Annotated in this window: 109 protein-coding genes and 4 pseudogenes (1 of these 113 cut by a window edge); 52 read left to right on the top strand and 61 right to left on the bottom strand. The window is 70.9% G+C overall.

The window, feature by feature from the left end; all coding sequences use genetic code 11:
• Nucleotides 1–255: 255 nt before the first annotated feature.
• The 7 genes and pseudogenes from ASF39_RS17190 to ASF39_RS17160 all read right to left on the bottom strand — a co-directional run bounded on the left by ASF39_RS17190 (nt 256) and on the right by ASF39_RS17160 (nt 4009).
• Nucleotides 256–543, bottom strand: coding sequence for an exodeoxyribonuclease VII small subunit (locus ASF39_RS17190; protein ID WP_055888942.1), 288 nt, complete (start codon nt 541–543; stop codon nt 256–258).
• A gap of 152 nt (nt 544–695) precedes the next feature.
• Nucleotides 696–1211, bottom strand: a pseudogene (locus ASF39_RS17185) (protein tyrosine phosphatase); the annotation flags it as partial.
• Complete coding sequence (locus ASF39_RS17180; protein ID WP_082494648.1) at nt 1208–1816, bottom strand: HD family hydrolase; 609 nt, start codon at nt 1814–1816, stop codon at nt 1208–1210. The gene ASF39_RS17180 and the pseudogene ASF39_RS17185, both read right to left, overlap by 4 nt.
• Nucleotides 1813–2427, bottom strand: a complete 615-nt coding sequence (locus ASF39_RS17175) for a DNA-3-methyladenine glycosylase I (RefSeq protein ID WP_056286092.1) — start codon at nt 2425–2427, stop codon at nt 1813–1815. The genes ASF39_RS17180 and ASF39_RS17175 overlap by 4 nt, the downstream gene beginning before the upstream one ends.
• Before the next feature lie 46 nt (nt 2428–2473).
• The gene (locus tag ASF39_RS17170) at nt 2474–2782 is read right to left on the bottom strand and encodes a type II toxin-antitoxin system RelE/ParE family toxin (protein WP_055888935.1); all 309 of its coding nucleotides are present in this window, start codon (nt 2780–2782) and stop codon (nt 2474–2476) included.
• A gap of 5 nt (nt 2783–2787) precedes the next feature.
• A complete protein-coding gene (locus tag ASF39_RS17165; protein ID WP_082494647.1) occupies nt 2788–3060 on the bottom strand; it encodes a type II toxin-antitoxin system ParD family antitoxin in 273 nt (90 codons plus the stop codon).
• Between the two features lie 82 nt (nt 3061–3142).
• Nucleotides 3143–4009: a folate-binding protein YgfZ gene (locus ASF39_RS17160; RefSeq protein ID WP_055888930.1), complete on the bottom strand. Its 867-nt coding sequence runs from the start codon at nt 4007–4009 to the stop codon at nt 3143–3145.
• 88 nt (nt 4010–4097) lie between these two features.
• Here ASF39_RS17160 and ASF39_RS17155 point away from each other — a divergent pair, with 88 nt between their 5' ends.
• Both ASF39_RS17155 and ASF39_RS17150 read left to right on the top strand, forming a co-directional pair.
• Nucleotides 4098–5504, top strand: coding sequence for a dihydroorotase (locus tag ASF39_RS17155; protein WP_082494639.1), 1407 nt, complete (start codon nt 4098–4100; stop codon nt 5502–5504).
• 43 nt (nt 5505–5547) lie between these two features.
• On the top strand, nt 5548–6360 hold the full coding sequence (locus ASF39_RS17150) for a hypothetical protein (RefSeq protein ID WP_056286088.1): 813 nt from the start codon (nt 5548–5550) through the stop codon (nt 6358–6360).
• 58 nt (nt 6361–6418) lie between these two features.
• On the opposite strand, the gene ASF39_RS17145 is transcribed toward ASF39_RS17150, so the two are convergent.
• The 14 genes from ASF39_RS17145 to puuE form a co-directional block, all read right to left on the bottom strand.
• A complete protein-coding gene (locus ASF39_RS17145) occupies nt 6419–6790 on the bottom strand; it encodes a hypothetical protein (protein ID WP_156387806.1) in 372 nt (123 codons plus the stop codon).
• Between the two features lie 274 nt (nt 6791–7064).
• Nucleotides 7065–7718 carry a methyltransferase domain-containing protein gene (locus ASF39_RS17140; protein ID WP_056286083.1) on the bottom strand — a complete coding sequence of 218 codons (654 nt, stop codon included), beginning with the start codon at nt 7716–7718 and terminating at the stop codon, nt 7065–7067.
• 19 nt (nt 7719–7737) lie between these two features.
• On the bottom strand, nt 7738–8502 hold the full coding sequence (gene surE, locus ASF39_RS17135) for a 5'/3'-nucleotidase SurE (protein WP_056286078.1): 765 nt from the start codon (nt 8500–8502) through the stop codon (nt 7738–7740).
• On the bottom strand, nt 8502–9806 hold the full coding sequence (gene serS / locus ASF39_RS17130) for a serine--tRNA ligase (protein ID WP_056286076.1): 1305 nt from the start codon (nt 9804–9806) through the stop codon (nt 8502–8504). Before serS ends, surE begins: the two co-directional genes overlap by 1 nt.
• A 79-nt stretch (nt 9807–9885) precedes the next feature.
• Nucleotides 9886–10434: a flavin reductase gene (locus ASF39_RS17125; protein ID WP_056286071.1), complete on the bottom strand. Its 549-nt coding sequence runs from the start codon at nt 10432–10434 to the stop codon at nt 9886–9888.
• A 14-nt stretch (nt 10435–10448) separates the two neighbouring features.
• Entirely contained in the window at nt 10449–11231 is a 783-nt protein-coding gene (gene rutD, locus ASF39_RS17120; protein ID WP_056286068.1) for a pyrimidine utilization protein D, read from the bottom strand.
• Nucleotides 11232–11246: 15 nt separating this feature from the next.
• Entirely contained in the window at nt 11247–11636 is a 390-nt protein-coding gene (gene rutC, locus ASF39_RS17115) for a pyrimidine utilization protein C (protein WP_056286063.1), read from the bottom strand.
• A 48-nt stretch (nt 11637–11684) separates the two neighbouring features.
• Entirely contained in the window at nt 11685–12407 is a 723-nt protein-coding gene (gene rutB, locus ASF39_RS17110) for a pyrimidine utilization protein B (RefSeq protein WP_056286058.1), read from the bottom strand.
• Entirely contained in the window at nt 12407–13507 is a 1101-nt protein-coding gene (gene rutA, locus ASF39_RS17105) for a pyrimidine utilization protein A (RefSeq protein WP_056286055.1), read from the bottom strand. The genes rutB and rutA overlap by 1 nt, the downstream gene beginning before the upstream one ends.
• Nucleotides 13508–13940: 433 nt before the next feature.
• Entirely contained in the window at nt 13941–14999 is a 1059-nt protein-coding gene (locus tag ASF39_RS21525; protein ID WP_156648537.1) for a hypothetical protein, read from the bottom strand.
• A 336-nt stretch (nt 15000–15335) separates the two neighbouring features.
• On the bottom strand, nt 15336–15965 hold the full coding sequence (rutR, locus tag ASF39_RS17100; protein ID WP_056286139.1) for an HTH-type transcriptional regulator RutR: 630 nt from the start codon (nt 15963–15965) through the stop codon (nt 15336–15338).
• 160 nt (nt 15966–16125) lie between these two features.
• Nucleotides 16126–17928, bottom strand: coding sequence for a sensor histidine kinase (locus ASF39_RS17095; protein ID WP_056286053.1), 1803 nt, complete (start codon nt 17926–17928; stop codon nt 16126–16128).
• A gap of 150 nt (nt 17929–18078) precedes the next feature.
• Complete coding sequence (locus ASF39_RS17090; RefSeq protein ID WP_056286050.1) at nt 18079–19713, bottom strand: aromatic amino acid ammonia-lyase; 1635 nt, start codon at nt 19711–19713, stop codon at nt 18079–18081.
• A gap of 60 nt (nt 19714–19773) precedes the next feature.
• Nucleotides 19774–20676, bottom strand: a complete 903-nt coding sequence (gene puuE / locus ASF39_RS17085) for an allantoinase PuuE (RefSeq protein ID WP_056286048.1) — start codon at nt 20674–20676, stop codon at nt 19774–19776.
• Nucleotides 20677–20887: 211 nt separating this feature from the next.
• Here puuE and ASF39_RS17080 point away from each other — a divergent pair, with 211 nt between their 5' ends.
• The 8 genes from ASF39_RS17080 to ureG all read left to right on the top strand — a co-directional run bounded on the left by ASF39_RS17080 (nt 20888) and on the right by ureG (nt 26476).
• Nucleotides 20888–21508, top strand: a complete 621-nt coding sequence (locus tag ASF39_RS17080; RefSeq protein ID WP_082494637.1) for an urease subunit gamma — start codon at nt 20888–20890, stop codon at nt 21506–21508.
• 50 nt (nt 21509–21558) lie between these two features.
• Nucleotides 21559–21849: an AbrB/MazE/SpoVT family DNA-binding domain-containing protein gene (locus ASF39_RS17075; RefSeq protein ID WP_055888902.1), complete on the top strand. Its 291-nt coding sequence runs from the start codon at nt 21559–21561 to the stop codon at nt 21847–21849.
• Nucleotides 21846–22262, top strand: coding sequence for a type II toxin-antitoxin system VapC family toxin (locus tag ASF39_RS17070; RefSeq protein WP_055888900.1), 417 nt, complete (start codon nt 21846–21848; stop codon nt 22260–22262). Before ASF39_RS17075 ends, ASF39_RS17070 begins: the two co-directional genes overlap by 4 nt.
• 16 nt (nt 22263–22278) lie before the next feature.
• Nucleotides 22279–24006 carry an urease subunit alpha gene (ureC, locus tag ASF39_RS17065; protein WP_056286045.1) on the top strand — a complete coding sequence of 576 codons (1728 nt, stop codon included), beginning with the start codon at nt 22279–22281 and terminating at the stop codon, nt 24004–24006.
• A gap of 33 nt (nt 24007–24039) precedes the next feature.
• The gene (locus tag ASF39_RS17060; RefSeq protein WP_056286137.1) at nt 24040–24537 is read left to right on the top strand and encodes a DUF29 domain-containing protein; all 498 of its coding nucleotides are present in this window, start codon (nt 24040–24042) and stop codon (nt 24535–24537) included.
• Nucleotides 24538–24586: 49 nt separating this feature from the next.
• On the top strand, nt 24587–25111 hold the full coding sequence (locus tag ASF39_RS17055; protein ID WP_056286134.1) for an urease accessory protein UreE: 525 nt from the start codon (nt 24587–24589) through the stop codon (nt 25109–25111).
• Nucleotides 25112–25175: 64 nt separating this feature from the next.
• Complete coding sequence (locus ASF39_RS17050) at nt 25176–25850, top strand: urease accessory protein UreF (RefSeq protein ID WP_056286042.1); 675 nt, start codon at nt 25176–25178, stop codon at nt 25848–25850.
• 11 nt (nt 25851–25861) lie between these two features.
• The gene (gene ureG / locus ASF39_RS17045) at nt 25862–26476 is read left to right on the top strand and encodes an urease accessory protein UreG (RefSeq protein ID WP_055888893.1); all 615 of its coding nucleotides are present in this window, start codon (nt 25862–25864) and stop codon (nt 26474–26476) included.
• Between the two features lie 105 nt (nt 26477–26581).
• Here the strand turns inward: ureG and nikR are convergent, their stop codons facing one another.
• Nucleotides 26582–27061 (bottom strand): nickel-responsive transcriptional regulator NikR, encoded by a 480-nt coding sequence (nikR, locus tag ASF39_RS17040; protein ID WP_055888891.1) that lies wholly within the window; start codon nt 27059–27061, stop codon nt 26582–26584.
• Nucleotides 27062–27171: 110 nt separating this feature from the next.
• Between nikR and ASF39_RS17035 the strand changes: the two genes are divergently transcribed.
• From ASF39_RS17035 to ASF39_RS16975, 13 genes are all read left to right on the top strand, one after another.
• The gene (locus ASF39_RS17035; RefSeq protein WP_056286039.1) at nt 27172–28170 is read left to right on the top strand and encodes an ABC transporter substrate-binding protein; all 999 of its coding nucleotides are present in this window, start codon (nt 27172–27174) and stop codon (nt 28168–28170) included.
• Entirely contained in the window at nt 28167–29204 is a 1038-nt protein-coding gene (locus tag ASF39_RS17030) for an ABC transporter permease (RefSeq protein ID WP_056286035.1), read from the top strand. Before ASF39_RS17035 ends, ASF39_RS17030 begins: the two co-directional genes overlap by 4 nt.
• A complete protein-coding gene (locus ASF39_RS17025; RefSeq protein WP_056286032.1) occupies nt 29201–30127 on the top strand; it encodes an ABC transporter ATP-binding protein in 927 nt (308 codons plus the stop codon). Before ASF39_RS17030 ends, ASF39_RS17025 begins: the two co-directional genes overlap by 4 nt.
• A gap of 97 nt (nt 30128–30224) precedes the next feature.
• Nucleotides 30225–30995 carry a creatininase family protein gene (locus ASF39_RS17020; RefSeq protein WP_056286029.1) on the top strand — a complete coding sequence of 257 codons (771 nt, stop codon included), beginning with the start codon at nt 30225–30227 and terminating at the stop codon, nt 30993–30995.
• Nucleotides 30996–31012: 17 nt separating this feature from the next.
• A complete protein-coding gene (glnT, locus tag ASF39_RS17015) occupies nt 31013–32386 on the top strand; it encodes a type III glutamate--ammonia ligase (protein WP_056286025.1) in 1374 nt (457 codons plus the stop codon).
• Nucleotides 32387–32503: 117 nt separating this feature from the next.
• Nucleotides 32504–33328, top strand: a complete 825-nt coding sequence (locus tag ASF39_RS17010) for an urea amidolyase associated protein UAAP1 (protein WP_056286022.1) — start codon at nt 32504–32506, stop codon at nt 33326–33328.
• 14 nt (nt 33329–33342) lie between these two features.
• Nucleotides 33343–33996, top strand: coding sequence for an urea amidolyase associated protein UAAP2 (locus ASF39_RS17005; RefSeq protein ID WP_056286021.1), 654 nt, complete (start codon nt 33343–33345; stop codon nt 33994–33996).
• On the top strand, nt 33996–37583 hold the full coding sequence (uca, locus tag ASF39_RS17000) for an urea carboxylase (RefSeq protein WP_056286018.1): 3588 nt from the start codon (nt 33996–33998) through the stop codon (nt 37581–37583). The genes ASF39_RS17005 and uca overlap by 1 nt, the downstream gene beginning before the upstream one ends.
• Before the next feature lie 5 nt (nt 37584–37588).
• Nucleotides 37589–39388: an allophanate hydrolase gene (atzF, locus tag ASF39_RS16995; protein ID WP_056286015.1), complete on the top strand. Its 1800-nt coding sequence runs from the start codon at nt 37589–37591 to the stop codon at nt 39386–39388.
• Between the two features lie 127 nt (nt 39389–39515).
• Entirely contained in the window at nt 39516–39731 is a 216-nt protein-coding gene (locus ASF39_RS16990) for a ferredoxin (protein ID WP_055888874.1), read from the top strand.
• Nucleotides 39728–41053 carry an FAD/NAD(P)-binding oxidoreductase gene (locus tag ASF39_RS16985; protein ID WP_056286012.1) on the top strand — a complete coding sequence of 442 codons (1326 nt, stop codon included), beginning with the start codon at nt 39728–39730 and terminating at the stop codon, nt 41051–41053. Before ASF39_RS16990 ends, ASF39_RS16985 begins: the two co-directional genes overlap by 4 nt.
• On the top strand, nt 41046–42281 hold the full coding sequence (locus ASF39_RS16980; RefSeq protein ID WP_056286010.1) for a cytochrome P450: 1236 nt from the start codon (nt 41046–41048) through the stop codon (nt 42279–42281). The genes ASF39_RS16985 and ASF39_RS16980 overlap by 8 nt, the downstream gene beginning before the upstream one ends.
• A gap of 114 nt (nt 42282–42395) precedes the next feature.
• Nucleotides 42396–44117: a patatin-like phospholipase family protein gene (locus ASF39_RS16975; protein ID WP_055888868.1), complete on the top strand. Its 1722-nt coding sequence runs from the start codon at nt 42396–42398 to the stop codon at nt 44115–44117.
• Nucleotides 44118–44127: 10 nt separating this feature from the next.
• Here the strand turns inward: ASF39_RS16975 and ASF39_RS16970 are convergent, their stop codons facing one another.
• The 4 genes from ASF39_RS16970 to ndk all read right to left on the bottom strand — a co-directional run bounded on the left by ASF39_RS16970 (nt 44128) and on the right by ndk (nt 47214).
• Nucleotides 44128–44784 (bottom strand): class I SAM-dependent methyltransferase, encoded by a 657-nt coding sequence (locus ASF39_RS16970; RefSeq protein WP_056286007.1) that lies wholly within the window; start codon nt 44782–44784, stop codon nt 44128–44130.
• Complete coding sequence (locus ASF39_RS16965; protein ID WP_056286004.1) at nt 44781–46025, bottom strand: DUF3419 family protein; 1245 nt, start codon at nt 46023–46025, stop codon at nt 44781–44783. The genes ASF39_RS16970 and ASF39_RS16965 overlap by 4 nt, the downstream gene beginning before the upstream one ends.
• A gap of 269 nt (nt 46026–46294) precedes the next feature.
• Nucleotides 46295–46672, bottom strand: coding sequence for a hypothetical protein (locus tag ASF39_RS16960; RefSeq protein ID WP_055888863.1), 378 nt, complete (start codon nt 46670–46672; stop codon nt 46295–46297).
• A gap of 119 nt (nt 46673–46791) precedes the next feature.
• Nucleotides 46792–47214, bottom strand: coding sequence for a nucleoside-diphosphate kinase (ndk, locus tag ASF39_RS16955; protein ID WP_056286001.1), 423 nt, complete (start codon nt 47212–47214; stop codon nt 46792–46794).
• A 236-nt stretch (nt 47215–47450) separates the two neighbouring features.
• On the opposite strand from ndk, the gene ASF39_RS16950 reads away from it, so the two are divergent.
• A complete protein-coding gene (locus ASF39_RS16950; protein ID WP_055888857.1) occupies nt 47451–47924 on the top strand; it encodes a DUF2147 domain-containing protein in 474 nt (157 codons plus the stop codon).
• A 129-nt stretch (nt 47925–48053) separates the two neighbouring features.
• Nucleotides 48054–48399: pseudogene (locus tag ASF39_RS22470) on the top strand (ABC transporter permease); the annotation flags it as partial.
• A gap of 148 nt (nt 48400–48547) precedes the next feature.
• Here ASF39_RS22470 and ASF39_RS16945 read toward each other — a convergent pair.
• From ASF39_RS16945 to argS, 7 genes are all read right to left on the bottom strand, one after another.
• Nucleotides 48548–50179, bottom strand: a complete 1632-nt coding sequence (locus ASF39_RS16945) for an acyl-CoA synthetase (RefSeq protein ID WP_056285998.1) — start codon at nt 50177–50179, stop codon at nt 48548–48550.
• 80 nt (nt 50180–50259) lie between these two features.
• Nucleotides 50260–51060: a twin-arginine translocase subunit TatC gene (tatC, locus tag ASF39_RS16940; protein ID WP_056285994.1), complete on the bottom strand. Its 801-nt coding sequence runs from the start codon at nt 51058–51060 to the stop codon at nt 50260–50262.
• A 2-nt stretch (nt 51061–51062) separates the two neighbouring features.
• Nucleotides 51063–51545, bottom strand: a complete 483-nt coding sequence (tatB, locus tag ASF39_RS16935) for a Sec-independent protein translocase protein TatB (protein WP_056285992.1) — start codon at nt 51543–51545, stop codon at nt 51063–51065.
• A 108-nt stretch (nt 51546–51653) separates the two neighbouring features.
• Nucleotides 51654–51923 (bottom strand): twin-arginine translocase TatA/TatE family subunit, encoded by a 270-nt coding sequence (locus ASF39_RS16930; RefSeq protein ID WP_056285989.1) that lies wholly within the window; start codon nt 51921–51923, stop codon nt 51654–51656.
• 150 nt (nt 51924–52073) lie between these two features.
• Complete coding sequence (nagZ, locus tag ASF39_RS16925; protein WP_056285987.1) at nt 52074–53078, bottom strand: beta-N-acetylhexosaminidase; 1005 nt, start codon at nt 53076–53078, stop codon at nt 52074–52076.
• A gap of 96 nt (nt 53079–53174) precedes the next feature.
• Nucleotides 53175–54698: an SPOR domain-containing protein gene (locus ASF39_RS16920; RefSeq protein ID WP_056285984.1), complete on the bottom strand. Its 1524-nt coding sequence runs from the start codon at nt 54696–54698 to the stop codon at nt 53175–53177.
• A 29-nt stretch (nt 54699–54727) separates the two neighbouring features.
• Nucleotides 54728–56476, bottom strand: a complete 1749-nt coding sequence (argS, locus tag ASF39_RS16915; RefSeq protein ID WP_056286131.1) for an arginine--tRNA ligase — start codon at nt 56474–56476, stop codon at nt 54728–54730.
• 178 nt (nt 56477–56654) lie between these two features.
• On the opposite strand from argS, the gene ASF39_RS16910 reads away from it, so the two are divergent.
• From ASF39_RS16910 to ASF39_RS16895, 4 genes are all read left to right on the top strand, one after another.
• On the top strand, nt 56655–56912 hold the full coding sequence (locus ASF39_RS16910) for a BrnT family toxin (RefSeq protein WP_055889001.1): 258 nt from the start codon (nt 56655–56657) through the stop codon (nt 56910–56912).
• Nucleotides 56906–57268: a helix-turn-helix domain-containing protein gene (locus ASF39_RS16905; protein WP_056285982.1), complete on the top strand. Its 363-nt coding sequence runs from the start codon at nt 56906–56908 to the stop codon at nt 57266–57268. Before ASF39_RS16910 ends, ASF39_RS16905 begins: the two co-directional genes overlap by 7 nt.
• Nucleotides 57265–57585, top strand: a complete 321-nt coding sequence (locus tag ASF39_RS16900) for a hypothetical protein (RefSeq protein ID WP_244472447.1) — start codon at nt 57265–57267, stop codon at nt 57583–57585. Before ASF39_RS16905 ends, ASF39_RS16900 begins: the two co-directional genes overlap by 4 nt.
• 64 nt (nt 57586–57649) lie before the next feature.
• Nucleotides 57650–58180 (top strand): hypothetical protein, encoded by a 531-nt coding sequence (locus ASF39_RS16895; RefSeq protein WP_055888840.1) that lies wholly within the window; start codon nt 57650–57652, stop codon nt 58178–58180.
• On the opposite strand, the gene hpxZ is transcribed toward ASF39_RS16895, so the two are convergent.
• The 6 genes and pseudogenes from hpxZ to ASF39_RS22595 form a co-directional block, all read right to left on the bottom strand.
• Nucleotides 58181–58564 (bottom strand): oxalurate catabolism protein HpxZ, encoded by a 384-nt coding sequence (hpxZ, locus tag ASF39_RS16890; RefSeq protein WP_055888838.1) that lies wholly within the window; start codon nt 58562–58564, stop codon nt 58181–58183.
• Between the two features lie 66 nt (nt 58565–58630).
• Nucleotides 58631–60028: an AtzE family amidohydrolase gene (locus ASF39_RS16885; RefSeq protein WP_056285980.1), complete on the bottom strand. Its 1398-nt coding sequence runs from the start codon at nt 60026–60028 to the stop codon at nt 58631–58633.
• Nucleotides 60029–60032: 4 nt separating this feature from the next.
• Nucleotides 60033–60224 carry a DUF4089 domain-containing protein gene (locus ASF39_RS16880; RefSeq protein WP_056285977.1) on the bottom strand — a complete coding sequence of 64 codons (192 nt, stop codon included), beginning with the start codon at nt 60222–60224 and terminating at the stop codon, nt 60033–60035.
• 112 nt (nt 60225–60336) lie between these two features.
• Nucleotides 60337–60568: pseudogene (locus ASF39_RS22465) on the bottom strand (cysteine hydrolase); the annotation flags it as partial.
• A gap of 177 nt (nt 60569–60745) precedes the next feature.
• On the bottom strand, nt 60746–61468 hold the full coding sequence (locus ASF39_RS16875; RefSeq protein WP_055888832.1) for a GntR family transcriptional regulator: 723 nt from the start codon (nt 61466–61468) through the stop codon (nt 60746–60748).
• 236 nt (nt 61469–61704) lie between these two features.
• Nucleotides 61705–61833 (bottom strand): hypothetical protein, encoded by a 129-nt coding sequence (locus ASF39_RS22595; protein ID WP_280137225.1) that lies wholly within the window; start codon nt 61831–61833, stop codon nt 61705–61707.
• 105 nt (nt 61834–61938) lie between these two features.
• Between ASF39_RS22595 and ASF39_RS16870 the strand changes: the two genes are divergently transcribed.
• Both ASF39_RS16870 and ASF39_RS16865 read left to right on the top strand, forming a co-directional pair.
• Nucleotides 61939–62730, top strand: coding sequence for a hypothetical protein (locus ASF39_RS16870; RefSeq protein WP_244472446.1), 792 nt, complete (start codon nt 61939–61941; stop codon nt 62728–62730).
• Nucleotides 62731–62786: 56 nt separating this feature from the next.
• On the top strand, nt 62787–64151 hold the full coding sequence (locus ASF39_RS16865; protein WP_055888828.1) for an 8-oxoguanine deaminase: 1365 nt from the start codon (nt 62787–62789) through the stop codon (nt 64149–64151).
• A gap of 182 nt (nt 64152–64333) precedes the next feature.
• Here ASF39_RS16865 and ASF39_RS16860 read toward each other — a convergent pair whose 3' ends face one another.
• Together ASF39_RS16860 and uraD are read right to left on the bottom strand one after the other, a co-directional pair.
• Entirely contained in the window at nt 64334–65560 is a 1227-nt protein-coding gene (locus tag ASF39_RS16860; protein WP_056285971.1) for an allantoate amidohydrolase, read from the bottom strand.
• Nucleotides 65561–65565: 5 nt separating this feature from the next.
• On the bottom strand, nt 65566–66450 hold the full coding sequence (uraD, locus tag ASF39_RS16855; protein ID WP_056285969.1) for a 2-oxo-4-hydroxy-4-carboxy-5-ureidoimidazoline decarboxylase: 885 nt from the start codon (nt 66448–66450) through the stop codon (nt 65566–65568).
• Nucleotides 66451–66627: 177 nt separating this feature from the next.
• On the opposite strand from uraD, the gene ASF39_RS16850 reads away from it, so the two are divergent.
• The 3 genes and pseudogenes from ASF39_RS16850 to pucL all read left to right on the top strand — a co-directional run bounded on the left by ASF39_RS16850 (nt 66628) and on the right by pucL (nt 69031).
• Nucleotides 66628–67422: a hypothetical protein gene (locus ASF39_RS16850; RefSeq protein WP_056285966.1), complete on the top strand. Its 795-nt coding sequence runs from the start codon at nt 66628–66630 to the stop codon at nt 67420–67422.
• A gap of 433 nt (nt 67423–67855) precedes the next feature.
• Nucleotides 67856–68144, top strand: a pseudogene (locus ASF39_RS21940) (hypothetical protein); the annotation flags it as partial.
• A gap of 38 nt (nt 68145–68182) precedes the next feature.
• Nucleotides 68183–69031, top strand: coding sequence for a factor-independent urate hydroxylase (gene pucL / locus ASF39_RS16835; RefSeq protein WP_056285956.1), 849 nt, complete (start codon nt 68183–68185; stop codon nt 69029–69031).
• Nucleotides 69032–69050: 19 nt separating this feature from the next.
• On the opposite strand, the gene ASF39_RS16830 is transcribed toward pucL, so the two are convergent.
• The 3 genes from ASF39_RS16830 to ASF39_RS16825 form a co-directional block, all read right to left on the bottom strand.
• A complete protein-coding gene (locus ASF39_RS16830; protein WP_055888818.1) occupies nt 69051–69731 on the bottom strand; it encodes a hemolysin III family protein in 681 nt (226 codons plus the stop codon).
• 201 nt (nt 69732–69932) lie between these two features.
• Nucleotides 69933–70103: a hypothetical protein gene (locus ASF39_RS21515; protein ID WP_156387804.1), complete on the bottom strand. Its 171-nt coding sequence runs from the start codon at nt 70101–70103 to the stop codon at nt 69933–69935.
• Nucleotides 70104–70282: 179 nt separating this feature from the next.
• Complete coding sequence (locus tag ASF39_RS16825; RefSeq protein WP_056285953.1) at nt 70283–71404, bottom strand: COX15/CtaA family protein; 1122 nt, start codon at nt 71402–71404, stop codon at nt 70283–70285.
• Between the two features lie 179 nt (nt 71405–71583).
• Here ASF39_RS16825 and ASF39_RS16820 point away from each other — a divergent pair, with 179 nt between their 5' ends.
• Together ASF39_RS16820 and ASF39_RS16815 are read left to right on the top strand one after the other, a co-directional pair.
• Nucleotides 71584–71802 (top strand): DUF2842 domain-containing protein, encoded by a 219-nt coding sequence (locus ASF39_RS16820; protein WP_055888814.1) that lies wholly within the window; start codon nt 71584–71586, stop codon nt 71800–71802.
• 164 nt (nt 71803–71966) lie between these two features.
• On the top strand, nt 71967–72386 hold the full coding sequence (locus ASF39_RS16815; protein ID WP_056285950.1) for a hypothetical protein: 420 nt from the start codon (nt 71967–71969) through the stop codon (nt 72384–72386).
• A 10-nt stretch (nt 72387–72396) separates the two neighbouring features.
• On the opposite strand, the gene ASF39_RS16810 is transcribed toward ASF39_RS16815, so the two are convergent.
• Nucleotides 72397–73455 (bottom strand): polysaccharide deacetylase family protein, encoded by a 1059-nt coding sequence (locus ASF39_RS16810; protein ID WP_055888809.1) that lies wholly within the window; start codon nt 73453–73455, stop codon nt 72397–72399.
• A 263-nt stretch (nt 73456–73718) separates the two neighbouring features.
• Between ASF39_RS16810 and ASF39_RS16805 the strand changes: the two genes are divergently transcribed.
• The gene (locus ASF39_RS16805) at nt 73719–74963 is read left to right on the top strand and encodes a GNAT family N-acetyltransferase (protein WP_055888808.1); all 1245 of its coding nucleotides are present in this window, start codon (nt 73719–73721) and stop codon (nt 74961–74963) included.
• A 12-nt stretch (nt 74964–74975) separates the two neighbouring features.
• Here ASF39_RS16805 and ASF39_RS16800 read toward each other — a convergent pair whose 3' ends face one another.
• On the bottom strand, nt 74976–77567 hold the full coding sequence (locus tag ASF39_RS16800) for an exopolysaccharide transport family protein (RefSeq protein WP_056285947.1): 2592 nt from the start codon (nt 77565–77567) through the stop codon (nt 74976–74978).
• Between the two features lie 202 nt (nt 77568–77769).
• On the opposite strand from ASF39_RS16800, the gene ASF39_RS16795 reads away from it, so the two are divergent.
• Entirely contained in the window at nt 77770–78342 is a 573-nt protein-coding gene (locus ASF39_RS16795) for a polysaccharide biosynthesis/export family protein (protein ID WP_056285944.1), read from the top strand.
• A gap of 138 nt (nt 78343–78480) precedes the next feature.
• Here ASF39_RS16795 and ASF39_RS16790 read toward each other — a convergent pair whose 3' ends face one another.
• From ASF39_RS16790 to ASF39_RS16770, 5 genes are all read right to left on the bottom strand, one after another.
• A complete protein-coding gene (locus tag ASF39_RS16790) occupies nt 78481–79530 on the bottom strand; it encodes an ABC transporter ATP-binding protein (protein ID WP_055888801.1) in 1050 nt (349 codons plus the stop codon).
• Nucleotides 79527–80567, bottom strand: coding sequence for an ABC transporter ATP-binding protein (locus ASF39_RS16785; protein ID WP_165700241.1), 1041 nt, complete (start codon nt 80565–80567; stop codon nt 79527–79529). Before ASF39_RS16785 ends, ASF39_RS16790 begins: the two co-directional genes overlap by 4 nt.
• Nucleotides 80564–81442 carry an ABC transporter permease gene (locus ASF39_RS16780; protein ID WP_056286126.1) on the bottom strand — a complete coding sequence of 293 codons (879 nt, stop codon included), beginning with the start codon at nt 81440–81442 and terminating at the stop codon, nt 80564–80566. The genes ASF39_RS16785 and ASF39_RS16780 overlap by 4 nt, the downstream gene beginning before the upstream one ends.
• A 44-nt stretch (nt 81443–81486) precedes the next feature.
• Nucleotides 81487–82440: an ABC transporter permease gene (locus tag ASF39_RS16775; RefSeq protein ID WP_056285941.1), complete on the bottom strand. Its 954-nt coding sequence runs from the start codon at nt 82438–82440 to the stop codon at nt 81487–81489.
• Between the two features lie 198 nt (nt 82441–82638).
• The gene (locus tag ASF39_RS16770) at nt 82639–84207 is read right to left on the bottom strand and encodes an ABC transporter substrate-binding protein (RefSeq protein WP_056286124.1); all 1569 of its coding nucleotides are present in this window, start codon (nt 84205–84207) and stop codon (nt 82639–82641) included.
• Between the two features lie 186 nt (nt 84208–84393).
• Here ASF39_RS16770 and ASF39_RS16765 point away from each other — a divergent pair, with 186 nt between their 5' ends.
• Complete coding sequence (locus ASF39_RS16765; RefSeq protein WP_056285938.1) at nt 84394–84876, top strand: ureidoglycolate lyase; 483 nt, start codon at nt 84394–84396, stop codon at nt 84874–84876.
• On the opposite strand, the gene ASF39_RS16760 is transcribed toward ASF39_RS16765, so the two are convergent.
• Nucleotides 84810–86126, bottom strand: coding sequence for a Zn-dependent hydrolase (locus ASF39_RS16760; RefSeq protein ID WP_056285935.1), 1317 nt, complete (start codon nt 86124–86126; stop codon nt 84810–84812). The genes ASF39_RS16765 and ASF39_RS16760 overlap by 67 nt on opposite strands.
• Before the next feature lie 270 nt (nt 86127–86396).
• Here ASF39_RS16760 and ASF39_RS16755 point away from each other — a divergent pair, with 270 nt between their 5' ends.
• From ASF39_RS16755 to ASF39_RS16730, 6 genes are all read left to right on the top strand, one after another.
• Nucleotides 86397–87503, top strand: coding sequence for a ring-opening amidohydrolase (locus ASF39_RS16755; protein WP_056285933.1), 1107 nt, complete (start codon nt 86397–86399; stop codon nt 87501–87503).
• Nucleotides 87504–87508: 5 nt separating this feature from the next.
• Nucleotides 87509–88933, top strand: a complete 1425-nt coding sequence (gene hydA / locus ASF39_RS16750; RefSeq protein WP_056285930.1) for a dihydropyrimidinase — start codon at nt 87509–87511, stop codon at nt 88931–88933.
• Between the two features lie 85 nt (nt 88934–89018).
• A complete protein-coding gene (locus tag ASF39_RS16745; protein ID WP_056285926.1) occupies nt 89019–90008 on the top strand; it encodes an ABC transporter ATP-binding protein in 990 nt (329 codons plus the stop codon).
• 37 nt (nt 90009–90045) lie between these two features.
• Complete coding sequence (locus ASF39_RS16740; protein ID WP_056285923.1) at nt 90046–91317, top strand: extracellular solute-binding protein; 1272 nt, start codon at nt 90046–90048, stop codon at nt 91315–91317.
• A gap of 61 nt (nt 91318–91378) precedes the next feature.
• Nucleotides 91379–92320 (top strand): ABC transporter permease, encoded by a 942-nt coding sequence (locus tag ASF39_RS16735; RefSeq protein ID WP_056285919.1) that lies wholly within the window; start codon nt 91379–91381, stop codon nt 92318–92320.
• 64 nt (nt 92321–92384) lie between these two features.
• The gene (locus ASF39_RS16730; protein ID WP_056285917.1) at nt 92385–93272 is read left to right on the top strand and encodes an ABC transporter permease; all 888 of its coding nucleotides are present in this window, start codon (nt 92385–92387) and stop codon (nt 93270–93272) included.
• Between the two features lie 66 nt (nt 93273–93338).
• On the opposite strand, the gene ASF39_RS16725 is transcribed toward ASF39_RS16730, so the two are convergent.
• Entirely contained in the window at nt 93339–93596 is a 258-nt protein-coding gene (locus tag ASF39_RS16725) for a hypothetical protein (protein WP_056285914.1), read from the bottom strand.
• 426 nt (nt 93597–94022) lie between these two features.
• Here ASF39_RS16725 and ASF39_RS16720 point away from each other — a divergent pair, with 426 nt between their 5' ends.
• The 5 genes from ASF39_RS16720 to ASF39_RS16700 all read left to right on the top strand — a co-directional run bounded on the left by ASF39_RS16720 (nt 94023) and on the right by ASF39_RS16700 (nt 100233).
• Nucleotides 94023–95360 carry an L-serine ammonia-lyase gene (locus ASF39_RS16720; protein WP_056286121.1) on the top strand — a complete coding sequence of 446 codons (1338 nt, stop codon included), beginning with the start codon at nt 94023–94025 and terminating at the stop codon, nt 95358–95360.
• Nucleotides 95361–95733: 373 nt separating this feature from the next.
• The gene (locus ASF39_RS16715; RefSeq protein ID WP_056285912.1) at nt 95734–96723 is read left to right on the top strand and encodes a tripartite tricarboxylate transporter substrate binding protein; all 990 of its coding nucleotides are present in this window, start codon (nt 95734–95736) and stop codon (nt 96721–96723) included.
• A gap of 188 nt (nt 96724–96911) precedes the next feature.
• Nucleotides 96912–97577, top strand: a complete 666-nt coding sequence (locus tag ASF39_RS16710) for a tripartite tricarboxylate transporter TctB family protein (protein ID WP_056286118.1) — start codon at nt 96912–96914, stop codon at nt 97575–97577.
• An 8-nt stretch (nt 97578–97585) separates the two neighbouring features.
• On the top strand, nt 97586–99091 hold the full coding sequence (locus ASF39_RS16705; protein ID WP_055888775.1) for a tripartite tricarboxylate transporter permease: 1506 nt from the start codon (nt 97586–97588) through the stop codon (nt 99089–99091).
• A 146-nt stretch (nt 99092–99237) separates the two neighbouring features.
• Nucleotides 99238–100233: a tripartite tricarboxylate transporter substrate-binding protein gene (locus ASF39_RS16700; protein WP_055888773.1), complete on the top strand. Its 996-nt coding sequence runs from the start codon at nt 99238–99240 to the stop codon at nt 100231–100233.
• Between the two features lie 72 nt (nt 100234–100305).
• On the opposite strand, the gene ASF39_RS16695 is transcribed toward ASF39_RS16700, so the two are convergent.
• From ASF39_RS16695 to kdsA, 5 genes are all read right to left on the bottom strand, one after another.
• Nucleotides 100306–100533, bottom strand: coding sequence for a hypothetical protein (locus tag ASF39_RS16695; RefSeq protein ID WP_056285908.1), 228 nt, complete (start codon nt 100531–100533; stop codon nt 100306–100308).
• 145 nt (nt 100534–100678) lie between these two features.
• Nucleotides 100679–100954 (bottom strand): hypothetical protein, encoded by a 276-nt coding sequence (locus ASF39_RS16690; RefSeq protein WP_055888769.1) that lies wholly within the window; start codon nt 100952–100954, stop codon nt 100679–100681.
• A 148-nt stretch (nt 100955–101102) separates the two neighbouring features.
• Entirely contained in the window at nt 101103–101336 is a 234-nt protein-coding gene (locus ASF39_RS16685) for a hypothetical protein (RefSeq protein ID WP_055888767.1), read from the bottom strand.
• 205 nt (nt 101337–101541) lie between these two features.
• Entirely contained in the window at nt 101542–102303 is a 762-nt protein-coding gene (locus ASF39_RS16680) for a TerC family protein (RefSeq protein WP_055888764.1), read from the bottom strand.
• A gap of 432 nt (nt 102304–102735) precedes the next feature.
• Nucleotides 102736–103545 carry a 3-deoxy-8-phosphooctulonate synthase gene (gene kdsA, locus ASF39_RS16670; protein ID WP_244472453.1) on the bottom strand — a complete coding sequence of 270 codons (810 nt, stop codon included), beginning with the start codon at nt 103543–103545 and terminating at the stop codon, nt 102736–102738.
• A gap of 243 nt (nt 103546–103788) precedes the next feature.
• Here kdsA and ASF39_RS16665 point away from each other — a divergent pair, with 243 nt between their 5' ends.
• On the top strand, nt 103789–104412 hold the full coding sequence (locus tag ASF39_RS16665) for an acyl-homoserine-lactone synthase (protein WP_056285898.1): 624 nt from the start codon (nt 103789–103791) through the stop codon (nt 104410–104412).
• Nucleotides 104413–104441: 29 nt separating this feature from the next.
• A complete protein-coding gene (locus ASF39_RS16660) occupies nt 104442–104636 on the top strand; it encodes a hypothetical protein (protein WP_244472445.1) in 195 nt (64 codons plus the stop codon).
• A 106-nt stretch (nt 104637–104742) separates the two neighbouring features.
• On the opposite strand, the gene ASF39_RS16655 is transcribed toward ASF39_RS16660, so the two are convergent.
• From ASF39_RS16655 to ASF39_RS16645, 3 genes are all read right to left on the bottom strand, one after another.
• Nucleotides 104743–105108 carry a cytochrome c family protein gene (locus ASF39_RS16655; protein ID WP_055888753.1) on the bottom strand — a complete coding sequence of 122 codons (366 nt, stop codon included), beginning with the start codon at nt 105106–105108 and terminating at the stop codon, nt 104743–104745.
• Between the two features lie 334 nt (nt 105109–105442).
• Nucleotides 105443–105685: a hypothetical protein gene (locus ASF39_RS16650; protein ID WP_055888751.1), complete on the bottom strand. Its 243-nt coding sequence runs from the start codon at nt 105683–105685 to the stop codon at nt 105443–105445.
• 597 nt (nt 105686–106282) lie between these two features.
• A protein-coding gene (locus ASF39_RS16645; RefSeq protein WP_162240606.1) for a Hint domain-containing protein crosses the window boundary here: on the bottom strand, nt 106283–106775 show its 3' portion. It continues 767 nt past the right edge of the window; only the last 493 of its 1260 coding nucleotides appear in the window; its start codon lies off the right edge, out of view; its stop codon occupies nt 106283–106285.

Genomic DNA, 106775 nt, shown 5'->3' with positions numbered 1-106775 from the left:
GATCATCTCCCGCCGCACCGCATCGGCCACAGCCTGCAACTCGCCCTCGGGCAGGGCCCGCAGCGACGACGTCTCGACAAGACCGTCCAGAATCGAGGGTTCGGCTTCTATCCGTGACACAGAGAGGACCTCACGTCCGGAGGAAAGAGACGGCCGCAACATTCTGCGTCCGTTCGACAAATCGGGTTATTACCGGTCGGGTTCTTGCCCACCGGGCTCTTGCCCGCCGAGTTCTTGCCCACGGTCATGGCGGGGTCATTCCACGTCGAGGGGCGCGGTCCCGGTGGCGCGCCCGGCGGGATCGTGGGTGATGGTCTGGATGCGCGCCTCGGCCCGCTGCAACAACGCCTCGCAATGGCGCTTGAGGCCCTCGCCGCGCTCGTAGATCGCCACGGATTCGTCGAGCGGCACGTCGCCCTTCTCCAGGCGCCGCACGATGTCCTCGAGCTGCGCGATGGCGGATTCGAAGGGCAGGTCGGCCTCCACCGCCGGCACGGAGCCGGTCTGCGGGGGCGACGCCGTGGCGGGTCGGGCTGCGGTCATTCCTCGGGTCCATCCTCGGTGCCGGTTTAGGCCCGAGCGGCCTCACCCGGCAAGCCTGCCGGCTACGCAGGGTCGTCGGACGGGGAGAAATCGCCGTTCGTGGCGTCGTTTGCGCCACACTCGTCGCGTGGTTCACGAAGCGCCGGAGCCGGCAGATCGAGGCGAAACGGCGTTCCCTCGAAGGCCTCGGCGCCGCGTCCGATGGCAGCGATGGCCGCCGCCATCCGGCCCTCGCGCCCGAGCATCGCATCGGCCACGGCGACGAGGCGCGGGTTCGGGGTCGCGCTCGGGGCGGCCGCACGCAGGGTCTCGGCGATGGCCGCCTCGTCCCGGTCGGGATCGAGGGCGCAGGCCACGACGAAGGCGGCGGCCGTCGAGCGGCCGATGCCGGCATAGCAATGGATCACCAGGGGGCTTGCCCGGTCCCAGCCCTCGGCCACGGCCAGCAGGGCGCGGACATGCGCCTCGGCGGGAAGGACGTGACCCTCCAAAGGCACGGCGATGTCGCTGACGCCGATCACGCAATGGCGCCCGGGCGCGATCCCCTCCGGCCGCGCCACCGGGGTGCCGACGGTGGCCAGCGTGATCACGTCGCGGGCACCCGTGGCCGCGACGGTCTCGTCGAGCCGCGACAGGGGGCAGACGTAGAGGGCGGCCGTCCCGGTCATGGTGTCGTCCCGGTGGAGGTGCACAGGTCGCCGAAGCGCGTCAGGAAGCGGGCTTGTGCCTGCGCCGTCGGCCAGGGGTCGAGCAGGGCCGCCACCGGATCCGGCAGCGGCAACGCCTCGCCGAAGATGCGCCCGGCCTCCGCCACGTCGAAACCGGCCAGACGGGTCGCCTCGTGGCGGGCCGCGACGGCGTCCGACCGCTTGACCAGGGCGCGGACGGCCGCGGACGGGGGCGCCAGGCCGAACCGCAGCCGGATCGCCGCCAGCAGGCGGATCTCCACCGCCTTGTAGGACTGGCCGATCGCCGCCTTGAAGGGCGAGATCAGGTCGCCGACCACGTATTCCGGGGCATCGTGCAGCAGGAGTTCGAGGCGGTCCGCCGGGGTGGTCCCGGGCTCGAGGTGGCGGCCGATCGCCTCCACCAGGAGGGCGTGCTGGGCCACCGAGAACACGTGCGGTCCGTGGGTCTGGCCGTTCCAGCGCGCGACCCGGGCGAGCCCGTGGGCGATGTCGGCGATCTCGATGTCGGCGGGCGAGGGATCGAGGAGGTCGAGGCGGCGACCCGACAGCATCCGCTGCCAGGCGCGGGGCGCGGCCGCGCTCATCGGGAGAGGGCCGCGCACGGGGCGTGGCGATGGCAGCCCACGAGGTGGTCGTTGACCATCCCCACCGCCTGCATGAAGGCATGGACGATGACCGGCCCGCAGAAGCTGAAGCCTTCGGCCTTGAGCGCCTTGGCCATCCGGCGCGAGACCTCGGTCTCGGTCAGGATCTCGGTGCGGCTGGTCGCTTCACCCTGGATCGGAGAACCCTCCACGAAATCCCAGAGAAAGCGCGAAAAACCGGGGCCGCTCTCCTCGATCCGGAGGAAGGCACGGGCGCCCGCGACCGTGCCGACGATCTTGGCCCGGTTGCGGATGATGCCGGCGTCGCCCATCAGCCGCTCGACATCCGTCTCGTCGAACCGGGCGATGGCCTCCGGGTCGAAGCCCGCGAAGGCGCGTCGAAAAGCGTCGCGCCGGCGCAGGATGGTGATCCAGGACAGGCCGGCCTGGAACCCGTCGAGGATCAGTTTCTCGTACAGGGCGCGGCCGTCGTGCTCGGGCACGCCCCATTCGGTGTCGTGGTAAGCGACATAGGTCGCGTCCGTGCCGGCCCACCAGCAGCGGGCGCGGCCGTCGGCATGGTGGATCAGGCCGGTGGCGTCGGGGGGCATGGCGGCGGTTTAGCGATACGGATCGGGAAAGACCAACCGGCGTCCGCTAACCGGGTTCGCCCAGCAGCGTATCGAGGTCGCGACCGCCATAGAGGATGCGACCGATCACGATGAATTCCTCGTCCACGCTGAACACGATGGTGACCCGACGCTCGAATCCGATGGTGCGCAATCCTGGCCGCAAGTCATCGCGGCGCGTGCCGCGCTCGGGAAAATCCCGAAGCCGAAAGCAGGCCGCTTCGAGGCGGTCGATATAGGCACCGGCCCTGGCTCGGCCCGACTGCTCGGCGATATAGTGATAGAGACTGAAGAGATCGGTTTGCGCGGCTTCGCGGAAGACGAGTTCGGCCGCCATGCCGCTTAACCCCCCTGCCCTTCGGCTTTCATCGCCTCGGCATGATAAGCCCGAAGGCTCGCGAAAACCTGACCGGCCGGAAGGCTCGGCCTGGGATCATCGAAGGCCGCGTCGATGCTGCGCTTGAGTGCGGCGCGATGCTCGCCGAGCGAGGCTTCATGATCTTCGAGAAGGCGCAGTGCCGCGCGGACGACGTCGCTGGCGCTTTCAAATCGCCCACTCTCGACCTGACGCTGGATAAAGCCGTCGAAGTGCTGGCCCAGGTCTACGTCCGGCATCGTCATCATCCCTGCGACGGTGATCATGTCTGCGACAGGAAGGCGTCCGGCCGCGATTGTCAAAGCGGGCCGTCCGGGCTGTCTACCCCGCAACGCCGACCTCGGGAAACGCGAAGGTCGCGAACGCCGGCTTCTCGACGCCGAGGACCGTGCCGCCCGCCCGCAGTGGCTCGCCCAGCGCCAGGGCGTCGGCCAGGCGGTCGAGGCGGATCATGGCGAGTCCGCGGGTCCCGGCCCGGCTGCCGGTCACCCCGAGGGTCTTCTGGCCCGCGGTGACCTCGGTTCCGGGTGCCGGCGCCTCGCCCGAGACGAAGACCACCGGCACCACGCGGGTGCGGGCGCTGCCCCGGTGCTGCATGCGCGAGACCACCTCCTGGCCGACGTAGCAGCCCTTCCTGAAGTCGACGCCGCCGATCTGGTCCATCAGCGCCTCGTGCGGGAAGGCGTCGCCGTAGGGAAAGTCGCGCCCGCCCTCGGGTATGCCGAGGCCGATACGGTGGGCGTGGTAATCCTCTTCCGTGGCATCGGCCGAGAAGGCGCCTTGCGAGAAGTACAGCCGCGCCCCCAGCGCCGGCAGGCGCGCGTCCTCAGCCCGGGTGACCCCAGCCCGGGTGACTTCTGCCGCGGTCGTCGCCCCGTCCCAGGCGGCCGCGACGCCCAGCGTCGGGTCGAGGGCGACGGCGACCTTGGCGCGCAGTTTGTAGAGGCCGAGGCGCTTGACGAGGTCGCCGGCCCGCTCGGCCGGCGCGTCGAGGGCAAAGCCGTCGCCCCGGCGCGAGACCAGGAAGTCGAACAGGATCTTGCCCTGCGGGCTCAGGAGCGCCCCGAGCCGTGCCTCGCCCGGTTGGAGGGTCTCGACGTTGCAGGTGACCACGCCTTGGAGGAAGCTCTGCGCATCCTCGCCGGTGAGGGTGACGACGGCACGGTCCGGCAGCAGGGCGATCGGCATGGCGGTTCCTGAAGCGGCGTTGCGCGCCGCGCATCGCTGACATAAGCCGCCGCCATCCCCGTCTCAACGCCGACCCGGAGCGACACCGATGGACCAGCCCTTCGATCTCGTCCTGGCCGGCGGCACCATCGTGAACCAGGACGGCGAGCACCGGGCCGATCTCGGCCTGAGGGCCGGGCGCATCGCGGCCATCGGCGACCTCTCCGCGGCGTCGACCGCCGAGCGGCGCGACTGCACCGGCCTGCACCTGCTGCCGGGCGTCATCGACACCCAGGTGCATTTCCGCGAGCCGGGGCTCGACCACAAGGAGGACCTCGAATCGGGCTCGCGCGCCGCCGTCATGGGCGGGGTGACGGCGGTATTCGAGATGCCCAACACCAACCCGCTCACCACCAGCGCCGGCACGCTCGCCGACAAGGTCGCCCGCGCCCATCACCTCATGCATTGCGACTTCGCGTTCTGGGTCGGCGGCACCCACGAGAACGCGCATGAGGTCGCCGCGCTCGAACGCCTGCCGGGGGCGGCCGGGATCAAGGTGTTCGTGGGTTCCTCCACCGGGGCGCTGCTGGTGGAGGACGATGCCGGCGTCACCGAGATCCTCCGGCGCACCCGCCGCCGCGCCGCCTTCCACGCCGAGGACGAGCCGATGTTGCGCGCGCGCAAGGGGCTGCGGGTTCCGGGCGATCCGTCCTCGCATCCGGTCTGGCGTTCGCCCGAGGCCGCCCTGAAGGCGACGCAGCGCCTCGTACGCATCGCGCGGCGGACGGGGGCGCGCATCCACATCCTCCACATCTCCACCAAGGAGGAGATGGCCTATCTCGCCGACCACAAGGACGTGGCGAGCTGCGAGGTGACGCCGCACCACCTCACCCTCGACGGCACGGAAGCCTACGCGCGGCTCGGCACGCTGGTGCAGATGAACCCGCCCGTGCGCGATGCGTCCCATCGTGACGGGATCTGGCACGGGCTCTCGCAAGGGGTCGCCGACATCCTCGGCTCCGACCACGCCCCGCATCTCCTGGAGGAAAAGGCCAGGCCCTACCCCGAGTCGCCCTCGGGCATGACCGGCGTGCAGACCCTGGTGCCGGTCATGCTCGACCACGTCGCCGCCGGCCGACTGTCCCTCGCCCGCTTCGTCGACATGACGAGTGCGGGCCCCAAGCGCCTGTTCGGCATCGCCCGCAAGGGACGCCTCGCGGTGGGCTACGACGGCGACGTGACGGTGGTCGACCTCAAGCGCCGCGAGACCATCCGCAACGGCTGGATCGCCTCCACATGCGGCTGGACGCCCTACGACGGCGTCACCGTCACCGGCTGGCCGGTGGGGACATTGGTGCGCGGCGCCTGCGTGATGTGGCAGGGCGAGCTGCTGACGCCGGGCCGGGGCGAGGCGGTGGTGTTCGAGGAGACGCTGGCGACCGCACCCGAGAGTGTGGATTTCTCGGCGGATGGGCTTTCCCCGCAGGGGCCTGCGGGGTCCGAAGCCATTCCTTAACCCTATCGGCGCCAGCATCCGCTTTTCGCGAGGATGCGGGCCCATGCGTAAGACCGTGCGAACAGCCCTCTTCGGGCTCGTGCTCCAGGTCGCTGCGGTGGTGGGCGCCGGGCCGGCCGTCGCCGGCGATTGCAGCGCCAAAGCCGTCGACGTCCTGAAGGCGGCATCGCCGAACGGGTATTCGGTCTTCCGGGCGATCGCGGACAAGGCCTTCTTCCGCACCTGGATCGATTGCGAGGACGCCCAATACGCCTTGCCGACGGCGGTGCACGAGTCGGTGCACATGCTGACCGCCGATGGCGACGCCTATCCGCTGGTGGGGGGCGGCGCGGTCGGGCGCCCGCCCGAAGGTACCGCCCTGTTCGCGCCTGCCAGGATCGCGCGGCAATTCCGGCCGGGCCTGTTCGTGACCACCTACCTGCGTGCAAGCGGCGCGACCTCGGCGACCGATTTCCGGTACCTGCTCGACGAACTGAACGCCTACACCCACGACCTCGACACGGCGCTGGCCCTCGACGACCTGCGCACGCCCGACCGCCGGCCGTCCCACCGCGACGGTCTGTCCGCGCTGATGAGCTTCGTCGCGCTCTACGTCGAAGCGGCCGAGGCCGACCCGGTCGCCTGGGCCGCGTTGAAGCGTCCGGACACCAAGGCCGCCATCTCGGCGCTTTGGGGGCAGGCGGAGCGCACGATGGTGGCCTCCTGCCGGATTCCCGATCTTGGCACCGAGGACCGGATGTTCCTCGCCAAGCTGTGCGGGCGGGGTCCGCAGGCCGCCCTCGAACGGCTCCTGGGGCGGGCGCCCGTCTGCCCGAAGGCGTGCCTGGCCGTGCCGAAGACGGCCAGTCGCGATTGACCGAGCCCGTCACCGGCTGGATGCGGCGGTGCGCGGCCGCATCCGGCCGTTTCGCCTACTAGCAGCCGCAGCCGTGATAGACGTTCCGGACGCTGTTGCTGTGGACGTATTGCGTCGGCAGGCGCTGCACGCTGGACACGCTCACGTTGTGGATCACCGGGACGGAATGGTGGTGGACGCGGGTCACCGTATGGACCTGCACGATCGGGCGGACGCGGGTGACGTTGTAGATGTGGCGGGTCTTGTGGACGTAGTTCGTGCGCCGGACGTCACGATACTGCGTCATGTGCGAGACCTTGTTGACGGTCCTGTACTTGTAGACGGGGGAGACAGGACCGCACGAGCGACAGCCGGCATTCGCCGCATCCGACGTCCCCATGAAAGACACCGCTGCGATCAGCGCGGCAGAGACGGCAGTGATGGATTTCATGATCATTGATTCCTTATCTTAAAAACCGTTCGCGCATGACTTAACCAAGCGCGGCTCCCTTGGCCAAGCTTCATCGGCGGACTACGTAGTTTTCGCGGGTATCCTTCGGAGCACTTCGAGGTGTCGCCTTGACCCGGCCGCGATCCTCGAGAACGCCTCCGGTCTCCCGTCCACGGCCTTGACGGAGGCGTCCGGAACCCTGCGCGCTGTCCGCGGCCTCCCCGCATCGGTCCGGCACCTCACGGTTGAGGCCCTCGGCTGCCGGACCGATCGGCTAGACCATCGCCGCCCGGCCCGGCGTGAGCGGGGCGATCCTGAGGCCGGTGCCGACGCGGTGGACGAGGGCGCCGTCGGGGCCGCGCTCGACGCGCAGCAGGCGCCCCGCCTCCGGGCGCCCGACCGCGGTCACCAGGCGGCCGCCGGGGGCGAGGGATTCGGCCAGATGCGCCGGCAGCGCCGGACAGGTGCCGCTGACGAGGATGCGGTCGAACGGGCCGTCGCCGGGGCGGTGTGCCAGCCCGTCGCCGATCTCCACCACCGCCTCGTCGAGGCCGTCCGCCTCGAGGCGCTCGCGCGCATCCCGGCCGAGGCCGGCATAGCGCTCGATGCTGCGGACATGGGCGGCGCCGAGGTTGACCAGTAGCGCGGTGACGTAGCCCGAGCCGGTGCCGATCTCCAGCACCCGCGCCCCGGGCTGCACCGACAGGGCCGTCAGCATGGCGGCGATCGCCGTGGGGGCGGTCATGGTCTGGCCGCAGGCCAGCGGCAGGGCGATGTCGCGGCGGGCGAGGTGGCGGTGACGCTCGGGCGCGAACCGCTCGCGCGGGACCCGCTCCATCGCCCGCAGCACGGCGGTGTCGCGCACCCCGTGCCCGCGCATGGCGAGCACGAAGGCGGCGTCCTCGATGGCGCCGGCCTCGTGGTCCATGGCCGCGCCGCCGCTCAGGTCAGTCCTCGAAGGCGAGGGCGAAGCGGGTCAGCGTCGGCTCGTCGGTGAGGTCGAGGCGCAGCGGCGTCACCGAGATGCGGTTCTCGGCGATGGCCTTGAGGTCGGTGCCGTGGCCCGGCTCGAACCGCGCCTTGTTGAAGGCCAGCCAGAAATACGGGTTGCCGCGCCCGTCCTGCCGGGCGTCGATGGCGAGCAGCGCCTGGTTGCGAAAGCCCTGCGCGGCCACCGCGACGCCCTGGACCTCCTCGGGCTCGCAATCGGGGAAGTTGACGTTGACGATGATGCCGGGCTCGATCCCCGTCTCCAGGATCTTCCTGACCACGGCCGGGCCGTGGGCGGCCGCACACCCCCACTTGATCGCCCCGCGCCCGCCCGCGCCATAGGCCTGGCTCAGCGCGATCGACCGCACGTTGAGGATGGTGCCCTCCATCGCCGCCGCGATGGTGCCCGAATAGGTCACGTCCTCGGCGACGTTCTGGCCACGGTTGACGCCCGACAGCACCAGGTCCGGCCCGTGGTCCTTCAGGATGTGGCGCACGCCCATGATCACGCAATCGGAGGGCGTGCCCTTCACGGCGAAGCGCTTCTCGGAGACCTCGCGCAGTCGCAGGGGATCGTTGAGCGACAGCGAGTGCGACACGCCCGACTGGTCGCTCTCGGGTGCCACCACCCAGACGTCGTCGGACAGCGACTTGGCGATGCCCTCCAGGGTGGCGAGCCCGGGGGCGTGGATGCCGTCGTCGTTGGTGACCAGGATTCGCATCAGGCCTTGTGTCCTTCGGTTCGCTCGGATCCTGCGATTCGCTCGATGCCGCCCATATAGGGTTTGAGCACCGACGGCACCGTGACGCTGCCGTCCGGGTTCTGGTAGTTCTCCATCACCGCGATGAGGGCACGGCCCACCGCCACGCCCGACCCGTTGAGGGTATGGACGAAGGCGGCGCCCTTGCCCTCCTTGGGGCGGTAGCGCGCGTTCATCCGTCGCGCCTGGAATTCGCCGCAGACCGAGCAGGACGAGATCTCGCGAAAGGTCCCCTGCCCCGGCATCCAGACCTCGATGTCGTAGGTTTTCTGGGATGCGAAGCCCATGTCGCCGGTGCACAGCGTCATCACCCGGAACGGCAGGTCGAGCTTCTTCAGCACGGCTTCGGCCGAGCCGAGCATGCGCTCGTGTTCCTGGGCCGACTGGTCGGGCGTGGTGATCGAGACGAGCTCGACCTTGTTGAACTGGTGCTGGCGCAGCATGCCGCGGGTGTCGCGCCCCGCCGAGCCGGCCTCGGCGCGAAAGCACGGGGTGAGCGCGGTGAAGCGGAGCGGGAGCTCGTCTTCCGTCAGGATGGATTCGCGCACGAGGTTGGTGAGGGGGACTTCGGCGGTGGGGATGAGCCAAAACGCGTCGCCCGCTCGAAACTGATCGTCCCGAAACTTCGGCAGCTGCGCCGTGCCGAACATCGCCTCGTCGCGCACCAGGATCGGCGGCGCCACCTCGGTGTAGCCGTGCTCGCCCGTGTGCAGGTCGAGCATGAACTGGCCGAGCGCCCGCTCCAGCCGGGCGAGCTGGCCTTTCAGCACCACGAAGCGCGCCCCCGACATCCGCGAGGCCGCCTCGAAGTCCATCAGGCCCGAGGCTTCGCCGAGCTCGAAGTGCTGTTGGCCGGTGGCCAGATGCGGGCGGTTGGCCTCGAAGGTCCGGTATGCGACGTTGCCGTGCTCGTCGGCGCCCTCGGGCACCTCGGGCTTGGGGCTGTTGGGGATCGCGGCGAGTTTGTCGTCGAGCACCCGGCCCGCCTCGGCCTGCGCGGTCTCCAGGCTGGGCGCCTCGTCCTTCAAGCGGGCCACCTCGGCCATCAGTTCGGCCGCCCGCGCCTCGTCCTTGGCCTTCTTGGCCGCGCCGACCTCCTTGGAGAGCGCGTTGCGCCGCTCCTGATTGGCCTGCGCCGCCGAGACCGCGCCCTTGCGCGCGTCGTCGAGCGCGATCAGTTCGGCCGCGAGGGGCGCGAGACCGCGCCGCCTGAGCGCGCCGTCGAAGGCGTCCGGGTTCTCGCGGATGGCGCGGATGTCGTGCATGGGCGGCTCGGTTCGCGTGAGGCCAGGACGCTTTGCAGCATCGGCCCAGGCGCGACAAGGGCGAGGGGATCCCCGCGCTTCATCCCAGTCGCCGCAGCGGCGCCGGCGTCTCGGACGGCTCCGGGAGCCGCGGCACCGCATGGTAGCCGCGGCCGGCATAGACCAGCCCCTCCCCGCCGCCGGGGGCGGCCAGGGCGACGACGGCGCAGATCAGCACGTCGTGGCTGGCGACGCGGGTGCGGCCGACGATGCGGCAGTCGAAGGCGGTGAGCGCGCCCGCCAGCACCGGGGCGCCGGTGGCGAGGCGGCCCCAGGCGGCGGCGGCGAAGCGGTCGTCCATGGGCGTCCTGCCGCCGAAGGCGCCCGACACCGCCGCCTGTTCGGCGCTCAGCGTGTTGACGCACAGCACGTCGTTGCCGCTGAAGGCCGCGTAGGCCGAGGAAGCGCGGTTGAGGCAGACCAGCAGGGTCGGGGGCGCGTCGCTGACGCTGCACACGGCGGTGGCGGTGAAGCCGGCCCGCCCGCCGGGCCCGTCCGTCGTCACGAGGTGGACGGCACTGGCGAGGAGCGCCATCGCCTCGCGATAGGGCGCGGCCTCGACCGATGCGGCACTGGAATTCGATGTCATCGCGGCCTCGGAGGTCAGCGGCGCAGGGCCAGGAAGGCGAGCAGGCCGGCGTTGAAGGCCTCGCTCTGCGTGACGCTGTGGGCGTGGCCGCCCGATGGCGCAAGCTCGAGCCGGGCCTCGGGCAGCCCCGCGGCGAGATCGCGCGAGCAGGTCCAGGGCACCAGAACGTCGTCCTGCGCCGCCATCACGAGGGTCGGCGCCGCGATCTCGGCGAGACGGCCGGAGAGGTCGAACCCCTCGATCGCGGCGATCCGCGCCAGGGTGTTGGCGGCCCCGGGGAAATGCGCCAGGGCATGAGCCTCGTCGGCCGCCACCCGCTCGGCGTTCTGCGACAGCCAGGGGGCGGGATAGAGGAAGATCGCTTGCGCCCGCACGTAGGCCTCGACGCCCACATGGGTGAGCAGCGCCTTGCGCGCGGCAAAGCAGCGTTTGGTCGCCGTGTCGGTCCTGGCCCAGCCGTTGACGACGACGAGGCGCCCGACCCGCTCGGGCGCGAGGAGCGCCATCTGCAGGCCGATCAGGCCGCCCAGCGCATGGCCGACCACGTCGCAGGCGGCGACACCGCAGGCGTCGAGGACGCGAAACGCGTCGCCGGCCATGGCGGCGATGTCGTGGCCGGGCTCCAGCACGTCCGGGGAGCGGCCGGTGCCGCGGTGGTCGTAGGCCACCACCCGGGCGTGTTCGGCCAGCGCCGGGATCTGGGGCGCGAAATAGCCCGCCGCGCCGCCGAGCCCCGGCGACAGCAGCACCACGCGCTCGCCGGACCCGTGGACTTCGTGATGGATCGGCGCCGCCATGCCTCGGGCCCTTCCTCAGGATTTGCCGACATGGGCGACGGACGCGATCTCGACGAGGGCGTCGGGCTTCACGAGGCCGCATTGGATGCAGTAGCGCGCCGGCTTCTCGCCGGGGAAGTAGCTGGCGTAGACCGCGTTGATGGCGGCGTAATCGGCCCAGTCCTTCAGGAAGACGTGGTTGAAGGTCACGTCCTCCATGGTGCCGCCGGCGGCCTCGACCACGCCCTTGATGGTCTCGAGGACGTGCCGGGTCTGAGCCGTGGCGTCGCCGACGTGGACGACGTCGGCGTGCGCGTCGAGCGGCAGCGTGCCCGAGACGTAGAGCACGCCGTCGGCCAGCGTGCCGGGGACGTAGGGCGCCAGCGGCTTGCCGGTGCCGGGGGGGACGATCACGGTCTTGGGCATGGATCTGGGGTGCTCCCGTGAGGTCTGCATGGAAGGAAGGGGTGCGCCTTACTCCGGCCTCGGCGCGCCCACCGCCGCTTCGAAGGCCGCGACGTCAGAGACCCAGCCGAAGAAGGTCTCGATGTTGGAAAGCGCCCCCGCCTGCAGGCTCTCGGGCCCGGCTTGGTGGGTCGCATCCGCCAGGACGATGCCGAAGTATTCGAGGAAGAAGCCGTCGCGCAGGGTCGATTCCACGCAGACGTTGGTGGCGATGCCGGTGAACACCAGGGTGCGGATGCCACGCGCCCGCAGCAGGCTGTCGAGGGCCGTGTGGTAGAACCCGCTGTAGCGGGGTTTGGGCAGCACGATGTCGCCGGGCTCCGGTCGGAGCGCATCGACCAGCGCGTAGTCCCAGGTGCCCCTGGCGAGCAGCCGCTCCGTCATCTCGGGGCGCGCGCGCATGGTCTTGAGGGCGTTCGACTTGTGCCAGTTCGGCGAGCCCGGCCCGCCGGCCTCGACGTAGTCCGGGTCCCAGCCGTTCTGGAACCAGACCACCCGGATGCCGGCGGCGCTGGCCGCCGCCACGGCCCGCGCGACGGCGGCGATCACCGGCCCGGTGGCCGAGACGTCGAAGCCGGCGAGATCGAGATAGCCGCCCTTCGTGGCATAGGCGTTCTGCATGTCGACCACGACGAGGGCGGTGGCGGCGGCGTCGAAGGCGATCGGCTCGGGCCGGGCGGGCAGCGTGATCGCCCCGTGGCGGCCGTGCGGGTCGTGGTAGCCGGCGACCATCACGCCACCTTCGCCATGGCGGCACCCTCGGCGGAGACGTGCCGGCGCGACTGCATCAGGGGCTGGATGCGGGTGCCGAAATCCTCGATGCCTTTGAGGAAGTCGTCGAACACCAGGAGCACCCCCTCGGTGCCGGGCACGGTGGCGATCTCGTCGAGCATGGCGGCGACCTCGGCGTAGGAGCCCACCAGGGTGCCCATGTTGATGTTCACGGCCGAGGTCGGATCGACCATCTGGCGCACGTTGGTGTCGGCCCCCGACTTGGTGTCGGCCGCCCCCTGCACCCCCAACCAGGCGATCGCCTCCTCGTCGGCGCCGGCCTTGTAGTGCTCCCAGGTGGCGCGGGCGGCTTCCGCGGTCTCGTCACCGATGATCATGAACAGGACGTAGGAGGAGACGTCGCGGCCGGTCTCGGCCTTGGCGGCCTCCAGCCGCTCCACCGTGGGGGCGAAGGCGGTGGGGGTGTTCACGCCCTTGCCGAAGCAGAAGTTGTAGTCGGCGTACTTGGCCGTGAACGCCATCCCGGCCGAGGATTGCCCGGCGCAGATGATCTTCATGTCGGCCTGCGGCCGGGGCGAGAGGCGGCAATCGTCCATCTGGAAGAATTCGCCCTTGCGGTCGCAAGTCCCCGTCTCCCACAGGTCGCGCAGCACCTGGGCGTATTCGGAGAGGTACTCGTAGCGGCGCGAAAAGTACTCGTCCCCGGGCCACAGGCCCATCTGCGAATATTCCGGCCGCTGCCAGCCGGTGACGAGGTTGAGGCCGAAACGCCCGTTCGAGATCGAATCGATGGTCGAGGCCATCCGCGCGGTGATGGCGGGGGGCATGCACAGGGTCGCGGCGGTGGCGAACAGCTTGATCCGGCTGGTGACGGCGGCCAGCCCCGCCATCAGCGTGAAGGATTCGAGGTTGTGGTCCCAGAACTCGGTCTTGCCGCCGAAGCCCCGCAGCTTGATCATCGAGAGGGCGAAGTCGAACCCGTAGTGCTCGGCCCTGAGCACCACCTGCTTGTTCAACTCGAAGCTCGGTTTGTACTGCGGCGCGTTCTCCGACAGGAGCCAGCCGTTGTTTCCGATCGGAATGAAGACGCCGACGTTCATGGCAACCTCGCTGACAGGACGACTTTTTCGGCACGACCGGACGCAAGCCCGGGGCCCGATCGGACCGGCACCAAGGCCGTTCCTCACCCGCAGATGGGACGATCCAAGATCATTCGGACCAAACGGTCAAACTCCGAGGCGGGGTTTTTCGAGGTTTGCATAAACTCCGGTCGGTCTGCCTCCCGGCTGGACCGTCCCTGCCCGCTGGGTGAGCGGGCGCCGGTCCGTTCGGTCGATCGGTGGCCGACCCGACCGCCGCCGGCGGGTCTCTCGGGTGCCGGCGGGCGTCCGATCTCAAGCTCCGGATGAATAATAATGAAAGAAAGCGTACTCGTCGCGCTCGAAGACGATCCAGGACTCAGTGCATCCTCCGCTCCTGACACGTACATCCATGCCACCGAGGCGGCATGTCCGCCGGCCTTCTCTGCCGTAGCTATCGGGAGGGCGCTTCAGGAAGGCCTCGACGAGGGCGGGCGGCGCTTCGCTGTCGCAGAAGACGAAGCCGCGCAGCGAGGGCGTTTCGTCGACGAGCGCATGGTGGGCATAGGCTTCGGCGCGGCCCGGGTCGCGTTCCAGGCCCTGCAGGGCTTCGTTCGACAGGACCGGGAATACGGTGTCGTCGGAAGAGGGGCCGGACGATCCACGCTCGGGATCGTAGGTCTCCGGCCGCCCCCCCCCGAGGCGTATTCTGAGAAATCGACAACATGAGGTCGTACTCGCCCTCGGCGGGCGGCTGCCAGCGGTCCGGCCGTTCCTTCGGCCACAGGGCCCGTATCGTCTCGCGCTGGCTTTCCGACAACCTGACGCGACGGACGCCGCGGCATCTGGCAGTCCCCGCAAACCTCCACGCCTTCTCTGGACGCGCGAGATATTCGGGCGGCACCGGCTCGCCCTGACTCAGGAAAGGAATGCCCTGGCAGCACATCCCCTGCGACAGGTACGGCGGCACGAGGTTCTTCGGCCCGGTCTGCAGGAACCGCTCGAAGTCCTCCGCATTCGCCGTCTCCACCCTGGCGCCGCGAAAGCCGAGCCGTGCGATCGGGCTGGCGTAGGCGTCTTGGTCGGCGTAGCCGAGACCATGGGCCAGTTCGTCGGCCCGCTCGTACCAGACGACCAGCGGGAGCCAGTTCTTCGGGACGCGGCCGTTGGCAGTGGTGTCGCCGGAGCAGGGGTTGGGAGCGCCGGGCACGCCGACCGTACGCACCTTGACGGCATGGTCGCCCGGCAGCCGGACCGCGTAGACGTAGGCGGACATCCCCAGCGTCTCGTTCGTGCCGCCATGGGCCCGCGATTGCGTCCTGTGCTGGCCGCAGGCCACCACGACATCGACCGTGACGGGGGCCTTGTCGAAGGTCAGGTCCACCACGAGGCGGAAATAGACCGTCTCGGTTTTGAACCGTCCGACCTGAGTGAAGGGGTTCAGGGTCTCCCCGCCGGCTCCACCACGGAAAGCGATGCCCGCAAGGGCGACGAGCGACGCGAGCCCCGCCATGAGAACGTACGATCTGGAACGCATCGTCTCCGGGCACCTTCGAGGGCGTTAGTCACGGTAAAACGTGCACTGTGAAACGTTTTTCAATCCTGAAGCGAAGAGATGTTTCCGGGCCGATGGTGTGCACCGTCACGGGACAATGCTGCCGGATGGATCGCCTCGGTCGGCACGGTCGCGTCGGTGCCCCCTCTCCCATTGGGAGAGGGAAGGGGTGAGGGGAATGCCTTCTCCGAAGAAGTCACGCACCTCACCCTGTCCCTCTCCTTCAAGGAGAGGGAACCTGCGCCAGACCCAGACATCGTGTGAGCTCAGCGGCCCGCCCGGTCGACGTCTGCCCTACCGCAGGCCGAGGCCGCCAAGGATCAGGGCCTGCGTGCTGGCGACGACCCCCTCGAAGAACGCCGGGTCGTCGAGGCCGCGGCCGGTGATGGCGTCCACCTGCACGGCGAAGTCGGCGTAGTGCTGCGTGATCGCCCAGATCGAGACGATGAGGTGGCGGGGGTCGTGGGCGCCGATGCGTCCTTGCGCGATCCAGCCCGAGAGCACGGCGGCCTTGGCGTCGACGAGGGCGCGCAGGGGGCCTTCGAGTTCGGCCCGCAGCAGCGGCGCGCCCTGGACGATCTCCAGGCAGAACAGACGCGAGGCCTGCGGCGCGTCGCGCGAGAGCGTGAGCTTGGCGCGGATGTAGGCGCGCAGGGCGTCGGCCGGCTCGCCGTCCGCGTCGAGGGCCTGGAGCGGATCGAGCCAGACCTCGAGGACCCGGCGCAGCACCGCCAGGTAGAGGTCCTCCTTGGAGGGGAAGTAATACAGCAGGTTGGTCTTCGAGAGCCCGGCCCGCTCGGCGAGCTGTTCGACGCTCGCCCCGTGCAGGCCGACGCCGGAGAACACCGCGAGCCCCGCGTCGAGGATCGCCTCGCGCCTCGCCGCGCCGTCCCTGCGGCGGCGGCGCAGAGGTGGCCCGGAGATCGGTGGCCCGAAAGGTCCTGTCGATCCGGAAGTCCCTGTCGGCACGGCTGGCGGCCCCCATTCTCGCGCGTCGTCGTTCTCGCGTGGCCTCTATCGCAGCAGCGCCCTGTCCAAACTACCGGCCATCGGGCGCTGCCCGCTCGCCCTGCCGCTCCATCGGTCAGGCCGGGGTGAGGGTGGCGCTCAAGGCGCAGACGACGCCGGTGGGTTCGAAGCGGATCTCGGTGGCCCCGCGCAGCTCCGCGGCGAGCCCGCGCTCGATGAGGCGCGAGCCGAAGCCGCGCCGGTCGGGCAGGCTCACCGGCGGGCCGCCCTCCTCCCGCCAGGTCAGGTGCAGCTCCTGCCCCTCGCCGCCCGGCTCCACCCGCCAGGCGATGCCCACGGTCCCGGTCTCGGTGGAGAGGGCGCCGTATTTCGCGGCGTTGGTGCACAGCTCGTGGATCGCCATGCTCAGCGCCAGGGCGGTGCGCGGCGACAGGCGCACCTCCGGGCCGGTCAGGGCGAACCGCGGTGCCGGGCCGCCGCGATAGGGCCGGATCACCGCGGCCACCACGTCGGCGAGGTCGACGCTGGCCCAGCTCTCGCGGGTGAGGACGTCGTGGGCGCTGGCGAGGGCGAACAGCCTCGCCTCGAAGGTCGCCCTCCCCTCCTCCGCGGCCTCCCCGGTCGCCGCCCTCAGGCTCTGGCGGGCCAGGGATTGGACGGTGGCCAGGGTGTTCTTGACCCGGTGGTTGAGCTCGTCGACCAGGAGCCGGCGCGCCACCTCCCGCCGGCGCAGCTCGGCCGAGGCGCGCACCAGGGCGTCGGCCACCGCGCGGCCCTCCCGCACCAGCGGCGGCGAGAGGGCCGGCAGCGGCTCGTCCCGGCCGAGTGCCGCCGCCGCGCCGGCGAGGTCCGACAGGGGCCTGGCGATGCGTCCCGCCAGGAGCCAGGCCAGCCCCGCGCCCGCCAGGGCGACGAGGCTGCCGAAGATCAGGAGCATCCGCTCGAGGTCGGTGACGGAGGCGAGCGCCCGGTCGACCTCGTGGCGGGCCACCACGCTCCAGCCGAGGCCGCGGTAGCCGCGAAATCCCTTCGTCTCGACCACGGCGGTGACGTAGGTGCCCCCGTCCTGCCAGTCGGTCACGACGCTGCCGTCATGCTCCTTCGCCGAGGCCAGGAGGGCGGCCATGGCCGGGCCCGGCGCCTTGCCCTCCAGCGAGGGCGGTCCGATCAGGACGGTGCCGTCGCGCGACACCACCAGGATCTGCGCCCCTGCGCGCCGGCCGGTGAGCGAGCGCGTGAACGAGGCCGCCACCTCCCGCGCCCAGGTCCAGTCGAGGTGGGCGGCGACCACGCCGACGAGGCCGCCGTCGGGGCCGTGGACCGGGGCGGCGATGTCCACGAGGCGCAGCGGCTCGTCGGCGGGGCGCGACAGGGCCTTCCGGAGCAGGGCCGCATCGTGGACGTCGCCGATGAACACGCCCTCGCGCCCGCGCAGGAAATAGTCGCGCCGGGACACGTCGGCGCCTTCGAGGATGCCGCGGCTCGTGGCCAGCACGCGCCCCTCGGGGTCGATCAGGCCCACGATCGAATAGAGCGGATAGGTCCGCTGGAGCACCTGCAGCATCGTCCGCCGGGCGGCGAGGGGCGCCTCGGGATCGCGCAGGGAGCCGTTGGCGGCCACCACCTCGATGTCGCGCTGGCGCTCGAACATGCCCTCGTCGAGGGTCCGGGCCATGTGCCCGGCCAGTTCCTTGAGCTGGGCGGCGATCTCCACCTGCAACCGCGCGCTCGCCTCGCGGGTGACCAGCGCCGTCAGCACGAGGGTCGAGGCGAGGCCGAGCACGCCGAGAACGAGGGCGAGGACGAGGCGCAGCGACGGGGTGGGAAGGCGCGCCCGGGCGCCCGTTGCGGTCCCCCGAAACCCCGCGATGGCGGCAGAGCCGTCGCCGGGGCCGATCGGGCGGCGTTCGAGACGCATGACCGGCGTCCTCCTCCGGCCTTGCGCCGCGGTGTGAGGGGGCGGATGAAATCGGGAGACAGTCGTCGATTCGCTTCCTAGCGTAACCGTTGCCGCGACGGAAGAGTCGGGTGCGCCAAGCACCCCAGCCAAGCACCCCAGCCAAGCGCCCTATTCGAGGTCGCCGATGGCTGCCTCCACCGCCTTCACCACCGCGCCCGAGCGCAGCAGCGCCAGGGCATCCACCATCTCGGTGTGGTACCAGCGGTCGCCGTCGAGGGCCGGCGGGACGACCTCGCGGATCGCGGCCAGCGCCGCCTGCGTGCCCTTGCCGATGGGGTGGTCCCTGGCGACGTCGGCCACCAGCGACAGGGCCTGGGCGGCCATCAGCAGCTCGCCGGCCACGATCTGCTCGGCGTTCTCGACGATGGTGCGCGCCTTGCGCCCGCACCAGGTCGAGTTCGAGACGTGGTCCTCGGCGTTGGACTTGCCGGGGATCGAATCCACCGAGCCGGGGCTCGACAGGCTGCGGTTCTCCATCACGAGCGCCGAGAGCGTGCATTGCACGGTGGCGAACCCGGTGTTGAGCCCCTTCTTGCCGGCGAGCAGGTTGCGCGGCAGACCGTAGCTCAGCGTCGGGTCGATGAGCCGGAACAGGCGCCGCTCGGAGATCGAGCCGAGGTCGGTGACCGCGATGGACAGGAGGTCCATCGCCTGGGCGACGTACTGCCCGTGGAAGTGCCCGCCCGAGATGCAGGCGTAGCCGCCCTGTTCGTCGTCGAAGATCAGCGGGTTGTCGGTGGCCGAGTTGATCTCGGTGCCGATGATGCCGCCGATGTAGGCCAGGGCCTCGCGCACTGGGCCGTGGACCTGGGGGGCGCAGCGCAGGGAATAGACGTCCTGCACCCGCGGGGCCGGGGCGGTGCCGGGGGCGCGCGCCTCGTCGGGGAAGATCGTGTGCCGGGCCGATTCCGTGCAGCGCAGCGAACCCTCCAGCAGGCGGAGCACGTTGCGGGCGGTGGCGGCCTGGCCCTGGTGCGGGCGGGCGGCGTGCAGGCGCGGATCGAACGCCTTGGTCTCGCAGCGCATGCATTCGAGACTCAGGGACAGGGCGATGTCGGCGTGCTTGAGGAGCGCCTTGGCGTCTTCCAGCGCCAGCACGCCGAGCGCCAGGGAAACGGTGGAGCCGTTGATGAGCGCCGAGGCGTCCTTGGCCTCCAGGGGAAACTCCGGTGCGAGCCCGGCCTGCGCCAGCGCCTCCCGCGCCGGCATCCGGCGCCCGTCGACCATCATCTCGGCTTCGGAAAAACCGCAGATCGCGCCCGCCAGATGGGCGAGCGGGGCGAGGTCGCCCGAGGCGCCCACCGACCCCTTCTGCGGGATCACCGGCACGAGGCCGGCATTGAGGCAGGCGAGCAGGCGCTCGACCACGGCCACGCGGGGCCCCGAATAGTTCGAGGCGAACGCGTTGGCGCGCAACAGCATGGTGGCGCGCACCACCTCCGGGTCGAACGGCTCGCCGACCCCGGTGGCATGCGCATAGACCGTGCGGCGCTGGTACTCCTGCATGTCGGCCATGCGCACCCGCTGGTCCTTGAACAGGCCCACGCCGGTGTTGAACGAATACATCAGCGGCGCATCGTCGGTCATGAAGTTCGCGTCGATGTAGTCCCGCGCGGCGGTCAGCCGCTCGCGGGCGCCGGCCTCGAGCGCGACCTCGGCGCGGGTGCCGTTCGCATCGGGACGCACCACGGCCAGGACGTCCGCGGGCTGGACCGTGCGGCCGTCGATGGTGAGTGTCGTCATCGTGTCTCTCCGAGGGGAAGCGTGCCGTGGGCGAGCAGGAATCGGGCCGGAGGCCGGCGTCTATCCGCCCGGCGGATGATGCGCGATCCAATGCTCGGCGATGTCGATGCGCCGGGCGACCCACACGTCCCGGTGGGCGGCGACGTGGTCGAGGAAGCGGATGAGCGCGCCGATCCGGCCCGGACGGCCGATCAGGCGGCAATGCAGGCCCACCGACATCATCTTCGGGGCGGTCTCGCCCTCGGCGTAGAGCACGTCGAAGGTGTCGCGCAGGTAGGTGAAGACGTGCTCGCCGGTGTTGAAGCCCTGGATCGCCGCGCATTTCATGTCGTTGGCGTCCAGCGTGTAGGGCACCACGAGGCCGCGCCCGCTCGGCTCCTCGATCCAGTACGGCAGGTCGTCGGCGTAGGAATCGGCCAGATACGTCATCCCGGCCTCGATCCCGAGGTCGAGGGTGTGGGGCGAGGAGCGCCCGGTGTACCAGCCGCGCGGGCGCTCCCCCGTGAGTGCGGTGTGGATGCGGATCGCCTCCTCCATGTGCGCCTTCTCCTGCGCGCGGGTGAAATCGCGATAATCGATCCACTTGAGGCCGTGGCAGGCGATCTCCCACTCCGCCTCCCGCATCGCCGCGGCGACGTCGGGATGGCGGGCGAGCGCCGTGGCGACCGCGAACACGGTGACGGGGATTTTTCGCGATTGGAACAGCCGCCACAGCCGCCAGAACCCGGCGCGCGAACCGTATTCGAACAGCGATTCCATGCTCATGTGGCGCTGGCCCGGCCAGGGCTGCGCGCCGACCAGCTCGGACAGGAACGCCTCCGAGGCCGGGTCCCCGTGCAGGATGCAGTTCTCAGCCCCCTCCTCGTAGTTGAGGACAAACTGCACCGCGATCCGCGCCCCGTTCGGCCAGCGCGGATGGGGCGGATTGCGGCCGTAGCCGACGAGGTCGCGGGGATAGGTCACGGGGCCTGCCGTAGGGGGTGTGGGGAATGGGCGAGCGCCGTCAGTGCCATGCCCGATCCGTCGGACTTCTGGCAAATCGCGGCCGGGCTGCGCAAGGTCCGGACCGGCCTTGCGCAGCGGCCGCGCGACTGGTTCCATGAAGTGAACGGACCCGTGCACGGTCCTTGCCTGCATCGCCCGCCCATCGTGCCCAGCACCCGAGGTTCGCTCCGTGCTCCTGACCCCGCGTGAAAAAGACAAGCTCCTCGTCGCCATGGCCGCCCAGGTCGCCCGCAACCGGCTCGCCCGCGGCGTCAAGCTCAACTACCCGGAGGCGATCGCGCTCATCACCGACGCCGTGGTCGAGGGCGCCCGCGACGGCCGCTCGGTCGCCGACCTGATGCAGGCCGGCGCCCATGTGCTCACCGCCGACCAGGTGATGGAGGGGATCGCCGAGATGATCCACGACATCCAGGTGGAGGCGACGTTCCCCGACGGTACCAAGCTCGTGACCGTCCACCACCCGATCCGCGGGGCGGCCTCGGCCGACGTGCCGGGCACGGTGACGACGCAGCCGGGCGACATCGTCTTCAACGACGGCGCTCCGCGCACCGTGATCGCGGTGGCCAACGTCGGCGACCGGCCGATCCAGGTCGGCTCGCACTACCATTTCTACGAGGTCAACGCCGGCCTGACCTTCGACCGCGACAAGGCCCGTGGCCAGCGCCTCGACATCGCGCCGGGCACCGCCGTGCGGTTCGAGCCCGGCGCCACGCGGGAGGTGTCGCTGGTGCCGCTGCTCGGCGCGCGGGAGGTGTACGGGTTCCGGGGGGATGTGATGGGGAAGCTTTGACTCCGGGCGGTGGTCCTTACATTTTGCTGCAACGGTAAGGAGTCGCTGCGATGGGACGGTTCGAGGCCAAGGTGACGTCGAAGGGGCAGATTACCGTTCCTGCACGCCTGCGCACCGCCATGCATCTCAAGCCGGGCGATACGCTCGTCTTCGTGGAGGATGCCGGCGGGTATCGGCTCGAAGCCCAGGTCGCCACGTTCGCGGACCTGCGTGGCATCGTCCGCGGCGGCTCCGGGGCGGTTACGACCGACCAGATCACGCGTTGGATCGAGGAGAGCCGTGCAGCCCGTTGGGGTGGCGGCGATTCCTCCGGCGAGGACGAAAGCGCCAAGGACCGATGATCGGCCTCGATACCAACGTGCTGCTGCGCTGGCTGGTCGATGAGACCGTCTGGCCCGTGGACAATCCCGAGCAGGTCGCCGACGCCACGCGCATCCTGTCGGATCCGAATGAGCGCTTCTTCGTCAACACGGTGGTACTGGCCGAGGTGGTCTGGGTCCTGAACAAGCCGTTGCAGCAGCGCAAATCCGTGCTCGTCGATCTGTTGCGGCGGTTGATCGAGGCTTCGAATGTCGAGATCGAACGGCGCGACGCGGCTGCCGACGCCATCGCGCGCTTCGCGGCGGGCGGTGGTGGCTTCAGCGATCACCTGATCGGTGCGATCAACCGGCACGGAGGATGCGACACGACGCTGACGTTCGACCGGAAAGCCGTCCAGGCCGCGGATTTCACGCGGCTCGGTCCGACATCCTGATCCGCTGGAAGCCCCTATGTCGAACACCCCCCGCCCCGCCTCCCTCCCCCGCGCCGCCTATGCCGACATGTTCGGGCCCACCACCGGCGACCGCATCCGGCTCGCCGACACCTGCCTCGTCATCGAGGTGGAGCGCGACCACACCACCTACGGCGAGGAGGTGAAGTTCGGCGGCGGCAAGGTCATTCGCGATGGCATGGGGCAGTCCCAGGTGACGAACGCCGACGGGGCTGTCGACACCGTCATCACCAACGCGGTGGTGCTGGACCATTGGGGCGTGGTGAAATGCGACGTCGGCATCGTGAAGGGCCGCATCTTCAGGCTCGGCAAGGCCGGCAACCCGGACATCCAGCCCGGCGTCGACATCGTCGTCGGACCGGGGACGGAAGTCATCGCGGGGGAAGGAAAGATCCTCACGGCGGGCGGGTTCGACAGCCACATCCACTACATCTGCCCGCAGCAGATCGAGGAGGCGTTGTGCTCGGGCGTCACCACGATGCTCGGCGGCGGCACCGGCCCGGCGCACGGCACCTTCGCCACCACCTGCACGCCGGGCCCGTGGCACCTCGCCCGGATGATCGAGGCGGCGGATTCGTTTCCGATGAACCTGGCGTTCGCCGGCAAGGGCAACGCCTCGCGCCCGGAGAGCCTCGTCGAGATGGTGAGCGCGGGCGCCTGCGCCCTCAAGCTCCACGAGGATTGGGGCACCACGCCCCAGGCGATCGACACCTGCCTCACGGTGGCCGACCTGCACGACGTGCAGGTGATGATCCACTCCGACACGCTCAACGAATCGGGGTTCGTCGAGGATACGATCCGGGCGTTCGCCGGGCGCACCATCCACGCCTTCCACACCGAGGGTGCGGGCGGCGGGCATGCCCCCGACATCATGAAGGTGGCCGGGCTCGCCAACGTGCTGCCCTCGTCCACCAATCCGACGCGGCCCTATACGAAGAACACCATCGACGAGCATCTCGACATGCTCATGGTCTGCCACCACCTCGACCCGTCGATCCCCGAGGATCTCGCCTTCGCCGAGAGCCGCATCCGCAAGGAGACCATCGCGGCCGAGGACATCCTGCACGACATCGGCGCGCTCTCGATGATGTCGTCGGACAGCCAGGCCATGGGCCGGGTCGGCGAGGTGGTCATCCGCACCTGGCAGACGGCCGACAAGATGAAGCGCCAGCGCGGCGCCCTGCCCGGCGACACGAGCGGCAACGACAACCTGCGGGCACGCCGCTACATCGCCAAATACACGATCAACCCGGCCATCGCGCACGGCGTCTCGGCCCATGTCGGCTCGGTGGAGGCGGGCAAGCTCGCCGACCTCGTGCTGTGGACGCCCGCCTTCTTCGGCGTGAAGCCCGACCTCGTGATCAAGGGCGGCATGATCGCCACCGCGCCGATGGGCGACCCCAACGCCTCGATCCCCACGCCCCAGCCCGTGCACTACCGCCCGATGTTCGGGGCCATCGGCCGCTCGCCGTGGTCCACCGCCCTCACCTTCGTCTCGAAGGCGGCGATGGACGACGGGCTGCGCGAACGGCTCGGATGCCAGAAGCAGTTCGTCGCCGTGGAGAACGTGCGCGGCGGCATCTCGAAGAAGAGCATGATCCTCAACGACGCCACCCCGACCATCGAGATCGACGCGGAGACCTACGACGTCCGCGCCGACGGCGAACTGCTGGTCTGCGAGCCCGCCGAGGTGCTGCCGATGGCGCAGCGGTATTTTCTGTTCTGAGGTAGGATGGGAGCGTCGCGCGTGGAGCTTCCCATGTCCAAGGCCGCCTTGAGTCCGCCTCCGGGCCGGACTCCTCCTGAGCAAGCCCTCTACGAGGCCGACCTGTACCTGTGGACGCAAGCGCAGGCCGCCTTGCTGCGCGCGGGACAGCGGCAGGCCATCGACTGGCATCATCTGGCCGAGGAAATCGAGAGCTTGGGCGGATCGCAGAAATCCGAGATTCGGAACCGTCTCGCCGTATTGTTGCAGCACCTGTTGAAATGGGAGTTCCAGCCGCAGAAGCGGAAGTACGGCTGGCGCGTCTCGATCGTCGAACAGCGCCTTCAGATCGAAGGACTGATCGACGTCAGTCCGAGCCTGGGATCGTGGCCCGAAGCCGTCCTGGACAAAGCCTATCGACTGGGTCGTGTCCGCGCGGCGGGCGAGACCGGAATGGCGGAACGCCTGTTTCCGGCTACCTGCCCGTACACGCTGGCACAGGTTCTCGACGAAGACTTCTATCCCGGTCCCGCCGAACCGGACGTCGCCTGATGAGGGCGTTCCCTCGCGTGTCGTCGGGTCGGGTCCGGGTGGCATGGTCATGATCCGCGCCACACGCCTCATCCGCCGCGATGCGCTCCGGGCCGGCGAGATCGTCGACCGCGTCGTGCTCGACCACGGCGACCGGCATCGTCGGCGCATGGCGATGCGCGGAATCGGCGGGCTCGACTTCCTGCTCGACCTGCCCGAGCCGACGGTGCTCGACGACGGCGATGCCCTGGTGCTGCAGGACGGCCGCCTCGTCTGGGTCGAGGCGGCGCCCGAGCGCCTGCTCGCGATCCGCGCGCCCGACGACCACGCCCTCAAGCGCCTGATCTGGCACATCGGCAACCGCCACATCCCGGCCGAGATCGCCGAGGACGCCGTCTACATCGGGTTCGACCACGTGCTCGCCGAGATGGTGCGGGGGCTGGGCGGCTCGGCCGAGCCGGTGGATCGCCCGTTCCGGCCGGAGGGCGGCGCCTATGCCGGCGAGTCCGCCGGGCATCATCACCACGGGCACGATCACGGGCCCCACGATCACGATCACGACCACCCGCACCCGCATCGGGCGGCGTCCCGGTGACCGCTGTGGTCCTCGTGCCCGCGCCTCTCCCCGGAGGGGGGCGGCGAAGCGGAATCGCCCCCCGATGACCGACGCCCTGCGGCTGATGGCGTGGCTGTCGCCGACTTATCCGGTGGGGGGCTATGCCTATTCGCACGGGCTCGAATGGGCGGTGGAGGCCGGCGACGTGTCCGACGAGGCCTCCCTCGCGGCATGGCTCCACGACGTCGTGGCGCGCGGCGCCGGGCGCAGCGACATGATCCTGGCCGCCCACGCCCACCGCGCCGCCTCGGGGAGCGACGCCGCCGCCCTGGAGACCGTCAACGCCCTCGCCCTCGCCCTGGCCCCGTCCCGCGAACTCCACCTGGAGACCGCCCAGCAGGGCCGCAGCTTCCTCGACGCGACCCTGGCGGCCTGGGCCACGCCAGCCCTCGTGCGCCTCGCCGAAACCCTGCCCGGCCCCGTGGCCTACCCCGTGGCGGTGGGCCTGGCGGCGGGGGCGCATGGCCTCGCGCCGGTGCCCACGCTCGCCGCCTTCGGCCTCGCCTTCGTGCAGAACCTCGTCTCGGCGGCCCTGCGCCTCGCCCCGGTCGGCCAGACCGCCGGCACGCGGGTGATCGCCGGTCTGGCGCCCTGCGTGGCGGCGCTGGCGGAGACGATCCCCGGGCTCACCCTCGACGACGTCGGGGGCGCCACCCTTCGGCTCGATCTGGGGTCCCTCCGGCACGAGACCCAGTATTCCCGCATCTTCCGCTCGTGAGGACCTTTGCGATGACATCCCTCAATGGCCCCCTGCGCGTCGGCATCGGCGGCCCGGTCGGCTCTGGCAAGACCGCGCTGATGGAACAGCTCTGCAAGCGGTTCCGCGATCGCTTCGAGATCTGCGCGATCACCAACGACATCTACACCAAGGAGGATGCGCGCATCCTCACCGTGGCCGGCGCCCTGCCCGAGGAGCGGATCATGGGCGTCGAGACAGGCGGCTGCCCGCACACCGCCATCCGCGAGGACGCTTCGATCAACCTCGCGGCGGTGGCCGAGATGCGCCGGCGCTTCCCCAGGCTCGACCTAATCCTGATCGAATCGGGCGGCGACAACCTCGCCGCGACCTTCTCGCCGGAACTGGCCGACATCACCCTCTACGTGATCGACGTCGCCGGCGGCGAGAAGATCCCGCGCAAAGGGGGGCCGGGCATCACCCGCTCGGACCTGCTCATCGTCAACAAGACCGATCTGGCGCCCTTCGTCGGCGCGGACCTCGCCGTGATGGAGGCCGACACGAGGCGGATGCGCGGCACCCGTCCCTACGTCTTCACCTCGCTGCGCAAGGGTGACGGGGCCGACGCGGTCGCCCGTTTCGTGGAGCGGGCTGGGGGATTGGGGTGATCATACGACATCCGTTCGATGGCTTCGTCATGCGGATGTCGGCGTCGCTCAGGCGCCGCACGGGCTTCGTGATACGGGTCCCGCTTGATCCGAGCGAACCCCGTATCACCCCTCCCCCTGGAACGGGTGCAGCTGCGGGATCAGCGCCGCCACCAGCTCGAGGCGCCCCGAGATCACGCCGCGCTCGGTGATCATCGCGTCGGCGATGGTCTGCAAGGTGGTGGCCGGGCCCTGCACCAGCACCACCTCCAGCGTCTGGTTGTGCATCAGGTGGACGTGGAGCGACGCGATCACCTCGGCGATGTGACGCCGCTGCAGGTCCGCCAGCCGCTGCTGCAGGCCGTGGGCGAGGTGGTCGTAAAACAGGGTGATCGTGCCCACCATCACCCGGTCGCCGACCTCGTGGCGGTGCTCCACCAGCGACCGGTGCAGGACGGTGGCCACCGCCTGCGAGCGGCTGGCGAACCCGCGCTCGCTCACCATGGCGTCGAGCTCGCCGAGCAGGTCCTCGGACAAGGACAGGCTGATCCGGCTCACCGGCCGGCGCCGCCCCGCGCCGCCCTCGTCCGTGTTCGCATCCGCCATGGTCGTCCGCTCCCTCGCTGCGATGTGAATCTGGCACGCCTCTTGTATGCCTGAAAAGCCGTCGGTATTACGATTTCATCGAATCGTACTACGCGCCTCGGAGATATCAGATGCGCCTGTCCACGATCGCTTCCGCCGCCCGCAAGCGGGTCGCCGCCGGCCTGTTGGCCCTGGGCCTCGTCGCCGCCCCGGTCGCTCACGCGGCCGAGCCCCTGCGCATCGGCTACAGCGACTGGCCGGGCTGGGTCGCCTGGCAGGTCGCCATCGAGAAGGGCTGGCTGAAGGAGGCCGGCGTCGACGCCAAGTTCGAGTGGTTCGACTACTCGGCCTCGATGGACGCGTTCTCGGCGGGCAAGCTCGACGCCGTCACCTGCACCAACGGCGACGCCCTGGTCATGGCCGGCAACGGCGCCAAGAACGTCATGATCATGCTCACCGACTATTCGAACGGCAACGACATGATCGTCGGCAAGCCGGGCGTGAAGACGCTGGCCGACCTCAAGGGCAAGAAGGTCGGCCTCGAGGTCGGCCTCGTGGAGCACCTTCTGCTCATCCACGGCCTCACCAAGATCGGCCTCAAGGAGACCGACGTGACGCTGGTCAACGCCAAGACCAACGAGACGCCGCAGGTGCTGGCCTCCGGCGACGTGGCGGCCGTCGGCGCCTGGCAGCCCATCGCCGGCCAGGCGATGAAGGCGGCGGCCGGCGCCAAGCCCCTCTACACCTCCGCCGACGTGCCAGGGCTGATCTACGACGTGGTCACGGTCTCGCCCGCCAGCCTCGCCTCGCGCCGAGCCGAGTGGATCAAGTTCGTCGGCGTCTGGGACAAGGTCGTCGCCTACATCGAGGACCCCAAGACCCAACCCGACGCGGTGGCGATCATGGCGGCCAAGGTCGGCATCGACGTGCCCACCTTCACCCGCTTCCTCAAGGGCACCAAGCTCATGACCCTGGCCGAGGGCCGCAAGGTCATGAAGGACGCCGACGGCTTCGGCTCCCTCTACGGCTCGACCCGCTTCGCCGACGCCTTCAACGTGAAGGTCGATGTCTACAAGACCGCCCAGGACGTGAAGGCCGCCATCGACCCCGCGCTCACCGACGGCAAATGAGCGCGGAGATGCGCCAGGGCCTGGCGGGTGGGCTACCCTCCCCCGTCGAGGGGGAAGGGAAAGGTCCGCCGCCGCCCCGCCGCCGCTCCTGGGTCGGCGTCGTCCGCCCCCTGGCGCCGCGCCGGCGCATCGTCCTGACGATCCTGTCGTTCCTGCTGCCGATCCTCGCCTGGTCGGCGGTCTCCTACCTGCCGTTCCTGTGGCATCCCCTGGTGGAGGTCTCCGATCCGGGCGACGTCGCCTGGATCCAGCCCGGCATGCGCCTGCCCGCGGCGGCCTTCGCCGAGGAGGTGGAATCGGCCCGCGCCGCCAACACCGCGCCCCCGGTGGGCACGCCCGCCAACCCGGTCTACCTGCCGGCCCCGCACGAGGTCGCCATCGCGCTCTGGACCTCGCTCACCGCGGCGCCGACCCAGCGCGACGCGATCCGGCTGCCCTGGAGCCTGTGGCATTCGATCCAGATCATCTTTTGGGGGTTCCTGCTGTCGTCGATCGTCGGCGTGCCGCTCGGCATCCTGTGCGGGGCGCAAGCGACGCTGGCGCGCATCACCGAGCCGGTCATCGAGTTCGTGCGCTACATGCCCGCCCCCGCCTTCGGGGCGCTGATGGTGGCGATCCTCGGCATCTACGATGGCCCGAAGATCGCGATCATCGTCATCGGCACCTTCTTCCAGCAGGTGCTGGTGATCGCCAACACCACGCGGCGCATCGACCCGCTGCTGATCGAGGCGGCCCTGACGCTGGGCGCACGCAACCTGCGCCTGATCCGCCGGGTGATCGTGCCGGCGATGCTGCCGCAGCTCTACCGCGACCAGCGCATCCTCCTCGGCTGGGCCTGGACCTACCTGATCGTGGCCGAGCTCATCGGCACCTCCTCGGGCATCACCTTCTTCATCACCCAGCAGGCCCGCTACCAGCACTTCGAGAACGTCTACGCCGCGATCCTGATCATCGGCCTCGTCGGCTCGATCACCGACATCGTGCTCGCCCTGATCGGCCGCCGGCTCTTTCCCTACGATCGGAGCGAAGCGTGAGCGCCGGGCCCGTCGTCCCGCCGACCGGCGCCTGCGACTACCGCACGCAAGGCGAGCCGGTCCGCGCGCGCTTTTCCAAGCTCAAGGGCCGCGAGGTCGCGCTCAGGGTCGAGAAGCTAACGAAGACCTTCCGCACCGCCGACGGCGGCGTGACGGTGGCCCTCAAGGACATCGACCTCGTCACCCACCGGCGCGAGTTCCTGTGCGTCGTCGGCCCGTCGGGCTGCGGCAAGTCCACCTTCGTGCGCATCCTCGCCGGCCTCGAGACCGCGACTTCCGGCGTGGTCAGCGTCGAGGGCGTGCCGGTCTCTGGGCCCGGCGCCGACCGGGGCATGGTGTTCCAGGGCTACACCCTGTTTCCCTGGCTCAGCGTGCTGCGCAACGTCGCCTTCGGGCTCGAGGAGAACGGCACGCCCCGGCGCGAGGCCGAGCGCGAGGCGCGGCAATGGCTGGCGCTGATCGGGCTCGAGGCCTTCGCGGCCTCCTACCCGCACCAGCTCTCGGGCGGCATGAAGCAACGGGTCGCGATCGCACGGGCGCTCGCCACCCGGCCGCGCATCCTGCTCATGGACGAGCCGTTCTCGGCCCTCGACACCCAGTCGCGCGCCCGGATGCAGGCCTACCTCATCGAGATCTGGAAGAAGATCGACATCACCATCGTCTTCATCACCCACGATCTCGACGAGGCCGTGCATCTGGCCGACCGCATCCTGGTGCTCAGCGCCCATCCGGGCGAGGTCGCCGAACTCATCGAGGTGCCGGTGCCCCGCCCCCGCAGCCACGACCAGGCCCTCGGGCCCGAGTTCCGTGCCACCCGCGCGCGCCTCGACGCGCTGATCCACCCGCCCAAGGACGAGGCCGAGGAGGCGGTGGCCCCCGACGTGGTGACGCGGATGACGTCCGCCGGGGACGAGGTGGAATGATGGCGCGTCCAGCACCTATCGCGCCCGCGCGCCCTCGCCTTTCCCAGCTTGCGGGGAGAGGGGATGGCGCCCGTCTCCCCAAGCGGAGCGAACCCGCATGACCGCCCCCCTCCTCTGGGCCGAGCGCACCTGGGACGAGCTCCCCGGCGACCTCGCCGCGGTGGGCGGGGCCGCGATCCTGCCCGTCGGCGCCACCGAGCAGCACGGGCCGCATCTGGGCACCGGCATGGATTTCGTGCTGGCCGAGATGCTGGCGCATGCGGTCTCGGCGGCCACCCGCGTGCCGGTGCTGCCGACCCTTCCCTACAGCTGCTCGCTCGGCCACAGCCGGCGCTGGCCGGGCACGATCACCCTCGATCCGCTCGTGATGACGCAGCTCGTCGTGCAGGTGGGGACCGGCGCCCACCGGTCCGGCGTGCGCCGGCTGTTCCTCGTCAACGCCCACGTCACCAACGCCGCGCCCCTGCGCTGCGCGCTGGAGATGCTGCGCGCCGCCCACGACGACCTCATGGTGGCGCTGGTCAATTCGGCCACGGTGAGCGAGCGGGTCCGCGCCGCCCATGTCGCCGATGCCGACGATTGGCACGCCAACGCCGCCGAGACCGCCCTGATGATGGCGCTGGCCCCGCGCTTGGTGCGGCCCGACCGGGTCGCCGAGGCCGACGATCCCGATCGCACGCAGGGTCTCGTCTTCGCCCACCCGGTCAACCGCACCAGCCGCAACGGCGTCACCGGACGCCCTTCGCAGGCGACCGCGACCGAGGGCGGGCGCCTGTTCGCCTGGATGGTCGAGGACCTCACCGCCCTCGTGATGCGGGGGCTGACCGAGACCCCGCCCCTCCCCCACCCCTACGACGTGTCCGTGTAACGAAAAGGAGCGAGCCGATGGCTCATGCGAGCGAGATCGACCCCGTCGTCAAGGCCGTGCAGGACGACCTGCGCGCCAAGGGCGTGAAATACGTCATCGGCGCCTATGTCGACATCCACGGCGTCCAGAAGGCCAAGGTGGTGCCCATCGGCCACCTGCCGCAGATGGCGGCCGGCTCCGAACGCTATACCGGCTACGCGCTCGACGGCCTCGGCCAGGCCCCCAACGAGGACGAACTCGCCTCGGTCCCCGACCTCTCCCGGGTCGTCCAGCTGCCGTGGGAGCCCAAACTCGCCTGGTGCCCGGCCGACCTCACCTTCCAGGGCCAGCCCTATCCGCTCTCCACCCGGGTCGCCCTGAAGACCGTCATCGGCGAGGCGGAGGACATGGGCTTCGGCTTCAACCTCGGCATCGAGTGTGAGATTTTTCTCCTGAGACAGGCCGCCGATGGGTCCCTGCACACGCCGGTCGCCGACGATAAATTGCAAAAACCCTGCTACGACGTGCGCGGGTTCGTCGACAACTTCTCCTGGCTCGACAAGGTCGCCACCACGATCGACGCCCTCGGCTGGGACCTCTATTCCTTCGACCACGAGGACGCCTGCGGCCAGTTCGAGTTCGATTTCAACTACGCCGACGCGCTGACCATGTGCGACCGGCTGACCTTCTTCCGGATGATGGCCAAGCACTACGCCAAGGAGGAAGGCCTCCTCGCCACGATGATGCCCAAGCCCTTCGCCGACCGCACCGGCAACGGCGCGCATTTCAACATGTCGCTCTCCGACAAGGAGACCGGCAGGAACGTCTTCGCCTGCGATCCGTCGGCCGATCCGCGCGGCCTCGGGCTCACCGAGACCGGCTACCATTTCATCGGCGGCGTCCTGCGCCACGGGCGGGCGCTGTGCGCGGCCTTCGCCCCCACGGTCAACAGCTACAAGCGCCTGGTGCGCCAGGGCGCCATGGCGGGCTTCTCCTGGGCGCCGGTGTTCAACTCCTACGGCTCGAACAACCGCACCAATTCGGTGCGCGTGCCGGCCGGGGGCGGTCGCTGCGAGAGCCGCAACGCGGACGGCGCCGTCAACCCCTACCTCGCCGCCGCCCTGGTGCTGGCGGCGGGCCTCGAAGGCGTCCGCGAGCGGATCGATCCCGGCGCGCCCAACGAGGACAACCTCTACGACCTCACCGACGCCGCGCGGGCCGAGCGCGGCATCGACTTCCTGCCCCAGACGCTGGCCGAGGCGGTGGACGCCTTCGCGGCCGACCCGCTGGTGGAGCGGACCCTCGGCACGGCGCTGCGCGACGAGTTCGTCCGCTACAAGCGCGCCGAATGGCAGGAGTACCACCTCACCGTGAGCGCCTGGGAGACCGAGCGCTACAGCCACATGTTCTAGCGCGACGCCCCAACCCTCCCCCTTGAGCGGGGGAGGAAAAAGGCCGGGACGACCCGGCCTCGCGATCAGGGCGCGACATCGGCCGGGACGACCCGTCGGAGAACGTGAGGAACGGGCATGACCACACCTGAGACGACCACCATCCAACAGACCATCGCCGAGAACCGGCGCCGTTACGAGGCGCTGAAGGCGCAAGGGCAGGAGCACGCGCCGCGCGCCCTGCCGCCGCCCTCGGTGCGCGGCCTGCCGCTGGACGAGGCGGAGATCCTGCACGCCGAGACCATCCCCGGCGGCTGGTACTGGACCACGGAACTCCATGCCGGCGACGCGCTGCGGCTCGCCCTCGACCACGGCCCGTCGAGCGTCGCCCTGGTGGCCTGGAACGCCGCCGACACCTCCGAGCGCCTGAACTACGCCGACACCGTCAAGGTGCAATGGAGCGCCGCCCTTCGAAAGGGCCGGGTGCTGTTCTCCGACATGGGCCGGGTGATGCTCTCGCTGATCGAGGATTCCTGCTGCGCCCACGACGCGCTGACGGGCGGCTCCAACGCCGCCTCCAACGCCGCGCGCTACGCGAAAGGCCCCCACCGCAACACCCGCGACAACCTCGTGCTCGCCGCCCTCAAGGCCGGGCTCGACCGGCGCGACATCCCCGCGCTGATCACCTTCTTCGCCCCCGTGAGCGTCGGCGCCGAAGGGCGCTTCACCTGGAACGAGGCCGGGCGCCGGGCGGGCGACTTCGTCGACCTGCGCGCCGAGATGGACCTGGTCGTCACCCTCTCCAACTGCCCCCACCCCCTCGATCCGGCCCCCGACTACGCCCCCAACCCCGTGACGGCGACGCGCTTCCGGGCACCGCATCCAGGCCCGGACGACCTCTGCCGCACCGCCACCATCGAGGCCGTGCGCGGCTTTTCCAACAACGCCGCCATCGGCTTTTAAGGGGAGGATACGTCATGACCGAAGAGCCCCCTCTCCTCGACACGACCGTGCCCGCGCAGGCGCCATGGTCCGGCCTCGTCCGAAAGGGCCAGATTCTGCGCATCACCGACCTCGACGGCTGCCAGGCGGTCGACACCCTGTTCTACCGCGCCGACGACATGGGCGAGCGCTACTCCTCGCAGGACACCCTGCGGGTGCAGGGGGCGGCCTACGTCACCACCGGCACCCGGCTCGTCTCCAACGAGGGGCGGGTGATGGCCGTCGTCACGGCCGATTCCTGCGGGCGGCACGACACCTCGGCGGGCGCCTGCTCCTGCGAGGCCAACACCGTCCGCTTCGGCCACGCCACCAAGTACCTCCACGCCTGCCGCGAGAACTTCGCCCTGGAGGTCGCCAAATACGGGCTGTCCAAGCGCGACATCCCGCCCAACGTCAACTTCTTCATGAACGTGCCGATCGAACAGGACGGGCAGCTCGCCATCGTCGACGGCGTCTCCTCGCCCGGCGACTACGTCGAGGTCACCGCCGAGATGGACGTGATCTGCGTGATCTCCAACTGCCCGCAGATCAACAACCCCTGCAACGGCTTCAACCCGACGCCGATCCAGGTGACCATCCGGGACCGAGCGACCATCCGGGACCGAGCGACGATCCGGGACGGACTGTGATGTTCCAAAAGATCCTGATCGCCAATCGCGGCGAGATCGCCCGGCGCATCCTGCGCACCTGCAGGCGCATGGGGATCGCCTCGGTGGCGGTGCATTCCGACGCCGACCGCTTCACCCCCGCCGTGCTGGAGGCGGACGAGGTTTTTCGCCTCGGCCCGGCGCCCGCCTCCGAGAGCTACCTGAACGTGGACGCCGTCATCGCCGCCTGCAGGGCGACGGGGGCGCAGGCCGTCCATCCCGGCTACGGCTTCCTGTCCGAGAACGTGGCCTTCGCCGAACGCCTGGCGGCGGAGGGCATCGTCTTCATCGGGCCGCGGCCCGAGCACCTGCGCGCCTTCGGCCTCAAGCACACGGCGCGCGAACTGGCGAAGGCCAGCGGCGTGCCGCTCCTGCCGGGCACCGACCTCCTCCCCGACCTCGCGACGGCGCTCGGTGCGGCCGAGGCGATCGGCTATCCGGTGATGCTCAAGAGCACCGCCGGCGGCGGCGGCATCGGCATGAGGCTGTGCACTTCGCCGGCCGAGCTCGCCGAGCATTACGCCAGCGTCGAGCGCACCGCGCGGGCGAGCTTCGGCGACGCGCGGGTCTACCTCGAACGCTTCGTGGCGCGCGCGCGCCACGTCGAGGTGCAGATCTTCGGCGACGGGCAGGGGCGCGTCGTGGCGCTCGGCGAGCGCGACTGCTCGCTCCAGCGCCGCAACCAGAAGGTCGTCGAGGAGACGCCGGCGCCGGGCCTGTCGGACGCGGTGCGCGCCCGGCTGCACGCGGCGGCCGTCGCCCTGGGGACGAGCGTGTCCTACGCCTCGGCCGGAACGGTCGAGTTCATCTACGATCCCGACCGCCAGGATATCTCGTTCCTCGAGGTCAACACCCGGCTCCAGGTCGAGCATCCGGTGACGGAGGCGGTGTTCGGCATCGACCTCGTGGAGTGGATGATCCGCCAGGCCGCCGGCGAAGACCCCATCGGCACCGCCGGACCGCTGGTGCCGAAGGGAGCGGCCATCGAGGCGCGGCTCTACGCCGAGATCCCGCATGCGGATTTCGCGCCCAGCGCCGGCCTGCTGACGCAGGTGCGCTTTCCGGACGGCGTCCGCGTCGACGGCTGGATCGTCACCGGCACCGAGGTGACCCCGTTCTACGATCCGATGCTCGCCAAGATCATCGTCACCGGAGCGGACCGGCCGGCGGCCATCGCCGCCCTGCGCGCGGCGCTCGACGAGACGGTGGTCGCCGGCATCGAGACCAATCTCGGCTACCTGCGCGCCATCGCGGCCTCGGAGCTCTTCGCGAGCGGGCGTGTCGCCACCACGGCCCTGCGCGACGTCGCATATACGCCGCGCAGCGTCGCGGTGCTGGCGCCCGGCCCCCAGTCGAGCCTGCAGGAACTGCCCGGCCGCCTCGGGCTCTGGCATGTCGGCGTGCCCCCGAGCGGGCCGATGGATGCGCGCTCCTTCGCGGTGGCCAATGCGCTGGTGGGAAACCCGCCCGACACCTGCGCCCTCGAACTCACCGTGTCCGGCCCGACCCTGCGCTTCCATGCCGAAACCGTGGTGGCGCTGTCGGGGGCGGCCATGACCGCCCGGCTCGACGGCGTCGTGCAGCCCCACGGGCAGGCCTTCGCGGTGCCGGCGGGCGGCACGCTCGCCATCGGTGCCATCGCGGGGCCGGGGATGCGCAGCTACCTCGGCGTGCGCGGCGGCTTCGATGCGCCGGTGGTGCTCGGCTCGCGGGCGACCTTCGCGCTCGGGGCCTTCGGCGGGCACGCCACCGGCGTGCTCAAGGCCGGCGACACCCTCCATCTCGGCGCCGTCGCCGCGGTGGAACCGGCCTCGCCCGAGCCGGTGCCGCTCACCGCGGACTGGGAGATCGGCCTCGTCTACGGCCCGCACGGGGCGCCGGACTTCTTCCGGGACGCCGACATCGCCGACCTGTTCTCGGCAGCTTACGAGGTGCATTTCAACTCCGCCCGCACCGGCGTGCGCCTGATCGGCCCGACCCCGCGCTGGGCGCGGGAGGACGGCGGCGAGGCCGGGCTGCACCCCTCGAACCTCCACGACAACGCCTACGCGGTCGGCGCCCTCGACTTCACCGGCGACATGCCGATCCTGCTCGGGCCGGACGGGCCGAGTCTCGGCGGCTTCGTCTGCCCCGGCGTCATCGCCCGCGACGAATTGTGGAAGATGGGTCAGCTGCGGCCGGGGGACCGGGTGCGGTTCGTGGCGGTGGAGCGGCCCGGTGACGTCGACGGCGAGAGCGCGGGTTTCCTCCCCCCTCCGCAGGGGAGTGCAGATCTCGGGCAGGCCCGAGATCTGCTGGGGGCAGGGGTTGCCGTCCGAGGCTCCCCCATCCTCGCCCGCGACGTCTCAGGCCCGGTCGAGGTGGTCTACCGCCGCCAGGGCGACGACAACCTCCTCGTCGAATACGGACCGATGGCGCTGGACATCGGCATCCGCCTGCGCGTCCACCTCCTGGCGCAGGCGGTGGCGGAGGCGAAGCTTCCCGGCCTCCTCGACCTGACGCCGGGCATCCGCTCGCTCCAGATCCACTACGACGGCACGGTCCTGGCGCGCGCCCGCCTCCTCGGCCTGCTACGCGAGATCGAGGCCGGGCTGGGCTGCGTCGACGACGTCACGGTGCCCAGCCGCATCGTCCACCTGCCGCTGTCCTGGAACGACCCGCAAGCCGAGCGCGCCATGCGCCAGTACCAGGACCTGGTGCGCCCCAACGCCCCTTGGTGCCCCTCCAACATCGACTTCATCCGCCGCATCAACGGTCTCGACTCGGAGGCGGAGGTGAAGCGCATCGTCTTCGAGGCGAGCTACCTCGTCATGGGGCTCGGCGACGTCTACCTCGGCGCCCCGGTGGCGACGCCGGTCGATCCGCGCCACCGCCTCGTCACCACCAAGTACAACCCGGCCCGGACCTGGACGCCCGAGAACGCAGTCGGCATCGGCGGCGCCTACATGTGCATCTACGGCATGGAGGGGCCGGGCGGGTACCAGCTCGTCGGCCGCACCATCCAGATCTGGAACACCTGGCGGACGACCCGCGACTTCGTGCCGGGCCACCCCTGGCTGCTGCGGCCGTTCGACCGCATCCGCTTCTTCCCCGTCGACCACGCCGAGCTCACCGAGGCCCGCGCCGCCTTCCCGCACGGCGCCTACCCGATCCGGATCGAGGACGGGAGCTTCTCCCATGCCGCCCACCGGGCCGGACTCGCCGCCAACGCGGGCGAGATCGCCGCGGCCAAGCTGCGCCAGCAGACCGCCTTCGAGGCCGAGCGCCGGCGCTGGAAGGAGCAGGGGCTCGACAGCTTCGTGCCCGACGAGGCGGCGCCGGAAGCCGGGGCCGACGCCGTCCCCACCGGCTGCCTCGGGGTGGCGACCACCGTGCCGGGCAACGTCTGGCGGGTGGAAAAGGCGGTGGGCGACACGATCGCGGCCGGCGAGACGGTGGCGATCCTCGAATCGATGAAGATGGAAGTGCCCGTGGCGGCCCCCGCGGCAGGGATCGTGCGTGAGATCCGGGTGCGCCCGGGACAGACGCTGCGGGGCGGCGACCTCGTGGCGGTGATCGAAGAGGTGTGACCCCCATGCTGCCGACCATCCTCGACCTCTCGACCCTGCGCGACCTCTACGCCTCGGGCCGGCTCACGCCGGTGGATCTCGCAAAGGCGGTCGCCGACCGCATGGAGGCCTTCGCCGACCCGGCGGTGTTCATCACGCCCGTGAGCCGGGCCGACCTCGTGGCCGCCGCGGGCGACCTCGTCGCACGCCACCCCGAGCCGAACTCCCTGCCGCTGTGGGGCGTGCCCTTCGCGGTCAAGGACAACATCGACGTCGGCGGCCTGCCCACCACCGCCGCCTGCCCGGCCTTCGCCTACAGGCCGACGACCGACGCGACGGTGGTGGCCCGGCTCAAGGCGGCCGGCGCGCTCGTGACGGGCAAGACCAACCTCGACCAGTTCGCCACCGGGCTGAACGGTACCCGCTCCCCCTACGGTGCCCCGCGCAGCGTGTTCGACGCGGCCTACGTCTCGGGGGGATCGAGCTCCGGCTCGGCGGTGGCGGTCGCCGCCGGGCTGGCGAGCTTCTCCCTCGGCACCGACACCGCCGGCTCCGGCCGGGTGCCGGCGGCCTTCAACAACCTCGTTGGCATCAAGCCGACGCCGGGCCTCCTCAGCACCACCGGCCTCGTGCCCGCCTGCCGCAGCCTCGATTGCATCAGTCTTTTCGCCGCCACCGTCGGCGACGGCCTGGCCGTGCGCCGGATCGCGGAAGGGTTCGACCCGGCCGACGCCTATTCGCGGCCCGCCGCGCCCCATGCCCTCCCCGCCGCCGGCCTGCGCGTCGGCGTGCTGACGCCGGCCGAGCGCGAGTTCCACGGCGATCGCGGCACCGAGGCGCTCTACGACGGCACGGTCGCCCGGCTGGAGGCGGCCGGCGCCGTGGCGGTGCCGTTCGATTACGCCCCCTTCCGCGAGACCGCCGAACTGCTCTACCAGGGCCCTTGGGTCGCCGAGCGGATGGCGGCGGTGGCCGCCTTCCACGCCGATCACCCCGACGCCTTCGATCCGAGCGTGCGGGCCATCGTCGAATCGGCGCGGGCCTACAGCGCCGTCGACGCCTTCGAGGGCCTCTATGCCCTGCAGGCCCTGCGCCGCCGCGCCGAGGCGGCCTTCGCGCAGGTCGACATCCTGCTCCTGCCCACCGCGCCCACCACCTACACGGTGGAGGCGATGCTGGCCGACCCGCTCCGCCTCAACGGCCGCTTCGGGCATTACACCAACTTCGCCAACCTACTGGGCTACGCCGCCATCGCGATCCCCGCCGGCTTCCGGCCCGACGGCATCCCCGGCGGCGTCACCATGGTGGGGCCGGGCTTCAGCGACGACGCCCTGGGGCACCTCGCCGACACCCTGCACCGGGCGCTCGCCCCTGGCATGGGCGTCGACCGCGCGGCGGCGCTGCCCGAGGCGAGCCGCGTGGCTCCGCCCGTGCCCGGCACCATCCCTCTGGTGGTGGTGGGCGCCCATCTCTCGGGGCTCGCCCTCAACCACCAGCTCGTCGACCTCGGGGCGACGCTGATGGGCGAAGCACGCACCGCGCCCGACTACCGCCTCTACGCCCTGCCCGGCACCCGGCCCGCCAAGCCCGGGCTCCTGCGCGATCCCGGCTTTGCCGGGCCGGGGCTGGCGGTCGAGGTCTGGGGGCTGTCGCCGGACGCCTTCGGCCGCTTCGCGGCGGCGATCTCCGCCCCCCTCGGGATCGGCAAGGTCGTCCTGGCGGACGGCCGCATCGTGTCCGGGTTCCTGTGCGAGGCCCATGCCGTCGAGGGGGCGGAAGAGATCACGCGGTTCGGCGGGTGGCGGGCCTATCTCGCGGCGGCATGATTGCACAGGCGGTTGGATCGCCGGCGTCCCCGCCCCATCTCGTGGTCGCGGGCCACCTCCGGCGCCGGTCCTCGTTTCGCGAGGATGCGCGGACGGCCCGATGTTCCCAAGCCGGAAAACGAGTGAGATGCGCGTCGTCGTCGATCTGAACCGCTGCCAGGGCTATGCCCAATGCTGCTATGCCGCCCCCGAGAGCTTCGAACTGCGCGGCGCCGAGATCCTGGTCTACGATCCCGCCCCGAGCGCCGAACACCGCGGCCGGATCGAGCGTGCGGCCCAGTCCTGCCCGGTGCGCGCCATCACCGTTCAGGCCGACGAGCCCGCCGCCGGCGCCGGCCGATGACCTCCGCCCGGATCCCCCGTGCCGATGAGGACGCCCGCGTCGTCGTGGTCGGCGCCTCGCTGGCGGGACTGCGCGGGGCGGAGAGCCTGCGGCTCGCCGGCCATCGCGGCCCGCTGACCATCGTCGGCGACGAGCCGCATCTCCCCTACGACCGGCCGCCCCTGTCGAAGCACGTCATCGCCGGCGAGATGGCGCCCGATGCCACCACCCTGCCCCATCGCCTCGATCTCGACGCCGCCTGGCGGCTCGGAGCCGGTGCCGCCGGCCTCGACCGCCAGGCCCGCACGATCGTGCTCTTGGACGGCGAGCGCCTGCCCTACGACCGCCTCCTGATCGCCACCGGTGCCCGGGCTCGGCCCTGGCACGATGAGGCAGAGGGCACCCTCGAAGGGGTGTTCACCCTGCGCGGGCGCGACGACGCGGCGGCCCTGCGTGCCGCCCTGGCCGCTGCGCCCAAGCGCGTGCTGATCGTCGGCGGCGGCTTCATCGGTTGCGAGGTCGCCTCGGTCTGCCGCGACCTCGGACTGCCCGTGACCCTGGTCGATCCGCTGCCCGCGCCCCTGGCCAAGGTGCTGGGTCTGGCCGTGTCCGGCTTCCTGCGCGACTGGATCGCTGCGGCGGGCGTCGAGGTCAGGTCGAACACGGGGCTGCGCTCCCTCGACGGCCGCGACGGCCGGGTCGTGGGCGCCACCCTCGACGACGGCAGCACCATCGCCGCCGACGTGGTGGTCGTGGCGCTGGGGGCCGTTCCCAACACCGGGTGGCTCGAGGGCTCCGGCCTGGCGCTCGAATCCGGCGCCCTCGTCTGCGACGGGCACGCCCGGGTGCGGGCGCAGGACGACGGCCTCCACCCCGAGATCCGTGCGGCCGGCGACGTCGCCCTGTGGCCGCACCCCCTCTACGACGGCCGCATGGTGCGCCTCGAACACTGGGGCAACGCGGTTGCGCAGGGCGAATACGCCGGCCGGGCCCTGGCACTCGGCGACGGCGACCGGCCGGCCTTCGCCGGGATGCCCGAGTTCTGGTCCAACCAGTTCGGGGTCACCATCAAGCTCGCCGGGCTGACCGAGGGCGCCGACAGCCTCGCCGTCGTGCAGGGTTCGCTGAAGGACAAGCGGTTCCTGGCGGTCTACGGCCGGGCCGGGCGCACCGTCGCCGCCCTGTCGGTGGATTGCGCCCGCTGGCTGCCGGCCTATGCCGAGGCGATCGCCGCCAAAGCGCCGTTCCCGCCGATCGCGAACGCCCTCGACCAGCCCTCGCGCCTCGGGACGCTCGACCCGTCCTGGCCCACCCCTCCTCCCGAGGTTTCCGCCCGTGGCTGACCCGACCCTGTTCGCCCAGATCAAGGACCCGGCCAACCGGGCCGACCCCTATCCGCTCTACGCCCGCCTGCGCGGCCACCCCGTGCTGCGCCAGGACGACGACAGCTACCTCGTGAGTTCGCATGCGGCGATCCGGGCGCTGCTGTTCGACCCGCGCATCAGTTCGGCCGACCTGCCGCCGGCCCACAGCCCGGCCACCGGCAACCCGTTCAAGGACTGGATCCTGCGGCCGATCAAGGACGAGATCGTCACCCGCCACCGGCCGCTGATTTTTCGCGATCCCCCCGACCACGACGCCCTGCGGCGGATCGTGATGACCCAGTTCACGCCCGAGCGCGTCCACGGGATGAAGGCGCGCACGCAGAGCCTGGTGGACGAACTCCTCGACCGCCGCCGCGGCGGCGACGCGATCTGCGTGGTCGAGGACCTCGCCTATCCCCTTCCCGTCACCGTCATCTGCGAGATGCTGGGCGTGCCGCCCGAGGACGAGCCGACCTTCCAGGGCTGGGCGACGCAGCTCGCCACGGCGCTCGAACCCGATGCCCGCCACGACGAGGAGACGCAGAAGCAGACGCGCACGACCTTCGACGCCATCTCGGCCTACATGAAGGACCTGATCAAGGAGAAGCGCGCCAGGCCCGTGGACGACATGCTCAGCGGGCTGGCCGCCGAGACCCCCGCCGGCCGGATGGGCGACTTCGACCTCATCGCCACGGCGATCCTGCTCCTGGTGGCCGGGCACGAGACCACCGTGAACCTGATCGCCAACGGCATGCTCACCCTGCTGCGCCACCCCGACGAGTTGGAGCGCCTGCGCCGCGACCCCGAGCGGGCGCCGCGGCTGATCGAGGAATGCCTGCGCTACGAGCCGCCGGTGCATTTCCGGACCCGCAAGGCGCTCTGCGACATCCCGGTGGCCGGCACGGTCATCCCCGAGGGCGCCGCGGTGGCGCTGCTGTTCGCCGCCGCCAACCGCGATCCCGACCGGTTCACCGATCCGGACCGGTTCGATCCCGACCGCGCGGACAACCAGCACTTCGGCTTCGGCGGCAGCCTGCACTACTGCCTCGGGGCGCCGCTCGCCCGGATCGAGGCCGAGATCGCCCTCGTCACCCTGGCCCGCCGCCTGAAAGCGCCTCGCCTCCTGGACGATCCGCCGCCCTACCGGGACGGCGCGTCCCTACGCGGCCCCAAGACCCTGCGGGTGGCGATCGACGGCCTCGTCTGAGGCGGATGTCCTCACTCCACCCTATCCCCGCGCAACCTTCGCGGCGCATCCTGGCTCGCAAGGGCGCGCCGTGGCCTCGGCCCGAGTAGCGCCCGGCGGACGGAGGGCGCGCGGGTGGACGAACCGGATATCCCGTTCCTGAGGTACCTCGACGAGGACGCCGCCCAGGCGATCCGCGACCGGCTCGCCTCCGTGGCGGTGGCCGGCGGGCAGGTGCTGTTCCACGAGGGCGACGAGGCCGACGCCCTCTACACCCTGGCCTCGGGCGCCATCGGCATCTCGCGGCGCGATCCCCGGACCGGCGCCATCCGCCGGGTCGCGCGCCTGCGCCCGCCGATCACCGTCGGCGAGATGGCCCTGCTCTCGGAGGGGCCGCGCTCGGCCACCGCCACGGCGCTGCGCGATTCGCACCTCTACCGCCTCAGCCGCCGGGCGTTCGAGGATCTGGTCGAGCGCCATCCCTCGACGATGCTCTACTTCACGCGCCTCCTCGCCGACCGCCTGCGCCGGGCCGACGAGGCCCCGGCCCTGGACAATGCGCCCCGCACCTTCACGGTGCTGCCGGTGACCGCCGGCATCGACGCGGGCGCCCTCGCCCACGGCTTCGCCGGGGCGCTGCCGGGCCAGGTCGGCTATCTCGACGCCTGGCCGGAGGAGGCGGACGAGACCTGGTTCCACCGCTTCGAGAGCGGGCACGACCGCGTCGTCTACCGCGCCGACGAGCCCGGCAGCGCCTGGACCCGCCTGTGCCTGCGCCGGTCCGACCACGTCCTGCTCCTGGCCGCGGCCGGGCAGCCGCCCAAGCCCGCCTGCGCCGATTTCGCCGCCCGCACGCCCTCGGACTGGGTCCGCCACGACCTCGTCGTGGTCCAGGCCCCGGACGCGGTGCTGCCGCGCCCGGCCCACCGGGTGTTCTCGGGCGTGCCGGTCTCCCTGCGCATCCACGTCAGGCCGGGCCGGGCCGACGATCTCGGCCGCCTCGCGCGGCTCGCCAGCGGCTGTGCCAGGGCGGTGGTGTTCGGTGGCGGCGGTGCGCGTGGGTTCGCGCATCTGGGCGTCATCCGGGCCCTTGAGGAGGCGGGCCTGCCGATCGATGCGGTGGGGGGCACCAGCATGGGCGCCATCGTGGCGGCGAGCCTCGCCATGGGCTGGAGCGGCGCGCGCATCCTCGACCAGACCGTGGCCGCCTTCGTGTCGCGCAACCCGCTGAACGACTACACCCTGCCGATCCTCGCCCTCACCCGCGGCGCCAAGGTCGACGAGGGCCTCGCCCGCACCTTCGCCGACACCCGGATCGAGGATCTGTGGCTGCCGTTCTTCTGCCTGTCCTCCAACCTCACCACCGGCACCGCCATGGTGCACGAGGCGGGCGACCTCGTCACGGCGCTGCGCGCCAGCATCGCCATCCCCGGCCTGTTGCCGCCGGTGTGCACGCCCGAGGGCATCCTGGTGGACGGGGGCATGATGAACAACCTGCCGGTGGACGTGATGGCGAGCCGCCAGCGCGGCCCCGTCCTCGGCGTCGACGTCGCCAGCGACCTCGCCTTCCAGAGCGTCCCGGCGCGGTCCTGGCGCGGACGCATGCTGCGCCAATGGCTCCGTGCGCCCCAGGAGACGCCGGGCATCGCGCAACTGCTGCTGCGGGCCGCCACCGTCTCCTCGGACGCGCAGACGGCGCTGACCTCCCGTCACGCCGCCGCCGTGCTGCGGCCGCCGCTCGCCGGCATCGACCTCAGGGCGTGGTCCTCGCACGCGACCACCGCCGCCATCGGCCACCGCCACGCGGTCGATCAGATCGCGGCGGGCACCCTGGCGCCCTGGGCCGAGGAGGGGTGAACCGAGGCGTTCAGTCGAGGCCGGCTCGCCGCGACAGCACCCCGTGGACCGAGTAGCCGCGGTAGCGTTGGCGCACCGTGCAGACGAACCCCTGGCTCGCTGCGATCCCGGCCATCGCGTCGGCCAATGTCATGCGCGGCGTCACCGAAAAAGCCGTCAGCCAGCGGTTGAGCACCGCCCGGAACGGCCCCGGCAGACCCTCCTGGCCGCCGAAGTCGACCACGTGGAGCTCGCCGCCCGGCGCGAGGTATCCGGCGCTCTCGGCGAGCACCGCCTCCCAGGGCGGGATCATCGAGAGGGCGTAGGAGATGACGATCCGGTCGAAGGCGGGGCGGCCGAACAGCGCCAGGGGATCGAAATCGGTGGCGTCGGCGCAGGCGAGCCGGATGCGCGCGGAGGATCCCGCCCGCGACACCGACCGGGCGGCGGTGTCGAGCATCGCCGCCGAGACGTCGAGGCCGAAGCATCGGGCCTGCGGGTAGGTGGATGCGATGCGCACGAGGTTGCGCCCGGTGCCGCAGCCGATCTCCAGCACGCTGCCCCCCGCCGGCGGCTTCAGGGCGTCGATGGCGGCGTCCCGGCCGAGGAGGTAGAACTTGCGGCTGGCGTCGTAGATGTGGCGCTGGCGCCGGTACATCCGGTCCATCGCCGCCGCGGCCGCCGTCATGGGCGAAGCCGATACAGGTGGAAGCCGCCGTAGATCGAGGAGCGGTCGCGGGCGCAGAGCGCCCGGCTCGTCGCCTCCTCGTAGGTCCAGGCGTTCAGGATCGCGTCCGGCACCCGGCCGGGCAGGCAGCGCTCGTCGGCCGCCGTGCGGAAGATCACCCGGGCGCCGGCGCGCGCGGTGCGGGTGATCTGCGTCCACAGGGCGGTGAGGTCGGCGTCGGTCATCCAGTCCTGGGCGTCGAGCAGCACGTAGGCGTCGGCGCTGCCTTCGGGGCTGGCGGCGAGGAAGGCGGTCATCGACTGCTGCTCGTAGCGCACCCGGGATGCGCGGGCGCGCACCGCCGCGAAACGGGCCGGCTGCAGGTAGGGCGGCAGCGCGGCGTCGGGGGCCGGGTCGTAGCCGCGCCCGAAGGCCTGCCAGGCGAAGTAGTTGTCCTTGACCGCGACATCGCAGGCCAGCCGTTCCAGCCGGTGGCGCAGCACCGCCACCATGCCGCCGGGCATGTCGTTCGCCAGCGCCCCGTATTGCGCCGGCGGGATGCCGAGGCCGTAGAGCGAGGCCGGCTTGCCGATCAGCCAGCGCACGAACGCCTTCTCGAACAGCGGCGCGATCTCTGCCTCGAAGGCGGCGCGCTGCTCGGCAAGCGTGCGGGCCCGCAGGACCGCGGAGAGGTCGTGGCCGTAGAGCCGGGCGAGGCGATGGCCCGCGCCGATGAACCGCCCGAGCAGGCCGGTGCGGTAGACGTTGGTGGCGAAGGCCGAGATGCGGCGGCGCCCGTCGAGGCCCCTCGCCTCCCAATAGGCCCGCGAGACCGGATCGAGCCGGGGCCGGATCAGGGCGTCGTAGGCGGCGACGTTCTCGGCGGCGTCGGCCCGGCCGAAGAACCGGAAGAACGCCCCGTGGTCCGGCAGCGCCTGCAGGCCGGCGAGCTTGAGGCGCCCGAGCGCCACATGGGCACCGTTGAGGTCCACCGCGCTGACCCGGGCCGGATCGGCGGTGAGGTAGGACAGGACGTTGCAGCCGCCCGATGCGATGGCGACCACATGGTCCCGAGGCCCGAGGGCCAGGGCCTCCATGTCCACCACCGGGTCCTCCCAGATCTGCGGGTAGACCAGTCCGCTGAAGGCCAGGGTGAACAGCCGTTCCGAGAGCCCGGCGCGCGACAGGGCGGCGTTGCGATGCACCGCGCTCGTCAGCCCCAGGCTGGTCTCGCGGCGGATGGCACGTGCTGCACGCGTCATGGAGCGGTCTTCGGTCACGGGGTGAGGCGACTGCCTGATCCGAGCGCCGGTACGTCATCCCCGTGACCGTGCGGTGACGGTCTTCCCCGGCTCGCGCCCGAACGGGGAGCTTTGCCTGTCCGGACCCGGCCGGACAGGACACGATCGCTCCGATCCCGTCGATCGAACGATCGCGGGAGGCGTGCCTGCGCGCCCTGTCCGTTCAGGAAAGGGAGACCGCGCGTCGACAGCCGGACGAAACCGTCATCGACGCGCGTAACGAAGCGCCCTCAGACCGGACGCGGCAGCTGGCAGGCGTCGAGGGCCGCGAGCGCCTTGGCCTTGGCGGAATCGTTGAAGTAGCCGGAGGTGCGGTAGGATTCGAGCTCGCCCCGGTCGAGGGAGGCCAGGGTCTTCTGCGCGTAGCAGCCGCACGGGCGGGCGAGCGCGGTCTCGGGCACGCTCTGGAGGCGGCCCTGCGTCACGACGCAGGCGCGGCTGACGCGGCCGGTGAGGTTGCGCGTCGAGGCGGTCTTGAGCGCCGGGTCGGGCGTGAAGCCTTCGAGGCTCGCCGTGGGGCCGGGCTTGGCGGAGTTGCAGGCGGCGACGAGGGAGAGCAGGCCGGCCGCCAGGAGAAGGCGGCCGGTGCGCGGATGGGCGTAGCGCATGGAGGATATCCGGGTCGGTGGAGCGGGATCGTCGAACGATTCCGCTTTCACGCGCAGAGCCGTGGCGGCGCAAGGGCGACGCCGCCACACCTCCCGGGCAATCGCTCCGTGGGGCGCGATCAGCCGACGATGTCGCCGTCCTTGAAGAACTGCGCGATCTCCATGGCCGCGTTCTCGGCGCTGTCGGAGCCGTGGACGGTGTTCTCGCCCACCGACTCGGAGAAGGTCTTGCGGATGGTGCCCTCGGCGGCCTGGGCCGGGTTGGTGGCGCCCATGATCTCGCGGTACTTGGCGACCGCGTTGTCGCCTTCGAGCACCTGAACCACCACGGGGCCGGAGGTCATGAAGTCCACGAGTTCGCCGAAGAACGGGCGCTCCTTGTGGATCTCGTAGAACGTTTCGGCCTGGGCCTTGGTCATCTGGATGCGGCGCTGGCCGACGATGCGCAGGCCCGCCTTCTCGATCAGCGCGTTGACGGCGCCGGTGAGGTTCCGCTTGGTCGCGTCGGGCTTGAGGATGGAGAAGGTGCGCTCGGTGGCCATGGTCGGTCCGGTTCTGGTCGGTGAGCCGAAAACGGCTTCGGCGCCGGGCTTATAGCCGGCACGCCCCGGTGCCTCAACCCAAGGCCCGAATCGCGCCGAGGCCCGAATCGCGCTCATCATGGCAGGAACGCAACACCGCCGGAAAATCGCCCGAAAGCGATGGCTTCCTGGCGGATGACGGCGCCGGCCCCTCCCGTGGTCCGGCGCTAGCCCCTCATCCAAAGGAGATCCGAGCCATGCGTGTCGCCGTGACAGCCGCCCTCCTCCTCTCCGGCCTCGGTGCCGCCGCCGCGGCACCCGCCCAGGACCCGTCGGGCACCTGGCTCACCGGCGACGGCCGCGCCAAGATCCGGATCGACCGCTGCGGCCCCGGCGCCGCCCAGGTCTGCGGCAAGGTCGTCTGGCTCAAGGTGCCGACCACCGAGACGGGCAGCCCGCGCACCGATCTCAAGAATCCCGATCCCAAGAAGCGCAACCGGCCGGTGCTCGGCCTGCCGCTCCTGGAGGGCCTGAAGCCCGACGACGCCAAGTTCTCGGGCGACATCTACAACATCGAGGAAGGCAAGACCTATCAGGTCAGCCTCGAGCGCGAGAGCGGCAGCGAACTCAGCGTCTCCGGCTGCCTCCTCAAGGTGCTGTGCGGCTCGCAGACCTGGACCCGCGTGCCGGACGTGAACCAGCAGGCGGCCGTCGCCAAGCCCACGCCGTAACCGCCCACGCCGTAACGAGCCGATCCCGGGGCGCCCTGCGCCCCGGCTTGGCACGGAATTCACGCCTCTCCCGCCGCCATCGCGAGGAGAGAGGATCACGTGGCTGCCGACGCCGCCCCTTGCCACGGGATCGTTGCCGAGGCGCGCCTGTCGCCGGCCCGCGAGGCCAGGGCCTGGCTCGCCTGCCGCGCCGAGGCCTTCGCGATCCCGATCGGAGCGGCCGCCGCCGGTCTCGCCCTGTTCAGCCTGTTCGTGCCGGGCCTCGGGCACTCGCCGGCCACCTGCCTCGACCTCGTCTACCGCCGGCTTCGGCTCGCCCTTCGCCCTCCAGAACAGCCTGCAGCGGGCGGCCTCGATCCTGTTCGCGGCCCTGTGCGTGGCCCTGCCCGCCCGGCTCGGGCGCGTGATCATCGGCGGCGAGGGTGCCATCGTCCTGGGCGGTCTCGCCGTGGCGGCGGCCCAGCCCCTGTCCGGTGCACCAGCCGGCGCGGCGATCCCCCCGATGGCGCTGGCGGCGGCCCTGGCCGGGCCCTCCGGATCGCAGCGGTGGAGGCCTGGCGCGCCTATCGCGGCGTCAACCATCGCCAGCCTCTCGATGTCCCGAGGCCGTGACGACGCCGCGCCTAACCCTCCTGCGCCCGTTCGCGCAGCAGATATTTCTGCACCTTGCCAGTGGAGGTCTTGGGCAATTCGCCGAAGACGATGTGGCGGGGCAGCTTGTAGGGGGCGAGCCGCTCGCGGCACCAGGCGATGATCTCGTCGGCGCCGGCTTCGCCCCCGGCCTTGAGTTCGACGAAGGCGCAGGGCGTCTCACCCCATTTCTCGTCGGGCCGCGCCACCACCGCGGCCGCGGCGATGGCCGGATGCTTGAACAGGACATCCTCCACCTCGATGGAGGAGATGTTCTCGCCGCCCGAGATGATGATGTCCTTGGAACGGTCCTTGAGCTGGATGTAACCGTCGGCGTGCTTCACGCCGAGGTCGCCGGTGTGGAACCAGCCGCCGGCGAAGGCCGCCCGCGTCGAGGCCGGGTTCTTGAGGTAGCCGCGCATCACCACGTTGCCGCGCATCATGACCTCGCCCAGGGTCGTGCCGTCGGCGGGCACCGGTTCGAGGGTGTCGGGGTCGCGCACGTCGAGGCCTTCGAGCACCGGGTAGCGCACCCCCTGGCGCGCCTTCTTGGCGGCCTGCTCGTCGGGGGGCAGGTCGTCCCATTCGGCGTGCCAGGCGTTGACCACCGCCGGGCCGTAGCTCTCGGTGAGGCCATAGAGATGGGTGACGGCAAAGCCGGCCTCCCGCATCCCGGCCAGCACCGCCTCCGGCGGCGGGGCGGCGGCCGTGAAGAAGGCCACCCGGTGCGGCAGCGGCCGGCGCTCCTCTGCCGGGGCGTTGACGAGGAGCGACATCACGATGGGCGCGCCGCACAGGTGTGTGACCCCGTGCTCGGCCATCAGCCGGTACATCGCCCCCGCCCTGACCTGGCGCAGGCAGACATGGGTGCCGGCCACGATGGAGAGGGTCCAGGTGAAGCACCAGCCGTTGCAGTGGAACATCGGCAGGGTCCAGAGATAGACCGGGTGCTGCCCGAGGTCCCCCGTGACGACGTTGCCGAGCGACAGCAGGGCCGCGCCGCGGTGGTGGTAGACCACGCCCTTGGGGTCGCCGGTGGTGCCGGAGGTGTAGTTGAGCGAGATCGCGTCCCACTCGTCGGCGGGCATCGCCCACGCGTGGTCGGGGTCGCCCTCCGCCAGCAGAGCCTCGTAGTCGAGGGTGCCGAGGCGGTCCCCGGGGCCGTCGTATTCGGGATCGTCGTAGTCGATCACCAGAGGGGTGACGCCGGCCTTTTCCAGGGCCGGCCCGGCCACGTGGGCGAACTCGCGGTCGGTGACCAGGACCCTGGCCTCGGCGTGGTCGAGGCAGAATGCCAAAGCGGCGGCGTCGAGGCGGGTGTTGAGGGTGTTGAGCACCGCGCCGGTCATCGGCACCCCGTAGTGCGCCTCGATCATGGCCGGCGTGTTGGCGAGCAGCACCGCCACCGTGTCCCCCCGGCCGATGCCGCGCCGCTCCAGGGCCGAGGCGAGCCGGCGCGAGCGGGCGTAGAGGTCGGCATAGGTCCGCCGCAGGGGGCCGTGGATCACGGCGATCCGGTCGGGAAACACCCGCGCCGCCCGTTCGAGGTAGGTCAGAGGCGTCAACGGCTGGTAGTTCGCCGGGACCTTGTCGAGGTCCCGGTCGTAGATCGTCTCGCGGCGCATGGACCCCTCCCGGGCGGTCTTTGGCCGCGACACTATCGCATGGCGCCGCCCGATCAATCGGGAGGCGCCGCCGGACCCCCTTACGGATCCAGCCCCTCGGCCTTGCGCTGGGCCGCACGGCGCCGCTCCACGTGGGCCACCGAGAAGATCGAGGCCTCGTAGAGGAGCAGCATCGGCAGGGCCAGCGAGAGCTGCGAGATCACGTCCGGAGGGGTCAGGATCGCGGCGGCGACGAAGACCAGCACGATGGCATAGCGGCGCTTCTCGCGCAGAAAGGCGGTGTCGATGACGCCGATCTGGCCGAGCAGGGTCAGGATCACCGGCAACTGGAAGGCCAGCCCGAACGCGAAGATCAGCGTCATGATCAGCGAGAGGTACTCGTCGACCTTGGGCAGGAGCGAGATCGTCGCCTCGCCCGGCTCGCCGATCTGCTGCAGGCTCACCGAGAACTGGATGAGCAGCGGCATGGCAAGGAAGAACACCACCAGCGCGCCGAGGAAGAAGAAGATCGGGGTGGCCACGAGATAGGGCAGGAACGCCTTGCGCTCATTCTTGTAGAGGCCCGGCGCCACGAAGGCGTAGATCTGCGTCGCGATCACCGGGAAAGCGAGGAAACCCGCGCCGAAGACGCTGAGCTTGATGTTGGTGAAGACCTGCTCGAGGAAGTGCGTCGCGATCAGCTTGGCGTTGGCCGCACCCACGATGCTGACGTAGGGATAGACCAGGATGTTGTAGATGTGCTTCGAGAAGAAGAAGCACACGAAGAACATCACGATGAAGGCGGCCAGCGACTTGATCAGCCGCGAACGCAGCTCGATCAGATGCTCGATGAGGGGCGCGCGCGAAGCCTCGATGTCGGCTTCGTCGGTGGTGGTGCTCATCGTCACGCGCCCGGGGTCGGAGACGTCGGCCGCGGCGCGACCGGGTCGGTGGAGGCCGGAGCCGGGGCGTCGGATTCCTCGGAGGCCGTCGTCGGGGCCTGCGCGGCCTCGGGGCCGGCCCTGAGGGTCTCGCTCTCGGCCGCCGCCAACTGGGCCGCGACATTGGCGAGCGGCTGCGTGCTCGACTGGGCGTGGCCGCCCTCGACCGCGCCCTTGATCTCGTTGCGGATGGTCTGGACCGGGTCGAACACCGGCCCCATCGTGCCGGCGGACCGCTTTATGCCGTCGACCTCGCGGCGGACCTCGTCGAGCTCGGCCTCGCGCACCGCTTCCTTGAACTGGTACTGGAACTCGCCGGCCATGCGCCGCATCTTGCCGGTGACCTGACCCACCGTCCGCAGCGCCTTGGGCAGATCCTTCGGGCCGATGACGATCAGGGCGATGCCGCCGATCAGCATCACCTCGCCCCAACTCATGTCAAACATGGCGTCGATCGTCCCGTGGGCTCTTCGGCATGGCCCGCCTCACGATCCGGCGGCGACTCCCGACCGACCGCTCGACTCCGTCCATCGTGGGGCGTGCGAACCCGAGTGTCAGCCGACCTTGCGGTCGGCGGCGACGGTGTTGGCCGGGGCCGGCTCGCCCTGGTGCGGGAGCGTGCGCACCGGGTCGGTGGCGCTGACGGGCGTGACCGGCTGGGCTGGGGAAACGGCGGCGGGCGTCTCGTCCTCGGCCATGCCCTTCTTGAAGGCCTTGATGCCCTTGGCGACGTCGCCCATCAGGTCCGAGATCTTGCCGCGGCCGAACAGCAGCATCACGATGCCGGCGACGATGATCCAGTGCCAGATACTCATGCTGCCCATGGCAACCTCCTGCGCCGCGGGCGGAACCCGCGCGGCGGCGTCTCGTGCGATCGGATTGGGGCGAACCTAAGGATCGGACGCCACGAACACAAGAAGCGGCAAAGGCCGCAGGAGCGATCGACGCGGGATGGCGGTACGACCGTGCTTCCCTCAGGCGGCCCGGGTCAGCGCGGCGGCGAAGGCGGCGCGGGCCTGCGCCACGTCGAGGTCGGCGGCCGGGCGCAGGCGCGCCAGGGCCGCATCGGCACGCACGCGGGCCTGCCCGGCGAGCCCCGGCGTCGCCTCGGCCACGCCGGCCATCTCCGCCAGATCGCCGTTGCAATGCAGGGCGACGTCGATCCCGGCCGCGAAGGCGGCCTGCGTCCGCTCGGCGAAGGTGCCGCTGAGCGCGTGCATCGAGAGGTCGTCGGTCATCAGGAGGCCCTGGAAGCCGATCGCGCCGCGGATGATTTCAGCGATCATGCGGGGCGATTGGGTGGCGGGCCGTGCGGGGTCGATCGCGGCGTAGACGACGTGGGCGCTCATCGCCATGGGCAGGTCGGCCAGCGCCCGGAAGGGCGCGAAGTCGTGGGGCTCGAGGCTGTCGCGGTCGGCCTCCACCACCGGCAGGCCCTTGTGGCTGTCGCAGGCCGCGCGGCCGTGCCCGGGGATGTGCTTCATTACCGGCAGGACGCCGCCGGCCATCAGGCCCTCGGCCACCGCGCGGCCGATGGCGACGACGGACGCCACGGTCTCGCCGTAGGCCCGGTCGCCGATCACGTCGTGGGCGCCGGCCACCGGGACGTCGAGCACGGGCGCGCAATCGACGTTGATGCCGACGTCGGCGAGGTCGTGGGCCATCAGGCGCGCACCCAGGCGCGCCACCGTGGCGGCCGCGGCGTCGAGCCGCCCGAAGATCCGGCCCGGCGGGTAGGACGGCCAGTGCGGCGGTCCCATGCGCTGCACGCGGCCGCCCTCCTGGTCGATGAGGATCGGCGCGTCGGCACGCCCGACGATGTCGCGCAGGGACGCGGTCAGGGCGCGGACCTCGTCCGGCGTGCCGATGTTGCGCTTGAACAGGATGAAGCCCCACGGCTGGACCGCGCGGAAGAAGGCGGTCTCCTCCGCCGAGAGGGTCCGGCCGGCACAGCCGAGGATCAGGGCGCGGGTGGTCATGGACTGGGGCTCGCGTCGGGGACTGTCACGAAAGAACACCAGCGCGGCGGGAACGCGCCGCCGCGCAGGTGCGCTCGCTCGTCGGCTCGTTCGAACTTAGTTCTTGGCCACGAAGCACTGGCCGCCCGCGCCCTGGATCTGGCTGCACAGGCTGTTCGCCTCGTCCTTGCCCAGGGGGCCGACGCGGACGCGGAAGATCGACTTGCCGTTGACCTCGGCCTGCCGGATCAGGGGCGGCTGGCCGTTGAGCTGGCTGTACTTGGTCTGCATCTGCCGGAAGGCGGCCTGGGCCTCGGCCTGGCTCGTGCGCACGCCGAGCTGGACGGAGAAGCCGCCGACCGGACCGGAGGTGACCGGGACCGCGGCCGCCGGGGCGGTCTCGGCCGGCAGGGCCGCGACCTTCTGGGCCGGCTTCGGCTTCTGGGCCGGGGCCGGCTGGGCCTCGGCGGTCGTCGTGGTGCCGGCCTCGGGGGCCGGGACCGCGGGCGGGATTTTAGGGCTGCGCGGGCGCAGGGAGGCGGTGGTCGCGGTGCCGTCGTTGCCCGCGCCGGGCATCACCATGCTCGGGATGACCGAGGTCGACGCCGCCCCCGGGGTGGTATCGGCGGCCTGGGCGGGGACGTCGCGCTGCTGGGCCGGCGGCGGGGTGTCGGGCTTGACCGACACCGTGCGCACCCGGCGCGGCTCGCCGAGCGACTCGTTGAGGGTGCCCGGCGTGGCGGTGGCGGGCGTGGCGGCGGATTCCGCCGGCCGCGGCGCGGCGCGGGCCGCCTGGGCCACGTCCACCGGCTGCTCCTCGCGGTTGACGATGCGGATCTGGCCGTCCTTGGCGGTCCGGTCGTAGATCTGCTTGTTCTGGTCGGGGATCTCGACGCCGTCGGCGGTCTTGGGCGCGATCTTGAGGGGGGCCTTGTCGGCCATGATGGTGGGCACGCCTTCGCTGCCGCCGTTGCCGCTCGTGTGCAGGCTGCGCCAGGTCAGCGCCCCGGTGACGGAGACGACGAGGACCGCGAGCCCGGCACCCACCGAGACGAGGCGGCTGCGCTGGCGCGGCTTCTCGGCCGCGGCGTTGCGCGGGGCGGCGCCGTCGTCGGCGAATGCGTGGCCTGCGTCGTCTGCGCCATGGCTACGCGGGTTGCCCTGCGCGTCGTAGCCGCCCTGCTCGACCGAGGCGAGGTACTGGTTGAAGGCGTCCGCCGGCGACAGATCCGGCGGGTGGCCGTAGGTCGGGTCGTAGGGCTGGCCATGGCCGTAGCCGGCCGCAGGGTCCTGCGGGGCGTGACCCTCGGGGGCCTGCGCCTGCAGGGCGTGTGCCGGGGGCTGGTGCGGATGGCCCCCGGAGCCTTCCGCCCGGCGGTCGTCGTAGCGCGCGTCTTCGTAGCGAGCGTCTTCGTAGAACGTCGGCTCGATGCGGCCGCCCTGGGCCTGCTGGTGGCTGGCGGCGCGGGCGTCACGGACCTGCAGCAGCGCCCGGAACGGATCGTCCTGGCCGACGATGCGGGCGAGCTCGGCCAACGGATCGCCCTTGGCCGCAGCCTGTGCCGATTGCGGCGCCGGCTGCTGCAGCTCGCGCTCGAACGCATCGAAGTCGACAGGCGCTCGCGAGGCGTTCGGCGTCATGGCTGCATCCCTCTACACGCGGCGTGTCCTCACCGCATCTCGTCCGGCGCGGTGACGCCCAAGACGCCGAGACCCGAAGCGAGAACGCCCCGCAAAGCCTCGACGAGGGCCAATCTCGCCCGGGTCGAGTTTCTGTCGGTTGGATTAACAAACCGTAATTGCGGCAAGTCTTTGCCCTTGTTCCAGAAACCATGCAGGGAACTGGCCAGTTCGTAGAGGTAGAATGCCACACGGTGCGGCTCGTGCGCCGCCGCCGCCGCTTCGATCACCCGCGGATACTGGGCGACGAGACGCAGGATCTCGGCCTCGCCGGGGTCGGCGAGGAGGGACAGGTCGGCCTGCGCCAGCAGGGCGGCGCGCGAAAAATCCTCGCCGGGCATCGCCTCGCGCGCCTGCCGGAACACCGAGGCGCAGCGGGCGTGGGCGTATTGCACGTAGAAGACCGGGTTGTCCTTGGACTGCTCGACCACCTTGGCGAGGTCGAAATCCAGGGTCGCGTCGTTCTTGCGGTAGAGCATCATGAAGCGGATGGCGTCGCGCCCGACCTCGTCCACGACCTCGGCCAGGGTGATGAACTCGCCCGCGCGCTTGGACATCTTCACGGGCTCGCCCGCCCGCAGCAGCCGCACGAGCTGGCAGAGCTTGACGTCGAGGGTGGCCTCGCCCCCGCTCACCGCCTTCACCGCCGCCTGCATCCGCTTGACGTAGCCGCCGTGGTCGGCGCCGAGCACGTCGATGAGGTCGGTGGCGCCGCGCCGCCACTTGTCGCGGTGGTAGGCGATGTCGGAGGCGAAATAGGTGAAGGAGCCGTCGGACTTCAGGAGCGGCCGGTCGACGTCGTCGCCGAACTCTCGGGTGCGGAACAGGGTCTGCTCGCGGTCCTCCCAATCCTCCGGCGGCTGGCCCTTGGGCGGCGGCAGCCGGCCCTCGTAGACGAGGCCCTTGTCGCGCAGCTCCGCCAGGAGGACGGGGACGGCCTCCTTCAGCGTCGCCTCGGAGAAGAACACGTCGTGGTGGATCCCGAGGCGCGCGAGGTCCCCGCGGATCAGCGCCATCATCGCATCGATGGCCGAGGCCCGCACCACGGGCAGCCATTCGGCCTCGGACTGCTCCAGGAGAGCGCGGCCATGGGTGTCGGCCAGCATCCGCCCCACCGGAACCAGGTAGTCGCCGGGATAGAGCCCCTCGGGCACCGGGCCGACGTCCTGTCCGAGCGCCTCGCGGTAGCGCCGGTGGGCGGAGCGGGCGAGGACGTCGACCTGCGCGCCGGCGTCGTTGATGTAGTACTCGCGCGTCACGTCCCGGCCGGCGAAGGCGAGGAGGTTGGCCAGCGCATCGCCGAACACCGCGCCGCGGCCGTGGCCGACGTGCATCGGCCCGGTGGGGTTGGCCGACACGTATTCGATGTTGACCGGGCCGCCGGCCATCGCGGCGCGGCCGTAGCCGGCGCCCTCCGTCAGGGCGGCGCGCGCCACCTCGTGGAACACCTCCGGCACCAGCCGCAGGTTGATGAAGCCCGGCCCCGCCACGCTCGCCTCGACCACCCGCGGGTCGGTGCGGAGTTCCGCCGCCAGAGCCTCGCCGAGCGCCTTCGGGTTGGCCCTGGCCTCCTTGGCCAGCACCAGGGCGGCGTTGGTTGCGAGATCGCCGTGTGCGGGATCGCGCGGCGGCTCGACCACCACGCGGGACAGGTCGAGCCCCTCGGGCAGGTGGCCGGAGCGGGTGAGCGCCTGCAACGCCTCGCGGACGCGCGCCTCGAAAGTGGCGAAGATGTTCATCGGATGGAGCCGGGGCATGCGGTTGCGACGGACGCGCCGTCATCGTGTCAGGCGCGGCATAGCAAGGGTAGGCGGGGGTGTCACGGCACGCGCCTTGCCGGTCGCCGCCCCACGCTCACCACCGCTTCGTTGCAACACGCCGCTGGTGCGAAGGACGCTGTGAGCGTATGAGTGGATGATGGAATTCGACTGGGACCCGGCAAAATCCGACCTCGTGAAATCCGCTCGCGGCTTCGGGCTCGGGACTGCGGCCAGGATCTTTCTTGGGCGAGTGGTGACCTGGCAGGATACGCGTTGGGATTACGGCGAGGTCCGCATGACGGCCGTGGGCCAGTATGACGGCCGGTTCTACACCGTCGTCTATACGGACCGCGGCGATGTCCGCTGGATCATCACGGCCTGGCTCTCGAACCGTAAGGAGCGCGTGAAATGGTGAGGGTGACATTGGCGGAACTGGCCGCCCGGCCGGCCGACGTGGACCAGGCCAAGCTCGATGCCACCACCGAGGAGGATATCCGGCGCCACATGATCGAGGACGGCTACGACCCCGACGACCCCTCCTACCTGGAGGGGGCCGTCGTCGTCCGGCCGCCGCATAGGGTGCGCGAACGCCTGGGGCTGACGCAGGTCGAATTCGCCCGGCTGATCGATGCGCCGCTCGCGACCCTGAAGAACTGGGAACAGGGCCGCACCTCGGTGCCGCCCTACGTGCGGGTGCTCCTCAACATCCTCGACCGCGAGCCGGAGGCGGCCCTGCGCGCCCTCGGGCGGGCGCCGTCGATCGCCGCGTGACCGGTGGGGACCGGCGGGGCTCGCCCCCGCTCGACCCGGCCGCCGCGATGGCGCGGGCGCTCGCACGCCTGTCCGAACAGGGCTTCGCCGAGGCGGCCCGCAACACCCGCGGCGATTCCGTCTATCTCAAGACCGCCGGCTGCGACCTCGCCCTGCGGGTCTCCAACCACGCCCGGACCCCGAAGCAACGCCGCAACCACCCCGACGCGGTGACGAGCCTCGTCCTGCGCGAACCCAAGAGCGCCGCGCAGGTGGACGACCTCGTGGCGGCGACCCTGCGCAACTTCTTCGCCGAGCGTGCCCGACGCGCGTCGTGAGCCGCGCCGCGTTTCGGACACATCGGCGCGTCACCGTGGGCGCGTCATGCGAGGACGACAGACGATGACGGCCATCCGGATCGCAGGGGGCGCCTGCGGCAGCGGGGCGGGCGCCTACGAGGACGGGCTCTTCACGATGCCCGACGGGACCTCGCGCGGCATTGAGACCGTGGCGAGCCTCGACCTGCCGGAGCCCGCGGCACCGCCCGCCCATTGGAGCGGCGATCTCCTGCGCGGCCTTCAGGGGGCGCTGGCCAGCGCGCAGGCCCTGCCCAAGCCCGTGAGCGTGGCCGCTTCCGCCGTCGGGTTCGGGCTCGGCGCCTTCGAGGCGACGCCGCCCACCACGCTCCTGCGCCTCGCCTTCGAAGACGGTGCCGATGCCGAACTCGCGGTGCGGGCCGATCTCGCCGCCCTGATCGCCCGCGACGTCGCCCTGGTCCGCGCCGCCCTGGAACGGCGGACGCCCCCTGCCCCCGCTGTGCCGGCCGCGGCGGTGGACGCCGATGCCGACCGGGCGACGACGGCGATGTTCGAATACGAGAAGCGCAACGGGCGCCTGCGCCGCGTGGCGCGCAAGGACCCGGCCGAGACCTGATCAGGCGTCCTCGATCAGGCTGACGTGGGCGGCGACCACCTTCCAACCCTCCTCGAAACGCACCCACGTCTGGCTCTGGCGGCCGAGTTTGCCCGGGGCGCCCTCGCGCCGGAACAGGGTCATGGCGGTGGCGGTGTCGCGCCCGTAGGTGGTGATGACGGTGTCGTGGATCGTGCGCGCCAGCCCCTGCGGCGAGCGGGCCCGGCGGAAGGCGCGGATCGCGTCCATGCCGTAGAGGTTTTCCCCGATCCCGTAGCGGATGGTGCGCGGATCGTCGCGAAACAGGTCCTCGAGGGTCGCCACGTCGTTCGCGTCGAGCGCGGCCTCGTAGGCCGCGAACGCCGCCTCGACTTCGGCCTTCACGGCGGGGTCGTCGATCGTCATGGCTGTCTCGTGGTTTCGCCGGTCACGCCGTCGTTCGCGTCCAGGAGGGGAGGATCACGACGGTTGTCAAAGGTCCGCCGCGGGGGCGCTCACGATTCCCTCGCGTTCGAGGTGGCGTGCCACCCGCAGCGCCGATCCTTCCCTCCAGGGGGCGGCGATGACCTGGACGCCGAGCGGCAGGCCGTCGTCCACCCGCACCGGCACCGCCACCACCGGCAGGCCGATGAAGGAGATCGGCTGGGTGAACACGCCGATGTTGGCCCGCACCGGCAGGGTCACGCCGTCGAGGACGAAATGGGTCTGGCCCGATGTCGGCGCCCGGCACGGCGTCGACGGCGCCAGGATCACGTCGACGTCGGCGAAGAGTTCGGCCACCGCCGCGCGGTACCAGCGCCGGAAGCGCTGGGCGCCCTCGACCCAGGGGGCGGGGATCATCGCGCCCGCGATGAGCCGGTCGCGCACCGCCGGGTCGAAGTCGTCCGCCCGGGTCCGCAGCCGGTCGAGGTGGAGGGCGGCGCCCTCGGCGGCGGTGATGAGATAGGCCGCCGCCCTGGCGCGGGCGGCCTCCGGGATCTCGACCCGGCGCGTGACCTTGAGCGCGCCCGCGATCGCCGCCACCGCCGCGAAGGCCTCCGGGTCGCCGCCGGTGGCGAAATAGCCCCCCGCCACGGCGATGCGCAGATCGGCGATCCCGTCGTCGAGCCCCGGCGTCGCGGGCTCCGGCGCGCGGGCGGTGGTGGCAGCGTCCTCGGGGTCGGGGCCCTGCATCGCGTCGTAGGCGAGCGCCAGATCGGTGACGCTGCGGGCCATCGGCCCGAGATGGTCGAGGCTGCCGACGAAGGGGAAGCTGCCGGCCCGCGTCAGCCGGCCATAGGTGGGCTTCAACCCGAAGCAGCCGCAGAAGGCCGAGGGCACCCGGATCGAGCCGTTGGTGTCCGAGCCGAGCGCGATCGGCACGAGACCGGCTCCCACCGCCCCGCCCGAGCCGCCGGACGAGCCCCCCGACATGTGGCCGAGGTCGTGCGGGTTGCGCGTGGCGCCGTCGTGGACGTTCTCGCCGGTGAAGTCGTAGGCGTATTCGCCCATGTTGAGGGCGCCGACCAGGATGGCGCCCGCCGCCTCCATCCGGCGCAGGGTCGCGCCGTCGCGGGCGGCCGGGGGGCGGGCGCGGTTGATCTTCGAGCCCGCCCGCGTCGGCAGGCCGGCGACGTCGATGAGGTTCTTGACCGCGAAGGGCACGCCGGCGAGGGCCCCCGGAACCTCGCCGCGAGCGATGGCCGCGTCGATCGATCCGGCCCGGGCCAGGGCGCGCTCGGCCACGACGTCGGTGAAGGCGTTGACGGTGCCGTCCACCCGCGCGATGCGGGCCAGGGCCGCGGTGACCGCCGCCGTGGCGCTCGTGCGCCGGTCGCGCACGGCCGCCGCGATGGCGTGGCCGTGCATCAGGGCCGGATCGTCGCTCATCCCGTCAGGCCTCGAACACCGGCGCCACCTCGGCCTCGTCGGGCAGCGGGAACGCCGCCACCCGCTCGGCCGCCGCGCTCAGCACCGCGAGGTTGTCGGCGACGCCCGCCGCCCAGGCCGGGTCGAGGGGGAGCCCGAGCAGGCCGGCGGCGGCCTCGACATAGGCGGCGCGCGTCTCGAAGGGTGTCGGTGGCATCGGGGTCCCGGGGCGGCTGTGGCGGCTGTCGTCGCAGGAGCGGCCCCAAGCGAAATCGATGCCGAGCGACCCCCGTTGCGTGAGGACAGCAGCCGAACGGCGATGCCCGCTCACCGCGTTCGAGCTTGGCCGGGAGCGCATCGGAGAGGTCGGGGGCATGGCCCTGCCGCGTGTGCGCCACCAGCATCCCGGCGGCGCGCGCGGCCGCGAGCACGGCGCGGCGCGATGGCCGCCTCGAGAAGCGAGACCTCGTTGACCGGCGTCTCGCCGAAGCCGCCGGGCTCGATGACGTCGCGCCGCATGTCGATGACGACCAGCGCCGTGGTGGCCGGATCGATGGCCAAAGGCGCGGGCTGCGCGGCGAGCGTAACGGTCTTGGCGGGCCCTTCACATCGGGGGCTGACGCCGGGCGAATCGCCAGGCCGTGCGCGATCATGTCCGCAGGGGCCCCGATTGCGGCGCCCACATCGTATTCCGCCCAGTATCGATCGGTGGCAGATCGCGTCGGCGCCGGTGGCTGTTCAGCGACGCGCCCGCTCGACCGCTTCCGCGCGGCGAGGACGGACGATGCGGTCCCGGGCCACGGCGCGGATCGCGGCGGGGGCTGCGTCCACGGTCTCGAACGCATCCTCGACGATGCTCATGTGGACCAGCATGGCGGCGTTGGCGGCGGCGGCATCCCGGGCCAGCACCGCCCGCACCACGGCGCCGTGTTCGCTGTGCGACCGCGCGAGGCGGCCCTCGGCCTGGAACTGCGCCCGGCGGAACGGTGTCAGGCGCCGCTGCAGCGACCGGGCGATCTCTTCCACCACGCTGTTGTGGGTGCCCATGGAGAGGAGCGCGTGGAAATCCCGGTTGGCGGTGATGTAGCCGTCGCGGTCGCCGGCCGCGGCCAGGGGCGCCATGCCCTCGTGGAGGTCGCGCAGGCGGCTGCGCTCGGCGGCCGTCATGCCGAGGGCGGCCAGGCGCGCGCAGGTCGCCTCGATCTCGGCGGTGGCGACGAACAGCATGTCGAGCCCCTCCGCCGTGATCGTGCGGACCGTGGCGCCCGTGCGCGGGCGCAGGTCGATCAGGCCGCTGCCGCTGAGGAGGCGCAGGGCGTCCCGCACCGGGGTCCGCGACACCCCGAACCGCTTGGCCAGCACCTGCTCGTCGAGGTGCAGCCCCGGGGGCAGGTCGCCCGAGAGGATGGCGGCGGCGATCTCGTCCGCCAGGCGTTCGGCGCGGGTCTGGGGCGCGGGCACCGGGATCTCGGGCTGGAGGACGGGAATGCGATCCGGCCGCGACCCGCTCTCGGAGCGCTGCGCCGGTTGCCCGGAAGCGGGCGTGTCGCGGGGGCCCTTAGACCGTGTTTCGGCCACCGCCGCAACGTGGGCGGGTGTTCCGGCCGCGCCGTCCCGCGTTCGGGCACCGCGCCGGAGCCTATCCGGCGTCGGCGCGCATCGGGGGGCAGACATCCGCTTTCCTGGGCAGACGACGCTCAGGCATGGCGCGAACCGGTCTCCGAGACGCTCGTCGGCCCGTGGCGAGCGGACGGCCGGGTCCTGCCGTCCGGGCTCGGCTCGGTGAGGGTCGCGGGCGGGATCGGGGTCTTGTCGCCGATTTGCATCGCGCGTTCCGCGCGAGGTCCGGCCGCGAGCCGGGCGCGTCCGCTGGCATATCGGTTGCTGCTGTGCCGGCACAAGGGCCCCACCAAGCCCCCGGGGGACGGCCGATGACCCATCGATTTTCCCGCTTTCCGATGGCCACCGCGATGGCGCCGTTCACGGTTCCGGCCCTGGCGTCCGATCTCGCGCCGCCGTCGGTCCCGTCCTCGTTCTTCCTGTTCTCGGACACCCAGGTCGGCGACCGCCGGGTGATGGATTCCCGCGAGCCCGGGGTCCCGGCGACCAGGGGCAACTCGCTGAACGGGCGCAGCATTCTCAAGACCGTCCTCACCATCGGCCATGCCAACGCCGGGGCCTACGGCACCGACGTCGTCTCCCTCGACATCCCCCGGTCCGGCTCGCAGGAACCGAGCGGCTACGCGTTCCCGAACCTCGACATCCAGACCGGCATCGGCGCGACGGAAGCCTGCGGTCTCCACCGCGCCACCCTGAGCGGCAACGCGCTCACCGGCCCCGAGGCCTTCGCCCTCCCCGGCTTCGTCGAGGACGTCTCGCTCTCCTACGGCACCGATCTCAACTCGAAGAACACCAGCTTCGGTTCCGAGAAGCACCTCGTCGTCGCCGGGCTGAACGTCGCCTTCGACGTGCCGGCGGGCCTCCGCGACCTCGCGGTCCACGCCTCCAGGGAGTTCAACCGCAACGGCACCGTGCCCCTGCCGGCCCGCGATACCAAGTTCGACGCCATGCCCGAGCTCGGAATCGTCTACGGCCAGCCCGACAAGGTCGACGTGTTCGTGGGCTTCCAGTATTGGCGCAACAAGTTCGGCAACGACGCCGCGCGGCTGCCCGGCTCCGAGGAGACGACCGCCCCGGCGGGCGTGTCCTTCCACGTCTTCTGAGGGGCCGGCAGGGCATCGCGCGGATGGCATCGCGCGGATGGCATGAGGGGGATGGGATGGACGACGTCGGCATGAAGTCGGGCCGCACCTGGATCAGGAACCCCCTCGCCATCCTCGCCGAGGACGCCGGCGGCGGCATCGTCGTCGAGGGCACCCGCATCGTCGAGCGGGTGGCCGCGGGCGCGAGCCCCGCCGCGCCGGTGGACGAGACCGTCGAGGCCGGCCGCCACGTGGTGATCCCGGGCCTCGTCAACACCCACCACCACTTCTTCCAGACGCTCACCCGCGCCCATCCGGTGGCGATCAACAAGCCGCTGTTTCCCTGGCTGCAGGCCCTCTACACGGTCTGGGACAAGATGGACCCGGAGGCGTTCCGCCTCGCGACGCGGCTCGCCTACACCGAACTGCTCATGTCCGGCTGCACCACGGCCGGGGACCACCACTACCTGTTCCCCAAGGGCCTGGAGAGTTCCGTCGACATCCAGGTCGAGGAGGCGCGCGGCCTGGGCATCCGCGCCGTCGTCACCCGCGGCTCCATGAGCCTGTCGGTGAAGGACGGCGGCCTGCCGCCCGAATGCCTGACGCAAAGCGACGACACCATTCTCGAGGACAGCGAGCGCGTGCTGCGTCTGTTCCACGACACGAGGCCCGGCGCGATGGTGCAGATCGGGCTCGCCCCGTGTTCGCCCTTCAACGTCACCAAGCGTCTGATGCGCGAGAGCGCGGCGCTCGCCGAGCGCCACGACTGCCGCCTGCACACCCACCTTGGCGAGACCCTCGACGAGGACCGCTACTGCCTCGAGGCGTTCGGCCAGCGCCCGGTCGACTATCTCGAGGAGGTCGGCTGGATGACGAACCGCGTCTGGCTCGCCCACGGCATCCATTTCAACGACGCCGAGGTCGCCCGCCTCGGGCGCGCCGGGGTCGGGGTCTGCCACTGCCCGACCTCGAACATGACGCTGGCGTCGGGCCAGTGCCGCACCTGCGAGCTCGAGGCCGCCGGCAGCCCGGTGGGGCTCGGCGTCGACGGCTCGGCCTCCAACGACAATTCCAACCTGATGGAGGGCGTGCGCCACGCCCTGATGATCAACCGCCTCACCTACGGGGCCGAACGCGTCACCCATCTCGACGCCCTGCGCTGGGCGACGGAAGGGTCGGCGGCCTGCCTCGGGCGCGCCGACATCGGCCGGATCGAGGAGGGCCGCGAGGCGGATCTCGCCTTCTTCACCCTCGACGAACTGCGGTTCTCGGGCGCGCACGATCCCCTGGCGGCGCTGGTCCTGTGCGGCGCCCACAAGGCCGACCGGGTCATGGTCGCCGGCCGCTGGCGGGTGATCGACGGCCAGCCGCTCGGCATCGAGACGGGCCGGCTGCGCGAGGCCCACACCCGCCTCGCCCATAGCCTGTTCGGCACGGCCTGAGGGTGGAGGCCGCGGCACCGGTGCCCGGTCGCGACGGACCGGTGCAGCTGTTGGCCGCCAACGACCCGTCGACCACGAGAACGGGGCCGGTAAGTCCATCTGGCCGGCAAGTCCATCGGGGCCGGCAAGTCCACGCCGACGAAGGTCCTCCATGGGCTCCTCGAACCTACGGAAGGGGGGCGTCACCCATCCGCGCCGAGCCCGCGCAGGGTCGCCAGCAGGACGCGGGCGCCCGCCTCGATGTCGGGCAGGCTCGCGAACTCGGCCGGGTTGTGGCTGATGCCGCCGCGGCAGCGCACGAAGACCATCGCCACCGGCGCCAGCGCCCCCACCGCCATGCCGTCGTGCCCCGCCCCGCTCGGCAGGCGGAACACCGGATGGCCCTCCGCCGCCATCGCCGCGGCGATCCGCTCGGCGAGGGCCGGGTCGCAGGGCACGCTCGGAGCGTCATGGGTCGTGCGCCAGGCGAGGGCCAGGCCACGCTCGGCCGCGATGGACCGCCAGGCCGCCGCGATGTCGGCGAGCGCGGCCGCACGCTGGCCGTCGTCGGGCGCGCGCAGGTCGAGGCTGAAGGCGACCCGGCCGGGGATGACGTTGACCGCGCCGGGGCTGGCGGTGAGGCTCCCCACCGTGCCGACCAGCCCGGCCTCGCCGCGGCAGCGCGCCTCGACGGCCAGGATACAGGCGGCGGCCCCAGCGAGCGCGTCGCGCCGCCCGTCCATCGCCACGGTGCCGGCGTGCCCCGCCTCACCCTCCAGGGTCGCGGCCAGACGGGTGGCGCCGCTGATGGCGGTGACGAGCCCGACGGCGAGGCCCGCCCGTTCCAGGGCCGGACCCTGCTCGATGTGGAGTTCGAGATAGGCGAGGATCTCGGATCGGCGGCGGGCGGCCTCGTGGAACCGTTCCGGGTCGAACCCGGCCGCCCGCAGCGCCTGCGCGATGGTGATCCCCTGCCCGTCCGGGCAGGCCAGCTTGTCCGGGTCGAAGGTGCCGGCGAAGGCCCGGCTGCCGATCAGGGTCGCGTCGAAGCGGGTGCCCTCCTCATCGGCGAAGCCCACCACCTCCACCGCGAAGGGCAGGCGCGCGCCGGAAGCCGCCAGGGCCTCGACGCAGGCGATGCCGGTGACGACGCCGAGGGGGCCGTCGTAGCGTCCGGCGTCGCGCACCGTGTCGAGATGCGAGCCGATCACCACGGCGGGGCTCCCCGGCACCGGGCCCTCCAGGCGGCCGATCACGTTGCCGGCGGCGTCGACGCGCGCGCTCATTCCGGCCTCGCGCATCCAGCCCATGACGAGGGCGCTGGCGCGGGCCTGTTCGGGGGTGAGGTAGAGGCGGGTGATGGCGCCGGGCTCGGCGCTGATGGCGGCCAGCGCGTCGAGGCGCGCCTGGATGCGGGGAGCGAAATCCACCGGTGTCAGCTCCCGCGATAGGTCTGGTAGCTCCAGGGCGTCGCCACCAGGGGCACGTGGTAATGCCCCTCCGGCTCGGCGACCCCGAAGCGCAGGGGCACGACGTCGAGGAACGGCGGCTCGGCCGTGTCGAGGCCGAGCCTGCGAAAATGGTCGCCGATGTGGAAGCGCAGCTCGTAGGTGCCGATCGGCACCGGCCGGCCGCCGATCAGGGGCGCGTCGGTGCGCCCGTCCGCGTTCGTGACCGCACGCGCCACCAGCACCGTCTCCTCGGCCGAGACCCATTCGAGGAGGTCGACGGCGACACCGGCGGCGGGCCTGCCCCGCACCGTGTCGAGGACGTGGGTCGAGATCCGGCCGGTGGTCCGCAAGGGGCCCTCGCCCGTCACCAGCGCGTCGAGCCGGATCGCGGCGATGCGCAACACCTCCGTGAGCGCGGTGGCGCGTTCGGTGGCCGCGTCCGAGGCGACCCGGGCCGCGAACGACCGCAGCAGCGAGGCGCGGCCGTGGCGCCTGACGCAGAGGATGAACGGAAACCCGAATGTTTCGCGGTAGGCGGCGTTCAGGGCCTCGAAGCGGGCGTATTCTGTCGGCGAGAGCCGGTCGAGCCCGGCGGCGGCCTGTTCGGCGATGGAATCCGTGGCGATGGCGCCCTCCCGCGCGGCCCGGCCGGCGAGTTCGGGATGGCCGCTGAGGAGCGCCAGCCGCGAGGACTCGGGCGCCGCCTCCACCGCCCCGCGCATGCCGGAATACAACGCCTCCACCGTGGCGTAGGGCCGGCCGGCGGCGGCGGCCTCGGCCACCCAGGGGGCGTGCTCGAACACCGCCCCGAGGGCGGTCACGAAATCGGGCAGGCTGGCCCGGTTCAGGGCATCGAGCGAGAGGGTCATGAGGCTCCGCCATGACGAGGACGGCCGGGCCGCGCCCGCCGACGCCAGCCCTTAGCAGGCTCCGCGCCACGGGGCGCCTGTTCGGGCTTGTGTGATCCGGATCACGGAAGGGGCGCCGATCGCCGGGCATGGTCCCCTCATGCCGGTCGACCGACCGGCCGACACGAGGAGAGCGCGATGTTCGACTTCAACCGCGATTACACCACCCAGCTCACCGGCGCGCAGCTCAACCTGATCCAGCGCTTCTTCGACGACCAGGACCGGACCGGCTTCCAGAACCTCGACGACGACCGCGACGTGCTGTTCCTGGCGCCGTCCACCCGCTCGCTCTTCATCAACGCGCAAGGGGGCAACGACATCATCGACATCGGCTCCACCTCGAGCGCGGCCCAAGCCGGCCACACCGTCTACGGCGGCACCGGCAACGACACCATCCAGCTGGGCTCGGGCAACGACACCGTCTACGCCGGCTTCGACGACGACAGCGTCGAGGCCGGGCTCGGCAACGACCTGATCTACGGCGGCCAGGGCAACGACTACCTCGTGGGCGACTCGCTCGTCTTCGTGGCCGGCGGCAACGACACCATCTCCGGCGGGAGCGGCAACGACCGCATCATCGGCCTGCGCGGCGCCGACGACATGACCGGTGGCTCGGGCGCGGACACCTTCATCTACTTCAACCACCTCGAATCGGCCTCGGGCGCCCGCGACGAGATCTTCGACTTCAACCGGACCGAGGGCGACAAGATCGACCTCCACGCCATGGATGCCGACCTGACCCGGGCCAACAACCAGGACTTCACCTTCTCGACCACCGGTCCCAGCACGGCCGCCGGCTCGGTCTGGGCCACCGGCTCGGGCACCGACTGGACCGTCTTCGTCAACGTCGACGGCGGCGCCGCCGACATGGCGATCGACGTGACCCTGGCGGGCGGCACCACCGACCTCGCGCGGGGCGACTTCATCCTGTGAGACGGTTTCCGCTCGAATCAAGCGGGACCCGTCTCACCGAGCCCGCGCGGCGCCTGAGCGAAGCCCATGTCCGCATCACGAAGTGATCAACCGGAAATGGGATGAGGAAGCCAGCGTGAGGGCCTGGCCGCGGCGGATCGCTCCGCCGCGGCCAGGCTTGTTATGTGAATCCCTGGCATAGGGATTGCTCGACCGCCGCGAGGAGGGCCGGGTCGCCGGGAGGGTCCGACACGTGAGCGCTCACCCCTCCGACGCCGGCGCCGGCACCATCACGAAGGTGCCCCCCGCCACCCTCGGGCTCCTCGGTCTGCAGCATGGGCTGGCGATGGATGCCGGCGCGGTGGCGGAGCCGCTCATCGTCGGGCGGGCGTTGGGGCTGGCGCCCCCGAGCAGGCTCGCCGAACATCGGCCTCGTCGGGGTCACCGGCGTGCGCGCATCCTCGGCGCGGTGGATTATCGCGGCCAACCGCAACAACCTCTTCATCGTTGCGGTTTCGGTGGGCTTCGGCCCGATCCCGCTGGTGGCGCCGAACTTGTTCAAGCGGATGCTGCATCCGCTGCTCGAATCCGGCATCCTGCTCGCCGCGATCTGCGTCGACGTCCTCACCCTGTTCTTCGACGGGCTGGGCGACACCGCCTCGGCCCGGGCGGAGCCGATCCACGTCGCCCATGCCGCGTCGCCCATGCCGCGTCGCCCATGCCGCGTCGTCCATGCCGCGTAGGCCCGAGGGCGACCGACCGATCGAACGAGGAACCGACGATGGCACTGACGGCGTCGCGATACGGCAAGGGACGGGTGCGGGTGATGCGGCTCGCCCGCGACGGCGACCACCACACCCCGCGCGAGCTCACCCTCGAGGTCCTCATGACCGGCGCCTTCGACCGCGCCTGGACGGACGGCGACAACCGCACCTGCGTCGCCACCGACAGCGTCAAGAACATCGTCAACGTGACGGCGGCCAAGCACGTGGAGGCCGAGGCGGAAGCCTTCGGCGGCCATGTGGCGCAGGTGTTCCTGGACACCTACCCGCAGGTCTCCGAGATCTCGGTGGAGGTGCGCGAGACCCGCTGGCTGCGCCATGCCGTTTCCGGCACGCCGCACGGCCACACCTTCACCCTCGACGGGAACGGCGTCGGCTACGTCAAGCTGGTGGCCGACCGCTCCGGCTCGGTGCTGCAATCGGGCCTGCGCGGCTACACCTTCATGAAGACCACGCAGTCGGGTTGGGCGGACTTCGTCGACGACGGCTACCGGACGTTGGCCGATACGAGCGATCGCATCGCCGCCACCAGCATGGACGCGACCTGGACATGGTCCGACGTCCCCGCCGACACCGTCGCCACCAACGCGCGGGTACTCGCGATCCTCGTCGCGGTGTTCGGCACCACCTACAGCCCGAGCGTGCAGGACAGCATGTACCGGATGGGCGAGGCGGTGCTGGCGGCGATCCCCGAGATCGCCGAGATCCGGTTCGCGATGCCCAACAAGCACTACATCCCGATCGACCTCTCGCCCTTCGGCCTCGCCGGCGACGGGCGGGTGTTCCTGCCCACCGACGAGCCGCACGGGCAGATCGAGGCGACGGTGGGGCGGTCGACCGAGGTGTGAGCGCCGTGTGACTTGGGCTTCAGACCCGCGTGTCGACCACGGTGAGCAGCACCGTACCGTAGTGGCAGGCGGTGGCGGCCAGGACGAAGGCGTGCCAGATCGCGTTCTGGTAGGGCAGGCTGCGCCAGACGTGGAACACCACCCCGAAGGAGTAGAGCAGTCCGCCGGCGGCGAGCAGCCGGAGGGCGTCCGGGGTGAGCACCGCGATGATCGAGTCGTAGGCGAGCACGCCGCTCCAGCCGAGCATCAGGTAGAGGCCGATGGCGACCCGGTCGAAGCGCCCCGGCATCAGGAGCTTGAGGGCGATGCCGACGCCCGCCACCAGCCAGATCGCGGCGAGCAGCGCCCATGCCGAGGAGCCGGTGCCCACGAGGGTGACGAGGGGCGTGTAGGTGCCCGCGATCATCAGGTAGATCAGGGCATGGTCGGCCCGGCGTAGCATCCACTTGCGCCGGCCCACCGGCCACATGTTGTAGGTGGCCGAGACCCCCAGCATCGACACCAGCGCGGCGGCATAGACCACCACGGCGGCCCACCCGGCCCAGCCCAGCGGCTCCATGGCCGCCAGCATCACGACGGCGATGGCTCCGGCCAGACCCAGGGTCACGCCGATGACGTGGATCGCCCCGTCCGCAAGGGTCTCCCCGCGGGTGTAATTCCATTTCAGGTCCGCGGGACGACCGTCTTCCGCCAGGAACATCGTGGAGCCTTCCCTGTCGCCACCGCGATCCGCGACGGCGAGGCTTAACCCCCGGCCGTCGCGTGGTAGGAGCTTAACCGTGGAGGGCGCGACCCCGTTCCGGCGTCGGACTACGCGGGATGGGACAGCCGGCGGATAAACCCGCGTCATGGTGAAGCGCGCCCTACGGAGCGCGGATGTCGCCGCCTGGCGGCGCCGAGTCTAGCCCGCGATGAGCGTGGGATAGCGGCTGAGGATGACGGCCGCCCAGGCGACCCCGAGCATGCCCGTCAGGGCGATCGCGGCGCGGCGCGACAGCCGCTCGCGCGACTTCGTCGGGCGGACGTGGCGACCCTCGGCGGCGGTATCCCGGTTCGGTTCGACGGTCTTCAAAGGCTGTTCTCCATCCGGTCCGGTTGTGGCCGAGTGGGGGAGGAACGCCGTCGTGTCCGGTCGGTTCGCCGCGTTGCGATAAGCGTGTGCGCTGCGGCACTCACGATTCGTCGAGACGCCGAAAGATCCGAAAAGCCGCGGTATCCTGCAGGATTAGGCGGCGATCTTCATCATCTGCATTATCGTGCGGCGCCGAGATACTCGAACCCGAAGGCGGGGCTCGCCGCACCGGTCGGGACCGGCCTCGCCGCCTGGGCCACGGTGAGCCGGGCATGGACGACGGCCATGATCAGCACCACCATCGCAAAGACCTGGTGGGACAGGCCCGCCCAGAGGGGCACCGCCAACAGCAGCGTCGTCACGCCGAGGACGGCCTGCGCGAGGACGAGGCCGGCCACGGCCCAGGCCCGGCGGGCGATGCCGGTGCCGGGCCTGCGCCACGTCGCGTCGATGGCATGGACGAAGGCGAGGGCGAGGAGGAGATAGGCCGCGATGCGGTGGTCGAACTGCACGAGGGTGACGTTGTCGACGAAGTTCTCGAACCAGGGCGTCACCGCGAACAGCATGGACAGCGGCGGAACGAACAGGCCGTCCATGGTCGGCCAGGTGTTGTGGACAAGGCCGGCGCGCGAGCCCGCCACGAGGCCGCCGAGCGCGATCTGGACCAGGACCAGGGCGGCCACCGCATAGGCGCCGTTGCGCAGGCCCGCCGGTGCCGGCTCCGGCGCCCGCTGCCGCAGGCCGGTGGCGAGCCAGACCAGCACCCCCAGGATCAGGCTGGCCGTGGTCAGGTGCAAGGTGAGCTTCAGGGGCGCCACCGCCGTCATGCCGGGCTGGAGGCCGGAGGCGACCATGATCCAGCCGATCGCACCCTGCAGCCCGCCGAGCGCGCCCAGGGCGAGGAGGCCGAGGCCGAGGCGGCGGTCGAGGGCGCCGCGCCACCAGAACCAGGCCAGCGGCAGGAAGAAGACCAGGCCGAGGACGCGGCCGAGCATGCGGTGGCCCCACTCCCAGGCATAGATCACCTTGAAGTCGGCGATGCCCATGCCCTGGTTGAGGATCTGGTACTGGGGGGTGCCCTTGTACTTGTCGAATTCCGCCGCCCAGGCCTCCGCCGAGAGCGGGGGCACCGCGCCGGTCACCGGCCGCCACTCGGTGATCGAGAGGCCCGATCCGGTCATCCGCGTGGCGCCGCCCACGGCCACCATGCAGACCACGAGGGCGGCCAGCAGGATGAGCCAGGCGCGCACGCCCCGGTACCGGCCGGGCGTGTGTGCGGTGGACGCCTCGCTCAGGATCATCGCGCGGGATCTCGTCTGACAGGGGGGCCGAGCCTATGGGTCGCCAGTTAAGGAGCCCGCGTCCGGCCGGCAACGTCCGGCGGTGCCGCACCCGGGATGCGGCGGCGGGCGACGTTGCCACTGCCCGCGTCGGGTTCTAGGCAGGAGCCGTCCTCGATTCCGACGGTAGGAACAGCCCGATGCGCCGCCGCACCCGCACCCTGATCGGCACGGTCGCGATCCTCGGGTTCGTGATCGTCTATGCGCCTTTGGCCATGGCGCTGGCCGACAGCCGCATCTCGCAGACCCCGGCCCCGGTGCAGACGGTGCTCTATTGCATCCTCGGCATCGCCTGGATCTTCCCGCTGATGCCGGTGATCCGCTGGATGGAGCGCCCGGACGCCGATCCGAGCCCGTAGGACGCCGACGGTCCGGCTCGGGGCCGCGCCGGGATTTCGCCTTACTCCCCCGGCAGAGGGGGCGCCCGACGGTCTCGCAACAGGACCTCGCACGGCCGGGGACGTCGCGGTGGCGACGCGATCCCCTCGCGCCGGGTCGTTCCCGAAGGTCGCTCCACCGCTTCATGCCTCGTCTCAGCCCGTTTCCCGTCGTCCTCGCCCTCGTCCTCGTGCCGGTGCTCCATCACCCAGTCGCGGCGCAGGCCGGCCCGCGCTCGGCCTCCGACTGCGAGCGGCTCAAGAACGACCTCGCCTACAACCAGTGCCTGTCGATGTTCGGGCCGGCCGCCCGGAACGTGGCCGGAGGCGCCGCCGCGCCGAGCGAAGGGGCGGCCTCCACCGGAACGGCCATCACCGCCATGCCGCCGGCGATGCCGCCCGCCGTGGCCACGGCGGGGTCGTCTGCCGACGAGGCCGCGCCCGAGGCCCGGCGTGGCCGGCGCCACCGGCGCGGGTCGTATGCGCGGGGCGGACGCCAGAGCGCGACCTTCTCGGTGGGCGGCGGCGAGAACCGGTCGTATCGCCGCTTTCGTCGCCGACGCTGAAACCCTCACGTCACGTCACGTCGAGGCGCCGGCCGCGGTTCCAGGCCAGGAAAGGCACGCCCGAGAGCAGGGCCTGCAACGCCGCCTCGTTCTGGTGCCAGCCGTTGACCGAGACCCGCGGCAGCGCGTGCAGGTGCCGGGCGTGGCCCGCGAACAGATGGCCCGGCCGGGTCGTCACCGCGGTGGCGAAGCCGAGGTCGCGGGCGATGGCGAACTCGCGTCCTCCCGCCGAGGTCCTGTCGCCGACCGGGTAGGAGAGGTGTCGCACCGGCCTTCCCAGCCGCGCCGCGATGCGGTCGCGCCCCTCCCCGATCTCGAAGGCCGCGCGCCGCTCCGGGTGCTTGGCCAGCATCGGGTGGCTCACCGTATGCGCGCCGACGGTCACCGCCGGGTCCTCGGACAGGCGTGACAGCTCGGGCCAGGACAGGCAGAGGTCGCCGGCCGCGGAACCGGCCGCGATTCCCGCCTCGGCGCAGAGCGCCGCGATCCGGTCGAGCAGCCTGTCCTCGGGGCCCGCGCGCAGGCGGCGATAGACCGCCTCGAAGGCGGCCGTCTTCTCGTCGGCGTTCCGTGCCGGCAGGTCGAGGCCTGTCGCGTCCCGGTCGTCGCCGGCCAGCCGGACCCGGTCGAGGCGCGCGATGGCGCGTTCGAGCTCGATCCACCACAGCCGTCCCCGCCCGTCCGCGAAGTCGCTGGTGACGAACAGGGTCCAGGGCGCCCCGTGGCGTGCCAGCACCGGGGCGGCGTGATCGCGCGTGTCGCGATAACCGTCGTCGAAGGTCAGGACCGCGAAGGGGCCGCCACCGGCGGCGAGCCGTTCCGGCACCGCGTCGAGGCCGACGATGGCGAACCCCTCCGCCTCCAGCCGCACCAGCACCCTGTCGAGGAAGTCCGGCGTGATCGTCAGGAGGCGGTTGGGCGCATAGGCCCCCGGCGGCTCGGGGCGGACGTGGTGGAAGGTCAGGATCACGCCGGCGCCGCGGGCGAGCGGGCGCAGCCAGCGGTCGGCGCCCGTCGCGGCGATGGCGCGAAAGCCGGCCGCCAGCAGGCGGTGGCGGGATGCGGTCATCGGTGATCCTCCCCCTGCCGGCGTTCGTGGCGATGCCGCCGGCCGCGGTCCCCTCGGCGGACCGGCGCTCGGCTCGTCCCATTCGGCCGGGACGGCGTGGATCCCGAGAGTGCCGGGAAAAGCGGCAAGGTTTCGTTACCCACGCGCGCCGATCGGGGATTGCCTTCCGGCCGCCTTCAACCGTGGTTTACGCTCGGCATCCTAGAGACTGAACGACCCGATCCGGCGATATCGTGCCGGATGATCGGGGGGGAGTGGTTGTCATGGCGGCTCTTGTCGATGATCTGGCCCAGGCAGACATGATCCACGCGTCGATCCGGTCGGCCCTGCGGTTCGAGGTCCATCGCGACCTGTCGGCGGTCGAGGCCCTGTGGCGCGGGGTCGAAAGCGACCCGGCGGTCCTGGCGACGCCCTACCAGCGGTTCGACTGGGTCGCGGCCTTCTGTGCGGGCGCCTCGGCGGCGGATGCCGAGCATCGGGCCGGGGCCGTGCGGATCGTCGTGCTGCGCGACCGCGCCGGGCGCGTGCGGATGATCCTGCCGTTATGGTGCCGGCGCGAGCACGGCGCCGTGATCGCCCGCGTGGTCGGCGCCGCCCATGCCAATTTCCACATGCCGCTGTTCGCCTCGCCCGAGGCGGCGGCCCTGGCCGGGCCCGAGGTCGTCGAGGCCCTGCGGGCGGCCGGGGCGCAGGCCGGCATCGACGCCTACCTGCTCGGCTATCAGCCCCGGCACTGGGACGGGGTGGCCAACCCCCTCGCCCAGTGCAGCGAGCCGGCTCCCAGCAACGCCTACGGCCTGAGTCTGGGGACCGACGCAGATGCCGAGGCCACCGTGCGGCGGGTCTTCAGTGCCGACGCCCGCAAGAAGCTGCGCGGCAAGGAGAAGAAGCTCGTGGACGCGGTCGGCCCGATCGGCTTCAGCGTCGCCGCGACGGCGGACGAGGCCCGCGCCATCCTCGATGCGTTCTACGCGCAGAAGGCCGCCCGCCTCGCCACCATCGGCGTCTGCGATCCCTACGTGGTTCCCGGCATCCGGCACTTCCTCGCCCGGGCGGTGGGGGCGGTGCCGGGCCTGGAGGACCGGACGGCCATCGAGGTCTGCGCCCTGGTGGCACGGGGCGACGGCCGGATCCTGGCGACCTTCGCGGGCGCCGTGGACGGCCGGCGCTACAGCGGGATGATGACCTCGTTCGACCAGGACCCGGCCCTGGCCCGCTTCAGCCCCGGGGACATCCTGCTCCAGCACCTGGTGCGGTATCAGGCGGAGAGGGGACGGCGGGCCTTCGACCTCGGGGTCGGAGAGGCGCGCTACAAGGCCAGCATCTGCGACGAGACCATCGAACTGCGCGAGGTGGCGATCCCTATCACCCTGCTCGGCCGGCTCGTCACCGCCCAGGCGGTCGGGCGCAACCGCCTCAAGCGGCGCATCAAGGCGAGCCCGCGCCTTTTTCGGATCTTCCGCCGCCTCGGCCGCCTGGTGCGGCGGCCGACCGACCGCGCCGCCTGACGGCCGGGCGGATCAGGCGGCCGAGAGGCGCAGGCCCAGGTCCGTCTTCTCGGCGGAGTCGGTCTCGGCGGGGACCGCCGGGCGGTCCTGCGCCACCACGACGAGGGCGGCGCCGGCATCCTCGGCCCGGGCGTAGAGATCGACGAGGGCGGGATCGTGCGCCTCGGCATTCGAGGCGATCACCACCGCCGTCGTCGACCCGATGCAGGCGGCCATGATCTCGCGGGCGGGCCAGCCGCGGGCGGCGTCGATCCGGCAGACCACCCAGGCATAGGCCTCGTCCAGGGCGTCGAGGGTGATGGTGAGGGCCAGGGGCTCCTCGATCAGGATCTCCGCCGGGATCGAGCCGCGGGCGATGACGTGGAGGCGCGAGCCGGGAATCGGCTGGATCGCATCGTGGAAGGCGACCTCGCCGGCCACGAGGTCGGTGACGCCGGGCTCGTCGAGGTCGTCGCCGGGCCCGTTGAGATCGACCACCAGGGTGCGGCTGCCGGAGGCCGAGAGGGTCGCGGCCAGGGTCTGGGCGAGGCTCTCCTCGCCGCCCTCCCCCGTCTCGACCACGACGACGCGCGGACCGGTGTGGCCCTCGCCGCCCTCCCGCAGGCGGGCGACGAGCAGGTCGAGCTGGAAGGCGGCGTCGGACCGGGCCGGGGCGGCCTGCGGGGCGGCGGGCTCGTCCACGGCCGCGGCGGGGGCCTCCTCCGGTGCGGCAGCGGGCGGCGGCAGGGGGATCGTCGCCGGGACCATGGCGGGGACCATGGCGGGGGTCGTGGCGGTGATCTGGGCGGGGATCTGGGCGAGGTCGGACGGAGGACCGGCCAGCGGAGGACCGGCCAGGATCACCGGGAGCTCTTCGGCCTCAGCCGGCACCACCGGCGCCCGGACCCGGGCGGCCTCGCGGACGTCCTCGACCTGCGCCGGGATCGCGATCGACGGCTCTTCGCGATGGAGCCCGTCCGGTTCGGCGGCCGGGGCCTCCCGGCGGTCCTCGTCCTCGACCCGCGCCACGGAGGCGGCCCAGGCGGGGGGCTGCGCGGCATAGGCCGTGCCGGCGTAGGTGGCGCCCGAGCGGGACAGGGCGGCGGAGGCCTCGGGGAAGTCGAACGGGCCGGGCTCGCGGGAGAACGGGCGCTGCCTTTCGGCCGCATCCTCGTCCTCGTCGCGGCGGCGCCCGCCATCGACGCCCTCCGGGTTGGCCAGGAGGTGGCGGGCGAGGATGGCACCGATGGAGAACATGAGGGCGAGCAGCGTCGCCAGCGCGATGATCGGCAGTTTCTTGGGGAAGGACGGCAGCTCGGGCACCACCGCGCGGGAGACCACGCGGGCATCGGCCGGGGTGGCGCTCTCGGCATCCCGGGCGCTCGCCTCGCGGTAGCGCGAGAGGTAGGATTCGAGCTGTTCGCGCTCGGCCTTGGCCTCGCGCTCCAGGGCCCGCAGCTGGACCTCGCTGGAGTTGCCCTGGGCGACGACGTCGCGCTGGGCCTCCACCGCTGCCGTGAGGCTCTCGACCCGGGCCTCGGCGATGCGGGCGTCGTTCTCAAGGGTGCGCACGACGCGGTCGGCGGTGGCCTTGATCTGGGCGTCGAGGTCGTTGACCTGCGCCACCAGTTCCTTGATGCGCGGATGGGCCGGCAGCAGGGTGCGCGATTCGAGCGCGAGCTGCGCCTTGAGGGTGATGCGCTGCTCGACCGCCCGGCGGATGACCTCGTTGTTGGCCACATCCGGGATCTCGAAGACGCGCCCGTCCTTGATCATCTCCTTGATCAGCTTGGCGCGCCCGGCGAGATCCGCCTTGACGGTGCGGGCCTGGGAGAGCTGCGTCGAGATCTCGCCGAGCTGCTGGGCGCCCAGCGGCTGGTTCGAGGTGCCGCCGGTGGCGATCAGCCCGTTGCGGCTGCGGTAGGTCTCGACCTTGGCCTCGGCCTCGGCGACGCGCTTGCGCAGGGACTCGATGTTGCCGCCGAGCCAGGTCGAGGCGTAGCGCGCGGTGTCGACCTTGGCCGCCTCCAGCGAGGCGATGTAGAGTTCGGCCACCGTGTTGGCGGCGCGGGCCGCGAGCTCGGCGTCGCGCGAGCGGAACTCGATGGTGAGGATGCGCGACTTGCCGGCGGAATAGACCAAGAGCCGCTCGAAGTAGGTCTCCAGCACCCGGTCCTCGGGCGTGCGATCGAGCGGGTTCTTGGCGAGCCCGGTCATGATCAGCATGCTCTGGAGCACGCCGACCCCGTCGACGCTCGGATCGAACTCGGCGTTGCCGGCGAGCTTGAGGCGGCGGACCGCCTCGCGGGCGAGGTCGCGCGACATCACCACCTGGACCTGGCTCGCCACCGCCTGCTCGTCGATGGGCAGGCTCGCCTCGGCCCGCTCGGTGCCCGAGCGGCTGAAGGCGGCCTCGCGGTTCTCGAGGAGGATCTTGGCCTCGCCGGTGTAGCGTGGCGGGACCACCTGCACGAACACGATCGCGCCGGCCGCCGCCGCCAGGGTCGGCAGGGCGATCCAGGCCCAGGATCGGCGCAGGAGGCCCCCCACCTGCGTCAGGCCGAGGCCGTCGCCGTGCCCCTGGGCGGCGTGTAACGGGGCGGGATGCAGGCGGGTGCGAGGCATGGGAGATCTTTACGCAAGGTAAAAATGACCCATCGCGAGCGAGAACCCGATCGATCGGCCTTGATCTCATCAGACATCGTTAGGGTTGACCGGAGGTTAAGAGCCGCGAAGTCGTGGAGCGGGAAAACGAGACTTTATCGTTCCTTAACCATGCCCGGTTAGGCCTCGTTCATCGTATCGAGTCCCAACGGCGGCAGTGCTGATGAACCGGCGCGCATTACTTCTCGCTCTCTCCTCCAGCCTCGCGCTCGGCGGATGCCTGCGTCCGGATTTCCGGACCGAGCTCCTCGACGCCACCGGCACGGGGTCGATCGGAGCCCGCTACACGCTCTCTGCGGGCGACCGCCTGCGCGTGATCGTGTTCGGGCAGGACAACCTCTCGAACATCTACGCGGTCGACGGGGCCGGGCAGATCGCGATGCCGCTGATCGGGACGGTGAAGGTGGGCGGCCAGTCGACGGTCCAGGCGGCCAAGACCATCGAGGCCAAGCTCTCCTCCGGCTTCGTGCGCGAGCCGCACGTCACGGTGGAGGTCGATTCCTACCGGCCGTTCTACATCCTGGGCGAGGTCACCACCTCTGGCCAGTACCCTTACGTCAACGGCATGGCCGTCGAGACGGCGGTGGCGATCGCGCAGGGCTTCGGCCCCCGTGCGGCCCGCGACTACGCCGTCCTCACCCGCGAAGGCCCCAAGGGCCTGGTCTCGGGGATCGTGCCGATGACCTATCCGGTCCGCCCGGGCGACACCATCGTCGTGAAAGAACGGTTCTTCTAAAGCCGGACACCCACGTCATCTCGGTTTCAAAAGGTCGAGACCTTTCGCGGGTCCAAGGCAGAGCCCTGGAATCACCGTCAAGGCTATGTCCTGGTGAAAAGGACACGGGCTTTCACGAAAAGCCGGTGTCCTTCTTTGTCAGGCCGCCGCCGGTGCGGCCAGCCTTTCGCGGAACGCCGCCGCCGCGTCGTCCGAGCGCCAGCAGGCCACCGCGTGGCCCGGCGCCACCTCGAGGGCGGGCGGCACCTCCCTGTGGCACTTGTCCACCGCCAGGAAGCAGCGCGGCGCGAACGGGCAGCCGGGCTTGCGGTTGGCGAGATCGGGCGGGCTGCCGGGGATGGTCTCGAGGCGCGAGCCCTTGACCAGGGCGCCGTCGGCCCGGCTGCTCAACAGGCCGATGGTGTAGGGGTGGTTGGGGCTGAGCACCACCTGGCGCGCGGTGCCCGCCTCGACGATGCGCCCGGCGTACATCACCGCGATGCGGTCGGCGACCTCCACCGCGGCCCCGAGGTCGTGGGTGACGAAGATGGTGGAGAGGCCGAGCTCCGCCTGCAGTTCGCGCAGCAGCAGCAGGATCTGGATCTGCACGGTGGCGTCGAGCGCCGTGGTCGGCTCGTCGGCCAGCAGCACCTTGGGCCGGCAGGCCAGCGCCAGGGCGATCATCGCGCGCTGGCGCATGCCGCCCGACATCTCGTGCGGATAGGCGTCGAGGCGCCGCTGCGGGCTCGGGATGCGCACGCGTTCGAACAGTTCGAGGGCGCGGGCCCGTGCCTCCCCCTCGCCCAGGCCCTCGTGGCGGCGGATCGCCTCGGTGATCTGGCGTCCCACCGTGTAGACCGGGTCCAGCGCCAGCAGCGGCTCCTGGAAGATCATCGCCACCGCGCGCCCGCGCAGGCGGGTCAGTTCCTTCTTGGACATGGACATCACGTCCTGCCCGGCCACCGTGATGGTGCCCTCGATCTTGGTCTTGTTCTCCGGGTTGAGGCGCATGATCGCGCGCAGGGTCACGCTCTTGCCCGAGCCCGATTCACCGATCAGGGCCACCGCCTGGCCGCGCTCGAGCACGAGGTCGACCCCGTCGACAGCCCTGACCCGGCCGCCGAAGGTGACGCTGAGATTGCGGATCGCCACCGCCGGGCCGGTGGGGCTCGCGGGCGAGAGCGGCGCGGAAGGGACCGGCACGGTCATGCCGCCACCAGGGCGTTGGCCGCCGAATGGCCGGAGCCCGGCTGGCGCGCGAGGCAGGCGACCCGGTGGAGGTCGACCACGGTGTCGAGGGGCGGCACCTTCGCGGAGCAGACCGGTTCGGCCAGGGTGCAGCGCGGATGGAAGCGGCAGCCCGAGGGCGGGTCGATGGGGTTGGGCGGATCGCCGGCCAACGGCGCCACCTGCGTGCGGTTGTCCGGGTCCAGCGACGGCATCGAGGACAGGAGGGCGGCGGTATAGGGGTGCGAGGGCGAGGCCAGCACCGTGTCGGCCGGGCCGATCTCGACGACCTGGCCGAGGTACATCACCGCGACCCGGTCGCAGATGAAGCGCACCACGTTGAGGTCGTGGCTGATGAACAGGTATGTGAGGTTGAAGTCCTGCTTGAGGTCGAGGAGCAGGTTGAGCACCTGCGCCTCCACCGACTTGTCGAGCGCGGAGACCGCCTCGTCGAGGACCACGAGGCGCGGCTCCAGGGCGAGCGCCCGGGCGATGTTGACGCGCTGGCGCTGACCGCCGGAGAGTTCGTGCGGATAGCGCGCGGCGAACCGGGTCGGTTCGAGCCCGACGCGGGCGAGCAGCGAGCGCGCCCGCTCGATCGCCTGCCGGGTCGGGATGCCGTGGACCTGCGGCCCGAAGGCGATCGAGGCCTCCACGGTCATGCGCGGGTTGAGGGAGGAGTAGCTGTCCTGGAACACCATCTGGGTCTGGGCGCGGAACTGGCGCATCGGCAGGGCGCGGCTGCCGATGGTCTCGCCGTCGAACAGCAGGTTGCCGGAATCGTGCGCGATCAGCCCCATGATCAGCTTGGCGGTGGTGGACTTGCCGCAGCCGGATTCGCCGACGATGCCCAGCGTCTCGCCCTTCAGGATCTCGAAATCGACCCCGTCGACGGCGCGCACCACCGCCTTCTTGCCCCCTAGGCCCTTCTTGATCGGGAAGTGCTTGATGAGCCCGTCGACGGTGAGCAGCGGCTGGGCCGGCCCGCCGCGATCGCGGATGTCGGCGACGGTAGTCACGATTTGACCTCCATGGCGGAGCGAAGTCCGTCCGAGAACAGGTTGAACGAGATCGAGACGATGAAGATGGCCAGGCCCGGCAGCGCCGCGACCATCGGGTTGACGTAGATCGCGGTGCGCAGGGTGTTGAGCATCAGGCCCCATTCGGGCTCCGGCGGCTTCACGCCGAGGCCGAGGAAGGACAGGCCCGAGGCCAGGATCATCGAGACGCTGATGAGGCTCGTCGAATAGACGAAGATCGGCCCGAGCACGTTGCCGAGCACCTGCACCCGCAGGATGGTGAAGGTGGAGGCGCCCGAGAGCTTGGCGGCGTCGACGTAGTCGCGCGAGCGGATCTGGGTCGTCACGCTCTCGGCGACGCGGGCGATCTGGGGCACGAACACGCAGGTCAGCGAGACGATGGAGTTGAGAACGCCCGCGCCCAGTGCGCCGGACAGGGCGATGGCCAGCAGCACCGAGGGGAAGGCGAAGAACACGTCGATGGTGCGCATCAGCACCACGTTGAGCCAGCCGCCGACGTAGCCGGCCAGGATGCCGATGCCCGAGCCGATGATGAAGGCGAGGATCACCGGGGTGACGCCGATGAACAGCGACAGGCGCCCGCCCATCATCAGGCGGCTGAGCATGTCGCGCCCGAGTTCGTCGGAGCCGAGGATGTAGGTGGCGTCGCCGATCGGCTTGAGGCGCCGGAGCATCGAGCCGCGATAGGGGTCCATCGGCGTGATCCAGGGGGCCAGGATCGCCACCACGACGATGACGAGGATGATGGCCGCGGCCGTCATCGCCACGGGGTCGCGCACGAGCTTGCGCCCGACGCTGCCCCAGAAGCCCACCGAGGCGACGAAGGCCTCGGGTGCGGGCTGGGTCGTTCCCATGGCCGGGTCGATACCGGCCGTGGCGGGAGTGGTCGTTCCGGCCATCAGCCCCTCTCGATGCGTGGGTCGAGCGCCGTCTGCACGACGTCGACGATGAGGTTGAGGGCGACGAAGAACATCGCCAGCACCAGGATGGCGCCCTGCAGCAGCGGCAGGTCGCGTTGGAAGATCGCGGAGTTGAGCAGGAAGCCGGTGCCGGGCCAGGCGAACACCGTCTCGATCAGGATCGAGCCCCCGAGCAGGTAGCCGAGCTGCAGGCCCATGATGGCCAGCGCCGTCGGGGCGGCGTTCTTGACGACGTGCTTGAACACGCCGAACTCGGAGAGGCCCTTGGCCCGCAGGGCGCCGACGAAGTCCTGCGAGAGGATGTCGCCGACCAGCGCCCGGATGGTGCGGGCGATGACGCCCATGGGGATCACCGACATCGTGATCGCCGGCAGGATCATGTAGCGCAGGTGTTCGAGGTCGGGCTTCCAGTTGCCCGACCCGTCCGGCCCCGCGCCGGTGGGCGGCAGCCAGCCCAGGGTGGCCGAGAAGATGATCACCATCACCATGCCGAGCCAGTAGTGCGGCACCGACACGCCGAAGACCGAGATGGCGGACGCCACCTTGTCGAGGGCGGAATCGCGAAAGTAGCCGGCCACGAAACCGAAGAAGGTGCCGAAGGTGAAGCCGATCAGCGTGGCCACCGAGGCCAGGATCAGGCTGTTGACCACGGCGCGGCCCACTTCCGACACCACCAGCCGGCCGCTCGAGATCGAGGTGCCGAGGTCGCCCTGGAGCACGTGCCAGAGCCAGATGAAGTACTGCACCGGCAGCGGCTTGTCGTAGCCGTAGGCCGAGCGCATCGCGTCGATGGTCTCCTGGGTGGCGTCCACCGGCAGCACCGCGCTCAAGGGATCGCCCGGCGCCAGGTGCACCAGCAGGAAGCACACGACGCTGACGCCGAGCGCCACCGGGGTCACGGCGACGAGGCGCCGGAGAATGAAGCTCAGCATGGTGGCATTCCGCTCAGGTCCGTCCGTTCAGGTGTGCTGCCATCGTCCACGACGCCGGTCTGCCGGGCTCGGGTCCCCTCTCCTGGAAGGAGAGGGATAGGGTGAGGTGTGTGACCTCTTCGCAGAAGGCACTCCCCTCACCCCTGCCCTCTCCCCATGGGAGAGGGAGCCCCGCCAGCGAAGACCGACCGGCCAGGATCACTTCTCCACGGTGATCGGCGAAAAGTCCTGGAACCAGTTCTGCGCCTGGACGAAGCCCTTCACCTTGGGGCTCATCGCCCGCGGGTTCACGTCGTGGGCCACCATCAGGAACAGGGCGTCGTTCACGTATTTCTCGTGGACCTTCTCCAGCACCTTGGCCTGTTCGGCCGTGTCGAAGGTGTTGCGGACCTGGTCGAACAGCTTGTCCATCTCGGGGTCGCAGTAGTGACCCCAGTTGGTGCCGTTGGGGGCGGCGAGGTTGCACTGCAGGTGCCGGATGAAGCCGGTGAAGGGGTCCTGGATGAAGTAGGAGAAGTTCATCCCCGTGGCCTTGCGCGACATCTCGGCCTTGGAGCCGCCGCGCCAGAGGTTGATGAGGGTGTTCCACTCCACCACCTCGAAATCGATCTTGATCCCGACCTCGGCGAGGTTCTGCTGGATGACCTCGTTCATCGGCAGCGGCTGCATCTGCCCGGAGCCCGAGGGCGCGATCAGCACCTTGGTGGTCACGGGCTTGGCCGGGCTGTAGCCGGCCTCCGCCAGGAGCTTCTTGGCGGCCTCCGGATCGTAGGTCGGCTTGAAGGTCGGCTTGCCGAACCACTGGTGGCCCGGCGGCATGAAGCCCTCGGCCGCGATCATCAGGCCGCCGAGGAGCTCCTTCATGCCCTCGCGGTCGACGGCGAGGTTGGCGGCCTTGCGGATGCGGATGTCGTTCCAGGGCGAGCCCTCGGCCCGCGACAGGTGCCAGGTCCAGTTGTGCGGATAGGCGTTGGTGACGATGGTGAACTTGGCGCCCTTGAGCGAGGCGACGGCGTCCGGCGGCGGCGCCTCGATCCAGTCGACCTGGCCCGAGCGCAGGGCGGCGACGCGGGCGTTTGCCTCGGGCAGCGGCACCAGCACGAGCTTGTCGAGCTTAGGGATCCGGGCCTTGTCCCAATACTCCTTGTTGGGCGCCATCTCGGCGCGCTCGCGGGGGGCGAACAGGGTCAGCTTCCACGGGCCGGTCCCGGCCGGCGTCTTGGCGAAGGCGTCCCAGCTCTTGCCGACCTTCTCCCACTGCGTCGGCGAGGAGATCATGATCCAGGCGATCTGGTAGGGTAGCGTCGCGTCGGGGGTCTTGGTGATCACCTCGAGCGTGGTCGGGTCGACCGCCCGGTAGCTGGCCACCGCCGGGATGCGCGAGCGCCCCTGCGCCGACTGGCGCGGGTCGAACTGCGGGGAATCGGTCTTGAGGAGCTTGTCGAGGTTCCACACCACCGACTCGGCGGTGAAGGGCGAGCCGTCGTGGAAGGTCACGCCCTCGCGCAGCTTGAAGGTCCACTTGGTCTTGTCGGTTGCGTCCGCCTCCCAGCTGGTGGCGAGGCCCGGGGCCAGCACCGAGGGCTTCGTCGCGCTCGACAGGTCCCAGTTGATGAGCCCGTCGTAGACCGTGTAGCCGGTGAACCGCATGCCCTCGCCGCCGTTGTCGGCCTGGCCGGTGGTCAGCGGGATGTCGGAGGCGGTCATGCCGATCCGAAGGGTGCCCTGGGCCAGAGCACCCGCGGGGGCGAGGCTCGACAGGAGCAGGGCGGCGGCGAGGGCCTTCGTGGCCGTGAGAGGAGCCTTCGCCTTCGTGAACTGAGCCGAGCTGCTGATGACACCCTCCTGTACGCTGTGACGCCAGGGTGTATGCAAGTGGTCGGCCACTTGGTCCGCGGCGCGGAACCTGCCTGTGCCGATACCCCTTGGTTCGACCCAGCCCCGGCCTGTCCCGTGACCGCATCGCCCGTCGTCCGCCTCGTCGTCCGGCCGATCACCGCCGAGGCCTTCGCGCCGTTCGGCAGCCTCCTCGAACGGCCCGAGCCGGCGCCGCGACAGGACCGGGCGAGCCCCATCGAGAACGCGAGGCCCGGCGTCCCGCCCAACCTCGCCCTGATCCGCAGCGATCCCGCCGCCGGGCTGATGCCGCTCAAGCGGCTGGAGATGCACCCGTTCTCCAGCCAGACCTTCCTGCCGCTCGCCGTCTCCGGCTACCTCGTGGTGGTGGCCGAGGACCGGGACGGCGCCCCCGACCCTGCCACCCTGCGGGCGTTCTCGGTTCCCGGCGAGACCGGCATCACCTACCGGGCCGGCGCCTGGCACGCCCACATGATGACCCGCGAGACGCCGGGCACCTTCGCGATGCTGGTCTACGAGGACGGCTCGGCCGACGATTGCGTGTTCGCGCCGATCCCCGACACGGTGCTGGCGCTCTGAGATCGCGGCGCATCGGCCAGCGCCACCAGGGTCCGTAGGAGAACGTCGGCCCCGGCGGTGCAATCCTCCTGCGTCGCCGATTCGGCCGGGTTGTGGCTGATGCCGTCCTTGCAGGGCACGAAGATCATCGCCGTGGGGACCGTGTCGGCGATGTTGCAGGCGTCGTGCTGGGCGCCCGAGACCATCCGCCGGTGCGCCAGCCCGAGGCCGCGGGTCGCGGCTTCCACCGCCGCGACCACCTCCGGGTGGAAGACCACCGGGGCCCGCGACCAGATCTTGTCGAGGGTGATCGCGAGGGTGCGGCGGGCGCCGATCTCGGCGATCCGTTCACGCAGGGCGGCCTCCATCGCGTCGAGGGTGGCCTGTCCGGGGTCGCGCACGTCGAGGGTGAAGGCGATCCGCCCCGGCACCACGTTGCGGGACGGCGCGGCGATCGTCGCCTCGCCCATCGTCGCCACCGCGGCGGGGCCGTGCGCGATGGCGACGGCCTCCGCCGCCAGTGCGATCTCGGCCAGCCCCGCCATGGCGTCGCGCCGGCGCGGCATCGGCGTCGTGCCGGCATGGCTCTCGAAACCGGTGACGGTGCCGTCGTACCAGGCCACCCCCTGGCAGCGGTCGACCACGCCGATGCTCTCGCCCTCCGCGTCGAGGATCGGCCCCTGCTCGATGTGCAGCTCGACGAAGGCGCCGATCGCCCTGGCGCCGGTGGGCTCGGGCCCGCGGTAGCCGATGGCGTCCAGGGCTTCGCCGACGCTGATCCCGGCGGCGTCGCGCCGGGACTGGATGTCCGCCACCGTGAACAGCCCCGCATAGGCGGCCGAGGCCATGGTGGCGGGGGCGAAGCGCGAGCCCTCCTCGTTGGTCCAGTTGACCACCATGAGCGGCGCCTGCGTCTCGATGCCGGCGTCGTCGAGGGTGCGCATCACCTCGAGGCCCGCCAGCACGCCGAGGATGCCGTCGAAGCGCCCGCCGGTGGGCTGGGTGTCGAGGTGCGAGCCGCAGGCGACCGGGGGCAAGCTCATGTCGCGCCCGCGCCGCAGGGCGAACTGGGTGCCGAGTTCGTCGACCGCCACCTCGAGCCCGGCCGCCTCGCAGGCATCCCGGAACCAGTCGCGAACCCGACCGTCCGTGGCCGACAGGGTAAGCCGGTCGACGCCGCCCTCCGGAGTGCCGCCGAACCGCGCCGTCTCCTGGATCGTCGCCCATAGGCGCGAGCCGTCGACCTTCAGGTTATGTCGTGCGTCGTGCATGCGCCTTTGCCCTCGTCACCGGATGTCGGCCGCCCCTGCGGACGCGGGACTCGTGCCGTTCCCGGGCGCCGCAGGCAAGTTCGGCAGGCCGGCTGCCGGCGGCCACGCCCGGCGGCGAGGTTTCATCCTCGGGCGCTGCTCAAACTCGCGCGCGAGCGTGCTGTTTTCGGCATCACACTGCACACCAACCGGCACTCGCCCGGCGCACCGTGCATGCGGTAGACCGGACCCGGCCGACCGCCCGTCGCCGCCCCCGACACGGACCCGCCGATGCCCGAATGCCTCGTCCTGCGCGTTCCCACCCGAAACCCGGCCGACGTCGCGGGGCTCACCGCCCTGTTCGAGAGCGGCCAGGTCCGGCCCGACGAGGTCGTGGCGATCTTCGGCAAGACCGAGGGCAACGGCTGCGTCAACGATTTCACCCGGCAACTCGCGGTGATGGCGCTGGAGGGGGCCCTGGCCGAGGCGCTGGGCTGCACGCGGGCGCAGGTCGCGGCCCGCGTCGCGCTCGTCATGTCGGGCGGCACCGAGGGCGGGCTCTCGCCCCATCTCCTCGTCTTAGGCCGGCGCGAGGCCGCGGCCGGCCCCGACGGCCCGGCCCTGGCGGTGGGCACCGCCTTCACCCCCGACTTCGCGCCCGAGGAGATCGGCCGGATGGCGCAGGTGGAGGCCACCGCGACGGCGGTGGCGGCCGCCATGGCGCAGGCCGGGATCGAGGACCCCGAGGACGTGCACTTCGTCCAGGTGAAGTGCCCGCTGCTCACCAGCGCCCGCATCCTCGAGGCGGCCTCGCGCGGGCAGAGCGTCGTCAGCCACGACACCTACGCCTCCATGGGGTTGTCGCGCGGTGCCTCGGCGCTGGGCATCGGCGTGGCGCTGGGCGAGATCGTGCGGGAGGCCTTGAGCGACGCGGCGATCTGCTCGTCCCGCGACCTGTGGTCGGGCCGGGCCAGCGCCTCGGCGGGCATCGAGCTGATGCGCAACGAGGTCATCGTACTCGGGCAAGCGAAAGGCTGGAGCGGCCCCTGCCGGATCGCCCACCGGGTGATGCGCGACGCCATCGATCTTTTCGCGATTCAGGAGGTTCTGTCGGACCTCGGCTTTGCGACCGGAGGCCAGCTCTCGCCGGAGGAGTCCGAGCGGGTCGTCGCGCTCCTGGCCAAGGCCGAGCCTTCGCACGACGGGCTGATCCGCGGGCGCCGCCACATCATGAACGACGACAGCGACATCAACGCCACCCGCCACGCCCGCGCGCTGGTGGGCGGGGTCGCGGCCGCCGCCATCGGGCGCACCGACCTGTTCGTGTCGGGCGGCGCCGAGCACCAGGGGCCGGACGGCGGCGGCCCGGTGGCCATCATCGCCCGCAGGGAGGGCTGACCGCCATGCCCGAGTTCGACCTCGCCGTGCGCGGCGGCACGGTGGTGACCGCCACCGACACCCTGCGCGCCGACATCGGCATCCGCGCCGGCCGCATCGTCGCCGTGGCGGAGGCGATCACCGATGCCGCCCGCACCATCGACTCCGGCGGGCTCCTCGTCCTGCCCGGCGGCATCGACAGCCACGTCCACATCGCGCAGGCCTCCGGCCCGGGCATCGTCATGGCCGACGATTTCGCCTCCGCCACCCGCGCCGCGGCGGCCGGCGGCAACACCTGCGTCATGCCCTTCGCCCTGCAGCCGCGGGGCGCCTCCCTGCGCGAGGCGACCCATGCCTACCGGGCGCTGGCGGAAGGGCAGTGCCACATCGATGTGGCCATCCACCTCATCGTCTCGGACCCGACGCCGGCGGTGCTCGGCCAGGAGCTGCCCGGCCTGATCGCCGAGGGCTACACCTCGTTCAAGGTCTTCATGACCTACGACGACCTCGTGCTGAACGACCGCCAGATCCTCGACGTGTTCGACCTGGCGCGGCGCGAGGGCGCGCGCGTCATGGTCCATGCCGAGGGCTACGACGCCATCCGCTACATGACCGACAAGCTCGAACGGGCGGGGCAGACCGGCCCCTACGGCCACGCCCTGTCCCGGCCCCAGCTCGTGGAGCGCGAGGCGGCGCATCGCGCGATCAGTCACGCCGAACTCGTCGACCTGCCCATCGTCATCGTCCACGTCTCTGGCGCGGAGGCGATGGAGCAGATCGCCTGGGCCCGCTCGCGCGGCCTCGACATCCGCGCCGAGACCTGCCCGCAATACCTGACGCTCACCGCCGACCACATGAAGGGGCTGGGGTCCGACGACCCGATGGCGGGGGCGAAATACGTGTGCTCGCCGCCCCCGCGCGACGTCGCCAACCAGGCCGCGATCTGGCGCGGGCTCCAGACCGGGCTGTTCGACGTGGTCTCCTCCGACCACTGTCCGTTCCGCTACGACGACCCCGCCGGCAAGCTGAACCCGAAGGGAAAGACCTCGTTCCGCTGGGTGCCCAACGGCATCCCCGGCATCGAGACCCGGCTTCCGGTGCTGTTCTCGGAGGGGGTCTCGGCCGGCCGCATCTCGCTCAACCGCTTCGTGGAACTCACGTCCACCAACCACGCCAAGCTCTACGGGCTCTACCCGCGAAAGGGCTCGATCGGCCCCGGCTTCGACGCCGACCTCACCCTGTGGGACCCGAACCGCCGCGAGACCATCCGCCAGGAGCACCTCCACCACGGCGCCGACTACACGCCCTGGGAGGGGTTCGCGGTGACGGGCTGGCCGGTGATGACGATCGCGCGCGGCGAGGTGATCGCGCAGGACGGGCGGGTCACCGGGGCGGTCGGTCATGGGCGGGTGCTCGACCGGACCGTCGAGCCGGCGGCGCGGCGACGGTGAGGCGGCCTCCCTTCCCCTCGCGGGGAGGGAATGCCGATGGCGCTCTGGCCCGACCTTTGCTGATCGCCTTGCGAGGGAGCACCGCATGGACGTCGAGCTCATCCGCCTGACCAAGCGCTACGGCTCCACCACCGCCGTGGACGGCATCGACCTCAGGATCCGGTCGGGGGACTATTGCTGCCTGCTCGGCCCCTCGGGCTGCGGCAAGACCACGACCCTGCGCATGATCGGCGGCCACGAGACCGTGTCGAGCGGCGACGTGGTGATCGGTCCGCGCGCGGTCGGCGACGCCGCCCCGTCCGAGCGCGGCACCGCCATGATGTTCCAGAGCTACGCCCTGTTCCCGCACCTGAACTGTCGCGACAACGTCGCCTTCAGCCTCAAGATGCGGGGGGTCGGCAAGACCGAGCGCCGGGCCAAGGCCATGGCCATGCTCGACCTCGTCCAGATGACGCATCTGTCCGAGCGCCTGCCGGCCCAGCTCTCCGGTGGCCAGCAGCAGCGCGTGGCGCTCGCCCGCGCGCTGGTCACCGGACCCAAGGTCCTGCTCCTCGACGAGCCGCTCTCGGCGCTGGACCCGTTCCTGCGGGTGCGGATGCGGACCGAGCTGAAGCGGCTGCAGAAGGATCTCGGCCTCACCTTCATCCACGTCACCCACAGCCAGGAGGAGGCCATGGCGCTGTCCGACCTCGTGGTGGTGATGAACGGCGGGCGCATCGAGCAGGCCGGCGACCCGCGCACGGTGTTCGAGCGTCCGGCCAGCGCCTTCGTCGCCCGCTTCATCGGCGGCCACAACGTCATCGTCCTGCCCGGCAACCGCCGGGTGGCGGTGCGCGCCGACCGCATGCGGCTGGGCGACCGGGCCGGTGCCGAGGCCGTGCCCGCCCGCATCGTCTCGGTGGAGTACCAGGGCAGCAGCGTCCACGTCGGCCTCGAGGCGAAGGGGCTGGCCGAGGACGGCACCGCGCTCACCGCGATCCTGCCCGACGACACATTCGCCGCCCGCCCCTTCGCCCTCGGCCAGACCGTCCCCGTGGGCTGGGACGCCGAGGCCGCCCACCGCCTCACGGCCTGAGCCCCCCTGCCCTTCGACGCGACCAGAGGACCGACCCATGACCACGATCAAGCTGAGCCGGCGCACGCTGCTCCAGGGCGCCGGCGCCACCGGGCTGACCCTCGGGGCCGGGCCGATCACCGGCTTTCCCAACGTCATCGCCGCCGAGCCGGTGACCCTGCGCTACCTCGGCACCGCCGTGAACCAGTCCGCCGACATCGCCCGCAAGGTGAAGGAGGATCTCGGTATCGTCATCGAGTACATCCCGGTGGTCACCGACGAGGTCTCCAAGCGCGTCGTGACGCAGCCGAACTCGTTCGACATCGTCGATTCCGAATACTTCAGCCTCAAGAAGCTGATCCCCTCGGGCAACATGATGGGCATGGACGCCCGGCGCATCAAACAGGCCGACAACATCACCAGCGTGTTCACGAAGGGCGAACTGAACGGCAAGAAAATCGGCGACCAGGGCACCGCGCCCAAGAAGGTCTTCTACCTGGAAGGCCAGAGCGCCAAGACCTTCGCCACCTCGCCCACCGAGTGGATCACCCTGATCCCGACCACCTACAACGCCGATACGCTCGGCATCCGGCCGGACCTGATCAAGCGCCCGATCACCAGCTGGAAGGAACTGCTCAACCCCGAGTTCAAGGGCCGCGCCTCGATCCTCAACATCCCCTCCATCGGCATCATGGACGCGGCGATGGTGATCGAGGCCTCGGGCGAATACACCTATCCCGACAAGGGCAACATGACGAAGGCCGAGATCGATCGCACCATCAAGGTGCTGATCGAGGCCAAGCGCGCCGGCCAGTTCCGCGCCCTGTGGCAGGACTTCAACGAATCCGTGAACCTGATGGCCTCGGGCGAGACGGTGATCCAGTCGATGTGGTCGCCCGCCGTCACCAAGGTGCGCAGCCAGGGCGTCGCCTGCACCTACCAGCCGCTCAAGGAAGGCTACCGCGCCTGGGCGACGGGGTTCGGCCTACCCAAGACCCTGTTGGGCAGGAAGCTCGATGCCGCCTACGACTTCGTCAACTGGTTCCTGTCGGGCTGGGCCGGGGCCTACCTCAACCGCCAGGGCTATTATTCCGCGGTGCTGGAGACGGCCAAGACCCAGATGGAGCCCTACGAATGGGCGTTCTGGATGGAGGGCAAGCCCGCCGAGAAGGACATCAAGGGCCCCGACGGCTCGGTGCTGGAAAAGGCCGGCGCGGTGCGCGACGGCGGCTCCTTCGAGCAGCGCATGGGCGGCGTCGCCTGCTGGAACGCGGTGATGGACGAGAACACCTACATGGTCCGCAAGTGGAACGAGTTCATCGCGGCGTGATGGGCACCGTCGTTCGCATCCCGAACGCGCTCCCCTCCCCCCCGTGGGGAGGGGAATCGCCATGACCGACATCGCCCTGCCCGCCCCCGCCGAGGCGCCCGCCGCCACGGCGCAGAGCCTGACCAGGACCGCCCGCCGGACGCGGCGGCTCGCCTATCTCCAGGCCGCGCCCCTGGCGCTGGTCTTCCTGGTGTTCTTCCTGGTGCCGCTCGCCCTGACCGTGATGGTCAGCTTCTGGGAATACAACGAGTACGAGATCATCCCCGCCTTCACGGTGCAGAACTACGTCGACGTGTTCGAGGGCTGCCTCTCGACGTCCGACCCCTGCACCACCCTGCGCACCTACCTTTCGACCCTGAAGTTCTGCTTTCTCACCTGGGCCTTCACGCTCCTGATCGGCTTCACGGTGGCCTACTTCCTGGCCTTTCACGTCCGCTCAGCCCGCACCCAGATGGCGCTGTTCCTGATCTGCACGATCCCGTTCTGGACCTCGAACGTGATCCGCATGATCTCGTGGATCCCGCTGCTCGGCCGCAACGGCCTCGTCAACGACACCCTGCGCAGCGTCGGGATCATCGATGCGCCGATCGAGGGGCTGCTCTATTCCGACTTCTCGGTGGTGCTGGCCTTCGTCCACCTCAACACGGTCTTCATGATCGTGCCGATCTTCAACTCCATGGCCCGCATCGACCGTTCGCTGCTGGAGGCGGCCTACGACGCCGGCGCCACCGGCTGGCAGACCCTGTGGAACGTGGTGGTGCCGCTCACCAAGCCCGGCATCGCCATCGGCTCGATCTTCGTGATCACCCTGGTGATGGGCGACTTCGTCACGGTGGGCATCATGGGCGGCCAGCAGATCGCCTCGGTGGGCAAGGTCATCCAGGTGCAGATGTCCTCGCTGCAGTTCCCGGCGGCGGCCGCCAACGCGGTGGTGCTGCTCGGCGCGGTGATGGTGATGATCCTGGCCATGACCCGGCTCATCGACCTGCGCAGGGAGCTCTGAGCATGAGGCGGAACAGCGAGTATTGGTCTTCCGGGATCGTCGTGCGACCGTCCGAGGATCGCCGATGAGCGACAGGCCGCGCGGTCCCGCCTTCTATCTGCTGGCGCTGTTCTTTGCCGCTTTCGTCGCCTTTCTCTACGGGCCGACCCTGACGATCCTGGTCCTGAGCTTCCAGGGGCCGCAGGGCGGGCTGACCTTCCCGCTGAATGGCGTCTCGACGCACTGGTTTTCGCGGCTCTGGTCCGGGATGGGCGTCGTCGACATCTGGGCGGCGCTGTGGCGCTCGCTGCGCCTGGGATTCGTCGTGATGGCGCTCACCGTCGTGCTGTCGTTCTTCGCGGGCCTCGCCTTCCGCAAGCACTTTCGCGGCGAGGGCGCGCTGTTCACCATCGCGGTGGCGAGCCTGATCGTACCCTCCATCGTGGTGTCGCTGGGCATCGGCCTCGAGTTCCGGCTCCTCGACGACCTCGTCAATGCGGCCGCCGCCGCCACCGGCTGGGGCTGGCTGCAGGAGCACGGCACGCTGATGGGGCTCTACACCTCCGCGCTCGGCGCCCATCTCACCTGGACGCTCCCCTTCGGCCTGCTGATCATGTTCGCGGTCTTCAACCGGTTCGACCCGGCCTACGAGGAGGCGGCGCGCGATCTGGGCGCCACCGGCGCCCAGACTTTGCGCCACGTGGTGGTGCCTATCCTCGGGCCCTCGCTGGTGGGCGTCGCCCTGTTCGGCTTCACCCTCTCGTTCGACGAACTCGCCCGCACCAGCCAGGCGATCGGCGGCCGCAACACGCTGCCCCTCGAACTGCAGGGGCTGACGACGACCGTGACCACCCCGGAGATCTACGCGCTCGGCACCCTCACCACGGCGATGTCCCTGCTGGTGATCGGCCTGGCGCTGGGCACCGGCCTGTGGCTGCAGAAGCGCAAGGCGCGCCGCGCGCTGCTGGGCTGACGCGAGACACGAAAAAAGCCGGCCCCCTTCGGGACCGGCTCACGATCGCGTCGAACCGCCGTGCGCTCAGTGCGTGCGGGTCTCGCGCTGACGCTGGGCGATCGAGCCGGTGGTCAGGGTGTCGCCGCGCAGGCTGGCGACCGCGTCGGTGCCATAGGACGGCGGCGCCGGGTAGCGGGGTGCGAGGCGGCCGCTGCCGCTCTCGGCGACCGGGCGCAGGTTCGGCGCGCTGGAGTTCTGGGCCAGCGCCGTGGCACCGGCCGAAGCCAGGACGAAGGCGAAGGCGGCGGAAACTACTCGGGAGGTCATCATCTGTCCGTTCATACCGGCGCGTCCCGCTGAAGGGTGGGGTGGGGCGCGTCTTATGGTGTGAGCCCGATATGGCGATGAATCGGACGAATGGACGTGCGTTTGAGCACCTTCACGCGCTTTTTTAAGCTCAAATGGAAGGCGAAGAGATCAGGCGTCCGTTTTTTTAGGCAATCGCTTGCGCATCGTCGCCACAATGATGAAGCGTGATTAACCTCCGCCGGTGGCCGGACACTCTCCGGGCGTCCGACATCTTCACCGGCAAAAGATATTCATTCGTGCGATGCATGCCACGTATGCGTCACGATCGATTCCTACATCGGGCGGATCGGGCGTGGAGCATTGGTACGGGACATGCTGCCGCCCGAGCGGGCCGGGAGCCGATGCATGCCACTTGAAACGGCCCTCGCGGGCCAGACGCCGCGGGCGATCGCGCCGGGCATGATCAGCGTCTTCGACCTGTTCAAGATCGGCATCGGCCCGTCGAGTTCGCACACCGTCGGCCCGATGATCGCGGCCGATGGGTTCCGCGCCCGGCTCGGGCCCCAGACGGCGCGGGTGGAGGTGGAGATCTACGGCTCCCTGGCCTGGACCGGGCGTGGGCACGCCACCGACACGGCGATCTGCCTCGGGCTGCTCGGGCACTCGCCCGAGACGATCGATCCGGATGCGATCCCAGGCCTGATGGCCGTCTTGCGCGCCCAACGGTCGATCGGGCGCGGGATCGCCTTCGACCCGGACGCCGACCTCATCCTCAACCTCACCGAGCTCCTGCCGGTGCACACCAACGGCATGTGCTTTCGCGCCTTCGACGCGCAGGGGACGTGCGTGGCCGAGGAGGTCTCCTATTCCATCGGGGGCGGCTTCGTCGTCGGCGCCGGGGCGGAGGCGAGCCTGCCGGTCTCCACCGCGACCCATCCCTTCCTCAGCGGCGCCGAACTCCTGGAGGTCTGCGCGCGCACGGGCCTCTCCGTCGCCCAGGTCCAGCTCGCCAACGAATGCGGCCTGCGCCCGCTCCACGAGATCGAGGCGCGCCTCGACGGGATCGCGCAGGCGATGTTCGCCTGCATCGACCGCGGCCTGCGCATGGACGGGCTGCTGCCCGGCGGCATGCGGGTGCGCCGCCGCGCCAAGGCGATCCACGACCAGTTGGAGGCCGGCCGCCATTCCAACAGCCGCGCCGCCCACGAGGTCCTCGACTGGGTCAGCCTGTTCGCCATCGCCGTCAACGAGGAGAACGCCGCCGGCGGGCGGGTCGTCACCGCGCCCACCAACGGCGCGGCCGGCATCGTGCCCGCGGTGCTGCGCTATGCCCGCGACTTCTGCCCGGACTGGTCGCCCGAGCGCGGACGCGACTTCCTGCTCACCGCCGCCGCCGTCGGCGGCCTGATCAAGCGCCGGGCCTCGATCTCGGGGGCGGAGGTCGGCTGCCAGGGGGAGGTCGGCTCGGCCGCCTCCATGGCCGCGGCGGGCCTGGCCGCGCTGCTCGGCGCCAACACCCTCCAGATCGAGAACGCCGCCGAGATCGCGATGGAGCACCACCTCGGCATGACCTGCGACCCCATCGGCGGCCTCGTCCAGATCCCCTGCATCGAGCGCAACGCCTTCGGCGCCAACAAGGCCATCGTCGCCGCCTCCCTGGCGCTGCGCGGCGACGGCATCCACCACGTCAGCCTCGACGCCGTGATCGAGACCATGCGCCAGACCGGCGCCGACATGCAGACGAAGTACAAGGAGACCTCGCTGGGTGGATTGGCGGTGAACGTCGCGGCGTGTTGAATGAATGGGCGTGACGCGATGAGGATCGCGCCGACGCTCGCCCGCGAGCCTCACGGACGAGGTTCCGCGTGACCGATCCCGTTCTCGTCGAACGCGTCGAGCCGGGCGCCGCGGCCCTGAAGACGTGCGCGACGGCCTCCGTCGATGCGGATCTCTTTTTCGTCGCGCCGTTCGTGATGGGGCTCGGGGGGCGGTCGACCTCGTCGCCGAACGGTTCACGCGTCCCGGTCGGCACACGCCGGCGGAATAAGGGTCGCTTCGCGCGATCGTCCGACGTTGCGCCATCCGATCCTGTGCAAGACCCTCCAACCACGTTTCCTCGTGCCCGGTGCCGTGTAAGGTGGCGCCAACAATCACGAAGGGAAACGCCACGATGACCCTCCCGACACCGGCGCGTCGATCGCTCCTGCTCGGCCTGGCCGCCGCCACGCTCGCCGCGTCCCTGCCCGCTTCGGCGCAGGCCCCCTACCCGATCCGGCCGATCACCCTCGTCGTGCCCTTCGCGGCGGGCGGGTCCACCGACGTGGTCGGACGCCTCGTGGCCCAGAAGATGTCGGACGTGCTCGGCCAGCAGGTGGTGGTGGAGAACGTGGTCGGGGCCGGCGGCAACGTCGGGGCGGCGCGCGTCGCCAAGGCGGAGCCGGACGGCTACTCGATCCTCATGGGGACGGTGGCGACCCATGCGCTCAACCCGCTGATGCTCAAGCGCAAGCCCTACGACCCGGTGACCGACTTCGCGCCGATCTCGCTCCTGGCGGTCATCCCCAACGTCCTCGTGGTGAACCCCAAGCTGCCGGCCAATTCGGTGAAGGAGCTGATCGCCCTGCTCAAGGCCTCGCCGGAGAAGTACAATTACGCCTCGTCGGGCCTCGGCACGCCGCTGCACCTCTCGGGCGAGCTGTTCAAGAGCATGGCGGGGGTGAGCATGCAGCACATCCCCTATCGCGGCTCGGGTCCGGCCCTCAACGACGTGGTCGCGGGCCAGGTGCCGATCCAGTTCGACAACCTGCCCTCGGCCTCCGAGTTCATCAAGGCGGGCTCCCTGCGCGGGCTGGCGGTGACCACGAAGGAGCGCGCGCCGTCCTTCCCGGACATCCCCACCGTCGCCGAGGCCGGCCTGCCGGGCTACGAGACCTACACCTGGAACGCCCTGTTCGCCCCGCCCAGGACCCCGCGCCCGATCATCGACGCCCTTAACGCCGCCGCGATCAAGGCCCTGGCCGACCCCACCGTGATCGAGCGGATGAAGGCCTTCAGCGCCACCGTCGTCAGCTCGACGCCCGAGCAGCTGGCCGACCACGTCAAGGCCGAGATCGTCAAATGGACCCCGGTCGTGAAGGAAGCCGGCGTCCAGATCGAATGACGGCCGGCGTCATTGCGCGCCCTAGTGTTGGTAATCCTGAACGTCTTATCGAAAATGCAGTGCCGGCAAGGCTTGGCACCGCCGAATGGCCCTTGTAGACGCTCGGAATGGATAGGCTCCGGCCGCTCCATTTCGATCCGCCCGCAGAGGCGGACAGGCCGGACGACGACAACAGCGGAGGATCGACCATGAGCGTGCCCGATGACGGCTCCGCCCGCGCGGGTGGCCCGATCCGTGGGCCGCAGAGCCTCGCCGCCGGCCTCGGATTGATCGCGCTCGGCGTCTTCGCGGTCTGGGCGGGCAGCGACCTGCCGCAGGGCACGCTTGGCGCCATGGGGCCCGGCCTGATGCCGCGCTGGCTCGGCATCGGCGTCGCCGCTTGCGGCGTCGCCCTCGTCCTGGCGGGCTTCCTGAAGACCGGCGAGCCGCTGCCGCCCGTGGCCTGGCGCGGCGTCGTCGTCGTCATGCTCGCCATCGTCGCCTTCGCGGTGACGATCCGGCCGGTCCCGGTCGGGCCCTTCACCACGCCCGGCCTCGGCCTCATCGTCGCCGGTCCCCTCGCGATCATCGTGGGCGGCTACGCCAGCCCCGAGGCGCGCTTTGGCGAACTCGTCTGCCTGGCGCTCCTCCTCACCGCGGGTTGCATGCTGCTGTTCGGCGATCTCCTGAACCTGCCGATCCCGATGTTTCCCACCGTCGTCATCGAGGCCCTGTCCGGCTCGATTTCCATGCGGCTCCTGCTGCGGTTGTCGGCCGGGGTCCTGATCCTCCTCGGTATCGGGATGGTGGCGTTGCTTCGCAGCGGCGCCCGGCGCCGGCCGGTCGACGTCGCCACCCACTCCCTGACGACCTGAGCCCGATCATGACCGACCTCCTCGCCAATCTCGGGCTCGGTTTCAGCGTCGCGCTGAGCCTGCAGAACCTCGGCCTGTGCTTCCTGGGCTGCCTCGTCGGCACCCTGATCGGCGTCCTGCCCGGCGTCGGCCCGATCGCCACCATCGCGATGCTGCTGCCGATCACCTTCGGGCTCGACCCGGTGGGTGCGCTCATCATGCTGGCGGGCATCTACTACGGGGCGCAGTACGGCGGCTCGACCACCGCGATCCTCGTCAACATTCCCGGCGAGGCGACCTCGGTGGTGACCACCCTCGACGGTCACCAGATGGCGCGCCAGGGCCGGGCCGGCATCGCGCTGGGCATCGCGGCGATGGGCTCGTTCTTCGCCGGCACGGTGGCGACGCTGCTGATCGCGGCCCTGGGCGCGCCGCTCACGGGTCTCGCCATGGTGTTCGGCCCGGCCGAGTATTTCGCGCTGATGGTGATGGGGCTCGTCTTCGCCGTGGTGCTGGCGCGCGGCTCCGTCCTCAAGGCGGTGGCGATGATCCTGGTGGGCGTGCTGCTGGCGTCGGTGGGGACCGACCTCGAGACCGGCCAGGAGCGGATGACCTTCGGCCTCTCCTTCCTGTCGGACGGCGTCGACTTCTCGGTGCTGGCCATGGGGCTGTTCGGCGTGGCCGAGATCCTGCGCAACCTCGACCAGACCGAAACCCGCGACGTGGTGCGCCAGCAGATCGGCCGCCTGCTGCCCAGCCGGGCCGACCTGAAGCAGGCCGCGCCCTCGGTGCTGCGCGGGACCGCCATCGGCTCGATCCTCGGCATCCTGCCGGGCAACGGCGCCGTGCTCGGCCCCTTCGCCTCCTACGCCATCGAGAAGCGCATCGCCCGCGACCCGAGCCGGTTCGGCCGCGGCGCCATCGAGGGTGTCGCGGGGCCGGAGAGCGCCAACAACGCCGGCTCGCAGACCTCCTTCATCCCGCTCCTGACCCTGGGCATCCCGCCCAACGCGGTGATGGCGCTGATGGTGGGCGCCATGACCATCCACGGCATCATCCCCGGCCCCGGCGTAATGACCAAGAACCCGAACCTGTTCTGGGGCATGATCGCCTCGATGTGGATCGGCAACCTGATGCTGCTGATCATCAACCTGCCGCTGGTCGGCCTCTGGGTGCGCCTGCTCAAGGTCCCCTACCGGCTGATGTTCCCGGCGATCCTGATGTTCTGCTCGATCGGCATCTACTCCATCAATTCCCTGCCCACCGACGTGATGCTGATCGCCTTCTTCGGCCTCCTCGGCTACGGCCTGATCAAGCTCGGTTTCGAGCCGGCGCCGATGCTGCTCGGCTTCGTCCTCGGACGCCTGATGGAGGAATACCTGCGCCGGTCGCTCACCCTGTCGCGGGGCGATCCGATGGTGTTCTTCGAGCGCCCGGTCACCGCCGTGCTGCTCGTGATTTCGGTGGTGATGCTCGTGGCGGCCCTCACGCCCGCCTTGCGAAAGAGCCGGGACGAGGTCTTCACCGAAGCCTGACCGCGACGGATGCGCCTCTCGCTCGATTCGAGCGGAAACCGTATCACCGAGCCCGCGCGGCGCCTGAGCGAAGCCGGCATCCGCAGGGCGAAGCCAAGCGGACGGATGTCGGATGGGATCCACGACCTCGAAGGGATGATGACGCCATGACGACAACGTTCACCCGCCGCGCGCTCGGCGCCCTCGGCCTCGCCGCCACGGTCGGCCTCGCCGGCCAGGCCGCCGCCGAGACCTTTCCGCAGCGCCCGATCACCATGGTGGTGCCCTTCGCCGCCGGCGGCCCCACCGACATCGTCGCCCGCCTGGTGGCCGAGCAGATGTCGCGCTCCCTCGGCCAGCAGGTGGTGATCGAGAACGTGTCGGGCGCCGGCGGCACCACCGGCATCACCCGCGCCGCGCAGGCCAGTCCCGACGGCTACACCATCATGATGGGCCACATGGGCACCCACGGCGCCGCGCCGGCCCTGTTCAAGGGCCTCAAGTACGACCCCGCCAAGAGCTTCGACCCGATCGGGATGGCGGCCGGTACGCCGATCGTCATCGTCGCCAAGAAGGACTTCCCGGCGGCCGACCTCAAGGCCTTCGTCGAGGCGGTCAAGGCGGGCGGCCCCAAGGTCAACCAGGCCCATGCCGGCGTCGGCTCGGTCTCGCACTCGACCGGCGTGCTGTTCGATTCGATCATCGGCGCCAAGCCGACCCTGGTCGTCTATCGCGGCACCGGCCCGGCCCTGAACGACCTGATGGCCAACCAGGTCGACTTCATGACCGACCAGATCGTCAACGTCGCCACGCAGATTACCGGCGGCACGATCAAGGCCTACGCCATCGCCACCGCCGAGCGGTCCCCAGCGCTGCCGGACGTTCCGACCACCAAGGAAGCGGGTCTTCCCGGCTACGAGGTCAGCGCCTGGAACGCGGTCTTCGCGCCCAAGGGCCTGCCGCAGGATGTCGCCAAGAAGCTGCAGGACGCACTGGCCAGCGCGTTGGCCGACGCCGGCACCAAGAAGCGCATCCTCGATCTGGGCGGCACCGTGCCGTCGACGGCCGAGCAGGGACCCAAGGCCCTCCAGGCGCTTGTGGAGAGCGAAGTTGCCCGCTGGACCCCCGTCCTGCGCGCCGCCGTTGACGCCAGCGGTCAGTAGGCCGTCGCGCCCCGGGATCGCGAGCCCCGGGATCGAAACAACGGACGCGGCGGCACCGGGCCGCCGCATCCGTCACTCCGCCTCGACGCCGAGGATGTCGGACTGGAGATCGCCGAGATAAGCGGTCAGCCGCGAGACAATTCCGGTGTCGGCACATTGCACCCAGAGCGGCGCGGGAAGCGCGTCGCGCCCGAGGGTGACGAGCAGCGCCTCGGCCATCAGGGCGGCGCTGCGTTCCGAGGACGCCGCCATGAGGCGGGTGCCGCCGGGCGTGCCGATCATGATCGCGATATTGGCCATGCTGCCCCGTCTGCGGTGAGGCCCGACCTGGGCTCATGACAAACGACCGACGTCGATGTCGGTCGGAAGCACAGAGAGAAGCGCGCCTGCGCGCCTTCCCGCAACGCGGTCGATTGCCTCCCGCCCTCCGGTCCGTTCGCAGCCGTCAGCGTCCGCCGCCGCCGCCGTTGGCGCTGCCGTTCGGGATGGCCTGCTCCGGCCGGCTGGCATTGCCGCCCGCGGCCGAATCAGTGGTGATCGTATCGGCCCCGGTCGCACCGCGCGAGATCACGACGCCGCCGTCGTTTCCGGTGGAGTTCTGCAGCGGCTGCACCACCGTCCCGGTCTGGTTCGGCATGCGGTCCCGCACGTCCTGAGCGAGGGCGGGTCCCGCGAGGAGAACGCAGGCGGCAGCGGCGGCGAGGAAGGTCTTGGTGGACATGCGTCGGTTCCGGTCATGGCTCGAGAATGACCGTCAACGGACCGTCATCCGCGTCGTTCCCGGGGACGGGGATGTGACGCAGGCACGTCGCTGGCCGTCACTTGCCCGGCCGTCACCGTCACTTGCCTAGCCGTCACTTGCCCGGCCGTCACTTGCCGGGAAAGGACCGCTCCAGCACCTCGCGAACCGCCTGGTTCACCGGGATGCGGCGCGTGGCGCAGATCGACAGGATGCGCTGGTGAAGATCGGACGAGACCTCGATGACGAGCTTGCGGCGCACCGCGCCGCGGCGGTCCGACGGCACGGTGGCCGGCTCCACCAGGGACAGGGACGGGCCGGTGCCCGACCGTGCCGGTCGATCGTTGGTCGAGGTCTCGGTCATGGCTGGCTCCTCCGCGGCTGGAATCCTGGCCGCAAGAGGTTGAGAAACCGTACCCCCGTCGCCGAGAAGGCCCGGGCGCACGGCAGTCCCGGACCAGGGACCCTCGGCAGACACGCGTTGGCAGGCCGACACGTCGTCCGCCCGGGTTCACGATCGGACGCGGGTCTCCTTCGGGAACCCCCGTCACCACATTCCTTGAACCCGCTTAGCGGACGGTCTCCGACAGGGCCGACGACCCATGGTGCCCGCCCTTGCGCTTCACGATGATGAGGCCGACCGCGAGGACGATCAGCACGCCCAGGGCCGCGACGCCGTAGTGCAGCAGGCCGATGCTCATGAGGTAGCCCTCCGAATGGGGGTTGGCCACGATGTAGGCCGGCAGGTGCGGCTGCAGGTAGGTGAGCAGGAAGTTGTCGCCGATGAACATCTCGCCGGCGACCCAGCCGAGGAGTGCGCCGCCGGCCCAGACGATGGCCGGGTAGCGCTTGAGGATGTTCGAGACCAGGGTCGCTCCGAACACCACCAGGGGAACCGACAGCAGCAGGCCGAAGATGAAGAGCTCGTAGTGCCCCTTGGCGGCGGCGGCGATGGCGATGACGTTGTCGAGGCTCATGACGGCGTCGGCGACGACGATCGTCCAGACGGCCTTCCACATCGTGCCCGACGTCGCGATGTCGGTCTCCTCCTCCTCCTCGCCGACCACCAGCTTGATCGCGATCCAGAGAAGCAGCAGGGCGCCGACCACCTTCAGGAAGGGGACGTTGAGCAGGTAGGAGATCAGGCCGGCGAAGATCATGCGCAGAAGCACGGCGGCCCCGGCGCCGAGCCAGATGCCGACCTTGCGCTGGTGTGCCGGAAGACCCCGCACGGCGAGGGCGATCACCACCGCGTTGTCGCCTGAGAGCAGGAGGTCGATCCAGATGATCTGGAGGACCGACAGGTAGAAGGTGGGGCTGCTGAAATCCATCGCGGGCACAATCTCTTCTTCAGGACCGACAAAGCTTCAGGTTCGGCAGGGCGGATGCGACTCGACGCAATGTCGCGCAAGCCGGCCGCGAGGATTGCGGATGCCGCCGTCGGCGAGGACATGCCCGTCGTCGTGGGTGGTCGGGGTCCCTCGCAGGAGATCGCGAGGTTCCGCCAGCCCCAAAAAGCCGTTCGGGCGGCGTATTTCAAGCGGGATGATGCAGGGTCCGATCGATAAGTGGCGTCTGTTCGAGGGCATCGCCGATTCAGCGCTCCTTCAGCCAGGCTCGAAGGTCATGCGGGCCGAAAGCCTGGCCTTCTTGGCAATCCTCGTGTCGGACGGGCACCCGGACCCTGAGCCGCCCCTCCCCTTCCCCCTGCAAGACGGCGAAACCATGAGGCCTTGGCCGTTCGTCCCCGTCGGCGCCACCGGTCAGGCGGCCTTCGTCAGCCGGTCGTAAGCGGCCAGCCTGCCGATCAACCCTCGCATCTCGTCGAGGGGAATCATGTTGGGCCCATCGCTGGGGGCGTTGTCGGGGTCCTGGTGGGTCTCGATGAACAGGGCCGAGACGCCGACCGCCACGGCGGCGCGGGCGAGGACCGGAGCGAACTCGCGCTGTCCGCCGGAGGTGGTGCCCTGGCCGCCGGGCTGCTGCACCGAATGGGTGGCGTCGAACACCACCGGGTAGCCGGTGCGCTCCATGGTCGGCAGTCCCCGGAAATCGGTGACCAGGGTGTTGTAGCCGAACGACGTGCCCCGCTCGCACAGGAGGATGTTCTCGTTGCCGGTCGAGGCGATCTTGGCGGCCACGTTCCCCATGTCCCAGGGCGCGAGGAACTGCCCCTTCTTGACGTTGACCGCGCGCCCGGTCCGGCCCGCGGCGAGCAAAAGGTCGGTCTGCCGGCACAGGAAGGCGGGGATCTGCAACACGTGGCAGACTTCGGCCGCGGCAGAGCATTGTCCCGCGTCGTGCACGTCGGTGAGGACCGGGCAGCCGAATTCCCGGCCGATCCGGTCGAGGATGCGCAGCCCCTCGTCCAGGCCGAGGCCACGCTCGGTGGAGATCGACGACCGGTTGGCCTTGTCGTAGCTCGCCTTGAAGATGAAGGGCGTCCCCGTCGGGGCGCAGGCCGCGGCGATCCCCTCGGCCATCATGCGGGCATGCTCGAGGCTCTCCAGCTGGCAGGGGCCGCTGATCAAGACGAAGGGCCTCTGCCCCCCGATCGCGACATCGCCGACCATCACGGTTTTCGTCTGGGTCATGGTGCCTTCCGGTGCCGCCTCGCAGCGGGGCGGCGTCACCTGGGGTGGGGCGCGCCCGTGCCCGGGCTCGAAGCCGTATGGACGCGCGCAGTCGAACGTGCCGCGAGGGATAGCACAGCCGGGCGGGGCGCGCCGCCACGCGTCGGCCCCGCCCTACGGATTCCCGTAGTACGCGCCGCTGAAGCAACATGCGAGACAAGCCTCGAACGCGGAGGCTCGAACATGATCCATATCGTTACGCCCGGTAATGCACATCAGTATTCCGATGCGATGGAGCAGGTATGGCGTCTACGTCATGAGGTCTTCGTCGTCGAAAAGAAGTGGACCGATCTTGCCAAGCCGGATTGTCGCGAGATCGATCAGTTCGATACGCCGCAGGCCGTGCATTTTCTGGCCATGGAGGACGAACGGGTCATCGGCTATAGCCGGCTCTTGCCGACGACGCGGCCGCATCTCCTGTCGGACGTGATGCCGCAACTCTGTGAGGGTGAGCGCCCCTGCGGCACCGACACCTGGGAGTGGACCCGGCAGGCGGTCGCCCGTTCGCACCGGGCGCGGGGCAAGGCCGTCAACCCGGTCTCCATCGCGCTCCTGACGGGAATCGTCGAATGGGGCCTGGCCAGCGGCGTGCGCCAGCTCGTGCTGCAGATGCCGACCCTCTACCTGCTGCACGTGGTGCAGCTGCATTTCCGGGCACGTCCGCTGGGCTTGCCGCAACGGATCAGCGGTGAGGACATCCTGGCCGCCACCGCCGAATTCGACGCCCGCACCCTGGCCCGCCTTCGCGGCGTCCGCGGCGACACCGGCTCCGTCCTCGCCCCCGTCGTCCAGTATCTCGCGGCGTGATCGCCGCCCCTGATGAGGAATTCCACACCATGGCCGCAACCCAGATGATCCAGTCCGACGACGCCCTCGAGATCCTCGCGGATCACTGCATGGCCGCCCGTGCGGTGATCGAGGAGGCCGGGACGGCCTCGATGCGCGAACTCATCGACCTCCTCCTCTACGAGGTCGGCCTGGCCCTGGCGAAAGGCACCCGTCTCGAGCTGGTGAACGAGCTCCGCGAGTGACCGGACGGGGCCCGGCCCGTGTCGCGCCTCGGCGGGACGGCCGATCCGTCCCGCCCCTCCCGTCGCTATGGCCGGGAGCCGGCCTGGTCCCGGTCCGGGCCGCCGCTCACTTCAGCGTCTTCAGGTAGGCGATGACGTCGTCGATCTTCTTGTCGTCGGGATAGCCCGCGAAGATCATCTTGGTCCCGGGAACCTTGGCCTTCGGGTTCTTCAGCCATGCGTGCAGGTTGGCGTCGTCCCAGGTGATGTCGGCCGCCTTGAGCGCCGCCGAATAGGTGTAGCCGTCGTAGCTCGCGGCCTTGCGGCCGACGACGCCGACGAGATTGGGACCGACGCCGTTTTTGCCGACCTGATGGCAGGCCTTGCAGGCGGTGAACGCCTTCTCGCCGGCGGCAGGGTCTCCGGCATCCTGGGCCTGGGCGGCGACGGGAAGCGCGAGCAGGACGGCGAGGTTGAGGAGCAGGTGGCGCATGGGTTTCCTCTTTTCGTGTTGGCCCGGCTCTACCTGTGGTTCTCCCCGTCGCCGCCCAGGCCTCCGGTACCAGATGGGGCATCTTGCCGCAGTTGTTGGGTGGATTAAGGATAGCATCGGCATCGTGCGGGAAGGTTTTCCGTTCCCTGTGTGACGCGCAGGCGTGCGAACGACAGAACGGCGCCGCAGGGGGCGCCGTTCTGTCGTTCGTCGAGAGCGGATCGAGCAGGATCGCCGACGAGGGATGGCTAGGGTCGAGCGGCCTGGACGCTGCGCCGGGAGACGGGGGCTCTCGTTCCGCGGGCGTTGTCGGAGGCCGGTGCGGGCGCCGCGGCTACCAGCCGCCGCCTCTCATGCTGCGCTGCCGGCAGGTGCGGCCCATGTCCTCGTAACCTGCGGGACAACGGCGCACGCACGCCCCGGCCGCGTATTTGAGCGGCGGCCGGCAGGCCCGGCTGAAGCGCTGTTCCTGGAACAGGTAGTCCTTGGCCGGACTCTGGGCCATCGCCGGAACCGGCAGGCTCGCCGGCAGCGCGACCGCGATCAGCAGAAGGGCCGCATGGGACAGGCGGATCATCGGTCGTCCTCGCTGTGGGTGCAAAAAGACAACCGACCCGTCGCCGCCCGGTTCGCACCCAGGTACACCATCCAGGCGACGGACCGTCTCGTCGGGTTGCTCGTGATGATGGCGCGGGCTTCGGACACCGGACCGCTCCTCGGTTCGGAGCGGCGTCGAACCACGGTCGCCGGCAACCGGATCGTCTTGCACCAACTCCCTGTCGTCGAGGACAGAAGAGTTGGTGCGGCCAAGAGGACTCGAACCTCCACCCCTTGCAGGACTAGCACCTCAAGCTAGTCTAATTCGTTGAATTTGCTGCATAATTCTGCAAAATGTAAAGTTTTGAGACCATTATAAATCAATGGCTTAGAGCGAGTTTGCAAAGGGCTTTTCGTCATTTTGGGGCTGGACTCCGGTTCATGCAGCAGCGGCGCGAGCACTCTCCACTCGGCATCGCTGAGGCTGGTCGCGTCAAGTAGGCTCTCGCCACGTTCGGCGCGGGCGGCGGGCATTCACATCGGGGGGGCGGGGTGAGCGTCAAACACCCTCCCAGCACCCACGATGCTTGCTGCTCATCCAATGGCTAAGCTGTTTTACCCGTCATGAAACGGGGGCTCAGGCCTGATGCCGGACCTCAACCAGATCGACCACGCCGGCCGTCTCCCCCGGTGCGATCCACCGGGCCAGCGCCGGGCCGGCAAGCGTCACTCGCAGGAAGAAGAAACTCTTGCAGCCTGCCCACAAATCAGCTGGGAGTACCGCCGAGCCGTCCGTCCAACGCGCGCCGTGATTGACGACGTGGAAACCCTCGCCGAGGCGGGGATCGTCCAGGGCGACCGTGCGGGCGCCAGTGAGGCCGTCGTCGATTGTCAGCGAGGCCAGAGGCAGCCCGAGCCGTCGGTTGTCGGTCGAACCCGGCACAACATGGGCCGGCACGCTCGTCTCGGACACGAGGTGCAAGTCGCGGGCGTCCGCCGGCAGGACGAAGCGGGCGGTGAGACCCTCCACGTCTGGGCGGAAGATCTTTCCGTCGGCGACGAGGTGCATTCCCGCGAAAGTCTCCTCGACCGTGCGCCAGCCGAGCGTTACAGCCCTATCCTGCAGACGG

It is taken from the genome of Methylobacterium sp. Leaf108 (assembly GCF_001423265.1).
GTDB lineage: Bacteria > Pseudomonadota > Alphaproteobacteria > Rhizobiales > Beijerinckiaceae > Methylobacterium.
The sequence above is the reverse complement of the archived record's forward strand: the minus strand, read 5'-3'. Positions and strand labels throughout refer to the sequence as shown.

Bases quoted from the DNA above. Each gene is read 5' to 3' on its own strand.
- ASF39_RS16850 (WP_056285966.1), top strand. From the start codon at position 66,628: ATGTTCGACTTCAACCGCGATTACACCACCCAGCTCACCGGCGCGCAG.
- ASF39_RS16990 (WP_055888874.1), top strand. From the start codon at position 39,516: ATGCGCGTCGTCGTCGATCTGAACCGCTGCCAGGGCTATGCCCAATGC.
- ASF39_RS17140 (WP_056286083.1), bottom strand. From the start codon at position 7,718: ATGGACCACGAGGCCGGCGCCATCGAGGACGCCGCCTTCGTGCTCGCC.
- ASF39_RS16895 (WP_055888840.1), top strand. From the start codon at position 57,650: ATGACGGCCATCCGGATCGCAGGGGGCGCCTGCGGCAGCGGGGCGGGC.
- ASF39_RS16760 (WP_056285935.1), bottom strand. From the start codon at position 86,126: ATGCACGACGCACGACATAACCTGAAGGTCGACGGCTCGCGCCTATGG.
- ASF39_RS16910 (WP_055889001.1), top strand. From the start codon at position 56,655: ATGGAATTCGACTGGGACCCGGCAAAATCCGACCTCGTGAAATCCGCT.
- ASF39_RS16945 (WP_056285998.1), bottom strand. From the start codon at position 50,179: ATGCGCCGCGAGACGATCTACGACCGGGACCTCGACAAGGTCCCGGCG.
- ASF39_RS16705 (WP_055888775.1), top strand. From the start codon at position 97,586: ATGACCGACCTCCTCGCCAATCTCGGGCTCGGTTTCAGCGTCGCGCTG.
- uca (WP_056286018.1), top strand. From the start codon at position 33,996: ATGTTCCAAAAGATCCTGATCGCCAATCGCGGCGAGATCGCCCGGCGC.
- ASF39_RS16685 (WP_055888767.1), bottom strand. From the start codon at position 101,336: ATGACCGAGACCTCGACCAACGATCGACCGGCACGGTCGGGCACCGGC.
- ASF39_RS16780 (WP_056286126.1), bottom strand. From the start codon at position 81,442: ATGGGAACGACCCAGCCCGCACCCGAGGCCTTCGTCGCCTCGGTGGGC.
- ureC (WP_056286045.1), top strand. From the start codon at position 22,279: ATGTCGAACACCCCCCGCCCCGCCTCCCTCCCCCGCGCCGCCTATGCC.
- hpxZ (WP_055888838.1), bottom strand. From the start codon at position 58,564: ATGACGATCGACGACCCCGCCGTGAAGGCCGAAGTCGAGGCGGCGTTC.
- ASF39_RS16805 (WP_055888808.1), top strand. From the start codon at position 73,719: ATGGCGGCTCTTGTCGATGATCTGGCCCAGGCAGACATGATCCACGCG.
- nikR (WP_055888891.1), bottom strand. From the start codon at position 27,061: ATGGCGGATGCGAACACGGACGAGGGCGGCGCGGGGCGGCGCCGGCCG.
- ASF39_RS16695 (WP_056285908.1), bottom strand. From the start codon at position 100,533: ATGGCCAATATCGCGATCATGATCGGCACGCCCGGCGGCACCCGCCTC.
- ASF39_RS16920 (WP_056285984.1), bottom strand. From the start codon at position 54,698: ATGACGCCGAACGCCTCGCGAGCGCCTGTCGACTTCGATGCGTTCGAG.
- rutC (WP_056286063.1), bottom strand. From the start codon at position 11,636: ATGCCCAAGACCGTGATCGTCCCCCCCGGCACCGGCAAGCCGCTGGCG.
- ASF39_RS16730 (WP_056285917.1), top strand. From the start codon at position 92,385: ATGAGCGACAGGCCGCGCGGTCCCGCCTTCTATCTGCTGGCGCTGTTC.
- ureG (WP_055888893.1), top strand. From the start codon at position 25,862: ATGACATCCCTCAATGGCCCCCTGCGCGTCGGCATCGGCGGCCCGGTC.
- ASF39_RS16870 (WP_244472446.1), top strand. From the start codon at position 61,939: ATGACCCATCGATTTTCCCGCTTTCCGATGGCCACCGCGATGGCGCCG.
- ASF39_RS16650 (WP_055888751.1), bottom strand. From the start codon at position 105,685: ATGATCCGCCTGTCCCATGCGGCCCTTCTGCTGATCGCGGTCGCGCTG.
- ASF39_RS17070 (WP_055888900.1), top strand. From the start codon at position 21,846: ATGATCGGCCTCGATACCAACGTGCTGCTGCGCTGGCTGGTCGATGAG.
- ASF39_RS16715 (WP_056285912.1), top strand. From the start codon at position 95,734: ATGACCCTCCCGACACCGGCGCGTCGATCGCTCCTGCTCGGCCTGGCC.
- ASF39_RS16665 (WP_056285898.1), top strand. From the start codon at position 103,789: ATGATCCATATCGTTACGCCCGGTAATGCACATCAGTATTCCGATGCG.
- ASF39_RS17005 (WP_056286021.1), top strand. From the start codon at position 33,343: ATGACCGAAGAGCCCCCTCTCCTCGACACGACCGTGCCCGCGCAGGCG.
- ASF39_RS17075 (WP_055888902.1), top strand. From the start codon at position 21,559: ATGGGACGGTTCGAGGCCAAGGTGACGTCGAAGGGGCAGATTACCGTT.
- ASF39_RS16745 (WP_056285926.1), top strand. From the start codon at position 89,019: ATGGACGTCGAGCTCATCCGCCTGACCAAGCGCTACGGCTCCACCACC.
- ASF39_RS21525 (WP_156648537.1), bottom strand. From the start codon at position 14,999: ATGGCGGGGCTCGCGTCGCTCGTCGCCCTTGCGGGCATCGCTTTCCGT.
- ASF39_RS16905 (WP_056285982.1), top strand. From the start codon at position 56,906: ATGGTGAGGGTGACATTGGCGGAACTGGCCGCCCGGCCGGCCGACGTG.
- ASF39_RS16720 (WP_056286121.1), top strand. From the start codon at position 94,023: ATGATCAGCGTCTTCGACCTGTTCAAGATCGGCATCGGCCCGTCGAGT.
- ASF39_RS17160 (WP_055888930.1), bottom strand. From the start codon at position 4,009: ATGCCGATCGCCCTGCTGCCGGACCGTGCCGTCGTCACCCTCACCGGC.
- ASF39_RS16735 (WP_056285919.1), top strand. From the start codon at position 91,379: ATGACCGACATCGCCCTGCCCGCCCCCGCCGAGGCGCCCGCCGCCACG.
- rutD (WP_056286068.1), bottom strand. From the start codon at position 11,231: ATGGCGGCGCCGATCCATCACGAAGTCCACGGGTCCGGCGAGCGCGTG.
- ASF39_RS17020 (WP_056286029.1), top strand. From the start codon at position 30,225: ATGACCGCCCCCCTCCTCTGGGCCGAGCGCACCTGGGACGAGCTCCCC.
- ASF39_RS16960 (WP_055888863.1), bottom strand. From the start codon at position 46,672: ATGCGCTACGCCCATCCGCGCACCGGCCGCCTTCTCCTGGCGGCCGGC.
- ASF39_RS17125 (WP_056286071.1), bottom strand. From the start codon at position 10,434: ATGACATCGAATTCCAGTGCCGCATCGGTCGAGGCCGCGCCCTATCGC.
- surE (WP_056286078.1), bottom strand. From the start codon at position 8,502: ATGCGAATCCTGGTCACCAACGACGACGGCATCCACGCCCCCGGGCTC.
- ASF39_RS16800 (WP_056285947.1), bottom strand. From the start codon at position 77,567: ATGCCTCGCACCCGCCTGCATCCCGCCCCGTTACACGCCGCCCAGGGG.
- ASF39_RS16985 (WP_056286012.1), top strand. From the start codon at position 39,728: ATGACCTCCGCCCGGATCCCCCGTGCCGATGAGGACGCCCGCGTCGTC.
- ASF39_RS16655 (WP_055888753.1), bottom strand. From the start codon at position 105,108: ATGCGCCACCTGCTCCTCAACCTCGCCGTCCTGCTCGCGCTTCCCGTC.
- ASF39_RS16930 (WP_056285989.1), bottom strand. From the start codon at position 51,923: ATGGGCAGCATGAGTATCTGGCACTGGATCATCGTCGCCGGCATCGTG.
- ASF39_RS16950 (WP_055888857.1), top strand. From the start codon at position 47,451: ATGCGTGTCGCCGTGACAGCCGCCCTCCTCCTCTCCGGCCTCGGTGCC.
- pucL (WP_056285956.1), top strand. From the start codon at position 68,183: ATGGCACTGACGGCGTCGCGATACGGCAAGGGACGGGTGCGGGTGATG.
- ASF39_RS16970 (WP_056286007.1), bottom strand. From the start codon at position 44,784: ATGACGGCGGCCGCGGCGGCGATGGACCGGATGTACCGGCGCCAGCGC.
- kdsA (WP_244472453.1), bottom strand. From the start codon at position 103,545: ATGGTCGGCGATGTCGCGATCGGGGGGCAGAGGCCCTTCGTCTTGATC.
- ASF39_RS16710 (WP_056286118.1), top strand. From the start codon at position 96,912: ATGAGCGTGCCCGATGACGGCTCCGCCCGCGCGGGTGGCCCGATCCGT.
- ASF39_RS17090 (WP_056286050.1), bottom strand. From the start codon at position 19,713: ATGACGACACTCACCATCGACGGCCGCACGGTCCAGCCCGCGGACGTC.
- rutB (WP_056286058.1), bottom strand. From the start codon at position 12,407: ATGGTCGCCGGCTACCACGACCCGCACGGCCGCCACGGGGCGATCACG.
- ASF39_RS16725 (WP_056285914.1), bottom strand. From the start codon at position 93,596: ATGAACGGACAGATGATGACCTCCCGAGTAGTTTCCGCCGCCTTCGCC.
- ASF39_RS17010 (WP_056286022.1), top strand. From the start codon at position 32,504: ATGACCACACCTGAGACGACCACCATCCAACAGACCATCGCCGAGAAC.
- ASF39_RS16690 (WP_055888769.1), bottom strand. From the start codon at position 100,954: ATGTCCACCAAGACCTTCCTCGCCGCCGCTGCCGCCTGCGTTCTCCTC.
- ASF39_RS16755 (WP_056285933.1), top strand. From the start codon at position 86,397: ATGCCCGAATGCCTCGTCCTGCGCGTTCCCACCCGAAACCCGGCCGAC.
- ASF39_RS16775 (WP_056285941.1), bottom strand. From the start codon at position 82,440: ATGCTGAGCTTCATTCTCCGGCGCCTCGTCGCCGTGACCCCGGTGGCG.
- ASF39_RS16880 (WP_056285977.1), bottom strand. From the start codon at position 60,224: ATGCCACCGACACCCTTCGAGACGCGCGCCGCCTATGTCGAGGCCGCC.
- uraD (WP_056285969.1), bottom strand. From the start codon at position 66,450: ATGACCCTCTCGCTCGATGCCCTGAACCGGGCCAGCCTGCCCGATTTC.
- hydA (WP_056285930.1), top strand. From the start codon at position 87,509: ATGCCCGAGTTCGACCTCGCCGTGCGCGGCGGCACGGTGGTGACCGCC.
- ASF39_RS17060 (WP_056286137.1), top strand. From the start codon at position 24,040: ATGTCCAAGGCCGCCTTGAGTCCGCCTCCGGGCCGGACTCCTCCTGAG.
- ASF39_RS17180 (WP_082494648.1), bottom strand. From the start codon at position 1,816: ATGAGCGCGGCCGCGCCCCGCGCCTGGCAGCGGATGCTGTCGGGTCGC.
- ASF39_RS17150 (WP_056286088.1), top strand. From the start codon at position 5,548: ATGCGTAAGACCGTGCGAACAGCCCTCTTCGGGCTCGTGCTCCAGGTC.
- nagZ (WP_056285987.1), bottom strand. From the start codon at position 53,078: ATGACCACCCGCGCCCTGATCCTCGGCTGTGCCGGCCGGACCCTCTCG.
- rutA (WP_056286055.1), bottom strand. From the start codon at position 13,507: ATGAACGTCGGCGTCTTCATTCCGATCGGAAACAACGGCTGGCTCCTG.
- ASF39_RS17035 (WP_056286039.1), top strand. From the start codon at position 27,172: ATGCGCCTGTCCACGATCGCTTCCGCCGCCCGCAAGCGGGTCGCCGCC.
- atzF (WP_056286015.1), top strand. From the start codon at position 37,589: ATGCTGCCGACCATCCTCGACCTCTCGACCCTGCGCGACCTCTACGCC.
- ASF39_RS16820 (WP_055888814.1), top strand. From the start codon at position 71,584: ATGCGCCGCCGCACCCGCACCCTGATCGGCACGGTCGCGATCCTCGGG.
- ASF39_RS16810 (WP_055888809.1), bottom strand. From the start codon at position 73,455: ATGACCGCATCCCGCCACCGCCTGCTGGCGGCCGGCTTTCGCGCCATC.
- ASF39_RS22595 (WP_280137225.1), bottom strand. From the start codon at position 61,833: ATGCAAATCGGCGACAAGACCCCGATCCCGCCCGCGACCCTCACCGAG.
- ASF39_RS16740 (WP_056285923.1), top strand. From the start codon at position 90,046: ATGACCACGATCAAGCTGAGCCGGCGCACGCTGCTCCAGGGCGCCGGC.
- ASF39_RS17050 (WP_056286042.1), top strand. From the start codon at position 25,176: ATGACCGACGCCCTGCGGCTGATGGCGTGGCTGTCGCCGACTTATCCG.
- ASF39_RS16965 (WP_056286004.1), bottom strand. From the start codon at position 46,025: ATGACGCGTGCAGCACGTGCCATCCGCCGCGAGACCAGCCTGGGGCTG.
- tatC (WP_056285994.1), bottom strand. From the start codon at position 51,060: ATGAGCACCACCACCGACGAAGCCGACATCGAGGCTTCGCGCGCGCCC.
- ASF39_RS16700 (WP_055888773.1), top strand. From the start codon at position 99,238: ATGACGACAACGTTCACCCGCCGCGCGCTCGGCGCCCTCGGCCTCGCC.
- ndk (WP_056286001.1), bottom strand. From the start codon at position 47,214: ATGGCCACCGAGCGCACCTTCTCCATCCTCAAGCCCGACGCGACCAAG.
- ASF39_RS16885 (WP_056285980.1), bottom strand. From the start codon at position 60,028: ATGAGCGACGATCCGGCCCTGATGCACGGCCACGCCATCGCGGCGGCC.
- ASF39_RS16865 (WP_055888828.1), top strand. From the start codon at position 62,787: ATGGACGACGTCGGCATGAAGTCGGGCCGCACCTGGATCAGGAACCCC.
- argS (WP_056286131.1), bottom strand. From the start codon at position 56,476: ATGAACATCTTCGCCACTTTCGAGGCGCGCGTCCGCGAGGCGTTGCAG.
- serS (WP_056286076.1), bottom strand. From the start codon at position 9,806: ATGCACGACATCCGCGCCATCCGCGAGAACCCGGACGCCTTCGACGGC.
- ASF39_RS17190 (WP_055888942.1), bottom strand. From the start codon at position 543: ATGACCGCAGCCCGACCCGCCACGGCGTCGCCCCCGCAGACCGGCTCC.
- ASF39_RS16795 (WP_056285944.1), top strand. From the start codon at position 77,770: ATGAACCGGCGCGCATTACTTCTCGCTCTCTCCTCCAGCCTCGCGCTC.
- glnT (WP_056286025.1), top strand. From the start codon at position 31,013: ATGGCTCATGCGAGCGAGATCGACCCCGTCGTCAAGGCCGTGCAGGAC.
- ASF39_RS17155 (WP_082494639.1), top strand. From the start codon at position 4,098: ATGGACCAGCCCTTCGATCTCGTCCTGGCCGGCGGCACCATCGTGAAC.
- ASF39_RS17165 (WP_082494647.1), bottom strand. From the start codon at position 3,060: ATGCCGGACGTAGACCTGGGCCAGCACTTCGACGGCTTTATCCAGCGT.
- ASF39_RS16825 (WP_056285953.1), bottom strand. From the start codon at position 71,404: ATGATCCTGAGCGAGGCGTCCACCGCACACACGCCCGGCCGGTACCGG.
- ASF39_RS16790 (WP_055888801.1), bottom strand. From the start codon at position 79,530: ATGACCGTGCCGGTCCCTTCCGCGCCGCTCTCGCCCGCGAGCCCCACC.
- ASF39_RS17055 (WP_056286134.1), top strand. From the start codon at position 24,587: ATGATCCGCGCCACACGCCTCATCCGCCGCGATGCGCTCCGGGCCGGC.
- ASF39_RS16660 (WP_244472445.1), top strand. From the start codon at position 104,442: ATGGCCGCAACCCAGATGATCCAGTCCGACGACGCCCTCGAGATCCTC.
- ASF39_RS16830 (WP_055888818.1), bottom strand. From the start codon at position 69,731: ATGTTCCTGGCGGAAGACGGTCGTCCCGCGGACCTGAAATGGAATTAC.
- ASF39_RS17095 (WP_056286053.1), bottom strand. From the start codon at position 17,928: ATGCGTCTCGAACGCCGCCCGATCGGCCCCGGCGACGGCTCTGCCGCC.
- tatB (WP_056285992.1), bottom strand. From the start codon at position 51,545: ATGTTTGACATGAGTTGGGGCGAGGTGATGCTGATCGGCGGCATCGCC.
- ASF39_RS17175 (WP_056286092.1), bottom strand. From the start codon at position 2,427: ATGCCCCCCGACGCCACCGGCCTGATCCACCATGCCGACGGCCGCGCC.
- ASF39_RS17170 (WP_055888935.1), bottom strand. From the start codon at position 2,782: ATGGCGGCCGAACTCGTCTTCCGCGAAGCCGCGCAAACCGATCTCTTC.
- ASF39_RS16815 (WP_056285950.1), top strand. From the start codon at position 71,967: ATGCCTCGTCTCAGCCCGTTTCCCGTCGTCCTCGCCCTCGTCCTCGTG.
- ASF39_RS17145 (WP_156387806.1), bottom strand. From the start codon at position 6,790: ATGAAATCCATCACTGCCGTCTCTGCCGCGCTGATCGCAGCGGTGTCT.
- ASF39_RS17030 (WP_056286035.1), top strand. From the start codon at position 28,167: ATGAGCGCGGAGATGCGCCAGGGCCTGGCGGGTGGGCTACCCTCCCCC.
- ASF39_RS16680 (WP_055888764.1), bottom strand. From the start codon at position 102,303: ATGGATTTCAGCAGCCCCACCTTCTACCTGTCGGTCCTCCAGATCATC.